This window comes from Rhodanobacter sp. C05 (genome assembly GCF_002001165.1).
GTDB lineage: Bacteria > Pseudomonadota > Gammaproteobacteria > Xanthomonadales > Rhodanobacteraceae > Rhodanobacter.
Map to the genome: position 1 here is coordinate 227,875 of NZ_MUNQ01000006.1, position 115,343 is coordinate 343,217.

Here is a 115,343-nt window from a genome sequence, read left to right on the forward strand (position 1 = left end):
GGCGCAGGTTGCACCAGCCCTTGAATTCACCCGCGATGCCGAAGCTCAGGCAGATCGCCTTGGCGTGGCCGATGTGCAGGTAACCGTTCGGTTCCGGCGGAAAGCGCGTATGCACCACATGGTGCTTGCCCGTGGCGAGGTCGTCGCGCACGATCTGCCGGATGAAATCCTGGGGAACGGCCGCAGTCGGTGAGGCGGGAGCGGCGGCGGGATTTTCAGTCGACATCAGGCAAAGCTCGCGTGCGGTGGCGGAAACACCCAAGTTTACCCTGTCGAGGCTACCGGGCGCAGATTGCCCCGGAGGCGAGGCGGCACAAGGCGTCGCTTGCCTCGCGCCCATGCCGGGGCGTAGCGTGCAGGCCATGCACACCGTCTATCGCGCCGAAAACCTGTTCGATGCCCATCTGGTCAAGGATGCGCTGGAGGCCGGTGGCATACCGGCCTTCATTGCCGGCGAATACCTCACCGGCGCGGTGGGCCAGCTGCCCGCGATGAACTACATCGAAGTGCGGGTACCCGAATCGAGCCTGGCGCTCGCCAGCGGCATCGTGGCCGAGGTCGAGGCGCAGTTGAGCGAGGCGCGGCTCGCGATCGACGAGATCGGCGATCTGCCCGACGGTCCGCTGCTCATGCCCTGCTGAACAGGGTCAGCCATCGCGATTCTTCGATCGCATCATCCTCCAGGAAAGCTCTATGCAAGACCTCGCTGCACTGATTCGCGCTGTGCCCGATTTCCCCACGCCAGGCGTGATGTTCCGCGATGTCACCCCGCTGCTCGCCGATGCCGGCGGCTTCGCCCGCTGCATCGACGCGCTGGCCGAGCCATGGCAGGGCAGCGGTGTGCAGGCGGTGTGCGGCATCGAGGCACGCGGCTTCATCTTCGGCGCTGCACTGGCGCAGAAGCTGCACGCCGGTTTCGTACCGCTGCGCAAACCCGGCAAGTTGCCGCCGCCGGTAGTGACGGTGGACTATCAGCTGGAATACGGCAACGATCGATTGGAAGCACAACGCGATGCGTTGAAGCCTGGCGAGCGAGTGTTGCTCGTTGACGATGTACTTGCCACGGGCGGCACGCTGGCGGCGGCCCGTGCGCTGGTCGAGCAGCTTGGCGGCGAGCTGGTGGGGGCCGGTGTGGTCATCGAATTGCTTGCGCTGCGCGGGCGGGATCGTTGGTCAGGGGGCCAACAGCTGCATAGCCTGTTGCGTTACTAAGGCTTGGCTTGAACAGCGTGACGACTCCTGGAGAGTTAATTCAGGGTGTCCAAATCGTGAGAACTGACGCGTCGGCTCGAACAAGTAATGAGCTGCTTGCTGTTCAAGGAAATCTTGCGCCCTGAGTCTGTCCATGATTGGTGTCATGATCGTACATGGCATCCATGGCCATATACTTTTCTAGTATCGAACTGGCTTGATCATTAAATTTCTTGGCGATAGTTGAGCAATTGTCAGATACATGAAATGACTGGCCAAGATCTTCTATCTCCTTCGCAGCCCCAACTCCATGTGCATAGTGGCCATCCTCATGAAGGCGTAGTGCGGCCATGTAGTTTTGCCATTTCCTGATCAAGCTATTCGTGGCGCTGTCGCCGTCAACCCAGCGAGGCAGGGTCGTCGTCCCCTCGACAGACGTACTTATTTCAGTGAATTTGCAGCCTGCTTCCGTAGGTGCATAGCGATATGTCCAAGTTACATGCCATTTAGTAAGCCCATCAAATCTCTTGCCGTCTTTATCGGGCGGACCTTTTGTATCAAGCTCGTGGCGCAAGCTATTCGCACTATTGCCGACGATGTCGTAGTAAACGAGCAGAACGTCGTTCGCATACGCGACAGACAATTGGGTACCCATAATGACGGCCGCGAATACTTGCCGAAAGCGAAGACTCATGTGCTCCCCCGAGTGACAGCCAACGCAGAAACTCAGCGGCGGCCCATCAGGGCTGTCCGCTGCAGTGACTTGTCAGGGCGCATCCGCCGGAAGTAGTGCGAGATACATACGACCGAGAAACTGCCCTCGATGGCAGACCCAACCGCTGCACTAGCTGCCGGCTGCACAGACATCACGAATGTGATGACACCCGCAGTGGCGAGCAACAAGCCAAGAACCCAATAGTGCCTCATGCCATAGGCTGTTGCGAAAACTAGGTAGCGCCCGCCGAGGGTGAGCAGCATTGCAGGGAAAAACCACGTTTGCTGGTGCCAGCTGAGAACCAATGCGATGACGATCGCGAAAATGAGCCAGAAAGTGCTTGCGCCGGCCAGCACTCCAAGCGGATTGCCTTTGACATGTGTGCCCCGGGCACCAAGCAACTTACAGAACAGGATCGAAGCCGGGAAAATGAATAAGCCGCCGATGAGAAGAGCCCACACCGCTGCATGTGTGGACACGGACGCAGCTATGCCTGCTGCACATGCCCAGGCGATTGCAGAGGCCAGAATACCCGGGCCGCCACTGCAGTAGCCTTGCCGCATATCGTCTTGCGCCTCGGTAAACGACATTTCCATGTGCCTGGGTTCTCCTCAGTCTGTGATTGCGTCCTAACGCTGGAGTTAAGCGGCGGCGTAGCCGTCCGCCTTGAACGAAATGTTAGGCCGCACTGCGCTGCCTCACCCGCGGACAACTAGCGAAGGTGCGTGCCCATTACTTAGCAAGAAGTCTATTGACTCTTGAGGCCACTGTGCGTGTCTAAACCAACTAGCGAGATCCTCTTTGCTGGCAAAGACAGGGCTTACAGGAGTGCCCTCACTGACGTTTTCGTAGACTTGATACGCTGTGCGCAGCGCCGAATCCATGTAGTAAAGCGGCTCCAAGTGACCTCCCGCGATGAACTCGCAATCGGCATCCACAGGATGCTTGAACTCGGGTGAGACCCTGACAATTACTTTGCCCATGTCGCTCCTCCGTGATGCTGGGTGTGCGGCCTAACGCTAAGTAGGCTCCGCATCCGGGGTGTTGCATGGAGTATGTCGTCTTCATTGCTTCCTGCTCAAGTGGCGATTCCCTTGTCAGGGAAGGCTTTGTGCGGCGTCGAGAGTGCCGTATAGATGGCAGTGCTGCCTTGTTATCCGACATTTTTTGCGGGTGTAACGAGTTACGCCTGTGAATCCGTGGGTGTAACGGAATTCAGGGTGTGACGACGCCGAGGCTCTCCACATAAACCAGCTCACACGCACCCGCGCCGGTATCGTCGCGGGTCATCGAGGTGTTCCAGTGCCAGCCACCGGGGCGGGTGGCGTCGACGAGGAAGCCTTCGATGTGCACGACTTCACCCGGACGCACTTCCCTGAGGTCGTGCAGCACGCCGGCGTCGGCGGGGATCATGTGCATGTTGGCGCTGTGCGTCTCGATCTCGCGGCGCGGGATCGGGAATTGCTTTACGTGCCAGTAGTAGAAGCGGTCGGACTGGCTGATGTCGATGCTCGCCAGCACCGCGCTGTCGGACATGCGGCCCCAGCCGAGCGCGAGGTCTTCGGGGATCAGCTTGGCGTCGGCGCCCCAGGAGTAATCGGCGCGCGACAGCACCCGAGCCGTAAGGATGAAACGGGCGCGAGTGGTAAGGGTCACGTCACCGTGTTGCAGCTTCGCACCATCCTCGATGTTGTCCTGCTCGGGTTCATCCGGTGCAATCACGCCGGGTGGTTGATGCAGCGGACGATGCTGCCACCACGACGTTCCGCCCCACAGCACCAGCAACAGGGCGACGCCGATCCATAGTTTGCGCATGCTCATCCGAAATCTGCGATTGGCCCCACGTTGTTCGAAACCAGCCTGGTGATGATGGCTGGCGGTGCTCTGTTCGGCTCGATCGGTCGGTTACAGGGCATGGCTACCAATTGGCCATGAACATACCAGCATGAACAGGGCGCTCGGCGTCGCCGCTCCCATGCAGAAACTGACATTGGTGACCTTGCTCCACTTTTGACGTCCTGTTGGGAAGGGAGGAATGACCATAGCCATTGACTATGAAACCGATTGGAACAATCGAATATACACACCTCATCGCGGTATCTATATTCGAGTGGAGTAAGTGGGACAAACCGGTGCAAGTCACTGCCTCAGCCGCAAACCAAGGAGCCTGTTACGGGCAACCACCGCAAGATCCTGACCGCGCCACTTCCGGCCCTCTGTCGGGGCGGTAACGCCAGATCGTCAAGAAACCCGCGCATCATGGGAAGCCATTCGCAAACACCAGTCATTCATCGGTATTCACGCTCTCAACTGGATCGCAAACAACCAAGGGTGGAGAAGACATGTCAACCGAAACGAAATGCCCGTTCAATCACGCTGCCGGCAGTGGAACCTCGAATCGCGACTGGTGGCCCAAGCAGCTGAACCTGAAGATCCTGCACCAGCACTCCTCGCTGTCCGATCCCATGGGCGATGGCTTCAACTATGCCGAGGAGTTCAAGAGCCTGGACCTGGGTGCGGTGAAGAAGGACCTGCTCGCGGTGATGACCGATTCGCAGGAATGGTGGCCGGCAGACTTCGGTCACTACGGGCCTTTCTTCATACGCATGGCCTGGCACAGTGCCGGTACGTACCGCATTGGCGACGGTCGTGGCGGTGCCGGTGCCGGCCAGCAGCGCTTTGCGCCGCTCAACAGCTGGCCGGACAACGTCAGCCTGGACAAGGCGCGCCGGCTGATCTGGCCGGTCAAGCAGAAGTACGGCCGGAAAATTTCCTGGGCCGACCTGATCATTCTCGCCGGCAACGTCGCCCTGGAATCCATGGGGTTCAAGACCTTTGGTTTTGCCGGCGGGCGTGAGGACGTGTGGGAGCCGGAGGAGGAGGTCTACTGGGGCTCCGAAACCACCTGGCTGGGTGGCGACGTGCGCTACGGCAAGGGAAAGCCGGGCGAGGGGGTGATTGTGGCCGAGCCGGAGCTGCACGGCAGCGAAAAGAGTCGTACCGACCATGGACGCAACCTGGAGAATCCGCTCGGTGCGGTGCAGATGGGTCTGATCTACGTGAATCCGGAAGGGCCGGATGGCAACCCGGACCCGATCGCTGCGGCGCACGATATCCGCGAGACCTTCGCACGCATGGCGATGAACGACGAAGAGACCGTCGCGCTGATCGCGGGTGGCCACACGTTCGGCAAGACTCATGGTGCTGGTCCTGCCGACAATGTAGGCGCCGAGCCCGAAGCGGCCGACATCGAGCAGCAAGGCTTCGGCTGGAAGAGCAGTTTCCGCAGCGGCAAGGGCGCGGATGCGATCAGCAGCGGCCTGGAAGTTACCTGGACCACCACGCCGACGAAGTGGAGCAACAACTTCTTCGACAACCTGTTCGGCTACGAATGGGAGCTGACCAAGAGCCCCGCCGGTGCGCATCAGTGGACACCGAAACAGGGTGCCGGCGCCGATACTATTCCGGATGCCTTCGATGCGTCGAAGCGTCGCGCCCCCAGCATGTTGACCACGGATCTTTCGCTGCGGCTCGACCCGGCCTATGAAAAGATTTCCAGACGCTTTCACCAGCATCCGGACCAGTTCGCCGATGCCTTCGCCCGCGCGTGGTTCAAGCTGACCCATCGCGACATGGGCCCGCTGGCACGCTATCTCGGCCCGGAAGTTCCGGCCGAAGAGCTGCTCTGGCAAGACCCGATTCCCGCGGTCGATCATCCGTTGATCGATGCCAAGGACATTGCCTCCCTCAAGAGCAAACTGCTGGCGTCGGGCCTGACGGTCGCGCAACTGGTGTCGACCGCGTGGGCGTCAGCATCTACCTTTCGTGGCTCCGACAAGCGTGGCGGTGCCAACGGTGCACGCATCCGTCTGGCACCGCAGAAGGACTGGGAGGTCAATCAGCCCGAGCAACTGGCGAAGGTGCTGAAAACCCTCAGCGGCATCCAGAGCGAGTTCAACGGCGCGCAGTCCGGTGGCAAGAAGGTCTCGCTCGCCGATCTGATCGTGCTGGGCGGTTGTGCAGGTGTCGAGCAGGCGACGAAGAACGGCGGTCACGCCGCGACGGTACCCTTCACGCCGGGACGCATGGATGCCTCGCAGGAGCAAACGGATGTGGATTCTTTCGCCGCACTCGAGCCGTTCGCCGATGGCTTCCGCAACTACCTCAAGGGCAAATCCGGCGCATCCGCCGAGGCGTTGCTGATCGACAAGGCACAACTGCTGACCCTGACCGCGCCGGAAATGACCGTGCTCGTGGGTGGCATGCGGGTACTGAATACCAACGTCGGACAAACTTCGTCAGGTGTGTTCACGAAGCGGCCGGAAACGCTGACCAATGACTTCTTCATGAACCTGCTCGACATGGGCACGGAATGGAAGGCGGCCTCGGATGCCAGGGACGTGTTCGAAGGTCGCGATCGCAAGACTGGTGCAGTCAAGTGGAGCGGCAGCCGTGTCGATCTCGTCTTCGGTTCAAACGCCCAGCTCCGGGCGCTGGCCGAAGTCTATGGAAGCGCGGACGCGCAGGAAAAGTTTGTGCGCGATTTCGTGGCGGCCTGGACCAAGGTGATGAACCATGATCGCTACGACCTTGTGTGATCTCGCCGCGTAGGCCTTGAAGGTCTTGTGTCGAGCAAGCTCGATCCGGCTCGGGATCACCCGATGCCGGATCGAGCTTGGGCAGTTGTCGGTGACTCAACCGTGATACCCAGCTGTCAGGCAATGAAGTCGATGGAACGATAGCTTCGACTTCGGCTGGACTATCGGCGTGCGGGCTTGCGCGTCTTTACAGAGGCTGCCGCGGCGGCCAGCGGCGTGGCGGCCGAGTGCGGGTTGAGCAGATCGGCGGGCAATTGCCGGAAGATCGCCGCCAGGTGCTTCAGGAATGTATCCATGGCCGAGCTCTTGCGCCAGACCATGGCCACATGCCGGCTGGGTGGCCGACCCTTGAACTCGATCAGGTGCAGATTCTCCAACGGCGCCACCGGCGGCTTCACCGCGGTGACCGGGAGCAGGGTGATGCCGACATTCGCCGCCACCATCTGCCGCAATGTCTCCAGGCTGGTGGCGCGGAAGCCGCTGTGCTCGCCGGCGCCTACCATGTGGCAGACCTCAAGCGCCTGATCGCGCAGGCAGTGACCGTCTTCCAGCAGCAGCAGGTTCTGGTTGGACAGGTCGGCCAGCTTCAGCTGGCCTTGCTTCTGTGCCAGCGGGTGCTCGGCCGCGACCGCCAGCAGGAACGGTTCCTCGAACAGGAATTCGCTGTGCAGGCTGTCCTCATGCAAGGGCAGCGCGAGGATGCCGGCATCCAGCTTGCCTTCGCGCAACAGGCGCAGCACGGTCTCGGTTTTCTCCTCGACCAGCAGCAGTTCCAGCTTGGGGAACGCGGCGCGCACCAGCGGCAGTGCGTGCGGCAGCAGATAAGGACCAAGAGTGGGGAAGATGCCCAGCCGCACCGTGCCGGATTCCGGATCGAGCGTGCGTCGGGCCACGCCGCGGATCTGCTCGATCTCGTTGAGCACGTCGCGTGCGCGGATGGCGATGTCGCGGCCCACCTCGGTCAGCAGCACCTTGCGTGGCGTGCGTTCGACCAGCGGCACGCCGAGCTCGTCCTCCAGTTTCTTGATCTGGGTGGACAGGGTCGGTTGGCTGACGAAGCAGGCATCCGCGGCGTGGCCGAAGTGCCGATGCTCGGCCAGTGCCACCAGATACTGCAGATCGCGCAGGTTCATCGCACGCCTCATCCATGCCATAGGCTCAACCTATGATTGCGATGGTAACAATCAATTTGAACAATGCAAGCGCGGACGCTATCTTGTTCGCCAAGGCTCCTGCTGCAAGGCGTCTCTTATCCCTCGTATCCACCACCAAAGGCTTTTTCATGCTGACCATTGGCGACAAGTTCCCCCAGTTCAACGTCCCGGCCACCGTCTCGATCGAGAGCCTGGACAAGGCGTTCCAGAACATCGACAACAGCACCTACAAGGGCAAGTGGCTGTGCGTGTTCTTCTACCCGAAGGACTTCACCTTCGTCTGCCCGACCGAGATCAAGGGTTTCAGCGACGTGAACAGCCAGTTCGCCGACCGTGACACCCAGGTGCTGGCCGCCAGCACCGACAGCGAGTTCGTGCATCTGGCCTGGCGCAAGGACCACAAGGACCTGCGCGACCTGAAGTTCCCGATGCTGGCCGACATCAAGAAGGACCTCAGCAATGCGCTGGGCATCCTGACCGATGACGGCGTGGCGCAGCGCGCGACGTTCCTGGTCGATCCGGACGGGATCATCCGGTTCGTCTACGTCACCGACGGTTCGGTCGGTCGCAACCCGCAGGAAGTGCTGCGCGTGCTCGACGCGCTGCAGACCGACGAGCTGTGCCCGTGCAACTGGAGCCAGGGCGAAGAGACCCTCAAGGTCGCCTGATTCCACAACGCTTTGCTTGCAATACCCCGCGCGTCAGGAGTCCCTCCCTCCCCCGTTGACGCGCGGGTGGCCCCACCGGCGGCGAAGTTCGCTTCGCCGCCGGTTTTTTTTTGCCCCGAATTCATTGAAGGTGTCCCATGAGTCTTGCCGATCTGAAAAGCCAGTTGCCCGACTATGCCAAGGACCTGCGCCTCAACCTCGAGTCCGTATTGACCGAGGGTGGTGCGCCCGGCCTTACCCAGAAACAGATTGCGGTGATCGCGCTCGCCTCGGCAATCGCCTCGCGCTACAAGCCGCTGACCGCGGCGATCAACGCGGAAGCTGCGCAGCACGCCAGCGGCGAGGAATTGAATGGTGCCCGCGTCGCCGCCGCAGTCATGGGCATGAACAACATCTACTACCGCTTCGTGCACCTGGTCGGCGACGCCGAGTACGGCACGTTGCGCGCCGGCCTGCGCATGAACGCGATGGCCAATCCAGGCGGCGACAAGATCGACTTCGAACTCGCTTCGCTCGCCGTGTCGGCCGTGAATGGTTGCGGCATGTGCCTGGAGTCGCATGAGAAGACCTTGCGCAAGCATGGGCTGTCGGCGCAGCCGATCCAGAGCGCGGTGCGCATTGCCGCGGTGATCCATGCGGTCGCGGTCGCGCTGGAACAGGCCGACGTGGCTGGCTGAGCCGAGCCGTTCGGGAACTTCGAGTAACCGCCTTTTTGCGCGTCATTCCCGCGAAAGCGGGAATCCATTTTGATTTTGCGGAACAGCAACTTGGATTCCCGCTTTCGCGGGAATGACGTCACGTGGGGTTTTTTCGAGGTTCCCGTTAATCGAATAGGAAAGACCAACCCCGATCAGCGATGGTCGGGGTTTTTGTATCAAACGCATGGACGTGGACTGCTCGGGGGTCAAGGCCCATGTCTTTTGGCACTGGGTCGCAAGTCATGCCTCACCCTAGCGTGGACGTTTGTTTTCGTCCCAGGGAAATCCGCCATGCGCCGTCTCGCCAGCCCCCTTTTGCTCACTGCACTTGCCGCTTGCTGTGGAGCAGCGTTCGCTGCTACCGCCGATCAGGCGCCGCAAGGCCGCTTGCCGCGCTGGGCGGTACCGCAGTCGTATCAGCTGTCGTTCAAGGTCGATCCGGCGAAGGAGGATTTCTCCGGCACCACCACGATCAAGGTCAAGCTGACCCAGGCTTCCGATCACCTGTGGCTGGACGGCAACGAGCTGAAAGTGTCGAAGGTGGAAATCACCGATGCCGCCGGCAAGGTGCATGCCGGCAAGTATGTTGAAGCAGATCCGAAGGCTGGCGTGGTGCGGGTGGATTTCGGCAGCACGCTGAAGCCGCAGGAGCTGACCTTGAGTTTCGACTACAGCGCGCCGCTCAACGCGCAGCTGCAGGGTCTGTACAAGGTCAGCGCGAAAGGTCAGCCGTATGCGATGACGCAGATGGAGCCGATCAGCGCACGCTTCGCCTTCCCGAGCTTCGACGAGCCCGGTTTCAAGACGCCGTTCGATATCAGCCTGACGATTCCGGATACCGACACCGCGGTGGCGAATACCCAGCAGGTGAAAGAAGCGCCGGCCGGCGACGGCTGGAAGACGCTGACGTTTGCACAGACGCTGCCGCTGCCGACCTATCTGGTCGCGTTCGGCGTGGGACCGTGGGATATCGCCAAGGGCCCCGACATTTCGCCCAATGCCTATCGCACCACACCGCTGCCGTTGCGCGGTATCGCATCCGCAGGCGAGGCGCATCGCATGTCGCATGTGCTCGGCGAGACGCCGAGCATCATCCACGCGCTGGAGAACTACTACGGCTTCGGCTATCCGTGGGACAAGCTCGACGTGCTCGCCGCGCCGGACTTTTCCGCAGGCGCGATGGAGAACGCCGGCCTGGTCACCTTCCGCGACTGGCTGCTGCTGCTCGACAAGGATTCGCCGGCGCGCAATGTGCAGGGTTCGTTCAACGTCACCGCGCACGAGCTGGCGCATCAGTGGACCGGCGACACGGTGACGCTGGAATGGTGGAACGACATCTGGCTCAACGAGGCGTTCGCCACCTGGATGCAGCAGAAGGTGACGATGCAGGTACATCCGGAATACCGCGCCGATCTCGATCGCGTGCGCGGCGTGCAGGGCGCGATGAGCAGCGACAGCCTGGTCAGCGCACGCATGATCCGTCAGCCGATCACCGGCAATGGCGACATCGAGACCGCGTTCGACGGCATCACCTACCAGAAGGGTGCCGGCGTGATCGCCATGTTCGAGAACTATGTCGGCGAGAAGACCTTCCAGAAGGGCATGCAGGCGTATATCCAGCAGCACAAGTTCGGCAACGCCGTGGCCAGTGATCTGGTCGGCGCGATCGCTAAGGCTGCGGGCAAGGGCGATGCGTTCAAGCATGCGTTCAACAGCTTCCTCGACCAGTCCGGCGTGCCCTACGTGCAGACCAAGCTGGAGCAGAAGGACGGCAAGACCGTGCTGCGTCTGAGCCAGAGCCGCTACCTGCCGATCGGCAGCACGGGCGATGCAAAGCGCATCTGGGGCGTACCGGTATGTGTGCGCTACGGCACCGCTGATGGCAGCAAGGTCAGCTGCGACATGCTCGACCAGGTCACCGGCTCGATGGTGCTGGCCGGCGCCAGCAATCCGACCTGGATCATGCCGAACGCGAATGCCAGCGGTTATTACCGTTTCAGCCTGGGCAAGGTCGAACTGACCGGTCTGATCAAGCAGGTCGGCAAGCTCAGCGATGCCGAGCAGCTTGCTTATGCCGACGCGGTCAACGCCAGTTTCCGTCATGGCGATCTGGATGCAGGCGACGTGCTGGCCGCATTGCAGCCGCTGACGATGTCGAAGATCCGCGAGGTGAGCACGGCTCCGCTGAGTCAGGTCGAATGGATCTATCACGACGAAGCCACGACCGATGCCCAGCGCGCTCATTTGGCCGCATGGGTGAAGGACGCCTATCTGCCGCGACTGGAACAGCTTGGCTACCAGCGCAAGGCGGGCGAATCCGAGGGCGATGCCTTGTTGCGCAGCACGCTCGCGAGCAGCCTGGCGTTCGACTTCAAGCTGCCGGAAGTACGCGCAGCCCTGCTCAAGCAGGGTGAGGCCGCACTCAAGCCCAAGCCGGATGGCCGTCTGGATCTGGGTGCAGCCGATCCCGACCTGCTCGGCGATGCGCTGGGCGTGGCCGCCCAGGAGCAAGGCAAGCCGGCCGTCGATGCGTTGATTGGCGAGCTGCCAAAGACCAGCGACGCGGCGCTCCGCAACAGCATCCTCGGTGGCCTGTCCAGCGTGGAAGATCCGGCCCTGACCGCCACGGTACGCAACTTCGCGTTGGACAAGCAGGTCAAGGTGGGCGAAATGGCCATGCTGCTGATGGGCGATCGCGATACCGAGGCCGGTCGCGATGCGATGTCGCAGTGGTTCACCGCGCACTACCCGCAAGTGCTGACGCGCACCGGCAGCTTTGCCGGCGGATACCTGCCACGACTGGCGGCAGGCGGTGGCTGCTCACAGCCGGAACACGATCGCCTGCAGGCATTCTTCAAGTCGCGCATGCAGGACGCCGACGGTATCGGCCGCGGCCTGGCGCAGACCAGCGAATCGATCCAGCTGTGCAGCGCGCTGAAGGCGAAGCAGGACCCGGCGGCGATCATGCGCTGAGGGTGGGGCAGGCTTCATGCATGCCGGCACGACAAGGTGCCGGCTGCTTCGGCACTCATTGGCGCGCGTGCCTGGGCTGAGTGTTGCGAAGCTTTCGGCGCGGTGCCGGAAGCGCTTCGCACAAATTCTGCCCTATAGGTCATAGAATCCAAATCTGATTGAAATCTTCAGCTGCAGCACATCGCTTGTACGCCGAGACGGACATCGTGTTTCACACAATCTGTTTCACCGGCATCGAATACAGGGGGGCCTGATGATCGAGCTGGAAATCCAGGCACTCTCGGAAAGTCGGGAGGGCCTGCTCATTGAAGTTGGCGGATTCGTCATCGCCAACGGATTCACCTTGCAACGGCAACGTCTGGTGCAGGATCCGCACGGTATCCTGATGACGATGGTCGTGCGCGGGCCTTGGCTCAAGAAGCGCGCGCTCGTGTCGGCGTTGAACGCGTATGACCGCTTTCTCAGTTTGAAAGTCGAGCCGTATGTCGAGGGCGAGGCGAAGCCGCATTTTGCGGCATCGCGCAAGCTGTCGTCGTATATGGCTCCGCCCGCTCCAGCGATGGAACCAGCGCCGGCTGCTGCACCAGTGACACCGAAGGTGGTCGATCAGCCCGAGCTGGCCGTGGCGTCTGCGATCGTGGATGCGCCTGAAACGCAGCAAGCGTCGGCGGAGCCCGAGCCGGAGTTCGAGTTCATCCTGCCCAACCCGCCGCGACCGGCTGCGGCATCCGCACCTGTGGTGGCGGTACCGTTCGTCGAGTTGATCCAGCAAGGGCCGGACGAACCGGCCGTCGACAAGCTGCTGCGCGGACTGGAGTACGACTATCCGCGGATTGTGCCGCAGTTGCTGGCGATGGATCGTGTGGTTGCCGAGGCGGCGCGCGAGTCGTCGCTTGCGCTGGCTGGGCGGCGCATTGGAGGCTGGGTTTTCGAGCGCGAGTACGCGCTGGATGGCGGGCTCGATTTGCGCGAGGCGATCGAGCGCATTGGTGTTCCGGCGCTGCGCGCGCTGGCCGAAGTCGATCAGCAGGGCGCCCAGTTGCACATCCAGGACAGTGCGCTTTGCGCCGAGCATGGCCACTCCGGGTGCAGTTTCTTCAGTGGTTTTCTGGAGGGGCTGCTGGGGGCTGCCATTGCGCCGGGCAGCTTGTCGATTTTTCCGGTTTGTTGTCGTAGTTATGGTGCGGATGAGTGTGTGTTGGCGATTTCGGATTAAGTGGGTTTGGCGGGTTCGGCCGCTGCCATTTTTTTGAAGCAAGAGCTTTCGTCCTCCTGCGGAGGGCGAGTCACTTTCTCTCGCTTGCCCGAGAGAAAGTAACCAAAGAGAGGGGCACCCCGCTTACGCGCCTTGCGGGCATCCATGCCCGCAAGGTCCGCGGTCGGGCTACGGGGTTTGTCGACAGCACATCCTGTGCTGACGCCAAACTGGCCGGCATCCATGCCGGCCACCCTGCGGGCTTTCCTACACCCGCCCGCCGCTTCAGAGGGGCCCCGGGTAGAGCGACGCGCATCCTGCGCGTACTTTTCAGAAGAGCCAGATCAAAAACAGAGCTACCGCAGAGCAATGCTTTGCTGTTGCTTTTGCTCATTCGGATCTTCACCGAGTCCGGGCCATGATGGCCCGCTGCTCTACCGGGGCCCCTGTGCGGCGGTGAGGCGAGCCCGACAGGCCGCGTAGCGGGCATCGGCATGGACGCCGATGCCTTTTCGCCAGGACAGGAGTCCTGTCGAAAAGCCCGGCCCCGGCTCACGAACTTGCCGGGCATGGATGCCCGGCAAGCGCCAAGCGGGGTGGCCTTTCTCTTTGGTTAGCTTTCTCTTTGGCCACGCAAAGAGAAAGTAACTCGGGCGCGAAGGCGCACGAAAAGCCTTTGCTTCAACGTCGATCGCGAATAAGCCAGAGCGATATCTGGGAACGTCTGCTTTGGGCCGGAAGCGGACATTAGCCAGCAAACTGCGAATATGCGGCCATAACCCCTTTCACAAACGCCCCAATGGCAAGTAATCCGGTCGCCGGGACACCTAGCAACATGCGTGCGACCCGTGAAGGTGCATCCCGTAGGCTTTGGTTTTCACCGGGGACGTCCATTCCAAGCAGATAGGCGAACGAAAGCGCCATTGCTGACAGGAGTGTCCCGAGAGCAAACCACTTCAACGGCTCTTTGAAATCGACAAAAGGCACGTTTCCGAGGCTGTAGATGAGAACGCCGGCGACCGCTGCTCCATTCAACAGCCTGCTAACCAAAGTGCTTTCGCTGTACGAGTCATTTCTGTCCCTGACTGCCGATGACTAATCTGAAACGTCTGCTTTGGGTCGATAGCGAACATTACAGAACAATCGCACCTTACGCCTGCGGGTCCACCCGCAACACCAACTTCCCCCGATGACTCCCATCAAACAATCGATTAAGAACCTCAGGCGCATTCTCCAACCCATCCGCCACCGTCTCCTCCGCCTTCAACTTCCCCTCGCGAATCCACCTACTCAACACCTGCACTGCCTCGCGCGTCTTCGTGTAATCAAGAATCAGAAATCCCCGCATGCTGAGCCGCTTCATTACGAACACACCGTAGTCGTCGCTGGGGCGCTCACTGCTGTTGTAGCCGGAGATCAGGCCGCACATCGCGATGCGACCGCCGATGACCATGCGTGAGAGCACCGCGCGCATCACTTCACCGCCGACGTTTTCAAAGTTGACGTGGACGCCGTCGGGGGTGGCGGCCTTGAGTTGCTGTTTGAAGTCTTCGGCCTTGTAGTCGACGGCGGCGTCGAAGCCGAGTTCGTCGGTGAGGTAACGGCACTTGTCGGCGCCGCCGGCGATGCCGACTACACGGGCGCCGTGGATCTTGCCGATCTGGCCGGCGATGGAGCCGACCGAGCCGGCGGCGGCGGAGACCACCAGGGTTTCGCCGGACTGCACCGGGGCGATATCGGTGAGGCCGTAGTAGGCGGTGACGCCGCTCATGCCGCAGGCGCCGAGCAGGGTGGGTAGCGGAATGCCGGGATCGGCGGGCAGGCGCACGTAGCCCTTGGCGCTGTCGTGCAATACCAGGTAGTCCTGCCAGCCGGTGATGCCCTGCACCAGGTCGCCTTCCTTGTATTGCGCCGAGCGCGACTGCACCACGCGGCCCAGGCCGAGCGCGCGCATCACTTCGCCGATCGCCACCGGCGGCAGGTATTGCGGGATGTCGCGCATCCACACGCGGTTGGTCGGATCCATCGACAGGTACAGCACGCGCAGCAGCACCTCGCCATCCTTCAGTTCGGGCACGGCTTGTTCGACCAGGTCGAAGTTCTCGCGCTTGACCAGGCCTTCGGGGCGGGTCTTCAGGCGCAACTGACGATTGACGTAGGACATGGGGTTCACCGTGATGCGGGAAGGGGAGTGGGTGGGTTCGACTATACGGCGCAGGCGCCGCCGTCGATCACCATTTCGGCGGCGGTGACGTAACGGCTTTCGTCGGAGGCGAGATACAACACGGCATAGGCGACGTCGTCCGGTTCGCCGAGGCGATGCATGGGAATGCCGTGGGTGAGCTTGCGGGTGGCTTCCTCCTCGCCCAGCGCGTCGAAGAACGGCGCCACGATGCCGGTGCGGATGAAGGCCGGGTGGATCGAGTTGCAGCGCACGTCGATCTTCTGCCGTGTGCAGTCGATCGCGACCGATTTGGTCAGCATCGCCACCGCGGCCTTGGAGGTGTTGTAGGCGGTGTAATCGGGGCCGACCTTGAACGCGGCCAGCGAGGAGATGTTGACGATCGACGCGGGCTGATGCGCGCGCAGATGCGGCAGCGCATGCTTGCAGCCGAGCATGATGCTTTCCACGTTGACGCTCATCACGCGGCGCCACTCCCTCAGCTCGATCTGTTCTACCGTGCCGAGCGAGCCGATGCCGGCATTGTTGACGAGAACAGAGAGGCCGCCCATGGCGTCGTTCGCTTCGGCCAGCAGTGCATGCCAGCGCTCCTCGTCGCGCACGTCCTGCGCGGCGGACCAGGCAACCTGCCGACCACGTTCGTGGTTGATCTCTTCTGCCACTGCGCGCACGCCGGCTTCGTCGATATCGGTCAGAAAGACATTCGCGCCGTGTCGCGCAAGCATGCGTGCGATTGCGGCGCCGAGACCGCCGGCGGCGCCGGTGACGAAGGCGTGCTTGCCGGCGACGCGTTGTGCGGAAGGTTCGGTCATGGCGTGTTCCTGCCGGTGTTGATGAGGATGGAGTTGATCGGATCAGACACAGAGGTAGCCGCCATCGACGTTCAGCACCGCGCCGGTGGTGTACGACGACGCGTCGGAGGCGAGATAGAGCACCGCGCCGGCCATTTCCGATGGCTGTGCCACGCGGCGCATCGGCACATGCGCCAGTGCCTGTTTGAGGATCGCCGGCGTATTCACCAGCACCGAGGCGAACTTGGTGTCGGTCAGTCCCGGCAGCAGCGCGTTGCAACGCACGCCGATCGCGGCGCATTCCACTGCAAATGCCTTGGTCATCGAGATCACCGCGGCCTTGGTAATCGAGTAGATGCCCTGCTGGAAGCCCGGCACCACGCCGTTGACCGAGGCCACGTTGACGATCGCGCCGCCGCCGTTGGCTGCCATCAGCTTCGCGCCATGGGTGGACATGTAGAAATAGCCGCGGATGTTGACGTCGACGGTCTTCTGGAAAATGCCCGGATCGGTATCCAGGATGCTGCCGAAGTAGGGATTGGTGGCCGCGTTGTTGACCAGGATGTCGAGCCGGCCGTGGTGTTGCGTCACGTGCGCGAACAGCGTCTCGATCTGCGCCAGCTCGCCGATATGACATGCAAACGCTTCGGCCGAACCACCCGCCGCGACGATCTCGTCGACCACCAGCTGGCAATCGGCCTCACGTCGGCTGGAGACGATCGTGTGCGCACCGTGTGCAGCCAGCAGCTTGGCGATTTCGGCGCCGATGCCGCGACTGGCGCCGGTGACGATGGCGATCTTGCCCTTGAGATCGAAGTTCGGAGTGGTGCTCATGGCGAGGTCTCTTGGCGAAAGTGGGAGGGAGTCAGCGCAGCGTGACGAGATGATGCTCGTTCGCGTGTTCCAGGTGCGGCCATGCGTTGTAGGTGATCAGCGTCGCACCGCGTTGGCCGAGCCGCAGTCGCGTGAGGCCGGTGTTTACCAGCGGCCAGCTCAATTTAAACGTCTGCGCTACTGGCGCGCCGATCAATGCGTTCGTGAGCACGGCGATCGGGCCGCCCGAGGTGAACGCCCAGATCGTGCGCGCCGAATGTTCGGTCAGTGTCTGCAGTGCAGCCATCACATTGCTGCGAAAGCTCGGCCAGGTGAGTTGGTACTCGCTGTCGTGAGCGCCGTCGACCCAGCGCGCAACGGCATCGGCGAACAGGCGCTGGAATGCACGGTGCGGATCGGGCGCCTGCTTCAACTCCGCGCGCAGCGCGCCGGGTCCTTCCAGGTCAGGACGATGTCGCGCGAGCAGTTCGTGGTGATCGACTTCGTCCAGACCGTCCAACATCAGTGGTGCCAGGTCGATGCCGGCCGCTTCAAGACACAGCTCGGCCGTGCGCCGATGTCGTTCGCGAGGGCCGATCGCAATCAGGTCCGGGGTCGATCCGCACGCCGCCAGCCACGAACCCAATTGTCGCGATTGTTCTTCGCCAACCGGCGACAAACGATCGTAGTCATCGGCGCCGAAACTGGCCTGCCCATGACGTATCAGCAGCAGACTGCGCGCGCTCACAGCGTGGAACGACCGATGATGCGGCGACAGCGGCCGCCCATGTAGCGGGCGGCCTCCCCGAAGCCGGCGAACTGCGGGTTGCTGGTCTGCCCCAGCACGAAGCGGCGATAGATCTGCTGGATGATCACCATCAGCCGGAACAGTCCGAACACTTCGTAGAAATCGAAGTTGCCCTCCTGCCGACCGCTGCGCTGGCCGTAGTAATCGATCACCTCGCGTCGCGTCAGCATGCCGGGCACGTGCGTGGGCTGACGGCGGAACGACTGGAATGTGGCATCGTCATCGGCCTGCACCCAGTACGCCAGCGAGCCACCCAGATCCATCAGCGGATCGCCGATGGTGGCCATCTCCCAGTCCAGCACGCCGATGATGTCGAGCGGATGGTCGGGATCGAGCACCACGTTGTCGAAGCGGTAGTCGTTGTGGATCACGCAGCTGGCGCTGTCGTGTGCCGGCTGTTTCGCCGCCAGCCACGCCACGACATCGGCGCAGGCATCGGTGTCCTCGGTGGCCGCTTTTTGCCAGCGATCGCTCCAGCCGGCGACTTGTCGTGCGATATAGCCACCGCCCTTGCCGATATGTTGCAGCTCGGGCAGCGAGGCATTCACCTGATGCAGCTCGATCAGTCGGTCGATGAAGCCCAGGCAGAGCTGGCGCACGCCATCCGCATCGAGACCCAGCTCGGGCGGCAGTTCGCGGCGCAGGATGCTGCCGCGCAGCCGCTCCATCACGTAGAAGTCATGACCGATCACCGAGCTGTCGTTGCAGCTGGCGAGGATCGCCGGGACATACGGATAGTGCGGTTTCAGCGCTGCCATCACCTGCGCCTCGCGCAGCATGTCGTGCGCGGATTTCGCCTTGGCGCCGGCCGGTGGGCGACGCAGCACCAGTTCGCGGTCGCCGTAGGTAATCAGGTAGGTGAGGTTGGAGGCACCGCCGGGAAACTGCGCGAGCGTCGGCGTACCTTCGAGTCCGGCGATGTGCTGCTTCAGGAACGCGCCGATGCGCGGCAGGTCGAGCGCATCCTCGTCGCGCACTGCACGCGGTTGATCCAGCGGCGTGGTCATCGTGCCGGCTCCTGTGCGCCTTGCGCTTTCATTTCCAGTCGCGCAATCACGCCGCGATGGACTTCGTCGGGGCCATCGGCCAGACGCAGCACGCGCGCATACGCGTACAGCTGCGCCAGCGGAAAATCGTCGGACAGGCCGGCGCCGCCGTGGATCTGGATCGCTGCGTCGGCTGCCTGCTGGGCCACCGCTGGCACGACCACCTTGATCTGCGAGATCAGGCTGAGCGCAGCCTTGCTGCCGTGTGTGTCGAGTGTCCAGGCGGTTTTCAGCGTCAGCAGACGCGCCTGCTCGATCGCCATGCGCAGGTTGGCGATGATGTCCGGATTGCCGCCGAGTTCGGATAACGGCTTGCCGAACGCGACGCGCGAACGCGCACGTGCACACAGCAAAGTCAGCGCGCGTTCCGCCGCGCCGATCGCGCGCATGCAGTGGTGCACGCGCCCGGGCCCCAGCCGACCCTGGGCGATTTCGAAGCCACGACCAGCACCGAGGATGATGTTCTCCACCGGCAGTCGCACGTCGGTGAAGCTCAACTGTCCATGGCCGCTCGGTTCGTCGAAGTGATGGAACACCGGCAGCATGCGTTCGATGTTCACGCCAGGCGCATCGAGCGGGCAGATCACCATGCTGTGGCGCCGGTGTGGCTCGGCCTGCGGGTCACTCAGCCCCATGAAGATCACAAAGCGGCAATGCGGATGTCCGGCGCCGGTGGTCCACCACTTGCGTCCATTCAACACGACCTGGTCACCCTCGATGGTGGCGGTGGCCTGCATATTGGTAGCGTCTGAGGAGGCCACGTCCGGCTCGGTCATGCCGAAGGCCGAGCGGATATCCCCGGCCAGCAAGGGTTGCAGCCAGCGCTGCTGCTGTTCCGGCGTGCCGTAGCGGTGCAGTACTTCCATGTTGCCGCTGTCGGGCGCGCTGCAGTTGAACACCTCGGGTGCGATGAAGGAGTGCCCCATGATCTCGGCCAGCGGCGCGTATTCCACATGACTTAGTCCGGCTCCATGTTCGGCGTCTGGCAGGAACAGGTTCCACAGTCCGGCAGCATGTGCCTTCGCCTTCAAGGTTTCCATTGCCGCGGGTTGCCGCCACTGGCGATGGTCGCTACTCCCAGTCAACTGCGTGGCGTAGACGCGTTCGGCTGGAGCCACCTCGTCGCGCATGAAAGCGGAGAGGCGTTCGACGAGAGCCTGCGTAGGTTCTGAAGCGACGAAGTCCACGGGTTTTCCTCCTGACCAGCAGCCAGCCTACGCCTCGCCCTTACAATTAGTGAAATGAATATGCTTTATGACTATCCATTAGAATAAATGATGACTTTGGCGCCGATGCCATCGGCACGCGCACGGTAGGGAGCAGTACGTGGACCGCACCGACAACCGCATCGACCTGAATCTGTTTCGCGTGCTCGACGCGATCTACAGCCATGGCGGCGTCAGCGCCGCCGCGCGTGTGCTGCACCTGACCCAGCCGGCGGTCACGCATGCCTTGCAACGCCTGCGCGATCAGCTCGGCGACCCGCTGTTCGTGCGTCAGGGCAATCGGCTGCTGCCGACCGAAAAGGTGCGCACGATGATGCCGGCGGTGCAACTGCACCTGAAGGGCCTGCATGCCAGCGCGCACGCGCAGCCGCGCTTCGATCCGGCGCAGTTGGATCTCGAGTTGACCGTGGGTTTTCGCGACATCCTCGAATCGATTGCGCTGCCTTCGCTGCTGGCACGGATCGAGCAGCATGCACCGCAGTTGCGCGTGGTCAGTCGTCGCGTTGCCGCCGATGATGTGGAACGGGAGCTGGCCGCGGGCACGGTCGATCTGGTGGTGGATCGACCGCTGCGCGCCAGTGCGCACATTTCCCGCAAGCGTCTGCTCGACGAGTCACTGGTTGTGGTGATGTGCGCCGATCATCCGTGCGCCACCCAACTCAGGCGCAGCGAGTACATGAGCGCCCGGCATGTCGCCGTGTCGGCGCTGGGCGAGGCCAATGCGCTGGATATGCTGCTCGGCCAGAACGGCATGTTCCGTCACGTGCAGCTGGTCTGCCAGCACTACTTTTCCGCCTGCCAGATTGCGGCAGCCACGCAGATGCTGCTGACCGTGCCGCGCTCGTATGCCAACCACCTGGCCACGTTGCTGCCGATTGCCGTGCAGCCCTTGCCGATCCGGCTGAAGGCATTCCCGATCCTGGCCTACTGGCACGCGTCGAAAGACGACGACCGCGCGCATATCTGGTTTCGACAATGGGTATTCGAGGCGATCACCCAGGCGATCGAGCCGGTGCGCAGCTGAACCGATGGAGCTGAACGGTTAACCCCGTTACGCAGCAGGCTGCGTTTCATCAGAGGTTGAGCTGACATGCATGCAGATACGAGCAACGACTCTCTCGGGATGCAGTTGCTGCTGTGTGCCTGCCGTGTACCACTTACACTGTGCCGGCCTCGCGGGCACACAGGGAGAAACGCATGCTTCGTCGATCGCCAGGGTTGCTGGGCTTTGGGTTGCTGAGTCTGTGGCTGCTGCTTGCCACGACGTTGCTGGCACAGGATGTACCGCCGCCGTTGCGCGACTGGCAGGGTTGGGTGCTGCACGATGTGCCACGGCACGACTGCCCGTTTCTCGCCAACCAGATGCCGAATGAAGGCAGTTACCAATGTGCGTGGCCGGGCCGCTTGACGCTCGACGCAAGTCAGGACGGCGGACACTTCAGCCTGAACGTGCATGTGGACGCGCCGAGCTGGGTGGCGCTGCCGGGCGACGACAAGAACTGGCCGCAGCAGGTGAGCACGAACAACCAACCAGCCATCGTGTTGCAACGAGGCGGCCAGCCGATGTTGTGGCTGGCGCCAGGCGATTATCAGCTGCGCGGAAGCTTGCCGTGGGCGGCACGCCCGGCACGCCTGCGCGTGCCGGCGACGATCGGGCTGGTCACGCTGAGCGTCGATGGCGCGGCGGTGACGCGGATCGAGCGCAACGGCGACCAGCTCACTCTCGGCGAAGCTGCTGCGACACAGCGCGCTGCCGATGCCTTGTCGCTGCGCGTATACCGGCGCCTCGAAGACGGCCTGCCTGCCATGCTGGAAACGCGGCTGCAGTTGAACGTTACCGGCACAGCACGCGAGCAGCTGCTGGGTCCGGTGCTGCCGGCCGGCTTCGTGGCGACGGTCTTGTCGGGCGATCTGCCGGCACGACTGGAGAACGATGGCCAGTTGCGCGTGCAGCTGCGTCCGGGACAATGGACGGTCACGCTGGCTTCGCGCAGCATCGATCCGTTGAGCAGGGTCGCGTTGAAGTTGCCGGCGGCACCGTGGCCGCGTCAGGAAATCTGGAGTTATGCCGACGATACGGCGCTGCGCAGCACGCGCGCGGAAGGTAGTGCGACTGACGCCTCGCAGGCGGGCGTACCGGGCGACTGGGCCGATCTTCCCGCCTATGTGCTGGACGATGCCGCCGGTCTGGCGATCGAGCAGGGCAACCGCGGCGATGAGGGTGGCCAGGGCGATCAGCTGCATCTGCAGCGCCAGCTGTGGCTGGACTTCGATGGCGCTGGTCTCAGCGTCGCCGATCATCTCAGCGGTGAGCTTCACCATCATCAGCGGCTGGATGTAGCCGCACCGTGGCAGCTGCAGCGTGCCGCACAGGACGACAACCCGCTGCTGGTCACCAGGGGCGCGGATGGCCTGAGTGGGATCGAGCTGCGTGACCAGAAGCTCAACCTCGACGCAGGCATGCGACTGCCGGCGCATGGTGGTGCGATCCCGAGTTCGGGATGGAAACTTCCACTGGAAGGGATCGACGCCACCCTGCATCTGCCGTATGGCTACCGCCTGCTCGGGGCAAGCGGTGTCGATCGCTCGCCCGACTCGTGGGTGGCGCAATGGAGCCTGCTCGACCTTTTTGTGGTGGCACTGATTGCGCTGCTGGCAGGGCGCCTGCTCGGCTGGCCATGGGCTGTTCTGGTGGCTGCTTATCTCACATTGGCACAGCACGAAAGCACCGCGCCGCTGTGGACGCTGGCGGTCGTGCTGGCGTTGACATTGCTGTTGCGTGCGCTGCCGGAAGGGCGCCTGAGATCAGTTGCACGCATCGGCGCGGTAGCTGTCTTCGCACTGGCACTGTTGTGGACCTTGCCCTTCGTCGCGACACAGCTGCAGGACGCCCTGCATCCGCAGCTGGAAGGGGTCAACCAGAACCGGGTCGTCTCGGCAAATTACATCGAGCCGCCAGCGCCGGGTGATAGATATGCGAATGCGGCGATGAAGCAACCGTCGCCTCTGGTCATGCGGCAGATGATGCCAGCACCAGCTGAACCGCCACCGCCACCGCCCGTCGAAGAAATCAGCAGCAATGCCGTCGCTTCGCCGGCGACGGATGCTGCGGGCGTTGTCGCATCGGGAAAATTGGAGAGCGTGGTCGTGACGGGTTCCAAGGTATCGGTCTCCACACTGGTGAGCTCGGAGCAGGACAATCGTGCGTTGATCCAGGCTGGCGCCGGCACGCCGCACTGGGATGAAGGCAACAACTATCGTCTTGGCTGGTCCGGGCCGGTGACGCCGGAACAGAGCACGCGCCTGGTGATCGCGTCTGCTTGGCTGGTGCGCCTGTTGCGCGTGGCGATGGTTGGCCTGTTGGCAGCCCTGCTGGCGAAGCTGGTGACTACCCTGCTGTTGCCCTTGCGTGGTCGCTGGCGCGATTGGCGTGGCGGCGGTGTGATGGGTGCTGTCCTGCTTGCCTTTGCACTGTTGCCGCATGGTGCGCATGCGCAGAGCCTGCCGAGCCAGCAGTTGCTGGACCAGCTGCGCAATCGGCTTACCGAGGCGCCGAAGTGCGTGCCGGCGTGCGCCGCCATTGCACAGGCCCAGCTGCAGGCCAGCGGCGATCTGTTCGATGTGGAACTGGAAACGCATGTTGGTGCGCCGATCGCGTTGCCCTTGCCACAGGGCGACGATGCGCTGCAACTGTCCGACGTCAGCGTGGACGGTCATGCCGACGCGGTACTCACGCGAAGCAACGATCGGTTGCTGGTGCGGCTGGATCGCGGGGTGCATCGGATCAGCCTGCACTACCGCATCGGCGCGGCAGACAGTGCCAACCTGCGTTTCACCGTACGTCCGCAGCGCATCGTATTTAGTGGTCAGGACTGGTCGCTGGATGGTGTCGACGATGGTCGTCCGTTGGGCGACAGCATCGCGTTGCATCGCGTGCGCACCGCCAGTGATGGCAAGAGTCTGCCGGCCGTGCAGAGTTTTCCGCCGTATGTGCGGCTGACCCGAAGCTTGGCACTGGGCGTTGATTGGGTGGTGGAAAACCAGGTCGAGCGTATCGCGCCACAGCAGGGCGGTTTCAGTGCCACGCTGCCGCTGCTGCCCGGCGAGCATCCGCTGGGCGATGATGTGCTGGTCAAGGACGGCCGCATCAGTGTCACCTTCAACGCGAACAGCAATGTGGTGCGCTGGACCAGCCGTCTCGATCACGCGGCGCAACTCTCGCTGCAGGCACCGGCCCTGGGCGAGCGCGCCGAAGTATGGGAAGTGCATGCGGCGCCGATGTGGCATGTCGAGGCCAAGGGTGTACCGGCCAGTGCCAGCGATGACGGCCTGCGCTTCCAGCCATTGCCTGGCGAGAGCTTGCAGCTCGTTCTCAGCCAGCCGGTGGCGGTGGCAGGTGACAGCCTTGCTTTCGACAGCGTGGAACTGACCAGTGCGACGGGCGAACGTGCCAGCGAAGTCACGCTGAGCCTGCAGGCACGCAGCACCCGCGGCGGCGAGCATGCGATCAGTCTGCCTGTCGGCAGCGAATTGCTGGATGCGAAGCGCGACGATGAATCGATCAATCTTGCTGTGCGCGATGGCAGGCTCGGCCTGCCGCTGTTGCCAGGCGAGCACGCTTATACGCTACGTCTGCGTGAGCCGAATGGAGTTGCCGCATCCATGCGCACACCGGTCTTCGACCTGCACGCGCCAGTGGCGAATATCGATCTCTCGCTGCAGTTGCCGCAGGATCGCTGGGTGTTGTGGACATGGGGGCCGACGGTGGGCCCGGCCGTGCTGTACTGGTCGCAGTTGATCGTGCTTCTGCTGGCTGCGTGGTTGCTCGCCCGCTACGCACCGACGCCGCTGCGCTTTCACCATTGGCTGTTGCTCGGGCTGGGTTTCTCCGCCTTTGCGTGGAGCGCATATGCGCTGGTGGTGGTCTGGCTGATCCTGCTGGGGTTGCGTGCGCGCAACACACCCTCGGCATCGCTGGGTTCAACGAAGTTCAACCTGCTGCAGCTCGGACTTGTTGCACTCACGCTGCTGGCGCTGGCCGTGCTGATCGCTGCGGTGCCGAAGGGGTTGCTCGGCTTGCCGGACATGCATGTGGCCGGCAACGACTCAAGCGCATGGAGCCTGCGCTGGTTTGCCGACCAGAGTGCCGGTGTGTTGCCGAGCGGCGGCGTGTTCAGTGTTTCGTTGTGGGTCTACAAGCTCGCCATGCTGGCGTGGGCCCTTTGGCTGGCCAATGCGCTGATCGGCTGGCTGCGCTGGGCCTTCGACGCGTGGACGCGTGGCGGCTATTGGCGCAAACCCGAGCCCAAACCAGGAGTCGTGCCGCCGCAGTTGCCACCGTCATCGACGGAGCCAGCGCAAGATGCCTGATGTTCGCAGCGTATTGGCTGCGGCCACTCAGCAGCTCGGTGAACGTATGGATGCCGAGCTGCTGTTGCTGCACGCACTGCAGAAACCGCGAAGCTGGTTGTTTGCGCATGCTGACGACGCGCTGGATGCGAAAATCCAGACAACTTACACCGCGCTGGTCGCGCGCAGGTTGCAGGGTGAGCCAGTGGCCTATATCACCGGTCATCGTGGCTTCTGGTCCATGGAGCTTGAGGTCAGTCCGGCAACACTGATTCCGCGTCCGGAAACCGAGCTGTTGGTCGAGCAGGCGCTTTTGCGATTGCCACCCGACATTGCCTGCAGCATGGCGGATCTCGGCACGGGCAGTGGCGCAATCGCGCTGGCGATCGCGCTTGAGCGTCCACGCGCGCAGGTAGTCGCCACCGATGCCAGTACCGCGGCACTCGAGGTTGCCCGGCGCAATGCGCAAACTCATGGCATCGGCAACCTCACCTTCCTGCACGGTGACTGGATGACGCCGCTGGCTGGTCAGTACTTCGACCTGATCGTTTCCAATCCACCGTACATCGAAGCTGGCGACCCGCACCTGGTCCAGGGTGACCTGCGCTTCGAACCGGTCAGCGCGCTCGCCTCCGGCCATGATGGCCTCGACGACATCCGCCGCATCGTGTGTGATGCACGTGCGCACCTTCACGCGGGTGGCTGGCTGTTGTTCGAACACGGCTGGAACCAGGGGGACGCGGTCCGCGCACTTCTTGCCGATGCCGGTTATGCCGATGTCTTCACGGCACAGGATCTGGAGCGACGCGACCGGGTCAGCGGTGGTCGTCGCTGATCGCGGGAGTCCATGGTGCGTGATGGATTGTTGAAACTGAAGACTCTCCCGGCTTGCAGGTAGTGCACGGCTGACGGTCGCGCTAAGCTGACGACCGCACGTCGTTCGCGGTCGGTTTCCGGCAGGCCTTGGCTTTCCGCTATCCGCGCCAGAATTATCTGTGCCAGATGAGGATGCAGATCCATGCAATTTCATTCGGGTAGCGCTTCAGGTGGTGCAGGCCGCAGGCCTTATGCGGTGATTAATCGCTGGCAGCGCATGATCGGCGTATCGCTGCTTTGCATTCCGGTGCTGGTCGCCGCGCAATCGTCTCCGAATTCGACCAGTGCAAGCACTGCACCCCCAGCGGGCGACAGTCGCGCATCAAAAGCAAAGCCGGCAACGACACTGGGCGAGATCATCGTCACCGCGAACCGCCGGCGTGAGCCATCGCGCGAGGTACCGATGCATGTGGACACGGTGCAGGCTTCAGACCTGCAGAAGGTCGGCGCCCGCACGCTCAGCGACTATGTTTCGTACCAGCCGGGAGTGTTCTTCGCCAGCTCGGGCGGTGCCGGTGAAGGCGAGCTGATCATGCGTGGCGTGTCCACCGGCAACCAGACCAGTCCCACCGTATCGGTGTACATGGACGACGTGCCGGTTGGTGGCAGTACCGAGTATGCCTCGGCCGCCACCTTCGTGTTTGATGCGGCGTTGATGGATCTGGATCACATCGAGTTCCTGTACGGCCCGCAGGGCACGCTGTACGGCGCCGGCTCGATGGGCGGCCTGGTCAAGTACGTCACCAACAAGCCCGATGCCAGCGGGTTTTCCGGGTCGGCGGGTTTCGACATCTCGCATACCCAGCAAGCCGGCATGAATTACACCGAGCGGGCCACGCTGAATATCCCGCTGGTGCAGGACAAGGCGGCATTGCGCGTATCGGTCATGGATCAGCACAGTGCCGGGCTATACCGCGCGGTGGGCGAAACGCCGTCCCATGGTGACGACCGCACGCATACCCAGGGCGTGCGTGCACAACTTGAGGTCGACCCGACCGACAAGCTCACTTTCAACCTCAGTGCGATGGTCCAGCGTATCGCCGCCGATGGCCTGTCGATGGCGGACTATTCGCTGGCTACCGGCCAGCCTCTATCAGGCGGCCCCTATAACCGCCAGCTCAATCATCGTGAGCCGTTCACGCAGACCCTTCAGCTGTATTCGTTCCATGCCGGCTACGACTTTGGCTGGGCCAACCTGGACTGGATCAGCTCGTACCAGAATTTCGTCAACCACAGCGTGCAGGATTATCCGGATGGATTCCTGGTCCTGTACAACCAGCTCTATCCCGCGCTCGGTGGCGACAGCGCACTCAGTTCGCTCTATGTCGATTCCCAATACAACGTGCACAAGGCCTCGCAGGAGATCCGCCTGACCTCGCGCAAGGGCGATCACTTCGACTGGCTGGCGGGCCTGTGGTTCAACCGCGAGGACGAGTGGGAGCAGTACGCGCTGGAAGGTGCGAACCTGCCGCCGCCGGGCCAGAGCATCCTGCTGGCGCAGCGGGTGAATTCCCGCTACCAGGAATATGCCGGCTATGGTGACGTGACCTGGCATATCACCCCGACGATCGACCTGGCCGCTGGTGTGCGCGCCAGCGGCAACTCGCAGCACCTTTCCAATTTCGAGGATGGCTCGGTAGCCGGCAGCCCGGGCGGTTTCCGCGAGAGCATGGTCAGCGACGACATCACCAAGATGCTCACCGCCAGCTATCGTCCCGACACGACCCACAGCTACTACATGCGCGCTTCGACCGGCTACCGTCCCGGCGGCTTGCAGGCGCCGGTGCAGAGCACGGTCTTCGGCTCCAACCCGAACGCGAAGGACACCTTCGGCTCGGATACGCTGCAGAGCTATGAACTCGGCTACAAGGGCAGCCATCTGGATGGCCGTCTGAACGTGGGCATCGATGCCTATGACATCGAGTGGCACAACATGCAGCTGATCACCTACACGGTCGGCAACGCGATCATCGAGAATGCCGGTGATTCGAGGATCGATGGCCTCGAATTGCAGGTCACCTATGCAACCGGACCGTGGCAGCTCAGTGGTTCCGGTGCATACACCGATGCGCGCACGCTGCAGGGCAATCCGCAGCAGGGCATCGAGGACGGTGCGCGGCTGCCGTATTCAGCCAGGGAAACAGCCACGCTTGCCGCGAAGTACAACTTCCGGCTGGCCGGCGATGCAGCCTATGCAGGCGCCAACCTGCGTCTGTCGAGCCAGCGCAACGCCGGCTTCGAAGGTGATTCGAGCGACCCCGACTTCAACCTGCCGGGTTTCGCCATGCTCGATCTCGACACCGGCATGACCTTGCACAGCGGTGTCAGCGTGGATCTTTACCTTCGCAACGCGCTGGATCGTCGGGTGGCGATTGGCACGCTCAACTCCGAGTCGGTCAGTTTCCTCGCCAGCGTGGGTGGCCCGATGCTGGTGCAGCTGTCCACGCCGCGCACGCTCGGTGTTTCGGTCAACGTGCCTTTCTAGCTGGTGCCAACGTGTAGAGCAGGGCGGGCAGGAAGGCGAAGGTCGCCAGAAGCACGGCGACCAGGCTTAGCAGGAGCAGGCTGCCCATGCTGGCCATGCCACGGTCATGCGACAGCGCCAGCGAGCCGAACGCGGTGCCGGTGGTGAGTGCGGAGAACAGCACCGCACGCGCCGAGGCCGAGCCGACGAACTGGCGTATGCCCGCGCGCCAGTTCATCACGAAGTACACATTGAACGAGACGCCGACACCGAGCAACAGCGGCAGCGCGATGATGTTGGCGTAGTTGATGGCCATGCCGGCCAGCTGTGCCAGCAACGCGGTGAGCAGACCCGACATCGTCAGCGTAAGCAGCACGATGCCGGTGTCGCGCAGGTGGCGCAGTGCGATCAGCAGCACCACGGCGATCGCCAGCGTGGCCAGCACGGCAGCCTGGAGGAACGCGTGCATGATGGTGTCGGCCGAGGCGATCGTGGTGACCGCGGGGCCGCCCGCGTCCGGCGCGATCGCCTGCACGGCGTTGACGAAGCGATGCAACCCGGCGGTGTCGTGGGCAGCGGCGGTCGGTGAAACCTGCATATGCACCCGCCCATCCGCGGCAAACCAGTCGCGACGGATCGAGGCGGGCAGGTTCTGCAAGGTAACCGGCGCAGCGTTCAGCGCATCACGCAGACTGGCCAGTTCGTCGGGCAGGAAACGGGTGACCGCTTCGTTCATTGCCAGCAGGCGAGTATCCGGTGCACCGTTCAATTGCAGCAGTGCGGCATCGATGCCACGCAGTGGTGAATCGGCAGGCAGGCTGATGCTGGCTCGCGCGATCGCGTCACGGGTGTCGGCGATGGCCGCGTGCAGCGCCGCGGGCGTCACCGCGGGTGGCTGGCCCTCTGGATCCAGCGAGGGCAGCAGCAGATCCTGTGCCTGTTGCAGCTGGTCGAGCTGTGCCGGTTGATCCGCGGGCACGAAGGTAGCCCCGGAGATCACGCTGGACACTTCCGGCAGGTGCGCGAGGCGATCGCCGAGTGCACGTGCATGGGCGAGGTCGGGCGCCATGATGTCGATGTTGAACGGGTTCGTGGCCGGGTTGCCCGCCAGGCTGTACAGCGTGCGCATCGGCTCCGAGTCGGGGTTCTGTGTGTGCAGCGGATTGGCATCGAACGGCATGCGCGCAGCAGCGACCGTACCCGCCACGGTGAGTACGGCGAACAGGCCGAGTACGGCGATGCGATGCCGCTGCAGCAGTGCGTCCCACGCAACGCCGAATGGGAGCGCCAGATCGCGGTTCTGGTCGCGAGGCTGGAACAGCCATAACAGCGCAGGCAGCAAGCTCAGCGTGCAGAGCAGGGCCAGCCCCATGCCCACACCGGCGATCAGTCCCAGTTCGGCCACCCCGACGAAGGCGGTCGGTGCGAATGCGAGGAAGCCACAGGCGATCGCCACGGCAGCCACTGCGATCTGTGCACCCGCCGCGCGGGCGGTTCCGCTCAACGCGTCAGCCAGTGCAGGTTGATGCAAGCGCTCCTCACGCAGGCGCACGGCGAACTGGATCGCGAAGTCCACGGCAAGGCCCACGAACAGCACGGCAAATGCCACCGAGATCAGATTCAGCGTGCCGATGGCGAGTGCAGCGAAGCCGATCGTGAGCGCAAAACCGACCAGCAAGGTCAACAGGATCGGTACGATCAGCCGCCATGAGCGCAGGGCCAGGTAAAGCCACAGAGCCAACAGGGCGAGGCTGACCAGCGTGCTGGCGACGATGCCCTCGGTCAGCGCGCCGAACTGCACGTCCGACAGCGCCACCGAGCCGGTGTAGTTCACTCGTACGCGGCCGCTGCGCACGCTTGGCAGCGCGGCGCTGGCATGCTCCAGCGCCTGGGTGGCGGCAAGGCCCGGTTGCAACGAGTCCGCTTCCAGCACGGGATGCATCAGCAGCAGGCGCATATTGTCGGTTTGCCGGGTGATATCCGAGCCCAGCAGCGATTGCCACGACAGCGGTTCCGGCTGTCCGGCAGCGGCATGCTCGAGTACCTGCTGGAGCTGTCGCAGCGCCGTGTTGTAGGCACTCAGGTCAGCATGTTCGATGCGAACGCCTTCGGCCATCAACGACACGCCCTGCAGCAGTCCGCGTGCCGACGGGTCGCTGGCCAGCGGGCCGAGCAGTGGCTGCGCTGCCATCAGCGAATCGAGCAGCGTGGCCAGGTCGTCCGGGCCAAGCAGGAGCAGCCCTTCATGCCGGAAGAATGGGTCGGCGTCCGGCCGCGTCACATCATGGAAGTGCTGCCGATCGGCACGCAGCGTGGTGGCCAGCGCGGCCGCCGCCTGATCGGTTTCTTCCGGCGTCGCACCACGCACGACCGCGACCAGCAAGTTATCGAACTGCGGAAACTCGCGGCCGAAGGCCAGCTGATGCTGTCGCCACGGCAGGCTGGTGGCGAACATGTGGTCGGTATCCGAATCAATGCCGAGATGGCCGGCCGCGTAGCAGGTGCAGACGGCAGTCAGCACGGCGAAGGCCAGCACCAAAGCCATGGCATGTCGCCGACTTGCATCGACAATACGGATCAGCCATCCAGTCATGGATTGCGAAACTCCTCACGGTCACAACTGCGCCAGCCCGCAGGCTGGCGCAATCTACATCCCGCGAGTCACCTCACCGGTCGGCTGCGACGCCGGCTGGCTCAGGCGTTGGCCTGGTTGAGCATGCCCGCCTGCGGGAAGCGGGCACGTATCGCGTTGCGGATACCGGGCAGGTCGAGGCCGGCCATGCTCAGCACTTCCTCGCGGCTGCCGTGCTCCAGATACAGGTCTGGCAGGCCGAGATGCAGGATCGGCAAGGTGACGCCGTGCGCAGCCAGGCATTCGGCTACCGCCGAACCCGCACCCCCGGCGATCGCGTTGTCTTCCAGTGTGACGAAGGCATCGTGGCTCCTCGCCAGCTCAAGGATCATCGCCTCGTCCAGGGGCTTCACGAAGCGCATGTTGATCAGTGTGGCGTCGAGTTCGGCGGCGATCGTGGCGGCCGGCGCCAGCATCGTGCCGAAACTCAGCAGGGCCAGACCACGGCCGCGGCGGCGCAATTCGGCCTTGCCGATCGGCAAGGTATCGAGGGACTGGTGGATTGCGGCGCCCGGACCGTTGCCGCGCGGGTAACGCACCGCAGCGGGGCCGTGGTACTGGAAGCCGGTGCTCAACATCATGCGGCATTCGTTTTCGTCGGCCGGCGCCATGATCAGCATGTTCGGCAGGCAGCGCAGGAACGACAGATCGAAACTGCCCGAATGGGTCGCACCGTCCGGACCGACTACACCGGCGCGATCGATCGCGAAGGTGACGTCGAGGTTCTGCAGCGCCACGTCGTGAATTGCCTGGTCGTAGGCGCGCTGCAGGAAGGTCGAGTAGATCGCGACCACGGGTTTCGCACCTTCGCAGGCCATGCCGGCGGCCAGCGTCACCGCGTGCTGCTCGGCGATCGCCACATCGAAATAGCGCTGCGGGTATTCCTTCGAGAAACGCACCAGACCGGAGCCCTCGCGCATCGCCGGGGTGATCCCGAGCAGGCGTTCGTCCGCGGCGGCCTGGTCGCACAGCCAGTCGCTGAAGATGTCGGTATAGCTGGGCTTGGCTGGCGCGTTCTTCTTCGCAAGGCCGGCCTGCGGATCGAACGGACCGACGGCGTGGTACTCGATCTGCGCCTGTTCGGCGGGGGCATAACCCTTGCCCTTGGTGGTGATCACGTGCAGCAGCTGCGGGCCGGGCAGGTTCTTCACCGTGCGCAACGCCTGCAGCAGTTGCGGGATGTTGTGGCCGTCGATCGGGCCGGTGTAGTGGAAGCCGAGCTCCTCGAACAGGGTGCTGGGCACGAACATGCCCTTGGCGTGTTCTTCCCAGCGCTTGAAGAAGCGGCCGAAGAACGACTGTTTCGGGATCGCCCGCTTGGCCCGCTCGCGCCATGCGTTGAGCCGACGGCTGGCCATCGCGCGCGCCATCATCTTGGTCAGCGCGCCGACGTTCTCGCTGATCGACATGCCGTTGTCGTTGAACACCACCAGCATGTTCGGCTCGACATCGCCGCCATGGTTCAGCGCCTCGAACGCCATGCCGGCGGTCATCGCGCCGTCACCGATCACGGCGACGACCTTGCGATGATCGCCCTTGCGCTGCGCGGCGATCGCCATGCCCAGTGCAGCCGAGATCGAAGTGGAGGAATGGCCGACGCCGAAGGTGTCGTACTCGCTTTCCTCGCGGCGCGGGAACGGCGCCAGTCCGTCCTTCTTCTTGATCGTGGTGATCCGCTCGCGCCGGCCGGTGAGGATCTTGTGCGGATAGCACTGGTGGCCGACGTCCCACACCAGCCTGTCGTGCGGCGTATCGAATTCGTGATGCAGGGCCACGGTCAGCTCGACCACGCCCAGGCCCGCGCCGAAGTGGCCACCGGAGCTGGCCACGGCCTCGATCAGGTACTGGCGCAGCTCGTCGGCAACGGCCGGCAGCTCGTCGTCGGGCACGCGGCGCAGGTCGGCCGGCGTCTCGATCGGAGCCAGATGGGGGTAGTGGGAAAGGTCGTTCATCTGCGTATTGTTGGCCCAGCGGCGAGGCGGGGCAAGGGCAATGCAGTGGCGGAACCTGGGCGCGTGTGCGCCATTGCCTGTTTTCAGGCAGCGTGCGGGCGTCGGTCGCGGGGCAGATGACTGACCAGAAAGTCCATCTGATCGGCCAGGATATTGCGATTGGACAGGATCAGGTGCTCGACCCAGCTGGGTCGGTACGGCACCGCCAGCAGCGGCATGTTGGCCTGCTGCGGGGTGCGGTTGCTCTTCTTCAGGTTGCAGGCGAGGCAGGCGCTGACCACGTTCTCCCAGTTGTCCTTGCCATGCTTGGAGATCGGCAGCACGTGGTCGCGGGTGAGCTCGCCGCGAGTGAAATGGTCGCCGCAGTACAGGCACAGGTGGCGGTCGCGGGCGAACAGTGCGGTATTGGTCAGTGCTGGTGCCGGATCGACGGCATGATCGCGGCAACGGCCGGTGCTGGCGATGATCGGGTGCAGTTCCATCGTGCTCTGCACGCCATGCAGGCGATTCATGCCGCCATGTACAGTGAGGCAGGGGTCACCCAGGGTCCAGGCCACGGCGTCGCGGACGTACAGGCAAACCGCCTCCTGCCAGCTGATCCAGTCGAGGATGCGGCCGGCAGAGTCCAGCGAGAGCACTCGGGTCGCATTGAGATCGGCCCGGGTTGGCACTTCCATCAGCATGTAGATCGTCCTTCAGCCAGGGCTTGAGAGCGTTTCAGCGATGCAGAATGCTTGTCTGGAGCCAGCATAGACCAATTTCATTGCAAAACGCATGCAAATGGGACACGCCAGCCATCCGTGGTGCAGTCGCCGGCTCGTTGCCGCGCTGATATGATTCACAGTCAACACAGACCCGACGCCGGGTTTGGTAGGGGCGCTTCGGTGGCGACCCGGCACGGCGGGGGACAGAGGTAATCAACGTGGCTGAAGTTCTTTTCTACGAGCGCCCGGTGCCGCTCAATCGCGAGACGCACAAGAATCTGCGCCTGAAGGGTGTGCCGAACGCGAAGTTCGCAATGAATGTGCATTCAGTGCCGATCACGGGGGCCGAGTTCGGTGTCGCCGCGCGCGATCTGCTGATCGTGTTCGCCGGTCCGGATGCGGCAAATTCCGGCCCGGTGGCCCTGCTGGGGCTGCGTGAGAACGAAAACCTGTACGTCGATGCCGAAGGCCAGTGGGCGCCGAATATCTATGTACCGGCGTTCGTGCGCAGGTATCCGTTCGTACTCGCCGAGAAGCCGGCGGACCAGGTTGTCGGCGACGATTTCACGGTGTTCCTCGATGAACACTACGAAGGCTTCAACACGACCGAAGGCGAGCGTCTGTTCAAGGAAGACGGCACCGACACCGAGATGTTGGCCAATGCCGTGGGTTTCCTCTCCGAGTTCCAGCAGAACGTGGCGCGTACCAAGTGGTTCGTCGAGCAGCTCAGCAAGCATGACCTGCTGGAGCCACGCAATATCCGCTTGCAGAAGGACGGCAAGGACGGCGCGGAAGGTCGGTCGATCAACCTCAATGGCTTGTTCGTGGTCAACGAGAACAAGCTGCGTACGCTGGACGAAAAGACCGCCCTCGAGTTTGCACGTGAAGGCATGTTCGGCTGGATCTACGCACACATCCTGTCACTGACCAATATCGATCGTCTGACCCATCGCCTGGACGGGCGTGAGCGGGCCGAAGCGGCCGGCAGCGCAACCAAGAACTGACTGAGTATGTCCTGGCCATCGCAACAGCAACCTGCCGTTGCGATGTAGCCTGGGAGTGTCATTCGGGACTCGAACAAGATGGTGCGCAAGCACCATCTTTTTTTTGCCCGCTTTCGGGATGTTCAGCGCACCGGCTTGGCCAGCCGCAGCAGGTCCGGCGCGTAGCCGGTGGTTTCGTAGAGCGCGCGTGCGCGCTCATTGCCGGGAAACACGGCCAGCGTCACCAGGTGGCATTGATGTTCGCGTGCCCACGTCTCCGCATGTGCGAGCAGAGCCTGGCCGACCCCGTTGCCGTCATGCTGAGGCGCCACCGCCAGGTCGGAGATGTGGCAATTGCTGCGTCCGGTGAAGAAGTCCGCGGTGCGCTGCAGATGGATGAAGCCGACCCGCACGCCATCCGTGTCCTCGGCCACGAACAGGTAACTGTTCGCCGGCTGGTCTTCCAGATGCCGTAGCAGATCGTTGCGGATGCCTTCGACGCATTCATGCCGCCGCCGCCAAGGTGGCAGCGTGAAATCCACGAAGCGTGGCACCAGCGACAGGATGAACTCGTCATCGTCTTCGGCAAGACGGATCAGCAGGGAGGTGGCGGTCATGAGGCAGTCGAAAGGATGCGGGGGATGACGCTGCCGTTTCTACACCTAGCGCGGTGGCTGTGGTAGTCCCAAACGACGCGTGTATATTCCGGACGGTATGACCATACGCTGGGGCGATGTGCCGGCCCTGCACTGCCGACAGGCATCACGCAAGGAAAGATCGCTCATGTCGACCACCCGCCGCATCCACATCCAGGCTGACGACGAGGTACTCGCGCAGGGCATGCGCGACATCCAGGCCGAACTGAAACTGCCGCAGGCGTTTCCGGCGGAAGTCGAGGCTGCTGCGCAACAATCCGCCGCGAATCCGCGACTGCCGGCACTGGATCGTACCGATATCCCGCTGATCACGATCGACCCGCCCGAGTCGATGGATCTGGACCAGGCGATGTATGTCGAGCACAGCGATGCCGGTCATCGCGTCTATTACGCGATTGCCGATGTCGCGGCCTTCGTCACCGCCGGCGATCCAATCGATCTGGAAGCGAACCGGCGCGGCGAGACGCTGTACGGCGCGGACGCGAAGATTCCGCTGCATCCGAAAGTGTTGTCCGAAGGCGCCACCTCGCTGCTGCCCGGTCAGCTGCGTCCCGCCCTGCTGTGGACGATCGAACTGGACAAGATTGGCGAGATCGCCAGCATCGACGTGCGACGCGCCCGCGTCAGCAGCCGGGCCAAGCTCAATTATGCCGGTGTGCAGCAGTTGATCGATGCCGGCACCGCCGATCCGATGTGGGCCGTGCTGCGCGAGATCGGCGAACTGCGCCAGCAGCGCGAGCAGAAGCGTGGCGGCATCAGCCTGCCGCTGCCGGAACAGGAGATCGACGTGGTCGACGGTCAATGGACGCTGGCATTCCGTGCGCGTCTGGCGGTCGAGGACTGGAACGAGCAGATTTCGCTGTTGACCGGCATGGCAGCGGCGCAGCTGATGGTGCAGGCCAGGGTTGGTCTGCTGCGAACCTTGCCCGAACCCGAAGCACAATCGCTGCAGCGTCTGCGCATCACCGCACAGGCACTCGGCATCGACTGGGCGCCCGCACAGAACTACCCCGATTTCATCCGCTCGCTCGATCCCACCAGGGACAGCCACGTCGCGATGCTGACCGCATGCACCACGGTGCTGCGCGGCGCCGGCTATGCGGCGTTCAACGGTGAGCTGCCTGCGCAACCGATGCAATGGGCGCTGGCTGCGGAATACACCCATGCCACGGCGCCGCTGCGCCGACTGGTGGATCGCTACACCGGCGAGGTCTGCGTGGCACTGTGCGCGAAGCAGCCGGTGCCCGCATGGGTGCTCGCCGCATTGCCGGGCCTGCCTGCCACGATGCAGGCCTCGGGTCATCGGGCGCGTCAGTACGAGAAGGCTGTGCTCGACCTGGCGGAAGCCGGAATGCTGGCGTCGCGCGTGGGTGAGAGCTTCGATGGCGCCATCGTCGAGGTGACGCAGCACGATCCGCGCAAGGGTGTCGTCATCGTGCGTGATCCGGCGATCGAGGCCAACGTGTCCAGCGCATCGGCGCTGCCGCTTGGCGCAGATGTCAGGGTAACCCTGGTGGAAGCCGATCCCGGCAAACGCGTGACACAGTTCGAGCTGGCTGGATGATCTTCATCGGGCGGTCGTTGGCAAGCCTGTTGCATTGCTACAGGCATGACCGACCATGCCTACGACATCTCCTATCTGCTTGAGTCCGAACCGGCCAAGGTCGAGACGCGCGATCTGCGGATAACGAAAGCGCCACCGGTGGTGCCGGCCCGACCGAGCGTTGCCGCCGCGCAGGAGGCCCTGGCGCGCGAACTCATGCAGGCAGCCGAGGCCCATGAGGCGCTGATCCAGCAGTACCTGCAGATCAGTGGCAAGACGTATCAAGAGGCTTGTGCCCAATGAAGTGCGGTCTTGCCGTGGGCACGATGTCGCTCCTGAGCCATACCTGACCAAGTTCGGCACATCAGGCTGACGCCAGAGGTCGTGCTGTTTGCAGCCTGCGCGATTCGCCAACGAAAAAGCCCGGGCTTGCCCGGGCTTTTTCGTTGCTGGTTGCCTAGCAAGTCTCAGACGATGGCTGGCAAGGTCTCGACACCGGCATCGATTGCCGCCTTGTGCATCAGGGTGCGCGGAAGGATGCGGGCGAAATAGAACATGGCCGTGTCGCGCTTGGCCTGCTTGAACGCGGGAGGCTGACTGCCGGCTTCGACAGCGGCCACGCTGCGTGCCCACAGGTAGGCGAGGGTGACGTAACCGGAGTAGTAGAGGTAGTCGGTGGCAGCGGCGCCAAGTTCCTCCGGATTGGCCTGCACGCGCTGGGCAAGCTTCATGGTGAGGTCGCTCCATTGCTTGGTGGCGACGGCGAGCGGTCCGATCAGCGTGCGCAGTGCCTCGTCGGTGCTGTGCTTCTGACAGAACGCGCTGATCTCCTCGAGGAAATGCCTGGCGCCGACACCTTGCAGCTGGAGGATCTTGCGGCCCAGCAGGTCGGCGGCCTGGATGCCGGTGGTGCCTTCGTACAGGGTGATGATGCGGGCGTCGCGGACGAACTGTTCCATGCCGTTCTCGGCGATGTAGCCGTGGCCGCCGTAGATCTGCAGCGCTTCCTTGGTGCATTCCTGCGCCAGTTCGGTGACCACGCCCTTGGCGATCGGGATCAGGAACGCGACCAGCTCGCCGGCTGCCTTGCGTGCAGCCTCGTCATTGCTGCGTGATTCGATGTCGGTCTGCAGTGCGGTGTATAGCAGCAGGGCGCGCGAGCCTTCGACGAAGGCGCGCTGGGTCAGCAGCATGCGGCGCACGTCGGGTTGCACCAGCAGGTTGTCGGCCGGCTTGTCCGGAAATTTCGGACCCGACAGCGAACGCGACTGCAGGCGCTCGCGTGCGTAATTGAGACTGTTCTGCAACGCGCGCTCGGCCAGCGCCAGGCCCTGCACGCCGACCGACAGGCGTGCCGCATTCATCATGGTGAACATCGCCATCAGGCCCTTGTGCGGCTTGCCGATCAGATAACCCTCGGCGCCGTCCAGGTTGATCACGCAGGTGGAGCAGGCGTGGATGCCCATCTTGTGTTCGATCGCACCGGCAGCAACCGTGTTGCGCGCGCCGAGCGAACCGTCCTCGTTGACCTTGAACTTCGGCACGATGAACATCGAGATGCCGCGACTGCCTTCCGGCGCGTCGGGCAGGCGGGCCAGCACCAGGTGCACGATGTTCTCGGTGAGATCGTGCTCGCCGGCGCTGATGAAGATCTTGGTGCCGGTGATCTTGTAGATGCCGTTGTCACCGGGTTCGGCACGGGTCTTCAGCAGGCCGAGGTCGGAACCAGCCTGTGGCTCGGTCAGGCACATGGTGCCGGTCCATCGGCCTTCGACGATCGGCTTCATGAAGCGCTCGCGCTGCCATTCCTCGCCATGCATTTTCATGGCGTGGGTGGCACCTTCGGATAGCAGCGGATACAGGCTCCAGGCCAGGTTGCCGGACTGGAAAATCTCGGTGGTGGCGATGCCGAGCACGCCAGGCAGCGCCTGGCCGCCATATTTTTCCGAGTTGGTCAGGCCGGTCCAGCCACCTTCGGCAAACTGCTTGAACGCTTCCTTGAAGCCCTTCGGTGTGGTCACCGTCTGGGTGGCCTTGTCGAAATGGCAGCCTTCCTCGTCGGCGGGCCCATTGGTCGGCGCCAGCAGCTGCTCGCTGAGGCGGCCTGCTTCTTCCAGCACCGCGTCGAGCAGGTCGCGGCTGTGTGCCTCACCGCCCTGCAGCGAGGTCAGGGTCGATTCGGCGCCAAGCACGTCGAACAGGGCAAAGCGCAGATCGTCGAGCGGGGCCTTGTAGATGGTCATGGTGATTCCTTGAGTTCGGCGTTGTGGCGAGCGTTGGGTGGGCGCTGCGGGTCAGCGATAGGTGTTGGGGATGCCCGGTACGGGCGAGAGCCAGTCGTTGCCGCTGAAGTCGAAATCGCGCGGCTGCTTTTCCTGTTCGGGCTTGGCGCTGGCGCTGCCGCTGACGCGGTAGGCCAGCGAGCCGGCGCTGCCCTTGCCGGCGATGGCCTGCAGCGCCTCGCTCATCGGTGTCGTAGGCAATACGTCAAGCTGGATCACGTCACCGGCAAGTGCCGGGATGTCCAGCTTGAAATTTTCGTGCAGGCGGATCGGCACCAGTTCGGCGATCTGCAACTGGCCGTCGAGCGACTTGAAGTCCATCTCGCCGTAGCTGTTGTTCTGGATACGCACTGTGAGCTGCCACTGGCCACTCGGCAACACGACCAGCTGTTGGATGCTCACCGTGGGCGGATAGACACTCTTCTTCGCTGGCCCGCAGGCGATCAAACCCAGAGCCAACAGCAGGACAGGGATAATCCAGCGCAACAGACGCATTACGGACACTCCAAACGATCGTTTGAATGTCGATTCTAACCGCGTTTGGGGGTGACTACGCCAGAGCGAGCCACATGAGCCTGCGCGCTGACGTTTTCAGAGTGTCGGGGCTTCGAGCCTGCCGGAGGCTCGGGCCAGTGCAATCACGCGCGCAACGAAGTCGTCATAGCCGTCACCCTGATTTTCATGCTCGTTGTCCGCGTCAATCTGCCGGACCGCGACCAGGCCGGCCTTGGGCACGATCACCACATACTGGCCGCCATCGCCGTTGCCGTCATAAGCCACGATCGGACCTTCGCCAACCTTGAACAGGCGGTAGGGGCCAATGCCACGGCTGATCAGCTGGTCGTTGAAAATCTTCGGTTCCTGTGGGCCAAGCGCCTTGATCAGGCCCGCATGCATGGCGGCGATGCTGTCGAAATGGGCGCCTTGCAATCCGCGCTGCAGCTTGGCGACCGTGTTTTCGGGAACGCCGCGCTTGCGCAGCATGTCGAAGCTGGCCGGGTCAGTGTCGAAGTGCGTCCACTCTCGTTCGCGCCACCACAGCAGGCCACATTGTCCTTCCAGGCTGGAGGGCGCCAGCATGGTGTCGACGTAGCGGGCCGTCAGCAGTTGCTGTCCATGCCATTGACCGCGATCCAGCACCAGCTGTCCGACCTTGGCCAGATCTGCAGCAGTAAGCGGCAAGCCCGCCATCGCATAGGGATGGCCTGTGCTGTCCCTGTCCCATCGGCCGGGATGGATGTCCATGGTCCTGAACAATCCGTCGCGGAAAAACACATCCATCGGCTCGCCTGAAGCCTTCTCGATGATGCCGGCAAGCAGGTTCACCGCCTTGTTGTTGTAGACGGCGTCAGTACCGGGCTTGCTGTCCAGTTCGGCGGCCAGCGCCAGCTGGATCGCGTCCGGCGCGGGGTAGACCTCGACATCGGTGCGCGGAAAGGTCTGCAAGCCGGACGTGTGGTTCATCAGCATGCGTATCGTGATGTCCTTCTTCCGGCCCTGCCGCCATTCCGGATAGAAGTCGGCGACCGGCTGGTCGAGCGACTTGATCTTGCCGGCGGCGAGCAACTGGCCGATGCCAAGCGCCACCACCGACTTGGTCACCGACATCAGCTCGATCGGGCCACGCACCTTGTCGTTCGGGTAGTAGTGGCCGAGTTCGCGGCCGTCCTGCATAACCAGCACGGCATGGCTGTGGGTTTGCTTGCCGCGATCGAGCAGCTGTTGCAATGCGGCTGCGGGAGCAGGCGTATCGGCCATGGCCGGTGCGGCACCCAGCAGGGTCAGGGCAAGCAACGCATAGCGTGTTTTCATGGAGATGCAATTTCCTCGGGAAGGGGCTGCCGCCGATCGTCGCGCGGCACCTGGTGCGCAGCTGCCGATGGGTCTGTCGCGACCAGCCAGTTTCATGGTCATCCGCAAACAGGCATGATCATCTCTTTATCCGCAGGGTTTTACCGCATGTCACGACGTTTTGTTGCCCGCCGCTCGCCGATCCACGGCAACGGTGTATTCGCCACCGCCCCGATCGCCAAGGGCGAGGAGATCATCGAATACAAGGGCAAGCTGATGACCCATGCCGAAGCCGACGAGCTGTATGGCGACGGCGGCGAGACCGGCCACACCTTCCTGTTCACCCTCAACGATGACTACATCATCGACGCCAACCAGCACGGCAACAGCGCGCGCTGGATCAATCACAGCTGTGCGCCGAACTGCCGCGCCGTGATCGAGGAAAGCGCCAGCGGCGATCCGCACAGGGACCGGGTGGTGATCGAGACGATCCGTGCGATCAAGCCTGGCGAGGAGCTCACGTATGACTACGGCATCGTGCTCGATGTGCCGCACACCGCGCGTCTGAAGAAACTGTGGGTCTGCCTGTGCGGTTCGCCGAAATGCACCGGTACCCTGCTCAAGCCCAAGCGGTAGGCAAGCGGCGAAAATCGCTTCTATACTCGAAGCGGTTGCCTGACGTGGGGTAGGGCAAACGGACAGTACAGGGGAAGCTTTGTCATGGAAGCGAATCCGTATGCCGCGCCAAGGGTTGTCGTCGATGACGCCCGGGCGTATTCGGCAAGGGATCTGGAAAACCGCAAGGCCGGACGCGACAAGCGCCTGATGGATTCCTTGCCGGTCTTCGGCAACGAGCGGCGATGCCCGCACGACCTGATCGCCGACACCATCGTCATCGACGCTTGATGCTCGACACCGTACGCGAGATCGAGACCCCCGAAGGGATCAGCCTGCATCTGCGGGCGGCCGGCGCACTGCCGCGTGCGCAGGCGTGGATGCTCGATGCGTTGCTGCGCATGGGGGTGTTCATGCTGGCGATGATCCCGCTGTCGTTGCTTGGCGTGGGCGGCAACGGGCTGGCCATGCTGCTGCTGTTCGGGTTGATGTGGGCTTATTCGGTGGTGTGCGAGGTCTGGATGGATGGCCAGACGGTGGGCAAGCGCACGCTCGGCCTGCGCGTGGTCAATGCCGATGGCACGCCGGTGACCTGGGTACCGTCGGTGGTGCGCAACCTGCTGCGCGTGGTGGATGCGTTGCCGGGTGTGTATGGCGTCGGCCTGGCCTGCACGCTGATCGATCCGCATGCGCGCCGGCTAGGCGACATCGTCGCCGGCACGATGGTGGTGCACACGATCGAGCTGCCTGCCGGCGCACAGGTACCGACCGTTGCGGCAATACCTCCGCCGGTCGTACTGGCGGCCGACGAGCAGGCTGCGCTGGTGGAGTTCGCCGAGCGCTCCGGTCAGCTCACGCTGCAACGGCAGGAGGAACTGGCCAACCTGCTGATGCCGTTGACCGGGCGCCGCGACACTGCGGCGGTGTCGCAACTGATCGCCCATGCCAACTGGCTGCTGGGGCGCGCATGAAGCAGGAGCGTTTCGTCGCCATGTACGGTCGCGAGTGGGACAGCCTGCAGTTCTGGCTGAACGCGCTCGAGCGGCAGCCGCGGCGCACGCTGCGGCAGGAGCAGACGCTGGATTTTCCGCAGTCCTATCGGCGCCTGTGTCATCAGCTGGCGCTCGCGCGCGGGCGCGGCTACAGCCGCGAGGTCACCGATCGCCTGCAGCGTCTGGTGCAGCAGGGACATCGCGTGCTGTACCGGCCGACGGCACCGCGCTGGCATCGGGTGGCGGTGTTTCTGCTGGCCGGCTTTCCGCGGCTGGTGCGCTCGCAGTGGCGTTGCATGGCGGCAGCGGCGACGCTGTTCTATCTGCCGGCATTGGTGACCTTGCTGCTGATGCAGCTGCGGCCCGAACTGGCGCATACGGTATTCAGCAGTGCGCAGCTGGCGCAGTTCGAGAAGATGTATGACCCGGCCAATCCGCACATCGGCCGCAGCAGCGGTACCGACCTGCAGATGTTCGGTTTCTACGTGATGAACAACGTCAGCATCGCGTTCCGCACTTTCGCTTCGGGGCTGTTCTTCGGTGTCGGTGCGGTCTACGTGCTGGCTGCCAACGGTGTGTTGATCGGCGGCGTGGCCGGACACCTCAACGCGATCGGTTATGGCGGCCCGTTCTGGCGCTTCGTGGTGGGGCATTCGGCGTTCGAGCTGAGCGCGCTCGTGATCGCCGGTGGTGCCGGCCTGCAGCTGGGGCTGACCTTGCTGATGCCGGGCCGACAACGGCGTGGGCCGGCCCTGGTTGCTGCTGGCTGGGTTGGCGCGCAGCTGGCGCTGGGCGCATTCGCGATGCTGCTGATGGCGGCCTTCATCGAGGCGTACTGGTCGTCGATTGCGGCGTTGCCGAATGTACTGAAGTTCGGCAGTGGCGCACTGCTGTGGCTGCTGGTGCTGGGCTGGTTGTGGCGTGGTGGCAGGGGGCATGGCGATGGAGCTTGAGCGGATCAGCGTGGTGTTGCGTCCACGCGCGCCACGCGAAGCGCTGGATCTGGGCGCCACGATGTTGCGCGCGAACGCTCGCGCGGTGTGGTCGGCCTGGTTCGCGTTCACCCTGCCGGTGTTCGTGCTGTGCAATGCGCTTGGCGTGGTCGTGGGTTTGCCCTGGCTGGGCTTGCTGCTGATGTGGTGGCTCAAGCCGCTGTTCGACCGGCTGCCGTTGTACGTGCTGTCGCGCGCGGTATTCGATCGCGCACCGGGCTGGCGCGAGACGTTGCGCGGGCAGCGCCAGTGGCCTTGGGGCAGTACGTGGGCAGCGCTCAGCTGGCTGCGGATCGACAGCAACCGCTCGCTGCGCCTGCCGCTGGAATTGCTCGAGGGCCTGCCGCGCAGGCAACGTTCGGCGCGCTGGAGCGTGCTGCGCCGGCGTATCGTGGCGGATGCCAGCCTGCTCACCTACGGTTGCCTGCAGTTCGAGCTGGTGCTGTTTCTCAGTGTGTGGCTGCTGACGTGGATGCTGGTGCCGCATGAGTGGCTGCCGGATTCGCTGCGCGACTTCTTTCGCGTCGATGTGCATGCGGCCTCGACGGTCTGGATGCTGCTGACTTCATTCGTGGCTTATCTCGCGATGAGCGCGATCGAGCCGCTGTATGTGGCATGCGGATTCGCGCTGTATCTCAACCGGCGCACGCAGCTGGAGGCATGGGACATCGACCTCGCGTTCCGTCGCCTGCGCCAGCGGTTGCTGGCGAATGGCAAGGTGCTGGCCGTGTTGCTGGCTTGCGCCGGTTGCTGGTCACTGCCGGCTCATGCAGCAGTCAGCCCGCAGGGCTCGCAAGTGGTGCCGGCGACGTCGCTGGAACAGGTATTCCAGCAACCCGTGGACGGTGCCGACCGGCGCTTTGCCGACGCGGCGGTGGCGGCATATCGCGATCCGCGTTTCGGCGGCGAGCGCAAGGCACGTGAGTGGGTGTTCAAGTACACGCCTGCCCCACAAGCGGCGCCCGTGTCCATGCAGCCGCTGTTCCCGGGGTTTGCCGGTGCGGTGGCGATGATCCTGAAGCTGGCTCTGTGGCTGCTGCTGGCGGTGGCGATCGCTGCCTTGTTGCGATTTATCTGGCGTTGGCGTGGCACGCGTGTCGGCATCGATGCCGTACCCGTCACGCCGAGGCAGAGCTTGCGCGCGCAGGTGCAGGTGGACGCACCGCTGCCTGTGGACCTGGCTGCTGCCATCCGGGCGCTGTGGCAAGCGCGGCAGCAGCGCGAGGCACTCGCGTTGCTGTATCGCGGCTGCGTGGAGCAGGCCACGCGACTGCTGCAGCTGCCATCGTCGCTGGACATGACCGAGGCAGACTGGCTGCGTCAGGCCGCGTCGATGGCAGATCGGACACGCGCCCAGCGTGTCGCCACCATCGTGCGTACTTGGCAGTTCGCCGCCTATGCCGGACGCTACCCTGATGATGCCGCCGTCGAGAGCCTGCTGGCCGGCTGGCCCGTGCAGGCGGGGTCGTCGGCATGAGCCGCAGCCCACTCTACGCAAGCCTGCTGGCGCTGGGTGTGCTGGTGCTGCTGGCGGGCGCCTTCTTCGCCACGTTCGAGCGCAAGGAGGTCACCCAGCCGATCGCCGCGCATGGCGAGGCGAGCTACAACCGGTTCTTTGCGCTCGAACAGACCTTGCGCCAGCTGGATGTCCCGGTCACCGCACTGACCACGCTGGATCCGCAACGGCTGCCGCTGCGACCTGGTGACACTTTGGTGCTGGGTGACGACATCAGTCGCGTCGATGTCGACGATGCTGCGCGGATCGCTGCATGGGTGCGTGCCGGTGGTCATCTGCTGCTGTCGCCCGGATCGACCGTTGCCACGCACACAGCGTTGTTCGAAGCGCTGAACCTGCTCGATCCGCGTCCGGCGGAGTTTGCCTGCAGCGCGATCCATCCGATGGGTTCTGCCGCCGGCAAGTCGGCCGACGATGTGCAGTTGTGCGGACGCCGCTTCCGTCTGAATCCGGCGGCCGTCGCCACTGTCGAAGCATCGGTCGGCGATGCGCAGGACGGCTACCTGTTTGCACGCACGCGAATCGCGGCAGGATCGGTCAGCCTGCTGGTCAACCTGGATGTGCTTTCCGGCAACCAGTTGCGTAAAGCCGGAGCGCAGCAGTTCGGCTGGCGCCTGCTGGCACCGAATATCGGCCTTGGGCGGATCTATCTGGTGTATGCGCTGGACGGCATGTCGTTCCTGAAACTGTTGCTGCTCAAAGGCTGGCCTGCACTGCTGGCCTTGAGCCTGCTGCTGGCCGCCTGGATGGCGATGCGCAGCGAGCGATTCGGGCCGCTGATGCCGGCACCTGCCATGCACCGTCGTGCTCTGCTCGAACATGTGCAGGCGGCTGGCGAGTTCGTCTACCGCCGCGATGGTGGCCGCAGTCTGCACAATCTGGTCTGCCAAGCCGTGCTGGCGCGTCTGCGCCGGCGCGACCCGGCCAGCACCATGTTGCATGGCGATGCACTGTACGCGCGCCTCGCACAACGCAGCCAGCTGGCGCCCGAGCAGATTGCGCACGCCTTCCAGTCACCCGCGAACGCACAGGCGTTTCGCGCATCCATCATCACCCTGGCGCGACTCAGGAGCCGCCCATGACTACCGAAACCCTCACCGCCGAGCCGGTCATGCCGCCGGTATCGCTGTCGACCGCCGAACTCGGTGCGCATGCGCGCGCCCTGCGCGAGCAGGTCGCGCATGCCTTCATCGGCCAGACCGAGGTATTCGATCAGGTGCTGCTGGCACTGCTGGCCGCCGGCCATGTGCTGATCGAGGGTGTGCCTGGCCTGGGCAAGACGCTGCTGGTGCGCGCCCTGGCGGCCGCGGTCGGCTGCACGTTTGGCCGTGTGCAGTTCACCCCGGATCTGATGCCGGCGGACGTCACCGGCCACGCAATCTACGACCCCAAGACCGAGCGTTTCCAGATCCGGCGCGGGCCGGTATTCGCGAACCTTTTGCTGGCCGACGAGATCAATCGCGCGCCGGCCAAGACGCAGGCGGCGCTGCTCGAATCGATGCAGGAAGGTCAGGTCACCATCGAAGGTCGCCGCTTTCCGTTGCCGGCACCGTTCATGGTGGTGGCCACGCAGAATCCGATCGAGCAGGAGGGCACCTATCCGCTGCCCGAGGCACAGCTGGACCGTTTTCTGATCAAGGTGGTGATCGGCTACCCCACGCTGGAGGACGAACGCCGCATGGTCGCCGGCGTGGTCAACGGCAAGGTGGCCGCCGACCTCGATGTCTCGCGGGTGCAGCCGGTGATGGGTCAATCGGAATTGCTGGCGCTGCAGCAGGGCGTTGCCGCGATCCGCATGGACGCGGCGGTGACCGACTATGCCGTGCGCATCGTGCGCGCCACACGCGAATGGCCGGGCGTGATCGGTGGCGCCGGTCCGCGCGGCGGGTTGGCGCTGGCGCGGCTGGCGCGTGCGCAGGCGGTGCTCGACGAACGCGATTTCGTGACACCCGACGACGTGCGTGCGGTGGCACTGCCGGCGCTGCGGCACCGTCTGTTGCTGGCGCCGGAGGCGCTGATCGAACGGCAGCGTGCCGACGACGTGCTCGGCGCGTTGTTGCACAAGGTGCCAGCACCTCGCCAATGATGCGGCCGGCTCCTCTCCTGTTGTGGCTGCTGACAGGCTGGGTTGCGCTCGGCGTGCTCGCGAGTGTGGCCTGGCTGCCGTTGTCGGTCTGGCTGGCGTATGGCCTGCTGGTCGCACTGTTGGTGCTGGTCGATGGCTGGCGCCTGTGGCGCACGCCGTCACCCGAGTTGCAGCGCGAGCTGGCGCCGGTGATGCCGCTCGGGCCGGAGGCGCGCATTGGCCTGCGTCTGCGTGCGGTCACCGCGCGTGCGCAACAGCTACGCCTGCATGACCTGCACCCGGGGGGCTGGGCGGTGCACGGAATGCCACGCAAGCTGTCGCTGCAACCCGGCAGCGAACTGCTGCTCGATTACACGATCACGCCGGATGCCCGCGGCCAGTTCAGCTTCGATGGCTGCCATATGCAACTGCGTTCACCGTGGTTGTGCTGGACGGCGCGGCGCGTGATCGGCATCACTTCGACGGTGAAGGTGTATCCGAATTTCGCGTCACTGGCAGAACTGGCCGGACTCAGCGTGGAGGTGGCCTCGCGCAGCGTCGGCGCGCGGCTGCAGCGTCGGCGCGGCGACGGCACCGAGTTCCAGGAACTGCGCGATTACCGCGTCGGCGACAGCCTGCGCAAGATCGACTGGAAAGCCACCGCACGCAGCAGTCGGCTGATCTCGCGCGAGTACCGCGACGAGCGCAACCAGCAAGTGGTGCTGATGCTCGACTGCGGCCGTCGCATGCTGGCGCAGGACGACCATCTGGCCCATTTCGATCACGTGCTGAATGCCTCGCTGGCACTGGTCAGCATCGCACTGCGCCAGGGCGATGCGGTTGGCCTGCTGGCCTGCACCGGTCAGCAGCAGCGCTGGCTGCCGCCACAGCAGGGCAGCGGTGGCATGGACATGCTGCTGGCCGCCGGCTACGACCTGCAGGCGATGCCGCTGGCGACCGATTATCTCGCTGCGGCCAGTGCGCTGCAGGCGCACCAGCAGCGCCGCGCACTGATCGTGCTGATCACCAACGTGCGCGATGAGGATGATGCGGAACTGCGTGCGGCGGTGGCGATGCTGACGCAGCGACATCTGGTGATGCTGGTCAGTCTGCGCGAGCTGGCGCTGGATCGGGTCGCTGCCGAGGCAGGCGACAGCCTGGAAACCGGCATCCGCAGTGCCGCGGCAATCCATTACCTGGCTGAGCGTGAGCGTGTGCATGAGGGTTTGCGTCGCGAGGGCGTGAACACGCTCGATGTCAATTGCAGCGAGCTGTCGGGAGTACTGATCGAACGCTACCTGAGCGTCAAGCGGGGTGGGCGGTTGTAGCGTGCTGCCGGCGCAACCGTCATGGCTGCGTCTCGCCGTCATAGTCGATGGCGATCACTTCGATCAGCAGGTCGCCGGCGGGGCGTTTCCAGTTCACTTCATCACCGATCCGTGCGCCGAGCAGGGCCTGTGCCAGCGGTGACAGATAGCTGACCCGGTGTTGTTCGGCCTCGGCCTCATCCTCGCCGACGATATTGTAACGCTGTTCGCCCTCGACGCTGTCCAGGGTGACGATTGCACCGAAGGCAACGCGTTCCTGCGGCTGCGACAGCAGGTCCACCTCGATCGCACTGTTCACCCGTGCATTGAGCCAGCGCAGTTCGCGCTCCAGTGGTGCCAGCTCGTTCTGCCGTGCCAGTGTGTCGTTCGATGCCTTCAGTACATGATGGCGTGCGGTAGCTTCCTGCAGTCGCGCGCACAAGTGCGCCAGCCCGCGCGGTGTGACGTAGTTCGGGTGACCGCTCAGCGGCAGGTCCGGCAACGCCGGCGCATCGCCATCATCGGATTCCTTGGTGAAGGCTCGACTCATCGTGTTCTCCCGATGCCATGCGCAATGCATGCACTGGCAGGTGGCGATCATCCCGCCACGGATCTGGCGCTGGCGCGACGAACGTGAGGGTGCAGCGTCAGCGATCGGTTCTTTCAATCTCGCCGGGCGCAGCCAACTTGCCGATCCAGCGAGTGGTGTCCAGCTGCTGGTCGATGGTGCGGCCCAACCGTTCGATTCTTGGCCGTACCGCATCAGCAGCGGCGCCCGTGCACCCGTTGTAGAACTCCACAGTCTTGCTGCCGCCGGCATCGACGACAGTGATTTTCACGCCAGGCTGGTCGCTCATCACCGTCTCGCAACCGTCATCTTGCGAGACGTAGCTTTCCCGCATTGCGTGAAAGTCGGCCCGTTCGAGGGCGGCGTGAACCTGCGCGATTTGCGTCGGCGTGGCGTATCCGTGCGCATTGCGGGTCTGCACATGGATATAACCTTCAAAGCGGATCTCGCCCTGCGGTGTCATGGTCACGCTGTAAGCCGGGCAGTTGCCGAAACAGCTGCTGCGCCGCAGGGTGATGCTGGCTGCGTAGGCGTGTTGACCCGTCGCGGCATCGGCATGCACGGTGCATGCGCCAAGCAGGACGGTGCAGGCGATGACGAGACGGGGCCGGGTGCGGCAGGAAGAATTCATGGAGTTGGCCGCGCGGAATCCGGCTGCAAGCTTCGCTCGTGGCATTTCAGTCCTCCTCGGCATGCGGCTTCCATGCTTCGCTGAGCTGCTTCTGCACCGTTACCGGTACCGTCTCGTAGTGGCTCAGGTCGAGGCTGTAGCGGCCGCGGCCACCGGTCATCGACTTCAGCTCGGTGGGGTAGTCGATCAGCTCGGCCAACGGTGCCTGTGCCTTGATCACCAGTTCGCCGCCGCGCTGGGTATCGGTGCCCATGATGCGCGCGCGCTTGCCGGCGAGGCCGCCGGTGACATCACCGACATTGTGCTCGGGAATCGCCACCTCGACATTCACGATCGGCTCCAGCACCACCGGGCGGGCCTTGCCGATGGCGTCGAGGAACGCCTTCTTGCCGGCACTGATGAAGGCGACCTCCTTCGAATCGACCGGGTGATACTTGCCGTCGTACACGGTCACACGCAGGTCCTGCAGCGGATAGCCGGCGATCGCACCGTGCTCCATCGCCTGGCGTACGCCTTTCTCGATGGCGGGAAGGAACTGGCCGGGAATCACGCCGCCCTTTACGGCATCGATGAATTCGAAACCGGCACCGCGTTCGAGCGGCTCGACGCGCAGGAACACTTCGCCGAACTGGCCGGCACCACCGGTCTGCTTCTTGTGCCGGTGGTGGCCTTCGGCGTGGGCGGCAATGGTCTCGCGATAGGCGATGCGCGGCGGATGGGTCACCACTTCGACGCCGTAGCGCTCGCGCATGCGCTCCAGCATCACCTTCAGGTGCAGGTCGGAGAGTCCGCGTACCACGGTCTCGTTGAGCTCCTTGTGATGCTCGACGCGAAAGCACGGATCCTCTTCGGCCAGCCGCCCAAGGGCATTGGAGAGTTTCTGTTCCTGGCCCTTGTGCTTCGGCTCCAGCGCGAGACCGAACATCGGCGCCGGAAATGCCAGCGGTGCCAGCGTGATCAGGTCCTCGTCGTGCGAGTCGTGCAGTACCGCATCGAAGTGGATGTCCTCGATCTTCGCCACGGCCGCGATGTCACCTGGAATCGCTGCCTCGATTTCCACATGGGTCTTGCCCTGCACGCGGAACAGATGACCGACCTTGAACGGTTTGCGGCCGTCGTCGATCAATAGCTGGCTGTCGCGGCGGATCGTGCCCTGCCACACGCGGAACACACCGAGCTTGCCGACGAACGGGTCGTTGACGATCTTGAACACGTCAGCGATCACATGTTTCGTCGCATCGGCACGCGTTTCCAGCGGTTTGCCGTCGCCGCGCACGAACGGTGGCGGGTTGCCCTCGGCGGGATTCGGCAGCAGTCGCTCGGCGACCTCCAGCCACTCGCGGATACCCACGCCGGTGCGCGCACTGACAAAGCAGATCGGCACCAGGTGGCCTTCACGCAGGCACTGCTCGAAGGCATCGTGCAGCTGCTGCGGGGTCAGCGCGTCTTCGCCGGCGTCGAGGTAGGCGCCCATCATCGTCTCGTTGATTTCCACAACCTGATCGAGGATGCGCTGGTGCGCCTCGGCCAGCGAGGAGAAATCGGTGTCGCCATCACTGTGGAAGAAGCAGTCCAGCACGCGCCGGCCATGACCGGCAGGCAGGTTCACCGGCAGGCATTCGCTGCCGAATTCCTCGCGCAAGGCATCCACCAGCGCGGCCAGGTTGGCGCCGTCGAAATCGATCTTGTTGACCACCAGCATGCGTGCCAGCCCACGTGCCTTCGCATGCGCCATCATGCGGCGGGTGCCGTGCTCGATGCCGTTGATCGCATTCACCATCACCGCGACGGTCTCCACCGCGGCCAGCGCAGCCAGCGTGCCGCCACGGAAATCGGCGTAGCCGGCGGTGTCGATCAGGTTAAGGTGGCAGCCGCCGTGGTCGATGGACGCCACGCAGCTGTCGATGGAATGGGCACGGGCCTTTTCCTGGCTGTCGGTATCGGAGACGGTGGTGCCGCGTTCCACCGAACCCGATGTCTGGATCGCGCCGCCGGCCTGCAGCAGGGCTTCGAACAGCGTGGTTTTGCCCACGCCGGCGTGGCCGGCGAGCGCGATATTGCGGATGCTTTCCGTGGTGTACGACACGATGCGACCCTCCCATAGATTGGGCGCAGTTCGTGCCGGCATGAACAACGGCGCCGCACGAAGCCGCGCTCTTGGCGACGACTGAAGTGGCGGGCCGTCATGGTCGTCCGTGAGGGCGGTCATGGCGGGGCGGCGCGTGACGCCGCCTGCCTAGACTTGAGCGAATGTCCGGCATGGTCAAGCTGCACTGCGGGGAACCGGTTCGGTACCGCGGTGTCTGTGGTGGGCGCGTGAATTCCCGCATGTACCCGGGTGGCCAGTCCTGCCGGGTTCAAGCGCCATCCGGCATCCTGCCGGCAGCCATCCCCTCTCACCTGAGGTATCACCATCACTCGTCCGCTGCCGCTCGAACAGCACAGCGAGCCATCGCCGGACGATGGCTCGCCGGGTCGTGGGCTGTTGCCGCTGGATGGATTGACCCGGGCGCGGTTGCGGCAATTGCACTGGCGTGAACCGTGGTACGAGCGACGCTGGCACGGACTCGCGCTCGCCGTGGCGGTGCTGCTGCACGTGCTGTTCCTGCTCGTGATCTGGGGCGAGATGCGGCCGCCGATGGCGGTAGTGCAACATGTGCCGCCGGAGGAGATGCTCGAGGTGCGCTTCATCACGCACGCACCGATTGCTGCGTTACAGCCACCACCGGCACTTCCGCCGCCGCCGAAACCACGCGTGCCACCGAAGCCCCGCGAACCGGCAGCGAAGGACGCGATGAGCATGCAATTGCCGCCGTCGAAGCCAGCAAATGCGCCGCGGCTTTACGACAACAATGGTGCGCCACTGCTGCCGGCGTCAGCGAGCAGTGCACCGACTACCGGCTACGTGCAGAGCCTGCCGCAGGGCGACACGCAGATCATGCAGCACAGCAGTCCGGTCAAGTACCAGGCGACTCGCTTCGGGAACGACTGGAGCGGCAACGGCAATGCAGTCGACAATGCGCTGCAGAAGCTGGTGGACAAGACCACGGTCAAGAAAACCATCCGGCTGCCCGGCGGCGTGCGCATCCATTGCGCCGTATTCCTGCTGGCTGGTGGCTGCGGTGGCGATCCGCCACCGCCACCCTCGGCAAAGGATGGCGACGAGCGTCTCAGCATGGCGCCGGCGCAATCGCTGGCAACCGATCCGCATGCGCCCAAGCCACCCGGCATCGAGGCATGCATCGCGATGTACCGCGCCGGCAAGCCGCTGGCGTGGGGCTGTCCGGTCGATACGCCGAATCGCGCGGTCGACGCCGAGCTGCACGATCATGCAGGCGGCGCTGCCAGTCATCCCTGAAACTTTGGCGCAGCAGTTCCTGCATGAGTGATTTTGCTGGTGCCCGGCTCGCCACGGCAACAAGCGTCGTGCAGGCGTTCAATCAGCAGCCCGTGCCAGCATCATGTGGAATCGCGGCGGCGCCCGTTACACTGATCACATGCCTTTGCCGCCCCCGGATCAACCTGCCGCCGGCCGTCCTGCCAGCCATCCCTCGCGAGCCATCCTGAGTTCGCCGCTGGCCGCGGCTGCCCGTGCCGGGGTCTATCGCCGTCGTACCCGCGAGCGTCCGCGCGAGCGCGGACTGCGCGTGTTCGCCATGGTCGGCGCACTGCTGGTGCATCTGCTGTTCCTGTTCGCCTTCGTGCTGGGGCCTGCCTACGAGGTCAAGCTGCCGCCGGAAGGGAAGGAACAGTTCGTGCAGGTGCATCTGATCGAGACACCCGAAACGCCACCACCACCTCCCGTGCTCGGCACGCCGCCGAAAGAGCTGGGACCAAGGCATCAGGGGCATGCCAGTGGTGTTGTATCGAGCCGCGAGCAGAACACGAATGCACGGGCAGCAGTCGTCACACAGCCGACCCCGGCTTCCGTGCCTCCGGTGATCACGCAGGCAGCAAAGTCTGTCGCGCCGGCGGCAAAACCGGTGGCAGCTCCGGCGCCACCGGTGAGCCTGCCCAAGCCGGCACCGACACCGCAGCTGCAGCCGATCCCGCTGGCCAGTGAGCCGCCTCCGGTGAGTTTGCCGTCGTTGTCGTTGCAACCACCGGTGCTGCCGAAGTTCCAGCCCGAGCCAGTGCGCCCATCGCAGCTCGAAGGTACGCGACCGTTGCTGCCACCCCCATCATTGGTGACCCCGGAACTGCCGGCACATGCACCGCCGTCGATCGCCATGCCGAACGTCGCGATGAACATCATGGTGCCGAAGTCCAGCGTGCCGGTCAGCATGACGCCGGTTCAGGTGCAGGTGCCTGCTGCACCACCAGTACCGGAACTGCAACCGACCCCGTTACCGGCGCAGCCATTGCCCGCGGTGCACCTGCAGGCCCAGCTGAGCCTGCCCAAGCCGAGCACGCCGCGGGAGCAACTGCATGTGCAGGCATCGCACATCGACCTTGCCGAGGCTGAGCTGGAAGCAGTGCCGCCAGCTCCTGCGGCCGTGCAAGTACAGGTGCGTGCACCGGCAGCGAAGATTGATGTTGCCGACAAGATGCCCTTGCCAGCCATCCAGCCGTCCAATGAGCCGGTGCAGCCGAGCACATCACCTGCGGTCGTCACGACCAACGCACCTGCGTTGCCGGCGTCGACCGCGAACAAGCCGGTCGAGTCGCACGCGTCAGCCACGAGTGAACAGCCGGCCGCTGCACCCAGTCCGAGTCAGGCCAGTGCAGAACGTGACCTCAGCAGTGCGCCCAATGCCAGCCCTCTGGGCAGCGATACCGCCACGCCGGGTGAGCCCACCGGGGTGGCCGCTGCACCGGAAAGCGAAACGGAGCACGCCAATGGTCCCCCGGCGAAGCCCGGACAGAGCGGTGCCAAAGGCGCTGCCGGCAAGGCGCAAGAGCCCGGCCAGCTCGGTGGCAGCCAGCCCGGGGCTGCCGAGGGAGCAGTGCATGGCGGACCCAACGGCTACGTGCAACTGAAGCCGAGCGGCGACACCGAAATCATGGGCCACGGCACGCCGAACATTGGTTACAAGCCGACCCGCTTCGACGGGGACTGGACGCCGGAGGACGAGAGCTCGGTCGACACCGCGCTGCGTCATGCCGTGGAAAAGACCACGGTGGCGCATACCTTCCATTTGCCGCGTGGCGTGCGCGTGGAATGCAAGGTGATACCGCTGCTGCCGATGAGTCTGTTCGGCTGCGGCAATCCCGACCCGCCGCCTGCACCCGTTGCCGCGAAGGTCTACGACCGTCTGCATCTGGCACCGGCCAATCCGGTGGCAGCGCCCACACCGGCACCGGCAGCCAGCACGGCAGCGACGGTGGCCCCGATCAAGCTCGACAACAGCGTGCAATGTGCCGAAGCCCGCGTCGCCGGTGGTCCGTTGCCACCTGGCTGCGAAGGCATTGCCGTGCCGGCCACGAAGAGCCTCAGGCCGGCATCGTCGTCCAGCTCATGGGTGCCGGCCAGCGACCAGTTTCACTGAGGGATACCGGCCACGCCACGACGGCGTTGCATGCGGCCAATGAAAGAGCGATGCTCGGAATTCGCCAAGGCGTGGGTCGGAGCAGACCCGGGGAGCGCAGCGATGTCCGAGCATCTGGATACCTGGACGGCAGCAGATCTTCTCTCGTACGAGAAGTACATCGAGTCCACCACCGGGCTCGAACGGTTGAGTCGGGTCGCGACCGCGGATGAGGAATGGGTCGTCAGCGACTGGGATGGCGAACGCTATACCATCCGCTTCGACAAGAACTTCTCGAAGAAGCACCTCGCGACCTTCTCGAAGGACCGCGAACGCACCGAGACGGAGGCCTATTTCGAGTGGCTGAACTCGGGCAAGACCCGCGATGCCGGCGAGAACTGGCAGCGCGCCGAGCACAAGTTCATGAACGAGAAGATGAAGACGACGGCGGACAACCGCAATGTCGCCAACGCCTGCACCTGCGGGCATCTCTTCAACAAGCATCCGGGTGGTGGCGCGTGCAACCAGGTCGGTTGTGTCTGCGCGAAATTCACCACCGCGTTCGCAGCCAGCCGGATTGCCGCCGGCAAGCCTACCGAAGACCCGTTGGCAGGCATGAAGACGCCGAAGACCACCTTCATCGTGCTGAACTGGGTGCCGAAGGCTGATTTCGAGAGTGTGGTCGTGCAATCGATCCAGGCGCACGAGAAACCGTCCGGCTGGAAGCGCGGCGATCCACTGGCCAAGGCGGTGAACGACGAAGCCGTATTGAAGTGGGACTTTGGCACTGCCCGCCTCGGTGCCGTGGTGCAGGCACAGGCCGGTACCGACCCCGCCAGCTGGATCAGGAAGCAGGGTTGCTACATCAAGGCGAAGAAGATCGCCACCGACTGGGGCAGGCAGACGTGGCAGGTGTTCCACATGGAGAGCAGTCCGCCGCATGCGGCATTCTGATGCAGACGACCTTGCCGGTCACAGCAAACGCAGCAGTTCCTTCATCAACGGCAATCGCCGCACGCGCACGGCAGTGGCACGGAATACCGCGTTGGCCAGGGCAGGAGCAGCGGTGGGCATGGCGAGAAAACTGGCGCCGGCGGGTGGCAGGTCATCGTTGGGGACGATGATCACTTCCACCGCATTGGGCAGCTGGGCCATGGTCGCCAGCGGGTAGTCCTTCGGATGGTGCTGCTGGATCTGACCGTCCTTGAAGGTGATCGCCAGGTTGAGCGCGTTGGAAAGGCCATCGAGCGTGGCGCCGGCGATCTGGCCTTCCAGACCTTGCGGATTGATTACCCGACCGACATCGACGGCGCAAACGACGCGCTGGATGATCAGCTTTTCGCCCTGCATCGCCACCTCGATCGCGTGCGCCACATAGGCGCCATTGACGTGCCAGCAGGCGATGCCCAGACCGTTCACGCTGTGCAGCCAGTTCTTCCATCCGATGCGATCGGCGACCAGTTTCAGCACATGGGTCAGGCGGCCAGTGTCGAGCACGCCGCCGGTGCTCAGCGAGAGCTGGCGCGCCGGGCCGAGCAGGCGCAGCTGGGTGTCGAGTGGATCCTCCTTCATGCTTTGCGCGATTTCGTCGATGAAGCTTTGCACGGCGAACGCATTGCTGAGGTACGGCATGCCGCGCATGGGGCCGCGCGGGATCGACGAGTTCACGGCGTACCAGTCGCTGCGGTAGTTGGGTATCAGTGCGGCAGGGATCTGGTCGGCATCGAGCTCGGACGTCCACAGACGATTGTCCGGCACGCTACGTCGCACGAGTGCCGAGGCACTGGCCATGCGCTGGTTCCAGCCGGTCAGCTGGCGCTTGCGATCCATGGTGGCGCTGAGCTGGTGCACACTGCCGGAGCAGTAGTAATCGTGTTCGAGATCCTGCCCGTGCGTCCACAGCAGGCGCACCGGCTTGTCGACGGCCTTGGCCAGCATCACCGCTTCGGCGACATAGTCGTGATCGAGTCGGCGGCCGTAGCCACCGCCGATACGCGGGACCTTGATCTCGATCTGGTCGGGGCCCAGGCCGGTCAGACGCTGCACCACGGCCCAGGCTTTCTGCGGTGCCTGGGTGGGCACGACTACGCTGGCGTGATCCTTGTCCAGTCGCACCAGACAGTTCATCGGTTCGGCGACCGCATGCGCCAGCCACGGCTGATAGTAGGTCGCCTGCACGCGGCGCGCGGCCTTCTTGCCGGCGGCATCGACATCACCGTCGTTGCGCACGCGCATAGTGGGATCGGTCTTGCCATTGAGCAAGGTCTCGCCCTGCTGTTCCAGCGCGGCGCTGCTCTCGCTGCCGCTGGCACCAGGCTTCCATTCGAGCTTGAGCTTCTGCCGACCCTGCAGTGCCGACCAGGTGTCTTCCGCCAGCACGGCCACCGCTGGCGCGATAGCCGTATTGCCCAGCGCCTGGCCAGGTTCCGGTTTCAGCATCAGCACCTTCACCACGCCCTTGACAGCCATCGCATCGGTGAAGTCGATGTTCGCCAGGGAGCCGTCCGGCCATGGGCAGTGCACCAGCACGGCAACCAGGGCGTCGCCATAAAAATGATCGATCGCAAACTGCGTCTGCCCGGTGACGATGCCACGCGCGTCAATGTCGCCCGCAGGCTGGCCGATCAGGCGATAGCGATCGGGCGTCTTGACCGGTGGTAGCTGATCCGGCGGGGCGATCTTGCCGGCGCTTTCGGCCAGGCTGCCATAGCTAAGACGGCGGCCGTCCGGCGCGATCACGGTGCCGGACTCGCAGTGCAGCCGATCGGCCTGCACACCCAGCTGGCGAGCTGCGGCCTGCAGCAACAGCCAGCGCGCCAGCGCGCCCATCTTGCGCAGGTCGTTCCAGGCGGCGGGAATCGAACCACCGGTGCCGCCGATCTGGCGCCCGTAGGTCCAGCGCGGCTGGCCGTTGTTGTCGCTCACGCCGAGACCGAGCGGCACCACGCTGACGCGGGTCCAGTCGGCATCGAGTTCGTCGGCGATGATTCGTGGCAGCGAGGTGGCCACGCCGGTACCGGTATCCGGATCGCGCGCGCCGATCAGCACATTGCCATCGCTGTCGATGCGCACAAACGCACCCAGGTCGTAGAAATTGTCGCCGAACAGGGCAGCTGGCAGCGGTGCATTGTCCGCGCGGGCCGTACGGATGCCGATCATCAGTACGCCGGCGCCGCCGGCCAGCACCTGCAGGAAACGGCGGCGCGAGAGCCGGAGCTTGTCGTGCGTGATGTCGCCCCTCATACCTGGTCTGCCTTGCCGGCGGCGGCGCGCTTGATCGCGCGGCGCACGCGAGTCTGGCAGCCGCAGCGGCACAGGTTTGGCAGCTGGTCGAGATCGTCGTCGCCGGGATGCGGCTTGCGCTTGAGCAGGTCGACGGCGGCGATCAGCCAGCCCGGCGTGCAGTAGCCGCAGCCGATCGCGTCCTCGTCGATGAAGGCCTGCTGCACCGGATGCAGGCCGCCGTCGTTGGCGGCCAGGCCTTCCACCGTGGTCACCGACTTGTCGGCCAGCTTGGCCATCGGCAAGGTGATGGCGGAGACCGCCTTGTCGTTCAGCAGTACCAGGTCGGCCCCGGTTTCACCGGCGTACTTGGTGCCGGTCAGCCGCAGCACGTCACGCAGGAACCAGAGCAACGGCATCTGCGGATCACCGGTATGGCGGTAATGCTCGCCGTTGATCTCAAGATCAATGCCGTCGCGCACCTTCTCGGGCACGATGCCGCTTGCCGGAGCGGCCGGTGTGATCAAGTCTTGCGCGAGCGCCATCCATCATCTCCTTCGAAATCTGTCCGCGCATTGTGGCATTGCCGCCACCTGGTTAGGAGCCTGTGCGGCTGAACAGGCGGCGCCAGACAACATACACCGGCACACCGGCCAGCATGATCAGTGCACCCATGCCGGCGTTGCGCGGATTGTCGAGCATTGTCATCACCACGACCCACGCCACGATGCCGATGAACAGCAATGGCAGCCACGGGTAGCCCGGCACCCTGAAACTGAGCATGGGGTCATCGCGGCGGCGATACCAGAACAGGGTGGCGACACCGGCTGCACAGGCCAGCCAGTCGCCGAATGTGGCGTAGTCCAGCAGCTGGCCGTAACTGCCTGACAGCGCCAGCACGATCGCCCAGCCAGTCAACAACAGCAGCGCCGCATTCGGCGTCCGATAGCGCGGGTGAAGTCGCGCCACCGAGCGGAAGAACAGGCCGTCCTCGCCCATCACCTGAAGCACCCGTGCGCCAGCGACCAGGGTGATGTTGCAGAAGCCCAGCGTGGAGATTGCTACACCCAGCGCGATCAATTTCGCACCGAGTGGACCGAACACCTGCTGCATCACGTCTGCCGCCGGTGCATGGCTGGCCGCCAGGCCGGCATGGCCGAGCACGGCCAGATACGCCACGTTGACCAGCACGTAGGCGACGATCACCAGCAGCATGCCCAGCAACAATGCGCGTGGCAGCGCGCGTTGCGGATCGCGCACTTCACCGGCCAGGTTGTTGAGATAGGTGAAGCCCGAATAGGCAAACAGCACCGGTAGTGCCGCGCCGATGAAGCCGATGCCACTGCGCGTCGGGTCGACGGCCAGCACCTGGTCGTGGCCGGCGCCGGCAAGGAACAGGCCACACACCACCAGCACCGCCACCGCCAGCAGTTTGAGCAGGGCGAACAGGTTCTGGATCTGCGCGCCGAGACGGATACCGAACAGGTTGATGCCGCTGACGAACACCAGGGCGCCAACGGTGAGCGGCAGCGTCATTGATGGTGGCAGACTGAACACCGCCGATGCATAGCTGGCGAAGATCGTCGCCACCGCGGCAGTGGAGCCGGAGTAGATCACCAGCAGCATGGTCCAGCCAAACAGGAATCCGGCCAGTGGTCCGAACGCTTCGCGCAGGTAAACATAGGTGCCACCTGCGTGAGGGCGGCGTGCACCAAGCTCGGCATAGCACAACGCACCGATCAGGGTGAGCACGCCGGCACCCGCCCACATCAACAGTAGCGTCAGGCCCGAATCGGTGCGCTGCGCGGCGATGCCGGGGTTGAGAAAGATGCCACCGCCGATGATGCCGCCGACCACGATCAGGGCAGCATCCCATGGACGCAGGCTGCGCTGGTAGCCGGACGTGGGGGAGTCATTCATGGCATCGCCGCGGCAGGGAATGGCGGCGAGCATGCGGGCTTGCTGGAACGGCAGCAAGCCCATGGTGTGGCGAGGAGCTCCATGTTTCATCCGGTGGACGACGGTGCCGAAGGGTGCAGGCCTGTCGTCATGCGCGTCGCGTGAGGTGAGTGAGAAGACTGGATTATTCCGCTATTAATTACGATTTTGACCGTCCGCTTTTCGTACTTATTTACGACTATTGCAAGGCGATGTGGTGTTATCGAGAATGCGCGTCCCGCGCGCATCCTGCCGCGGGCATGCAAGCAAGAATCCACAAACAGGGAAGCTAATGAACAAGCGTATTCCGATGGCCGCTATCGCCGTTGCACTGGCGGCTGTCTCGACCAGCTCGTTTGCCGCCGATCAAGGCGCATTTTTCATCAATGGCAATCTGGGCCAGTCGAATTATCACGACAGCGGTTTCACCGACCATACGGATACCAGCACGTCCGTTCGCGCAGGCTACAGCTGGCAGGGCAGCACGACCGATTTCGGTGTCGAAGCAGGTTACGTCAGTCTGGGCACGGCGAGCGGTTCGGTGAGCACCAATAACGTCACCGCCAACTACAGTGTCAAGGGCACGGGGCCGCTGCTGGGCGTGAACTTCAAGTACAAGTTCAACAACAAGATGTTCCTGTCTGCACGTGGCGGCTGGTTCCACTCAAGCCTCGATGCAAACATCAGTGGCCTGGGTTCCCAGAACTTCCATGGCGATGGCAGCTACATCGGTGCCGGCGTGGGTTATGACATCTCCTCGCACTTCAGCCTCGGCGTGAGCTACGACGATTATCACGCCCGTGCGAAGATCTACGGAATCAAGTCTGGCGAGAGCATCGGCGTGTTCTCCGGCTTTGCTGAATACCGCTTCTGAACGATCGCTATCACGTCAAAACAACGGCCGCCTTGCGCGGCCGTTGTTTTTTGATGCTTGGCCCGATTGCGGCACAATGCACAGCTTGCGCTGCGGATATCGGATTGCAGTGCCTTCATCTCCAAACCGAAACCTCCGCCATGACCATCATCAAGCAAGACGATCTGATCCAGTCGGTTGCCGACGCGCTGCAGTACATCAGCTATTACCACCCGGTCGACTACATCAAGGGTCTTGCCGCCGCCTACGAGCGCGAGGAGAGTCCTGCCGCCAGGGACGCGATGGCGCAGATCCTGATCAATTCGCGGATGGCGGCCGAGGGGCATCGCCCGCTGTGTCAGGACACCGGCATCGTCACCGTGTTCCTCAAGATCGGCATGAACGTGCAGTGGGACGCCACGCTGTCGCTGGACGAGATGGTCAACGAGGGCGTGCGCCGTGCCTACAACGACCCGGACAACAAACTGCGCGCCAGCATCCTGGCCGACCCGGCCGGCAAGCGCATCAACACCAAGGACAACACTCCGGCGATCATCAACGTCTCGATCGTGCCGGGCGACAAGCTGGACGTGATCGTGGCGGCGAAGGGTGGCGGCTCCGAGGCGAAATCGAAGTTCGTGATGCTCAACCCGTCCGACTCGATCGTCGACTGGGTGCTGAAGACCGTGCCGACGATGGGTGCCGGCTGGTGCCCGCCGGGCATGCTCGGCCTCGGTATCGGTGGCACCGCCGAAAAGGCGATGCTGCTGGCGAAGGAGGCGCTGATGGAGCCGATCGACATCCAGGAACTGATCGCGCGCGGCCCAGGCAATCGCGCCGAGGAGCTGCGCATCGAGCTGTACGAGAAGGTCAACGCGCTCGGCATCGGTGCGCAGGGCCTGGGCGGCCTCACCACCGTGCTCGACATCAAGATCAAGGATTACCCGACCCACGCGGCGAACCTGCCGGTGGCGCTGATCCCGAACTGCGCCGCCACCCGCCATGCGCACTTCACGCTCGACGGATCCGGTCCGGTGATGCTCGATCCACCGTCGCTGCAAGACTGGCCGAAGCTGACCTACGACAGCTCGAAGGGTCGTCGGGTGAACCTCGACGCCGTGACGCGCGAGGAAGTGGCGAGCTGGAAACCGGGCGAAGTGCTGCTGCTCAATGGCAAACTGCTGACCGGCCGCGACGCCGCGCACAAGCGCATGGTCGAGATGTTGAGCAAGGGCGAGCCGTTGCCGGTGGATTTCAAGGGCCGCTTCATCTATTACGTCGGCCCGGTCGATGCGGTGCGCGACGAAGTGGTGGGGCCCGCCGGCCCGACCACCGCCACCCGCATGGACAAGTTCACCGAACAGGTGCTGGCGCAGACCGGCCTGCTCGGCATGGTCGGCAAGGCCGAGCGTGGTCCGGCGGCGGTCGAGGCGATCAAGAAGCACCAGTCGGTGTACCTGATGGCGGTCGGCGGCGCGGCGTATCTGGTATCCAAGGCGATCAAGGCCTCGCGCGTGGTCGGCTTTGCCGATCTGGGCATGGAGGCGATCTACGAGTTCACCGTGCAGGACATGCCGGTGACGGTGGCGGTGGATTCCGCGGGCACCTCGGTGCACCAGACTGGCCCGAAAGAATGGCAGGCGCGGATCGGCAGGATCCCCGTGGTCGTGGCGTAACACCAATTTTCTTCCTCTCCCCTTTGGCGACTATAGGAAGTCCCCTTTTCGGGAGGAGAGGATCGAGGTGAGGGGCGTGGCCTCGCGAGAGGCTTCACCTGGCCCGTCATCCCAGCGAACGCTGGGATCCAACGCCTGCACATCTGGCGGAGAAAAGTCGCTGGATCCCGGCTTCTGCCGGGATGACGGTTCTTCGAGCCATACGCCCGCGCATTTAGCCATCCAAACGCCTGCAGCCTCCGAGTGGTTGCATTCAACCTGCTGCGGCGCAACACTGGCTAGATTGTCTTCCCCCAAACATCGCTTGAAGGTACCTGTGAACCCGCAAAGCCCCGCGTCGCTTCCTGCCGACGCCCCCTGGATCGTGATGAAGTTCGGCGGCACCAGTGTCGCCACGCTGCCCCGCTGGCAGAACATCCGTGAGCTGGTCGCCAGCCGGCGCGCCGAGGGTGCTCGGGTGCTGGTGGTCGTCTCCGCCTTGACCGGTATCACCGACGCACTCAAACAACTGTGCGCACAGGGCGAAAAGAGCAAACGCAACGAAGCAGCGAAGGCGATTGCGAAGCGGCATTACGAGCTGCTCGATCACATGCAGCTGGCGATGCCGGAGACGCTGGGCACGCGACTGACGGAGCTGGTGAATTTGGCCGATGACGGTTCGGCGAAGCTGGGCGAGCTGGCCTGGCAGGCACAGGTGCAGGCGCATGGCGAGTTGATGTCCAGTGCGCTGGGTGCGGCCTTCCTCAGTCATACCGAGCTGCCCACACAATGGCTGGATGCACGCGATTGCCTCGCCGCGATTGCCTTGCCGAACCAGAACGAGCGCACCCGGCTGCTGTCCTCGATGGTCGATTCGCGACCCGATCCGGTACTGGCTGCACGGCTGGCGACGCTGGGTGAGGTGTTCATCACGCAAGGTTTCATCGCCCGCGAGTCGCATGCCGAAAAGGGCACAAGCGGGCGCACTGTGTTGCTCGGGCGCGGCGGGTCAGATACTTCGGCCTCCTACTTCGGCGCGCTGCTGAAGGCGCAGCGGGTGGAGATCTGGACCGACGTGGCCGGCATGTTCACCGCCAACCCGCGTCAGGTGCCGGGCGCGCGCCTGCTGCAACGTCTGGATTACGAAGAGGCGCAGGAAATCGCTTCCACCGGTGCCAAGGTGCTGCATCCGCGTTGCCTGTCGCCGTTGCGCGAGTCGCGCGTGCCGCTGCTGATCAAGGACACCAACCGTCCCGAACTCGACGGCACGGTGATCGGTCCCGAGGTGCGCGCACACGCGCCCAGCGTCAAGGCGATCAGCGCGCGCAAGGGCATCACCCTGGTGTCGATGGAATCGGTCGGCATGTGGCAGCAGGTCGGTTTCCTCGCCGACGTGTTTGCGCACTTCAAGCAGCATGGACTATCGGTCGACCTGATCGGTTCGGCCGAGACCAATGTCACGGTGTCGCTCGATCCCACCGAAAACCTGCTCGATTCCGACGCGATCGCGGCGCTGGCCACCGACCTGGCCAAGGTGTGCCGGGTCAAGGTGATCGCGCCATGCGCGGCAATCACCCTGGTCGGTCGCGGCATGCGTTCGCTGCTGCATACCTTGTCCGGCGTGCTGGCCGAGTTCGGCCAGTTGCGCGTGCACATGATTTCGCAGTCATCGAACAACCTCAATCTCACCTTCGTGGTGGATGAGGAAGTGGTCGACGCGCTGCTGCCGCACCTGCATGACTTGCTGATCGCTGCGGGCGCGCTGCGTACCGACGACAGCGCGTTGTTCGGTCCCAGCTGGCAGACGCTGTACGGCAGTGGCGAAACGTCCGGTACGGCGACGGCCTGGTGGCGCGAGTCGCAGCGGACACGCCTGCTGGAACTGGCGGCCGAAGCCACGCCGCGTTACGTCTATCACCTGCCGACGGTGCGCCAGCAGGCGCGCGAGCTGAAGTCGCTCACGGTGGTCGATCGACTGCATTACGCGGTCAAGGCGAATACCCATCCGGAAATCCTGCGCATGCTGGTCGCGGAAGGTTTCGCGTTCGAGTGCGTCTCGCCGGGCGAATTGAGAGCAGTCAGCGAGATCGTGCCGGAAGCCACGCCGCTGCTGTTCACGCCTAATTTCGCGCCCCGCGAGGATTACGTTTTTGCGCTTGGCACCCACGCCACCGTGACGCTGGATTCGTTGTATCCGATCGAGCATTGGGGCGAGTTGTTCCGCGGCAGGGAGATCGTGCTGCGGGTGGACCTGGGTCGCGGCCTGGGCCATCACGAGAAAGTGCGCACGGGCGGCAGCGGCAGCAAGTTCGGCCTGCCGCTGGACCAGCTTGCCAACTTCCTGCAGCTTGCCGAAACCCATAACGTGACGATTCGCGGTCTGCATGCGCATCTGGGTTCGGGTGTGCTCGATGCCAGTCACTGGGGCGAGGTCTATGCGCAACTGGCCAGTCTGGCCGAGCGCATCGGCAGCGTGGCGTTCCTGAACATCGGTGGTGGTCTCGGCGTGCCATCGCATCCGGGTGAGGCGCGGCTGGACATCGCCGAACTCGATCGCGTGCTGCGCGAGGTCAAGGCGGCTTATCCGCAGTACCAGTTGTGGATGGAACCCGGTCGATATCTGGTCGCCGATGCTGGCGTATTGCTGACGCGGGTGACCCAGCAGAAGGGCAAGGCCCAGCTGCGCTATCTGGGTGTCGATACCGGCATGAACAGCCTGATCCGCCCCGCGCTGTATGACGCCTGGCACGAGATCGTCAATCTCACGCGGCTCGATGAGCCGGCCACCGCGCTGTACCAGGTGGTGGGTCCGATCTGTGAGAGTGGCGACGTCCTTGGCACCGATCGGCGGTTGCCCGAGGCGCTGGAGGGCGACGTGATGCTGATCGCCCAGGCCGGTGCCTACGGCAAGGTGATGTCCTCGCCGTACAACCTGCGCGACGAAGCCGACGAGATCGTGATCGAATAAGCGCCACGGCGCTGGAGAAAGTATTGGTGAGCAAGATGATTCAACCGCGGCTGACCCAGCTGTTCCGCTTCGTGCGCTGCAGCTACGCCGATGGCGTGGCCGAGCTGGTGTACGCGTTTGACGATGGCGAGGAGCTGGTCGAGCAGATCCGTTTCCCGAATCCGCCGGCGCTTCAGGCTGAGTACGCCGCGGCATTTGATGCCGCGTTGAAGCTGCTGCATCTGATCGCGGGTGTTAGCTATTACAAGGCTGGGATACCGCCGAAGATCGAGGTGGCGACCGGGCCGCTTGATGATGCCACCGCCGAACTGCTGGATCAGCTATACCTGCATGGGTTGGCTGAGTTTGCCTATCGCAACGGGCTGGATCTACGCGGTCGTATTGCATTTCCACGTGGTGGAACTACGCACCCCGTCGGTGCATTGAATCTTCCGAAGCGCACCCTGGTGCCAATCGGTGGCGGCAAGGATTCGCTGGTCGCGGTCGAGGCGATCAAGTCGATCGGCGGTGAGGCGACCGCGGTGTGGGTCGGCAATTCGGCGCTGATCGCCGCCTGTGCCGAGCGCACCGGCCTGCCCACGCTGAACATCCAGCGCGAGCTGGCACCGCGCTTGTTCGAACTGAACCGGCTGGGTGCGTGGAACGGGCATATCCCGGTGACTGCGGTGAATTCGGCGATTCTCGCCGTCGCCGCGATCCTCTACGGCTATGACTCGATCGCGTTCGCGAACGAGCGCTCCGCCTCGGCCGCCACGCTGGAGTACGAGGGCCAGCAGGTCAACCACCAGTGGAGCAAGGGTTATGCGTTCGAGCAGCTGCTGGGCGACTGGCTGCACACGCATGTGGCCAGCGATCTCGACTACTGCTCGCTGCTGCGGCCGTATTCGGAGCTGGCGATCACCCGCGCCTTCGCGAAGCTGACGCCGTACTTCGACGTGTTCTCCAGCTGCAACCGCAACTTCCGGATCCTCGGCCCGAAGCCGGCCGACCGCTGGTGCGGGCAGTGCCCGAAGTGCCACTTTGTCTTCCTCGCGCTGGCGCCGTTCCTGCCCAAGCCGCGGCTGCTTTCCATCTTCGGCCGCAACCTGCTGGATGACGAAGCGCAGGCAGGTGGCTTCGATGCGCTGCTGGAATACCAGGACCACAAGCCGTTCGAATGCGTGGGCGAGGGCGCTGAGGCGCGTGCCGCGATGTGTGCGTTGAGTCAGCGCCCGGAGTGGCAGGAAGATGCGCTTGTCGCACGCTTCCGCAGCGAGATCCTGCCGCAGCTGGACACGACCCAGCTGGCACTGGAGCCATGGCTGGAGGCATCGGCCGAGCAACGCGTCCCGCTTCGATTGCGGCCCGCACTGGCGACGATCGGCTGATGCGCATTGCCGATCTGGATGGCCAGCGCGTCGCTGTCTGGGGCTTCGGCCGCGAAGGACGCGCGGCGATCACGGCGCTGCGCAAGCGATTGCCGCAGCAAGCCCTGACGTTGTTCTGCGCGCCTGCCGAGGTCGATGCGGCGCGGGCGTTCGATACAGTGCTCGACGTGCGCGGTGTGGAGCCCGAGGCAGCGGTACTCGCGGCTTTCGATGTGGTGATCAAATCGCCCGGCATTTCGGCCTACAAGCCTGCGCTGCTGGCGGCACAGGCACAGGGCACGCGTTTCACGTCCGGCACCGCGCTGTGGTTTGGCGAGAATCCGGATGCGCGCGTGATTGCCGTCACCGGCACCAAGGGCAAGAGCACCACCAGTGCGCTGGTTGCACATCTGGCGCGCGCGCTTGGCGTGCGCACCGCGCTCGCGGGCAATATCGGCCTGCCATTGCTGGAGCTGCTGGATCAATCGGCCGACCTGTGGGTGATCGAGCTGTCCAGCTTCCAGACTGGCGAAGCTGGGCTGCTGGAACTCGGCGTGATCACCAGCCTGTACGAGGAACATCTGGACTGGCATGGTTCGCGCGAGCGCTATGTTGCCGACAAGCTTCGTCTCACCGATGTTTCGCGACAGTTGCTGGTCAATGCACTGCAACCGGCATTGCTGGAACACACGCAGCAGCATCCGCATCGCCTGCTGTTCGGTCAGCCGACAGGCTGGCACGTCACTGATGGTTGCATCCGTCGCGGTCCGCAGGAAGTCTTTCCGGTCGATCAACTCGCTGCGCCTGGTCTGCATAACGCACTCAATGCCTGCTCTGCGCTGGCGGCCCTATCCGCCGTCGGCATGGATGCACTGGCGGCGGCGCCCGCGCTGGCGCATTTCCGTCCGCTGCCGCATCGCCTGCAATCGTTGGGCGAGCGTGGAGGCTTTCACTGGGTCAACGATTCGATCAGCACCACGCCGTTGGCCACGCTGGCGGCGCTGGAAAGCCTGCATGGTCGCGCAGTGACCGTGCTGGTCGGTGGCCATGATCGCGGACTGGACTGGATGCCTTTCGTCGATGCGATGCACAGTGCACCCGCGCATGCGATCGTCTGCATGGGCAGCAACGGTGCGCGCATTGAAGCGGCGCTGTGCGATGCCAACGTGGGCTGCCCGATCGTGCGAGTCGATGATCTCGCTGCTGCTGTGGCCGAAGCGAAAGCACGTGCACCCAAAGGTGGTGTCATTCTGTTGTCACCCGGCGCACCTAGCTTCGATCAGTTCAAGGACTACGCGGAACGCGGGCGACGCTTCGCTGAACAGGCTGGCTTTGACGCCGTGACGATCGTGGGCATCGAAGGCATGGGCATCGCTTGATCCCAGTGGCCGTTTCGCATGAAATGCGGTGATCCCAAGCGCAGAATGTGACATTCGCGGCGAAGGACGACTTGCGGGAGGCAGGTTGTTTTGCTATTCAGGTCGTTGCGGAATGTTTCATGGAAGCTGGCCGCGGGGGATGGTGATGGCAAGGCTATGGAATGGGCGGGATACGACGCGGACACGCGAACTTGCGTTGTCCCAGGCTGCAAAGCCTCATTGGCGGCTTTTACGTGCCGGGCAGATTCTGTTGCCCTTGCTGCTTTGCTGCGCGCTGTTTTTGACGACTGCTGAAGAGGCGAATGCCATGGGAAAGATGTGCCTGTTTTCTGCGGTGCGCGGTGTGGTGCTGGACCATGGTCAGCCGGTCAAGGGAGCGAGCATCGAGCGCAGCTACAAATGGATGTGGAATGATCAGACTGGCAACGACGAGGCCACTACCGATGCACAGGGGGCGTTCTCGTTGCCGGTAATCTGGGGGCAATCCCTGTTCGGATCGTTGATGCCGCATGAGCCCAACGTGCGGCAGACGATCCTGATCAAGTACGCCGGAAAAAGCTACGAAGCGTGGCTGTTCAACAAGGGTGAGTACGCGGAGAACGGTGAGCTCAAGGGTCGGCCGATTTCACTGACATGTCGACTTGAAGCCGAGCCTGCACGGCACGGCGAGGTTTACGGTATCTGCGAGCCACAGTGACGCCATAAGTCATCAAGGAGGGATCATGAGCACACTTTCACCTCGTCAGGCCGCAGCGATCGCACGCGGCGTCTATTTCCTGCTCGACCAGAGCTTCAGCGAATCCGCGGCACGTCATGACATCCTCGGTAGCGAGGGGATGTTCACGGTCAACGACAGCTCGCGCTTCGTCGGCCGCTCCGGCGGGCTGATCGCCTGCAAGAAGCTGAGCGGCTTCGGCTACATCGCTGCGGGCGAGGGTGCGTACCAGAACGAAGTGCTGATCGCGACCCGCGGAACCAAGTCCGGGTTCGACTGGCTGACCAACTTCAACGTTGGTGTGCAGCTCGGTCCAGGCGGCCTGCCGGTGCATGCCGGTTTCAACGAAACCTGGAAGTCGTTTTCCGCTGACGTCACCGACTTCTTGCGTGGGCGCAATCCCTCGGTGATTCACTGCGTCGGTCACAGCCTTGGCGGCGCGCTGGCCACGCTGAATGCGGATTACCTTTCCAGCATGCGTGCGGCCGAGGTCAAGCTGTACACCTTCGGTTCGCCACGTACCGGCGACATGTTCTTCGCGCGCAGCCTGAGCCAGCGAGTTACCGAGCAGAACATGTATCGCGTGCACCATCGTTCCGATCCGGTGCCCAAGATCCCGTTGTTCCCGTTTCATCATGTCCCGATGCAGGCGCCGGGCTACGAGTTGACCGCCGGCCCTTCGGGACTGATCAACATCAACGCGCACTTCATGGTGGACAGCTACATCCCTGGCGTCGGCGACCAGAGCTGGCAGACCTTGGGCAACCAGATTACGGCTGACGAGACCGAGGTGCAGCCGTGGCTTGCCCAGATGGGTTCAGGCGGTGGCGGCATCCTGATGGGCAGTGCAGCCGTGCTGCAGATGATCGGCAAGGCGCTGGCGTGGATTCTTGGCAAGGTGGCCTTTGTCGCCGTGGGTGCCGTTTTCACCGCCGGTATGACGGTGCTGGATCAACTGGCGTGGGTGCTCAGCAAGGGCGCACAGGCCTCGGTCGAGCTTTCGATGTATATCAGCACGATCATCGCGGCGATCTTCCGTTTCCTCGGCCGCACGGTGGTTGCTGGCGCATCGCTTACCACCAGCTTCATCCGTTGGGTGCTGGCTCTGCTGTACAACGCCCTGGCTGCGGTCGCACGTCGAGCTTTGTCCTTGGTGAAATGACAGGTAACGCAGCTGAGATCTAGCCAAATCACCCAAAGAGGCTGGAGCCTGCAAACGAAGAGGGCCGCATGTGAATGCGGCCCTCTTCGTTTCCGATGCTCGATACCTACCAGATCTTCACCCGATCCTTCGGGTCGAGGTAAAGCTTCTCGCCGGACTTCACGTCGAACGCCGTATACCAGGCGTCGATGTTGCGCACGGTCTGTGCGCGGAAATCGGCGGGGGCGTGCACGTCGGTGCTGAGGCGCTGGCGTAGCGCGTCGTCGCGGATCTTCGAGCGCCAGGCCTGGCCGAAGGCAAGAAAGAAGCGCTGGTCGCCACTGAGGCCGCCGATCACCGGGGCAGGCTTGCCGTCCAGCGACTTGTGATAGGCGAGATAGGCAATCGTCAGGCCGGATACGTCGGCGATGTTTTCGCCGAGTGTCTGCTCACCGTTGACGTGCAGGCCGGGTAGCGCCTGGTATTGGTCGAACTGATGCACCAGCTGCTGGCCGGCAGCCTTGAAGTGGGCCAGGTCAGCTGGGGTCCACCAGTTGGCGAGGCGGCCCTCGGCATCGAACTCGGCGCCGGTGTTGTCGAAGCTGTGGCTGATCTCATGGCCGATGATGGCGCCGATGGCGCCGTAGTTGGCGGCCGCGTCAGCCGTCGGATCGAAGAACGGCGGCTGCAGGATCGCCGCCGGGAAGTTCAGCGCATTCTGCAGCGGCAGGTTCACTGCGTTGACCGTCTGCGGCGTCATCCACCACTCGCCGCGATCAACCGGTTGGCTCAGCTTGGCCAGCTGGTGTGCATACTCGAACTTCTCCGCGTGCAGATGGTTGCCAAGCGGATCGTTGGCACGAATCTCCAGCGAATCGTAGTCGCGCCAGGCTTCCGGATAGCCGACGCCGACGCGCAGCGTGACCAGCTTGGCCTTAGCCTTCTGCCGGGTGGCCGGCGTCATCCAGCTCAAGGTGTCGATGCGATCGTTGAAGGCGGCGATGAGATTCTTCACCAGCTGTTGCACTGCAGCCTTCGACGAGGCCGGGAAGTAGTGCTTCACATAGAGCTGGCCCACGGCGTCGCCAAGATCGACATTGGTGGCGCCCACCGCGCGTTTCCAGCGCGGCTGTTGTGCCGGCGTGCCCTGCAGGGTGCGGCCGTAGAAATCGAAGCTGAGATCGGCATAGGCCTGTGGCAGCAGGGCGGCACCATGGTCAAGCGTGTGGAAGACGAGCAGGTCCTTCCATGCCTGCAGCGGCTCGCTGACGGTCAGTGCGGACAGGCCGGTGATGGCGACGGGCTGCCAGGCGTCGATCTGCGGCTGTCCGTCCAGGCCGGCGGCCTTGAAGTAGGTCGCCCAGTCGAGCCCCGGCGCCTTCTGCGCGAAGTCGGTCACGCGCCAGAGATTGTTCGCCTTGTGCACGTCCTGACTGTCAACCAGGCTTTCCTGTGCCTTGGCGATCTTGGTTTCCAGGTCGATCACGGTCTTCGCTTTAGCCTCGGCATCGGCGATGCCTGCCTGCTTCAGCAGTGCGGTGACATAGGTCTGGTATTTCGCACGGAACGCCGCCATGTGCGGGTCGTCCGACAGGTAGTAGTCGCGGCTGGGCATGCCCAGGCCGCCCTGCAGCAGGTAGGCGATGTTGCGTGAGGGGTCTTGCAGTCCCTGTGCCACGAACAGGCCAAACAGGTTTTCGGTGTGGAAGTTGGTGGCGTTGACCGGATCGACATCCGCACGCAGCCGGCTGCCCAGCACCTGGGCCAGATCCTGGCGCGAGGCGATCGCGTCGATTTGCGCGAGTTCCGGCTTGAGCGGGGTCAGGCCGTGCTGCTCGATCGCGGTCGTATCCATCCAGGCGGCATAGTAGTCGGCGATCTTGCGCGCACTGCTGCCGGCGGCGGGATGGCTGCTGCCGGCATTGCGAATCAGCTCGGCGGTGTCTTTCTCAGCCTGCTCGAATACCTTGAGAAAGGTGCCCGTGCTGGATCGGTCGGCGGGAATCTGTGCTGTTTTGAGCCAGTCGCCGTTGGCGTAACGGAAGAAGTCGTCGCCGGGTTTCACGCTGTGGTCGATGCCCGCCGGATCGATGCCGGAGGGAGAGCTCCCGTTCGCTGGCGACATCGGCATGGGCGTAGCGGCCCAGGCATTTGCGCCACACAGCACGGCGGTAGTCAGGATCCAACGTAGCTGGCGCATGGCACCTATCTCGGCATGAACGGAATGCCCAAGATAGTCCGCATGCCCACGCTTGTGGGCATGACTGATGGGCTACCAGATGACGGTGATCACCACGCAGCCCGTGGTGCCAATGCAATGAGTGCCACAGGGATGCCGGAGCTTCCTTCGGCGTGCGATGCCACCAGCCACATGCCATCGCTGGCGATGTGGCGTGGCGGAATGCGGTCAGGAATGATCGTTCTTGTCATCCTTGTTGTGCTTTTCATCTTTTTTGGCGGGTGCTGCGGGTGGATGCCCGGCGCGCGTTGGAGCGGCTTCGGGCCTGGGGTGCTGCATCGGAGCAGGGTGAGATGCCGGAGCAGGACGTGGTGGCATGGCCGGGCGAGGTTCAGCACGTGGAGCCGCTTCGGGCCGAGTTGCCGGCGTGACATGTTGCGGCATCGGTCGCATGGCACGGTTCGGTTCGGTTGCCGGTGCATGCGCGGGCAGTGGATGCGGCTGTGGCATGGTCTCGTGGTGCGCCGGCGCCTCTGGACGCGCCAGAGTGTTGGGCACATGTTCCGGAGGACGTGCACCCTGCTGCACAGTCGTGCCTTGGGGGGCGCTGCCGAAATGCGGCATCGACACGGGGCCACGTGGAGCTTCTGCCGGATGCTCGTTGGCTGCCGGATGCGGCAAGTTATTGCCTGCCTGATGAGCAGCGTCGCGGTTTTCCACGACCTGGTTCCGGCTGTTGTCGATATTGCGGGTGTTGTTGACCGTGGCGCGACTGTTGTTGATGTTGCTGGTGTTGTTGATCGTCGTGCGGCTGTTGTTGATGTTGTTGGTGGTGTAACGATTGACGATGGTGGTCGAACGCGACACATAGGTCGTGTTGTTGTGGATCACCGCCGGTCGCTGCATGCCACCACCCGAGCCGCGACCACCCCAGTTCATGCCCCAGCTGTGCCAGCCACCACCCGGCGGAGGCGGCGGGTTGTAGTTGTGATCGTGGTGATGATTTTCCAGCAGCGTGCCGATCAGGATGCCCGCACCGAAGGTGATGGCACCCGCGGTCACGATCTGGCCGGTGCTGTAACGCGGCTCCTGGTAGCTATAGCTGGGATAGACCGGCACATCGCCACCGTAGACGGTCTGCGGGTTGTAACTCGGGACATACACGGTGTCCTGCTGTGCCGGCATGATCTCGATGGCCTGCGGCGGCGCCTGCACCACGGATGGGCCGTTGTAATAGGCAGATCCCTGATCGTTGTCGGCGTACCCGGTAGTCTCGGCAGCAGCTACGGGTTGGGTCTGCACGACCTGCTGCGCATTGCTGCGCAGATTGCCCTTCTGGGCTGCCCGCTGGCGCATCACCTGGATGGCATTCATCACGTCAGTCGGATCGTTGACGTAAGCCTCGCCCAGTGAGCTGGTCCACTGGGGATTCCTCGCCATCTGATCCAGCACGGACGGGAAGGTGGTCAGTGCCTTGACGCTGGCATCCCACGGCTGCGGATTGACCTGCGTCTGCAATGCATCGCCTTTCAGGCCCGGATTCTGGGTCAGGAAAGTATCCGCAGCAGCGATCTGATCCGGGTACGTTGATCCGGCCAATACCTGGGCGACCAGGTTATCCGGGAACAGGGCGATCGGCGCCACCATCTGGTACAGCTGATCAGCCGAAGGTGGGGTATACGGTGCGGCTTGCGCAGCAGTCGTGGTTTGCGCAGGTGCCGATGTCGATGCCGATGCCGCCGAGCTTGCCGCAGCAGCGGAAGCCGAGCTGGCGGGATTCTGCGCTGGCGCCGGCGATTGATTGCAGCCGGCCAGAGCCACGAAGCCTGCGCAGAGCAGGGTATAAGTCGCATTTCGTGCAAGAGGCTTGCTGATCACGTGACAGTCTCCAGTGGGATGGTGCAGGCGCGATGTTGAGTGGATTATCGCCGTCGTGCTTGAACGGCTGCTGTCACGGCAATTCTCCGATAGCAGCAATACAGGTGATCCTGTGCAGTACAGGTGATCCAGTCCGTTCCGTTGTTTTGAATCGCTCGCCACACGGCAGGATTTTGAGGATTTCCGGCATGCTCACCTTTTCAATCGGGACTGCATCATGCCGCTGTGGCTCCAGAAGCGCCCGGTGTCACCACGCAGTGCGAACAGAGTGGCGCGGTAGATCGCGGTGAGGCGGCCGCAATACAGACTGCGTACCTTGGTGTAGGCCCAGCGCCATCCCCTTTTTTCTGTTTTCTTCATATCGACGACACCTGCAGCTGAGCGTATCTCTTACTCGGTCGTTGTCAGTTCATCGGTCTGATTCCAATGCTCAATTCGTTCGCGGGAACGGAGCGCACCAGTAACGCAAATCAATCCAGCCGACAGCATCATCCCGCCAGATAGTCTCCACTATCGGCAAGATTGGTTACGGAATCGTGATCACAAGGTTAGGTGGTGCTGAACTTATTTCATCATCGGAGATGGCGGCAGATGCGCGCTCGGTATTGTGAAGCGGTTGTTTGCTCATGCCGCGCAAGCACAGGCCGGATGGCGAACAGACTCTTATTTTTCGTAGCGATAGTTGAGGCTGGCGCGGCTGAAGTCGGTGGCGTTCTGCGCTTCGAGGTTCCAGCGGTGGCTGAGGCGGTAGCGCAGGGTGATGACTTCGCCGGGTTCGAACAGGCCGACGCCATAACTGAGATACAACCGCGGCGACAGGTATTTGCCCACGGTGAATGCGGAGCTGCCGCCGAGTGCCGCGTTGCTCGACACGCCGATGTCGTCCACGCCCAGCTTCGAGCCGACGCTCTTGGCGAGCAGGTCGCCGGCAGCTGAGCCAAGGGCCTGTGCGGCGGCACCGACCATATCGCCTTCGCCACCCTTCACCTGCGACAACGGCTTGCCGGTGACCAGGTACGACAGTGCGTCGGACTGCTCCATCACCGGATTGGAGAACACGGTGAGGATCGGCCGCTGCGCCGTGCCGGACACCAGCAGACCGACTTCCTGGCCTTCGTCGATGGTGGCGGTCGGATTGAGTGTGCGCATGGCGCGGATGTTCAGGCCAGGGTTGTCGATCGGCGTGCTGGCGAACAGCAGCTGGCCGCGCTGGATCTGCAGGCTCTGGCCGTAGGCACGGTAAGTTCCACTTACGGCAACCTGGCCTTGGCCGGTGGTGGCGCGGCCGGGACGTTCGATGACGGTGAGCACGCCGCTGAGCCGTCCGTCGAGGCCCATGCCAACAAGATGAGTCTTGCCGCCGAGATCGACCTTGACCTGCGCACTGATCGGCAGCCGGCCGCTGGCTTGTTCGCGTTGCTTCTCGTCGATCACCACCACGTCGGGTGACGCCTTGGTGGCGCCGGCACCGGGCAGCTTTTCCACATTCACGTCGGCGCTGTCGATCCCGACGCCGCCGCCGACGGTGATGCCGTTGGCATCCTGCTGTACGGTCAGATCGGGCGAGATCACCACTTTGGCGGCGGGGATGTCGGCAGCGCTGAACTGGCTTCCCTTGAGCGTGATCGCGGTCCGCGCATTCGCACCAAGACCGGCCGTGCCATGGATTGCGACGCTTCCCTTGCCGGACTGCACGCTGCCGTCGATACGGAATTGACGTGCGTCGGTGGTGCTGACCAGCAGCCGACCCTGGCTGAGCTTGAGACCAGCCGCGGGCACTTCGGTGGCGAAATCGGCGACCGTGGTCTGCCCGCTGATCGCCGGCTGCTGCAGCGTGCCGGCGAAGTGGAAGGCACCGTCGAGGCGGCCTTTCACACTCGCCACGTCGTTGCTCAGCAATTCGAGGAAGCCGAGGCTGTTCAGGCGCAGGGTGAGTTGGCCCCCCAGCGACTGCTGCGCGCCGCTGATCGTGATCTGGCCGTCCAGACGGCCACCCTGATCGAGGCCGCTGCGCAGGTTGATGCGCTGGCTGGCTGGGGTGAGCTCGGCATCCACGCTCAGCTGGTCGTAGCTCAGCAAGGGCGCGTCGGGGTGGTCGGTATAGGTGATGCTGCCCTGGGCGGAGTTGAGCGAGGCGGTGCCGCTGAATGCGCCAGCCGCGTTGCGATGGAGTTTGCCGGCACCGGCCAGCACACCATCGGCGCGGACCGGCAGGCCGCCTTCCCCGGCGGCGTTCAGCAGCAGGGCCAGTGGCAGGGCGCGCAACCGGTAGCTGGCATCGAGATTGCCACCCTTGTCCTGTTTCGCAGCGATGCACAGCAACGGGTCTCCGGCACTCAGGCACAGCTCGGACAGGTTCATCGCGCCGTCGCGATAACCCAGCTGTGTGGGCTGTTGCAGCCGCCAACCCGGCATGCCCTGCGGCTCGAGGTCGAGCGTGGCCAGTGTTCCGCTCCAGACGTCGCCCTTGCGTGCGCCATGCAAGGCCAGCGCGCCAGAGAGCTGGCTGCCGTAGGCGTCGAGGTTCAGTCGATGGTCGCCTTCACTGCCTTCGGCGAGCAGGTTGAGGCGCTGGAAAGTCAGCCCCTGCACATGCACACCGGTCGCCTGCAGGTCCAGCTTGCCGGCCGGGTGACTGATGTCGGGAATGCCGGCGATCAGGTGCAATGTATCCGCCCGCTGTTGCTGCCAGCTCACCGACTGGCCCCGCAGCTGGCCGTTGATGCTGAGTTTCGGCAGGCGTCCGCCGATGCTGAAATGGCCGTCCAGACGGCCGCCGGCATTCGGCAGCCAGTCACCCAGGGAGGCGATCGCCAGCTGCAGGTCCACGTTGTTGCCGGAGCCGGGTTGTGCTTCGAGCCTCACCGTGCTGCCGCCTGAGCTCAGCTGAAGCTGGCCGTCGACCACCTTGTCCGGCGTCAGGTGCAGTTTGCCTCCGGCACTGACGGTGCGATCGCGCAGCTTGCCGCCAAACTTGTGGATTTCCAGTGCAGCGTCGGGGCCATCCCTGGGCAGGCTGCCGCTGCTGGCGATATCGGCATCGAGCGCGCCGTTCCAGCCGGCGAACAGTTGGCCTGGGTCGAATCGGTCGGTGGTGATGTCGGCCTGCCACGCCAGCGCCGGCTGCAGGGTCAGCACACCGCTTGCCTGCAGCTGGCCATGCGGCTGTTTCAGCGCCAGGGTGTGCAGGTTGATCTGTTTTGGCGTGCCATCGAGATCGAGTGCCAGCGCGGCAAGTTTGCCGGGCGGGCCGATCGCGACATCGCCGACGGCGTGGTATTTCGCGGTGCTTCCGCTGGCTTTCAGCTCGCCATGGCTGGCCAGCACCTGGCCAGCCAGTTCGGCTGGCAGCAGCAGGTCGTTCCAGCGGATATCCAGCTCGGCGCTGAGTGGCCTGGCGTCGAGCTGCACGCTGCCGTTGGCCACGACGTTGCCCTTGATCTGCGGCGAGCCGAGTTCGAGTTGCTGCAAGGTCAGCGTATTGAAGTCATGGCTGACAGACGCGCGCAGCGGCTGCAGCAACAGTTGGCAATCGTTGAGGTCGATCCTGCCTTCAAGTGTGCCGCTGTAGCGATCGCCATGGCTTTGCACGGCAACAGCCAGGGTTTTCAGCGAGCTGTCGCCGAGCAACGGCTGTGGATCGAAACGCGGTGCATCGAGCGTGGCGGTCCACGCGTAGTCACCGTCCTGACTCAGCGTCAGCTGCAGTCGCGCGGTTGTCGGTGCACTTAAGCTGAGATCGACATGCGCCTGCTTGCCGTCACCATGCGTGACCAGACTGCCGGCGTAGTCGGTGTCACCGAGCTTCCACGCGAAGCCGGCACGGCCGTCGCCCTGGTAACGCTGGCCGATGGCCAGCGTGCCGGCGAGGTTGACGTGGCCGTCCGGTGCCTGCAGGGCGAGTTGCCTGAGTGCGATGCCTTGATGGGTCCAGTCGCCGGCCAGGTCGAGTCGGTCGGAAGCGAACAATAGCCGGCCAGCCTGACTCACCTTCACTGCGCCGACGTGCACGTGATCGAGCAGCAGATCGATCGGCGGCTGCAATGAGAAGCTGCTGGAGTTGCCGTTGTCGGGCGTCGATGGCGGTAGCGCGGCGTCGACATCTTCCACATCCAGTGCGAGCACGTGCGCACGCTTGGTCAACAAAGGCCAGATGCGAAGATCCAGATGCGCCTTTGCCACCTTGACCACGGTGCCGTTGCCATCGTCGTAGCGCACACCGGCCAGATCCAGTGGGCCAAGCAGGCGTCCCTGCGCCTGCTGCACATGGACGATGCCATGTGTGGCGGCTTGCACCCGCGTCAGCGCAAAGCGAAGACCGGAGGCGGTGCCAAGCAGCCACCCGGCCGTGGCGACCAGCAACACCAGTAAAAAAAGCAGCATCAGGCCGAGCCGGCGCAGCCAGTGTCGGTGGCGACGTGGGGTGGGCGCAGTGGCTGGTGCGGTCATCGTGTCCATCTCACAGATCCGGCCCGATCACCAGGTGCAGCTCGATGCCACGCGCCTGCGAGTCGTGGATCGGCGTGCCCAGGTCGACGCGGACCATGCCGACCGGGGAGCGCCAGCGTACGCCGAGACCGGCGCCGATCTTCGGCTGGTAGTCGACGCCGCTGAACGCATTGCCGGCATCGACGAAGGCGGCCATGCCCCAGTTGCGGGTGAAGTAATGCTCGACTTCGGTGCTGGCGACCAGCAGGCTCTTGCCGCCGATCACGCGACCATCGCTGTTGAGCGGACCGATCGACTGGTAACCATAGCCGCGCACTGAACGGTCGCCGCCGGCGAAGAACCGCAGCAGCGGCGGCAGTGCGGTGAAGTCGTCGGTCCAGGTGTAGCCGGCGCTGCCGCGCAGGATCAGCCGGTTGCGCTGACGTTCGCCGAACGCATGGATCCATTTCGCGTCGGCGGTGAGCTGGCTGAAGCTGGCATCGGACAGCAGGCTGCCCACCGTGCTGCGTGCAGCCACGCTGACCGACCAGCCCTGGTGCACGAAGTCGAAGTTGTCGGCCTGCTTGCGTGACAACGTGGCTTCGGCAAACACTTCCGTGCTGCGGCCGTGTTCGATGCCCGGCGTGTTGTCCGGTTCGTTGCCGATCTTGCCGACGGTGAACGTGCCATCCAGCGCATGTACACCCAACGTGCGCGTCCAGTCATGCCACAGCCGGGTCTCGTTGGCGACCAGCTCCAGCGTGCGCGATTGTGAGGTGTCGGTATTCGCGTCGCGGTAGTTCGCGCCGATGTTGTAGCTGCGCTGGTTGTCGCCCGGCAGCGGAATCGAATACAGCGTGGACAGCGTCTTCAGACGCTGCGCCACGACCAGCTCGTTCTTCCACTTGTGCCCACGCCGGTTCACCCAGCGCCGCTCGATGCCCGCGCGCATGCCGAAGCCGGTATCGGTGCCGATGAACGGGCCGCCGGTATAGATCGTGCGCTTGGCTGGCGCCAGCTGCACGTTGACGTCGACCACGCCCGCTTTCGCCTCGTCCACGTCCGGCATCACGTTGACCACCGCAAAATAATCGGCGCCGTTCAACGCCTGCTGCAGTTGCAGCAGCTGACCCTGCGAGAAGTAGTCGCCGGACTTGAATGGCACATAGCGGTCGAGAAAGCCGTCGTTGAACTGCGAACCCTCGAAGTGCACTTTGCCATAGCGGTAGCGCGGCCCGGCTTGCCAGGCCAGCTTGACGCTGGCGCTGTGATCGGCGCGGGTCACTTCGACCCGATGGGTGAGCAGTCTCGCATCGAGATAGCCATTCGCGGTGAGCTGTGCGCTCAGGGCATCGCGTGCAGCGTCGTAGGCACCGTGATCGAGCGTCTTGCCCTTCAGTCGTTCGATCGCACGCTGTGCACGACGGATCGGGACGATTTCAGCAGCCGTCTTGTCCAGTTGCACGTCGACTGCGGTGACCTTGACCGGCTCACCCGGCTTTACATGCAGGGTGACCCGCCAGTCCTTGCCGACCTGCTGCAAGTCGCCACTGACGCTGGCGTCGTAATAGCCGTACGGTTCCAGCGCGGATCTCACCTGATCGGTCGCGCGTTCGTACAGGCGGCGCACCTGCGCATCGCTGACTTCGCGGGTGGCGTATTGCGACAGCTCGACGCCCGCGGTCACTGCGCCTTTCAGCGGATCGTCGACGCCATCCACCGCGAGCTGCACACCGGCATGGGCCTGTGTCGACAACAGCACCAGCGGCAGTAACAGCTGGCTCAGGCGTCGGTGGAGGCGGCGCATGTGGTGGGTTCCGTCCTCATTGGCGTCTTTATGGGGTGAGGGCAGCTTACCCAAATAGTTGTTGGCTTCGTATAAAGCTGGCCGATTTCCTGAGTGCCAAAGCCGATACGTCATGCTTGATTTGCCGATATCGCCAAGGCGATATCGGCGGCAGGAGCGCGTGCCTGATTTGCCGATGCGACCGAGGCCGCACCGGCAGGCTGCATCAACCCGCCTTGTCGCCAGCCTTGTGCGCAATCCATGCGCCGACCACGGCCGAGACATACGGAATCGACTGCGCGGCGAGGATGAACATCCACAAGGTGCCTTCGATATAGCGCGTGCCATAGCCCAGCGCCATGCCGACAATGCACAGCATCAGCGCGATCGCCATCAATCCTTCCTCGCGCACCGGTGCAAAGGCGGCGAAATTGCTGCCGCCCAGGCGTCGGCTTTTCGCGGTGACCACGAACGAGGTCTTTTCGCGAGTCAGTCCGTGCAGGATGCCGCGCGCGATGGCATGGCTCAGGCCCATGCTGGCCAGCGAGGCCATCAACGTGTCGTACCAGCTGCATGGTACGCGGGAGCGGTACAGCACGATGCCGAAGATCGCCTTGGCGAAGAAGAAGCCGATCACCGGGATCAGGAACAGCTGCATCGGCAGGCTGAAGTACTGCGGATACGCCACCATGCCGGCGGTCCAGAACAGTGCCATCAGGGTGAAGATCAGGTGCAGCGCATCGGCGAACCAGCTGAACCAGCCGGTGAGGAAGTGGAAACGCTGACCGGCCGAGAGCGGACCTTTCCTGGTCATCCAGTCCCAGCGGCCCTTGAGGATCTGCATCGCGCCGAACGCCCAGCGGTAGCGCTGGCTCTTGTACGCCTTGAAGTCGGCCGGGGTAAGGCCCTTGCCCATCAGTTCATCGACGTAGACCAGCTCGTAGCCGGCGTGCATCAGACGCAGGCCCAGCTCGGCGTCTTCGCAGATGGTCCATTCCGACCAGCCGCCGGTACCTTCCAGCGCGGTGCGCCTGACCATCGTCATGGTGCCGTGCTGGATGATCGCGTTGCGTTCGTTGCGGTGATGCATGCCGATGCGGAAGAAGCCGTCGTATTCCCACGCGGTCATGCGGCGGAACGTGTTGTGCACGAACTCGCGGTGTGCCTGCGGGCACTGCACCACCGCGACCTTCGGATTGTGGAAATAGCCAGTGAGTGTGGCCAGCCAGTCGGCGCGCACTTCGTAGTCGGCGTCGATCACCGCCACCACGTCGGCGCGCGGGTCGGTTTCCTTCAGGCCGAAGTTCAGTGCGCCAGCCTTGTAACCCGGCCACGGCTCCAGATGGAAGAACCGGAAGTGCTGGCCGAGTTTCTCGCAGTATTCCTGCACCGGCTTCCACACTGCCGGATCCTTGGTGTTGTTGTCGATCACCAGTACTTCGAAGTTGGCGTAATCGAGCGCGGCCAGCGAATCGAGTGTGACGATCACCATCTCCGGCGGCTCGTTGTAGCAGGCCAGGTGGATCGACACGAACGGCTGCTTCTCCGGCGGGTCCGGGCGCAGCATGCCGGCATGGCGCACCCAGCCGCGTCGCCACAGCACCTCGGTGAACTCGAAGCCGTTGATCAGCAGGATCGACAGGATCGCGATCTGCGCCGGGAACAACAGCACCAGCATGGTCCAGTCGACCCAGCTCAGGTAGAAGTTGAACGGCAGCGTGGCCGACCAGGTCAACAGGCCGCAGGCCAGCTGGATCAGCATGCAGAAGAACAGCCGCCCCATCAGCTTGAAGCGGCTGAAACTGCGCGCGAACCAGATCATCGGCAGCAGGGCCAGCAGACTGGCGGCGATTGCCTTCCACGGCCATGCGGTGTCTTCAGTCACAGGGCCGGTGAAGGGGAATTTTGGCTGGCGGTCGGCGTTGAAAATACCCCAGTAGGCACCGGTGCGGCCTTCGCCGAGGCCTTCCTTCCACGGCTGGTCGAAGGCTTCGAGCAGGTAATAATCGATGTGGTGCAGCTTGGCCAGATTCAGCCAGTTGCGGATAAAGATGGCCTCGTTGGAAACCGACGGATCGGCATATTCATGGCGGTCGCCGTTGGACGGCCAGCCGATTTCGCCGACCACGACGTGCTTGTTTGGAAAACGCTGCTGGATTTCGTTATATGCACCCAGTGCCGCGGGTATCGCGTCGCTGCGCGGTATCCCGTTCCAGAACGGAAACAAATGGATGGTGATGAAGTCGACGTGCTCGCTCAGCTCGGGATACTTCAGCCAGATGAACTCAGGTTCGGCGATCGACACCGGCTGATGCACGGCCGCGCGCACCCGATCCAGGTAAGCCATCATCTGCTCGGGTGGCAGGTCGTTGCGGAACAGCACCTCGTTGCCGACGATGATCCGGGTGATGGTTTCCGGGTAACGGTGTGCCTTGGCGATCAGCAACTCGATTTCGCGCTCGTTGTTGTCCAGGCGCTTGTCGATCTCGGCGCCGGCCATCACCTTCAGGCCTTCCTGCTGCGCCAGTCGATACAGCTGCGGATTCTGCTGCATCGTGTAGGTGCGCACGTTGTCGGTGTACTTGTGCAGCAGGTGCAGGTCGGTGGTGATCTCGTCGTCGCTGGGATAGTCCTGCTTGAACGGGCTCTGGTAGCGCTGGAACACTGAAAGCGAAAAACCGCTGACCTGGCCATGCCAGTCGTCCGGGCCATGCGGCAAGTTGCCCCACCACCACAGTCCGATATTCATCGCGGCCACAACCAGCGCAAGCACCAGGGCGGTGAGCAGAGGATGCCGGCTGTCGTGGTTTGCTGCAGTGGCGCTCAAAAAAATCCCCGGCGAAGCCTGCGCAACAGGCGCTAAAGCTTGAGGAGCTTAACAATGCATGCCCATGGGCTCAACAAACATCGTCGGCCGTGGTCAGCGCATGGTCAGGCCTAGCGGGGAATTCGACGCATGGATGGGCTCCTCAGAGCCGCCAAGCAACTTGCACCGGGCAACGGATGTGATTCGAGAAAATCCGCCGACGAGAGGCTTGACGTCAGGAATCATTGCCAGTGCAGTTTGCTTGCCACGTCGGCACGCATTCCCATTGACTGGCAACCTTTGTTCCTCGATCACTAACCCTGGGCAACGGTTATCTGGCAACGTTGTCGAATGCCTGCCCGTCACTGCGGGTTGATCGGCGAGTTTGACCTGTCTGTGGACTGGATAAGTATCGAAAGTATTGCTGCAAACCTTTATGAGGATGTCTTGTGAAAAAGCATGTGGGATATCTGGCTGCCGCGATCGCGCTGGCCCTGGCCGGTACAGCTGCCGCGAAGACGAACGATGCGGATGTCACCCGCGCCACGCTCGACAACGGCTTGCGGGTGGTGATCGTGCGCGACGCGCTGGCGCCAGTGGTGACCAGCGAGATGAACTACCTGGTCGGCTCGGACGAAGTCCCCGATGGCTTCCCCGGCAGTGCGCACGCGCTGGAACACATGATGTTTCGTGGCAGCCCGGGGCTGTCCAAGGACCAGCTGGCGGCGATCGCGGCGAACATGGGCGGCGCGTTCAACGCCGATACCACGCAGGCCGTGACCCAGTACTACTTCGTGGCGCCGTCGCAGGATCTGGACGTGGCGCTGCATACCGAGGCCTTGCGCATGCGCGGGCTGGACATCGCCGACGCCGAATGGGCCAAGGAGCGTGGCGCGATCGAGCAGGAGGTATCGCGCGACCTGTCCAGTCCCGACTTCAAGTTCTATTCGCAGTTGCTGGCGCAGCTGTTTGCCGGCACGCCATACGCGCATACGCCGCTCGGCACGCGTGAATCGTTCGACAAGACCACGGCGGCCATGCTGCGCCGGTTCCACGACAGCTGGTATGCGCCGAACAACGCGATCCTGGTGATTGCCGGCGATGTCGATCCGGTCACCACGCTGGCCACGGTGAAGGCCCGGTTCGGCGACATTCCGCGCAGGCAGCTGCCGACGCGTCCCGCATTCGACTTCAAGCCAGTGCAGGCGAAGACCGTGCAGTTGCCTACCGACAGCCCTTACGGTTCGGTCTATATCGGCTACCGCATGCCCGGCATGCAGGACAGGGATTACGCCGCGGCGCTGGTTCTGAGCGAGGCGATGAGCTCGCAGCGGGCAGCACTGTTCGGCATGGGCATGGATGGTTCCGCGCTGTATGGCGGCTTCTTCGGGGAGTGGATGCCGCAGGCTGGTGGAGCCGTGGCGATAGGCATCTTCCCGCGTGGCGGCAATCCGCAGCCGGTGCTGGCGAAGATGCAGGCGATTCTGGCCGACGCAGCGAACAAGGGCGTCGACCCGGCGCTGGTCGAAGCGGCCAAGCGCAAGGCCATTGCCGGGCTGGAATTCAAGAAGAACTCGGTGGAAGGCCTGGCCAATGCATGGTCCGAGGCGCTGGCGTTCCAGGGTCTGGAATCGCCTGACGCGATGAAACAGGCGATCGAGGCGGTGACGCCGGAAGCGGTGGATGCGCTGGCCAGACGCACGTTCGATCCCGCGCACGCAGTCACCGCGATCCTGACCCCGCAGAGCTCGGGCAAGCCGGGCAGCGGCAAGGGTTTCGGTGGTGCCGAGAGTTTTGCCTCCAGCCCGGACAAGCCGGTGGTTCTGCCGGAATGGGCTGCACAAGCCTTTGCCAAACTCGAACTGCCGCGCTCCACCTTGCAGCCGGTGTCGTACACGCTGGCCAATGGCCTGCGCCTGATCGTGCAACCGGAGACGATCAGCGACACGGTACAGGTGTACGGCAAGATCAAGACCAACGGCGATCTGCAGGCACCCAAGGACGAAGACGGCGTGGATGAGGTGCTTGGCGGGCTGTTCGCGTTCGGCACGACTGGCATGAATCGCCTGCAGTTCCAGCAGGCACTGGACGAGATCAGCGCCGGGGAAAGCGCCGGCTCGAGCTTTTCACTGGAAGTGCCGGCCGCGCATTTTGCCGATGGCATGAAGCTGCTGGCCGACAACGAACTGCATCCGGCACTGCCGGCACAGGCGTTCGCGGTGGTGCAACAGCAGGTCGCGGGAATGGCTGCCGGTGAAATCCAGTCGCCCGACTTCCTTGCCCAGATCGGTCTCTACAAGGCCTTGCTGCCGGCGCACGATGCACAACTGCGCTATGCCACCCCGCAAACCGTGAGCAGCCTCAACCTGGACAAGGTGAAGCGTTACTACACACAGACCTTTCGTCCGGACATGACCACCATCGTCATCGTCGGCAAGGTCGATCCGGCGCAGGCCAGACAGGTGGTGGAACAGAGTTTCGGCGCGTGGCAGGCCACCGGCGCGAAGCCCGAGGTCGACTATGCCGCGGTACCGCCGAACAGGCATGGCCAATTGCACGTACCGGACAACAGCGCGGTGCAGGACAGCGTGCAGATGGCTCAGACCATCGACGTCACCCGTGACGACCCCACACGCTATGCACTCAATCTCGGCAACGAGGTGCTTGGCGGTGGCTTCTACGCCTCGCGGTTGTACCGCGATCTGCGCGACAAGCGCGGGCTGGTCTACAACGTCGAGACCAGCTTCGATCTGGACAAGCATCGCAGCACCTACAGCGTGTCGTTCGGCAGCGATCCGGACAAGGTGGCTGCGGCCAGTGCGCTGGTGGTGCAGGATCTGCAGCAGATGCAGCGCGAACCGGTATCCGACGACGACCTGCGGCGCGCCAAGGGCATCCTGCTGCGGCAGATCCCGCTGGGTGAATCGAGTTTCGGTGCAATCGGCCATCAGCTGCTGACCCTGTCGATCCAGGATCGCCCGCTGGATGCGATGAGCATCGCCGGCCAGCACTACCTGCAGCTGACCGCGCCGGAAGTGCAGCAGGCGTATGCGAAGCACATCCGCCCCGATGCGTTCGTCACCGTGGTGAAGGGACCGGCGCCGAAGGGTTGAAACACGCCATCGTCATCAAATGAAGACTGGAAACGGCGCTGCCTCGAAGGCAGTGCCGCTTCCTGAGGTCGATGGGCTGTCTTGTTTACTTCAGCAGCGAGCGCAGCATCCAGGCCGTCTTCTCGTGTTCCTTCAGGCGGCCGGTGACCAGGTCGGCGGTGCCCTCGTCGCCGGCGGCATCGGCACCCTTGATCGTCTCGCGGGCGGTATGGGCGGCGATCTCGTGGCCTTCGACCAGCTGGCTGACCATCTCCTTCCATTCCGGCACGCCGGATTCTTCCTTGATCGAAGTGAGCTTGCCGAACTGGCTGTACGAGCCCGGGACGAACACGTCCAGCGTACGGATGCGCTCGGCCACTTCGTCGGCAGCCAGCCACAACTCGTTGTACTGGGTCTCGAACATGGTGTGCAGGCTGTTGAACTGCGGCCCGGTGATGTTCCAGTGGAAGCTGTGCGTCTTCAGGTACAGCGAATAGGTGTCGGCCAGCAGCTTGGACAGATGCCTGGCGACCGCTTCGCGATCCTTCCTGGCGATACCGATATTCATGGCCATGCGCTTGCTCCTGATGGATGAATGGAAAAGCTTGTCCGCAAGGTTAGTCATGGGCTCTATTACAGGGAAATGAATGCTTTCGATCTCGCCGATAGCCAGCAGCTATCATGTGCGGTCCCATGAATGACCTCACGTCGCCCGCATCCGCCACTTCCCATGACGTCCGCCTGCGCGCCCTGCGCAAGGCGCTCGATGGCGTGTGCAGCCGCGACTTCGGTCGCCTGCTGGGTCGCTGGCGTGGGCTGTCGCGCAGGCCGGAGACGGGCAAGCTCGAGGCGCTGGCCGCCGAGATCGAACGATCCGCCGCGAAGCGCGCCGCGCGCAAGGCATCCAAGCCGGCGATCCGGCTGGACGAATCGCTGCCGATCACTGCACGCGCCGGCGACATCGTCGCGCTGATCCGCAAGCACCAGGTCGTGGTGATCGCCGGCGAAACCGGTTCGGGCAAGACCACCCAGCTGCCGAAGCTTTGCCTTGCCGCCGGTTGTGGCGAGGCCGGCATGATCGGTTGCACCCAGCCGCGCCGGCTGGCCGCGCGCTCGGTGGCACACCGGGTGGCGGAGGAGCTGGGCACGCCGCTGGGCGAACAGGTGGGTTTCCAGGTGCGCTTCAACGACCAGGTCTCCGAGCGCAGCCTGATCAAGTTCATGACCGACGGCATCCTGCTCGCCGAGACGCAGGGCGACCCCTGGCTGTCGGCCTACGACACCATCATCATCGATGAAGCGCACGAGCGCAGCCTCAATATCGACTTCCTGCTCGGCTATCTGAAGCAGTTGGCGAAGAAGCGGCCGGAGCTGAAGATCATCGTCACCTCGGCGACGATCGATACGGCGCGTTTTTCCGAACATTTCGACGGTGCGCCGGTGGTCGAAGTGGAGGGGCGCGCGTATCCGGTCGAGTTGCGCTGGCGTTCACTGGACGAAGTTGCCGCGCGACAGGGTCGCAGCAAGGACATGCAGCAGGGCAGCGCTGAACATATCGCCGCGGTGCTGGATGAAATCACCCATGACGACCCGCGCGGCGACGTGTTGATCTTCCTGCCCGGCGAGCGCGAGATACGTGACGCGCACCTGCTGCTGTCGCGCCGGCAATACCGCGAGACCGAGATCATGCCGCTGTATGCGCGCTTGTCCGCTGGCGACCAGGATCGCGTGTTCAAGCCTGGCATCAAGCGTCGCGTGGTGCTGGCGACCAATGTGGCCGAGACCTCGCTTACCGTGCCGCGCATCCGATACGTGATCGACACCGGCACCGCGCGGGTGAAGCGTTACAGTCAGCGCAGCCAGCTCGAACGGCTGCATGTGGAACCGGTGTCGCAGGCGGCGGCGGATCAGCGCAAGGGTCGCTGTGGCCGCGTGGGGCCGGGCATCTGCTATCGCCTGTACGACGAAGCGGACTTCGCCGGTCGTGCCGCGTTCACCGATCCGGAGCTGCTGCGTTCGTCGCTGGCCAACGTGATCCTGCGCATGCTGGCGTTGCGGCTGGGTGAGGTGGACGAATTCCCGTTCCTGGAGGCGCCTGATCCGCGCGTGGTGGCGGATGGCTATCGCCGTCTCGCGGAAATATCGGCGATCGACGACGCACGCAAGCTCACCGTGATCGGTCGCACGCTGGCGAAGTTGCCGATCGACGTGCAGCTGGCACGCATGCTGGTGGAGGGCGAGAAGCTGCACTCGCTGCGTGAGCTGCTCACCATCGTGTCCTTCCTCAGCATCCAGGACCCGCGCGAGCGCCCGTCCGACGCGCGCCAGCAGGCCGACGCGGCGCATGCCGCGTTCGCCGATCCGAAGTCCGATTTCGTCGGCGTGCTGAACCTGTGGCACGCCTATCACGACGCGCACGAGGAGTTGACCCAATCGAAACTGCGCGACTGGTGCTCGCGGCATTTCCTCAGCTTCATGCGCATGCGCGAGTGGCGTGAACTGCACCGGCAGCTGTTGCTGGTGGTGCAGGATCTTGGCTGGAAGCTGGATGGATCGGCTTCTGCGCCGCAAGCCGTGGAAAAGAGGCTGGAGTTGAGTGGGCATTCCGCGTCGAAACGGAATGCCTCTTCGCGTGTCCATGCCGCCCATGCGCCAGTGCCCCTCAAGGCAGCGGCCAGCGAGGACGATGCGAGTCGCCTGTACGAATCCGTACATCGCAGCCTGCTGACCGGCTTGCCGACCCAGGTCGGCCGCAAGGACGAGAAGGGCGTGTACCAGAGCACGCGCGAGCGCAAGTTCCAGGCATTCCCCGGCTCGGCGCTGTCCAAGGTCCCGCCGAACTGGATTTTCTCCGCGCAGATCCTCGATGTCGGTGGACGCGTATGGGGCATGATGAATGCACGGGTCGAGCCATTGTGGATCGAGCAGCAGGCCGCGCATCTGCTGCGCATGAGTTGCCGCGAGGCGCACTGGTCGAAGAAGCGTGGCTGCGTAGTGGCGTACGAGCAGGTCAGCCTGTTCGGCCTGGTGCTGGTGGAGAAGCGGCCGGTGACGTTCCAGCAGCAGGATCCGGCGCTGGCTCACGCGATCTTCCTGCGTGAGGCATTGACCCGCGGCGACATCGATAGTCGCGCCGATTTCGTGCGTGCGAACCAGCGCGTGCTGGAGGAGGCTCTGGGGATCGAGGCGAAGCAACGCCGCGGAGGATTGATCCGACACGAAGATGATCTGGTCGCGTTTTTCGAAGGCAAGTTGCCCGAAGAGATCGCCAGCAGCCGCGCGCTGGACGCGTGGTATCGCAAGACATGCCCGGCCGAGCAGGCGGCGTTGCGCTGGTCGCTGGACGACGTGATGGTCGGGGGCGCGGGGCTCGATGCGAAAGCGTTTCCGGTCGCGCTGGAAATTCCGCCGTTGGCCATGGATGGCCGAGTGCCGCGAGCGCCCCAAGAGGGGGCAGCCAAAGACCGGGCGCAGGATGCGCAAGAGCGGCCGCAGAGGTACCGGCTCGAATACCGCTTCGTTCCTGGCGACGAGGCCGACGGCGTGACCTTGCATCTGCCACTGGCAATGTTGAATGCACTGCCGCCCGCTCGCTGCGAATGGCTGGTGCCCGGTCTGCTGGTCGAGAAAGTGGCTGAGCTGATCCGTAGTCTGCCCAAGGCCCTGCGACGCAACTTCGTGCCGGCACCGGATTTCGCGCGCGCCTTTGTCGGGGCTGAAGCGCCGCGTGACGAAGCGTTGGCGAAAGCATTGGCGAGCTTCCTCAAGCGCACCACCGGCGTCGAGACAGCTGCCAGTGAATTCGGCGCAGTCGAGTTGCCGGCGCACTTCCGGATGCGTTATCGCCTGCATGACGAGCAGGGCAGGACACTCGGCACTTCGCGTGATCTCGCTGGCTTGCGCGGGCAGTGGGAGGGGCAGGCGCGCGAGGCGTTCTCGCGCAAGACCGATATCGAACTGACCCGCGAGGACGTGGCCAGCTGGGACTTCGAGGAAATTCCGGCGCAGGTCCGCTCCGACGGTGGCCTGATGGCGTTTCCCGCGCTGGTCGACCTGGGCGAGACGGTGGCGTTGCGCGTGTTCGAACGCCGCGACGAGGCGCAGGCTGCGCATGCGCAAGGCGTGGTGCGGCTGCTGCGCAACGCGCTGGCCAGCGACATGAAGCAGGCGCGCCGACGTTTGCCGATCGCCAATCCGCTGTCGTTGAAGTACGCGCCACTGGGCAGCGTCGATGGCCTGCGTGAGGATCTGGTCGAAGGCGGTTTCGCCGACCTGCTGGAGCGCCACGAGCTGGATGTCCGCACGGCCGGTGCGTTCGAGACCTTGCGTGCGCAGGCCTCACGCGAGCTGTTTGCTACCGCGGTGGAGCGGCTGAAGCTGGGCGAGCCGATCATCGAGGCGCAGGCCGAACTGAAGCCCTGGCTGCAACCGCCATTGATGGGTTTCGCCCGCGCCAGCTACGACGATCTGCGCGAACAGCTTGACGCATTGCTCACACCAGGCTTCCTGCGCGAATTGCCGACAGCACGACTCGCCCACTATCCGCGTTACCTGAAGGCGATGCGCCTGCGCGGCGAACGCCTGCGTCAGGATCCGGCGAAGGACCAGCAACGCATGCTGCAGGTCATGCCGTACTGGCGCGCGTACCTGCAGCACCGCGCCGCCGGCACGGCAGCGCTCGACGAATTGCGCTGGCTGATCGAGGAGTGGCGCGTCTCGCTGTTCGCGCAGGAACTCAGGACCGCCGAACCGGTATCGGCCAAGCGGCTGGCGAAGGCGCTGGAGGCGCTGTCCTGACTCGTGTGGTCAGCGCACCCGCTCGACGTGCGCGTCGCCGTTGCAGCCGTCCACATACATCAGCCAGCTGCTCATCAGTGACGGCTTGATCTTGACGACGGGGTTGTCGGCGCTCATGCAGGAGGGTGCATCCGAGCTGACCTGCTTCCATACCTGACCATTGTCCAGGGTGAACTGGTCCTGGCCATGCCAGCCGTCGAAGTGCCCCACGATATGCGCGCTGATCTTGCTGCGTTTTGTCTTGTCGGCATAAAACACCGGCTTGCCGCTGGCGTCGACTAGTTTGGTGGTGACCTTGCCATGTGTGCTCAGCCAGTTGTCGAGATTGGCCAGCTCCTGCGGCGACAGCTTGTCCAGTCCGGCCGCCTTGAACTCGGCGTCACTCATGCGCTGCTGCAGACCGGCGGCCTGCTGGGCGTGCACGGACAGGCCGCACAACGGCAGTACCAGCAGCATGGACAGGATCAGGTGACGGGGACGGATCGGCATGGGTGGGTCCTCTGGGCGCGATGGATCACGGAACGGAATGATGGTCGATTCTGCGCGGTAAACCGCTCTCAGGCCAAGCGTCGCTCATGCTGGCCGCACTATTCAAGCGCGTGACGGCCGCCGGTGCATGGCTGCGGCTACCATAGCGGTCTGTACCGGACATCCTGTTTCATGGCCCGAGCCGTCAAATCCTCCAGCCTGCAGTCGTGGCGCGATCGTGCCCTCAGCTTGCCGCCACTGCTGGCCGAGGCGCTGCAGGCGTGTGCAGCACATTCCGTTCCCGAGGCCGAATGCGGCGACGTGCTGGATCTGCTCGGCTTGCTCGGTTGCGATGCGCAGACCCAGGCCGCGGCGCTGTGGTTCGAACTGGCGCGGGTCGATCCGGCGCTGTGGACAGCCAAGGCCCCAACCCTTCCCGCCGAGTTGCAGCGGCTGGTCAGCGGGCAGCAGGCGGCCGAGCAGGTGTGGGCGCTGCACGCGCAGCGCTCGCCGGATGGCGCCGCCGAAGGGTTGCGCCGGCTGTTGCTGGCGATCGTGCGCGACCTGCGCGTGGTGTTCGTGCTGCTGGCGCGGCAGCTGGCTCGCATGCGTGCGGCGGTCACGCTGCCTGAGCCGGAGCGGGAGGCGCTGGCACGGCTGACACGCGACATCCACGCGCCGCTGGCGAACCGGCTCGGCATCTGGCAGCTGAAGTGGGAACTCGAAGACCTGGCCTTCCGCTATCTGCAGGCGGACACCTATCGGCGCATTGCGCAACTGCTGGACGAGCGCCGCACCGACCGCGAGACGTTCATCCGCGAATCGCTGGATGAACTGGGAAGTGCGCTGCAGGCCGCCGGTATCCATGCCGATCTGGCCGGGCGGCCGAAGCACATCTACTCGATCTGGAAAAAGATGCAGCGCAAGGCGCTGGAGTTCTCCGACCTGTACGACATCCGCGCGGTTCGTGTGCTGGTCGACAATGTCACTGACTGTTACGCCGCGCTTGGTGTGGTGCATGCACGTTGGCCGCACCTCCCGGGCGAGTTCGACGACTACATCGCACGGCCCAAGGGCAACGGCTACCAGTCGCTGCATACCGCCGTGCTGGGGCCGGCTGGCAGGACGCTGGAAGTGCAGATCCGCACCCACGAGATGCATCGTGCGAACGAACTGGGCGTAGCCGCGCACTGGCGTTACAAGGAAGGTGGCAGCGCCGATGCCGAATTCGAGGCGAAGATCGCCTGGATGCGCAAGCTGCTGGAGCCGCGCGGCGAGGACGACAATGCGCTGGCCGCCGACCTGCACACCGAGCTGCTGGAGGATCGCGTCTACCTGCTGACGCCCAAGGGTGAGGTGTTCGATCTGGCGCGTGGCGCCACCGTGCTGGACTTTGCCTATCTGGTGCACACGGAAGTCGGCCATCGTTGTCGCGGCGCCAAGGTCAACGGCCGCATCGTGCCGCTGACGTTCCAGCCGCAGAGCGGCGATCGGGTGGAGATCCTCACCGCCAAGGTGGCTGATCCCAGTCGCGACTGGCTCTCGCCGCATCACGGCTACCTCAACACGTCGCGTGCGAAGGACAAGGTGCGCGCGTGGTTCCACCGGATCGCCCACGACACCAATCTCGCGGTCGGCCGCGGGATGTTCGAGCGCGAGTTGAAGCGTCTGGCGCTCTCGACGGCCGACGTGGCGAAGCTGCCGGCGCATTTCCATCTGAAGAACCACGACGAATTGCTGATCGCGCTGGCGCTGGGCGAGATCACGCCCGGCCAGATTGCCCGTGTGCTGCAGGAGGCTGCGCAGCCGGTCGAGCCGACGCTGACCCCGGTCACGGCGCGGGCGACGAGCACGCCCGAGCATGGCGCGCTCAGCATCGAGGGCATCGGCAACCTGTTGACCACGCTGGCGCGTTGCTGCCAGCCGCTGCCGGGAGATGCCGTTCGCGGCTTCATCACCAAGGGGCGCGGCGTGTCGGTGCATCGCGTCGATTGCGGCAGCCTGGCGCGACTGGCGCGGCGCGATCCGGATCGGGTGATCGAGGTCAGCTGGGGACGGGTCGCCGCGAAGGCCTACGAGATCGATATCGAGCTGCGCGGCTACGACCGCAAGGGACTGCAGAAAGATGTCACCGGCCTCATCAGCAATGCCGGTACCCATATCATCGCCTCAGCCAGCCGGCTGATCGCGAACACCGGCGAGGTGGAGATGCGCTTCACTCTGCGTGTACGCGATTTCGACCAGCTGTCGACCCTGCTCGGCAAGCTGCTGGCACTGCCGAATGTGGTCGACGTGCGGCGCGTAGGTACCGGTTGAACTACCGGTATCTCCGTGAGTCCCAGTCTGGGCAGCCCTGCTTTGCAGATGGGTCGAGATGTGTACGCCGCAAGCTGAACGCCCGTTTCGGCGATGCGAAGCGCGTCGGTGGCCCGATGCTAAGCTGCATGCGTTGCTTGCACAGACATGGAACATGAGCGGACGCCGAGACCAGCACGACGCGAATTCACACGGTCGCACCGAACCTACCCTGGGTGATCTCGATCACCTTGACGCTTCGCCGCGCGCGCCTTCCGGCGATGATCTGCCGCAGGTCAGAATCGAACCACGTCGCCCGCGTGAGCGAACGCCGCCGGCGCCACGTCGTGGGGGCCGGCGTGGCTGGCTGGTGCCGTTCCTGTTGCTGCTGGTGATCGGAATGGCAGCGGCGCTGTGGGTCAATCAAAGCCGCTTGCGTGGCATGTTGCCGCGCACCGATTTCAACAATGTGCTGGGACAGGCACAGCAGGCCTTGCAGGCTGGCCATCTGGACGGCCAGGACGGCACCAGTGCGCGCGAGCTGTTCCAGGCCGCGCTGGCGCTGGAGCCGGACAACGACCGCGCGCGCGCCGGCCTGCGCCAGGTGGGTCAGGCCGAACTGTCCCAGGCCGATGCCGCGCTGCAGGCTGGCCAGCTCGGCCAGGCTGCACAGCAGGCGGCGGTCGCCCGCGAGTTGCTTGGCGGCGGCAGCGACATCGACCGGCTCGACCAGTCGATCAGCAATGCGCGTGCAACACAGGTGCATACCGTGGATCTGGTGGATCGCGCCCAGCAGGCACTGGCCGCCGGCCAGCTGGACGGTCCGCAGGGCGCAGGTGTGTTGTATCGGCAGATATTGCAGACCGATCCCGGCAACGCGGTGGCGGCACATGGTCTGGATCAGGTGGGTGATGCGCTGGCGGTGCGGGCACGCAAGGCATTCGATGCGAATGACGGCACCACGGCGAACGCCAGCATCGAGCAGCTCGCCGCCTTGCAGCCAAACAATGGTGCGCTGCCGGCGCTGCGCGCGCTGCAGGCGCAAGTACGCCAGCAGGACAACACTGAGCTGGATGCGGCACTCAAGCAGGGTCAGGATGCGTTGCGCGCTGGCCGCATCGGCGGTTCCGGGGACGACACCGCGCTGGCTCATTTCCAGGCTGCACTGGTGCTGGATCCAGGCAATGCGCAGGCCCGGAGCGGGCTAGGTGATGTGGCGGAGGCGCTGACTGTACAGGCGAACGCGGCGATCGATGCCGGCGACATGACGCAGGCCGGCAAGTTGCTTGATCAGGCCGCCGCCCTGGCACCGAAATCGGCCGACCTTGCTGCCGCACGGGCGCGACTGGCCAGCGCCGCGCGAGCGCCCGGCGCCACGCCGCCGTCGGATGACGACGTTGCAACTCCCGCACCGGCGCCACTGTCACCGCAGCAGAGCGCCGCGGTGGCACGGCTGGTGCAGCGCGCCCAGATGGCGACACGCAGCGGCAACATCATGATGCCGCCCGGCGACAGTGCGTATGACCTGTATCGCAGCGCGCTGGCGATCGATGGCAACAACGCCGATGCCATGCAAGGTCTGCAGGGATTGCCGGGCCAGGTCGAGCAACAGTTCAACCAGGATCTCGCCAACGGCAAGCTGGGGCAGGCCAACGACATGCTGGCGAACCTCGCCGATCTGGCACCGGGTGATGCGGCGCAAGGCGCACTCGGCAACCGGCTGGCATCGGCGTGGCTGGACCAGGCCGAGCAGCAGCTGTCGAACGGTGATCGTGCGGGTGCCTCGCAGTCGCTTGAGCGAGCCCGCAAGCTGGCACCGAATCACCCGCGCGTGCTGGATCTGAGCGCGCGCCTGCAGGCCAGTCAGTGAGCGCGGAATGACGGTACTGGTCCTTGGCGGCAGCAGTCAGATCGGTCATTTCCTGTTGCCACGACTGCAAGCCAGCGGCGAGCAAGTGCTGGCACTCAGTCGTCATCCACGGCTGCCGCAGGCCGGCGTCGACTGGCTGCAGGGCGCGCTGCCCAATGCGGTGCCGGAGCTGCCACCCTTGTCAGCGATCATCAGCTTCGGGCCGTTGTGGGCGCTGGCCGAATGGTTGGCGCTGGCCCCGCTGTGCGACGCGCCACGGGTGATTGCCACCAGCTCGATGAGCGCCGAGACCAAGCGTGATTCCAGCGTACCAGCCGAGCGTGAGGTCGCGCGCCAGTTGCGTGATGGCGAGGCGGCGCTGGCGGCGGCCTGTGCCCGCCATGGCTGCGCCTGGACGGTGCTGCGACCGACCCTGATCTACGGTGCCGGGCTGGACAAGAGCCTGACGCCGATTGCGCGGCGTGCGATGCGCCTGCGGCTGTTCCCGTTGCCGGCCGGCAGCGGCTTGCGCCAGCCGGTACATGCCGACGATATCGCGCAAGCTGTGCTGGCTGCACTCGAGTGCCCGGCAGCGGCCGGACGCATCGTGCCGATCGGCGGCGGCGAACGGCTGCCGGCAGCCGCCATGTTTGCACGCGTGCGCCAGAGCCTGCCGCGAGCCACGGTGCCGCTGCCGTTGCCGGCGTGGCTGTTGCGGCTGGGGCAGCATGCACTGCCGCCGTTGCGTGGTCCGCTGAACCGGCTCGACGCCGATCTGATTGCCGACAACGACGAGTTGCAGCGTTTGCTCGGGATCAGTCCGCGGCCGTTCCGTCCCGAATCGTCGATGTGGATGTCGCCCGTGTAGACGCGGCCACGTTGCCCTTGTTCTGCCCTGAAACCGGCCGCGACGTTCATATGCGCGCCGGGGTGCAGGCCCTATCATCGAACCACTTTGCTGCCGGATTCCCCCACGTTGGCCTTACTGACTCGTACTCGCTCGTTCGTGCATAGCTGCTGGCCGTGGTTGCGTATCCCGTTCTGGATCGGCACGGGCCTGCTGTTCGGCTTCGTGTTGCCATACACGCTGGTGCTGAACAAGCGCGTGCAGGATCGCTTCAATGACCTGGTCTTCGCTGTGCCCACGCGCGTCTATGCGCGGCCGCTGGCACTGGCTGCCGACACGCCGATGACACCAGCCGCGCTCGAACTGGAGCTGACCTTCGCCGGCTACAGCCAGGATGGCCATGGCGAGGTGGCCAGCAGCTGGATGAGGCAGGGCACCCGCTACACGATCTCCTCGCGCGGTTATGCCGGCCCGGATGGTGGCGAGCTGCCCAAGCGCATCCGCGTCACTCTGGGCAGCGGTGTGGTGCAGTCGGTGCAGGACATCGGTGCCGGCAAGAGCATGGCGCTGGCCCATCTGGATCCGGCACGCATCGCCACGCTGTACGGCGCCAAGCAGGAAGAGCGTCGCTTCGTGCGGCTGGCCGACGTACCGCCGCTGCTGCTCGGTGGTCTGCAAGCGGTCGAGGATCGCGATTTCAAGCACCACCTGGGCGTCGACTTCAGTGCGATCGCACGTGCCGCCTTCGCCAACCTGCGCGCCGGGCATACCGTGCAGGGCGGTTCGACGCTGACCCAGCAGCTGGTGCGCAATCTGTTCCTGAACCGCGACCAGAACTTCACGCGCAAGATCAACGAAGCGTTGATGTCGATGTTGCTGGAGGCGCATTACAGCAAGGACCGGATTCTCGAGGCCTACGTCAACGACGTGTTCCTCGGTCAGCAGGGCGATCAGGCGGTGCATGGTTTTGCTGCGGCGTCGGAGTTCTACTTCGGTCGCCGGCTGGAGGATCTGCGGCCGCAGGAGATCGCCTTGCTGGTCGGCATGGTGAAGGGGCCGAGCTACTACGACCCGCGCCGCGCGCCCGAACGTGCACTGACCCGGCGCAATCTGGTGCTGCAGGAGTTCGTCAGCACGGGTTTGCTCACCGCAGCACAAGCCAATGCGGCGCAGGCTGCCCCGCTGGATGTCGTCAGCAATGGCCAGTTGCCGCACAATCGCTTCCCGGCCTTCATGCAGCTGGTACGCACGCAGATCATCAACGATTTCGACGACGATACCCTGAGTCAGGGCAATCTGTCGGTCTTTACCACGCTCGATCCCGCCGCTCAGCTATATGCAGAGCAGGCGATCACCAGCACCATGAAGGGGCTCGGCAAGCGTGCCGACATGCTGCAGGCGGCAGCCGTGGTAACCGATGCGCAGAGTGGCAGCGTGCTGGCCGTGGTCGGCAGCAAGATTCCGGGCGACCAGGGCTTCAACCGCGCGCTCGATGCACGGCGCCCGGTCGGTTCGACGATCAAGCCGTTCGTCTACCTGGTGGCGTTGACCCAGCCCGAGCGCTGGAACCTGGCCAGCCAGCTCGATGACAGTCCGATCAGCATGCGCCAGCCCGATGGCAGCAGCTGGACGCCGCAGAACGACGACAACCAGAGTCATGGCCAGGTGCCGATGGTCAATGCGCTGGCGCAGTCGTGGAATCTTGCCAGCATCCGCCTCGGTCTGAGCGTGGGCATACCGCGAATCAAGGCGTTTCTCGAATCGTTCGGTCTCAGCAACGTCAATCCAGGTCCGTCGCTGCTGATCGGCGCGCTGGATCTGGCGCCGCTGCAACTCACCCAGCTGTACCAGTATCTGGCGGCCGACGGCCACGCGCTGCCGCTGGTGGCGGTGCGCGGCGTGGTCGACGGCAACGGCCTCACCATCAAGCGTTACCAGGTGCAGGGCGGCAACGGCGAATATCAGGATGCCGTGCATCTGACTACCTGGGCGATGCAGCAGGTGGCGTTGCGCGGCACCGCGAGCGCGATCGGCAGTTCCGGACTGGCCTCGTTGCACGCGGCCGGCAAGACCGGCACCAGCAACGACACGCGTGACAGCTGGTTTGCCGGCTTCACCGGCGAACATCTGGCAGTGTTCTGGATGGGTCGCGACGACAACAAGTCGACCGGTCTGTTCGGCGCCACCGGTGCGCTGCGTGCGTGGCGCGAGCTGTTTGCCAAGTTGCCGACTCAGCCACTTTCCGCCGCGCCGGCCGCCGGGCTGGAGATGGCATGGATCAACCCGGCCGACGGCAAGCGCACCGAGTCGCAATGCGAAGGCGCGCTGCAGGTTCCGGTGATTGCCGGCACACTTTCCAGTGATACCGAAGGCTGCTTCTGGCAGGGTGTGCAGAACCTGTTCGGTGGTGGCGATCACCCAGCCTCCACCAGCAGCGCCACGCCTGCCGCAACCGATACTCCTATCCGGAACTGACCATGTTGCATCCGTTCAAGCGATTCTCCGCGACTTCCGTACTGCTCGCAGTCAGTCTGCTTGCCGGCTGCAGTCTGTTCGAGCGGACGCCAGCGCCGGTCACGCCGGCCGCGGTGCCGGATCACGACATGATCGGTGCGATCCACGCCGCCGGCGATCGCGAAAAATCCATCATCGACGTCAATCCGCTGCGCGATCCCGGTGTGGCCATGTTGCAGGATCAGGCCAGGAATGATGAGCAGGCCGGCCGCTATGCCGACGCGGCAGCCAAGCTCGACCAGGCACTCAAGCTCAGCCCTGAGTCGCCCGACCTGCTGCAGGAACGCGCGGAAATGGCGATACGCCTGAAGGACTACGCCACCGCCGAACGGCTCGCCCACCAGTCGTGGTCACTCGGTCCCAGGCTGGGCCCGCTGTGTGCGCGCAACTGGCAGACCGTCGTGGAAATGCGTCTGCAGGCCGGTGACGAAGCCGGCGCCGATACCGCGCGCAAGTGGGTGCAGCAGTGCCACAAGGCGGGTGTTTCGCGGTATTGAGTCAAGGATGCCTGCGGCGGTTCGCTATCTTGATGTACTCATGCAGTTCTGCGGCGAGTCCGCGCACGCTGCCACGATGCGCATGAAGCGGGTAGCTTTAGAACAATGCCCCCAGCAACAGCACGATGCCAACGATGCTCACTGCCCAGGCCAGGGTGCGTACGTAGGCAACGCCGGCAGCGTACAGCGGCACGTAAACCAACCGGCTCCAGAAGTAGAGCTGCGTACCGAGCACGGTCATGTTGTCGTGACGCTGCAGCAGATGGCCGGCGAGCACGACGGCGAGGAACAGCGGGAAGGTTTCCAGGAAGTTGGCGCGGGCGCGATCGAACCGACCGCCGATGCCAGTGAGCGGTGGCAGGACGGCGTCGCGTGCACCTGCGGCCCAACCCAGGCCGCGCTGGCTGACGGAAAAAGTCGCGGCGATCGCGATCTGCACCAGCCCCAGCACAACACTCCAGCACAGCATGCTCAGTTCGGTCGTCATGATGCGTTTCTCCCGTGGTGGTGTCGGCATGGTGAAGCATTGCCATAGCCCATGCCAGTGGATGACCAGGTTTGCCGCGTCGACCTACTCGGCCATACTTGAGGGATGACCGATTTCGATGACAGCGGGTCCGACGATGTGGGTACCTTGCTCGGAGCCGATGGCCCGTTCGCGCGCGAGCTGCCGAACTTCGCGCCGCGGCTGGCGCAGCAGGCGATGGCGCGCGCGGTGCAGCACGCGATCGCCGGACGCGACACGCTGATTGCCGAGGCTGGTACCGGTACCGGCAAGACCTTCGCGTATCTGGTGCCGGCGTTGTTGTCCGGCGAGCGCGTGATCATCTCCACCGGAACCAAGACGCTGCAGGACCAGCTGTATTTCCGTGATTTGCCGAAAGTGCGTTCGGTGCTGGGCGCGCGGCTGAAGACGGCTTTGCTGAAAGGGCGCGCGAACTATCTGTGCCTGTACCGGCTCGACCAGACCGTGCGCGAGGGCGCCACCTACGAACGCACGCAGGCGGCGCAGCTGGCGACGATCCGCGCATGGTCGGCGCGTACGCGCCGTGGCGACCGGATGGAGCTGGCCGAGGTGCCGGAAGAATCACCACTGTGGCCGCGTGTCACCTCCACGCCGGAAAACTGCCTTGGCGTGGAGTGTCCGTTCTTCGACGACTGTCATGTGGTGAAGGCGCGCCGCGAGGCGATGGAGGCGGACGTGGTGGTGGTCAATCACCATCTGCTGTTTGCCGATCTGGCGTTGAAGCAGGAGGGTTTCGGCGAGATCCTGCCGGGCGCGGCCGCCTTCATCCTGGATGAGGCGCACCAGATTCCCGAACTGGCGGGCCAGTTCTTTTCGCAGAGCATCAGTGCGCGTCAGCTGAGCGAACTGGCGCAGGATGCGCTGACCGAATGCAACGGCATCACCGGCGCGATCGGCCTTCTGCTGGAGCCGGTGGAGGCGCTGCAGGATGCGCTGCGCAAGCTGCGGCTGGCGATGGATGCCTTGCCATCGCGCGGTGCGTTCCAGCAACTGGAGGATCGTGCCGGTGTGCGCGAGTCGCTGCACGACCTGCGCGAACTGCTGGCCACGCTGGCCGAGCTGCTCGCTTCGCAGGACGAGCGTTCGCGCGGCTTCGCCAATCTGCACGAACGTGCCGAGTTGTTCACTGGACGGCTGGACCGCATCGTCGAGTCGCACGGTGATCGTGATGTGCGCTGGTACGAGACATTTCCACGTGGCTTCGCGCTGTACGCCACGCCACTGGATCTGGCGGTGCCGATGCGCGGCCTGCGCGAGCGTACCCATGCGGCGTGGATCCATACTTCAGCCACGCTGTCGGTGGCTGGCAACTTCGATCACTTCGCGCGCCAGCTCGGGTTGGATGATCCGCAGACGCTGAGTCTGGAAAGTCCGTTCGATTATGCGCGACAGGCATTGTGCTACCTGCCATCCGGCCTGTCCGATCCGAACGCACGCGATTACACCGAACAGGTGATCGAGACGGTGTTGCCGGTGCTGCACGCCTCGAATGGCCGCGCGTTTCTGCTGTTCACCTCGCATCGCGCGCTGCGTCGAGCGGCTGAGCTGCTGCAGGACAAGGTGCCGTGGCCGCTGTTCGTGCAGGGCACTGCACCGCGGCCGCGACTGCTGGAGGAATTCCGCGCCAGCGGCCATGGTGTGTTGCTGGGTGCGGCGAGTTTCTGGGAAGGCGTCGACGTGGTCGGCGAGGCGCTCAGCGTGGTGGTGATCGACAAGCTGCCATTCGCTGCGCCCGACGATCCGGTGCTGACGGCGCGGCTGGAGGCACTCGAACAATCCGGCATCAATCCGTTCATGGGCTGGCAGGTGCCCAGCGCGGTGATCGCGCTGAAGCAGGGCGCGGGTCGGCTGATCCGCGACGTGCACGATCGCGGCGTGCTGGTGCTGTGCGATCCGCGGCTGACCACCAAGGGCTATGGCAAGCTGTTCCTGGCCAGCCTGCCGTCGATGCCGCGCACGCGCGAGCTGGCGGATGTGCAGGCATTCTTTGACAATGCCAAAGCCTCGGCAGCCGCCGCAGGTTGAGGAGGCGGGACATGGCAAAGGCGATCGGACTGGGCGGGATCTTCTTCAAGGCACGCGACCCGGCTGCCCTCAGCGCGTGGTACGCGAAGCATCTTGGCCTGTCTCTCGAAGACTGGGGTGGCGTGCGTTTCGACGAGGATGCTGCGCGTCCCGGTTTCACGTTATGGGCACCGTTCGCCGCCGACACCGGCTACTTCGCGCCGAGTGTGCAGCCGTACATGGTCAATTTCCGCGTGGATGATCTCGATGCATTGCTGACGCAACTGCGCGCGGCCGGGGTCACGGTGGACGAGCGCACCGACACTAACGAACTGGGCAGCTTCGGATGGATCATGGATCCGGAAGGCACGCGCGTCGAACTGTGGCAGCCGCCGGCGTAAACGTGCGTGCATGCGCCTGACGACAAATGCGAGGATCCGACGATGACGGCCGAGACGGAACCCGATCTGTTCACCTCACCTGAGCTTCTCGGTGTGCTGGAAGAACTGCGTGAACGCGAACCGATCTTTCATCGCCCCGAGTTCGGCGCCAGCCGCGCCGACTTCGAGCGCATGACCGAGACGGACTTCCGGGAAGTGGGCGCCTCCGGTCGGCGCTACAGTCGGCAGTACGTACTCGACGTGCTCGACGCACGGCGTGACTCGCTCGAACCGGATATATGGGAGACCTCCGAATTCCACTGTCGCCAGCTCGCCACGGATATCTACCTGCTCACCTATACGTTGCGACAGGACTCACGACTGACCCGGCGCGCGACTATCTGGCGGCATGCGTGGGACGGTTGGAAGATCGTGTTTCACCAGGGCACTGAAGTAGCAGGAAGCTGAGCCGTCAGTCCAGGGCTGCGCCGAAGCGATCATTTCGCGGAAGGTAGTGATGCTGAGGGTCCAGTGAAGCGGCTACGTAACGCGAGCGACCGACGATCTCGCCGCGCGGGAAGAAGCCGAAATAGCGCGAATCCATGCTGTTGTCGCGATCGTCGCCGAGCAGCAGGTACTGACCCGCGGGTACCTTCACCGGCCCGAAGTTGCTGGCCGGGCTGGGCCAATTCACGGACAGCCGTATTGCGTGACGCATGTCGCCATAATGTTCGATTTCGTAATGCGCCGGATTCAGCAGGTCGTCGTGGATGCCGCCGTAACTTCCGTTGGCGTAGCTGGCCGCATGGCCGTTGATGTAGAGCACGTTGCCGCGCATCGCCACTTCATCGCCAGGCAGGCCGATCACCCGTTTCACCAGCCGTTCGTTGGCGGCGTGGGAATCCAGCACCACGATGTCGCCGCGTTGCGGGTCGGCCAGATGCAGCAGCGAGATGTGGGTCAGCGGCAGGCGGATGTCGTAGGCCGCCTTGTCGACGAGGATGCGGTCGCCGATCTTGATGGTGGGCTGCATCGAACCGGTCGGCACCACGTTCCAGTCAGCCACCGCGCTGCGGAACATGATCATGCACAGCATGAAGGTGATGAAACCTTTGTTGCGTGCCAGAAACTTCGCGAGCGTGTGCATGAGTTCCCCTGTCCTTCGCCGGATTGGCGTTTCAGCGGTGCAGTGCTGTTGCGGCCTGTGATGGAGTGACCATGTGCACGGAGCGAAGTTTCACGGATACGGCGCGGCCATCTCGCGCAACCGCTCTGCCGTTTCCGCATCGGCCGGTACGAAGGCTTCCAGCGCAAGTTCGGCGAGGGTGATGTCGACCGGACTGCCGAACACGGTGGTGGTGCTGAGCATGGAAAGCACCACGCCGTCGACTTCCAGTTGCATGGGCACGGCGATGGCGGAGGGCATGGCGACTTCGGCGATGGCGTCGGGCGCGGGCAGCGCCTGCAATTCGCGCAATAGGGCGAGCAGTTGTGGATCGTGGCAGGCATCGATCTGCTGGCGCAGGCGGTGCAGCAGATGCGCGCGCCATTGCGCGAGATTGCGGATGCGTGGGGCGAGTCCGGCGGAGTGCAGGCTCAGGCGCAATACGTTGATCGGCGGTTGCAGCAGTTCGGGTGCCACGCCAGTCAGCAGGCGCAGCGTGGCCTGGTTGCTGGCGACGAGTTGCCAGTAGCGGTCGACGGCGAGTGCGGGATACGGCTCCAGGCCTTTCAGCAGCAGGTCGATGGTGTGGCGGGCGGTGGCCAGTGCGGGATCGTCCAGCGGCCGTTCCTTGAAGGCCGGGGCAAAACCGGCGGCGGTCAGCAAGGCGTTGCGTTCGCGCAGCGGGAGGTCGAGGTATTCGGCCAAGTGCAGGATCATGTCGCGGCTCGGTTGCGAGCGACCTGACTCGACGAAGCTCAGGTGCCGCGTGGAGATCTCGGCACCGGTGGCGAGGTCGAGTTGGCTCAGGCGCCGATGACGGCGCCATTCGCGCAACAGATCGCCGACGGGGCGTGGGGTATCGGTAGGCAGGGCGCTCATGGCGTGATGATGCCAGTGCGCGCCCATGCCGTGGTGTGCGGGTGCCGTCGAAATCATGCGGCGGCCTGGGTGCATGGGGCTCTAGTGCGCCCGGAAACAGGTGTCTCCCGCACGAAGGTGAGGATGTCGGTCGTCAGCCGCTCGAAGTGAGTGTGGTACAGGCCATGCGGCGCACCGGCATATTCGAGGTAGCGGCTGTGCGGTACCAGCGCTGCGATGGCGCGGCCCTGCTGCACTGGCTCGCTGACGTCGCGGTCGCCATGCACGACGAGCAGCGGTACGTCGATGGCGCACAGTTCGTCGCGTTGATCCACATGCGTGGCGCGGAAGCATTCGACCAAGGCGTGCAGCGAGGCATCGAGCACGATGTCGATGGTGTGACGGATGGTTTCCGGCGAGGTACCGGTTTCGGCGGGAAGGAAGAAACCGTCTGCGCTGTCGGCCAGCCATTTCGGCAAGTCGCGGCGCATATCGGCCAATGCCAGTTCGGCCGTGGCGTTGTCCATGCTCCATGCATCGCGGCTGCCGTCGAGATAGCTCGGTGCCACCGGGGCCAGATACACCACGCGGGCGATACGTCCGCTGCCATGGCGGGCGAGGTAGCGCGTGCATTCGCCGGTGGCCATCGAGTGGGCGACCAAGGTGACCTCACGCAGGTTCAGGTGATCGAGCAGCTCGGCCAGGTCGTCGGCGAGGCGGTCGTAATGGTAGCCGCGGCCGGGATCATCGGAGCGACCGTGGCCGCGTCGATCCATCGCGATGCAACGGAAGCCGAGTTCATTGAAGTACAGCATGTGCGATGCCCAGGCGCGCGAGTCGAGCGCCCACGAACTGACGAACACGATGGGCTGGCCGCTACCCCAGTCACGGTAGAGCAGGCGGGTACGATCGCTGGTTTCGAAATGACTCATGGTGGAAGTCCTCTTGGGTTGGCAGGAAGGGCCACGGCTGCGGGCCGCCGCCCAGGGGTTCAGGCGGCGACCGGCACCTTGTCGAGGAAGCCGTGCACCTGGCGGATGCGACCCTCGTCGAGCACGGCAACATCGAAGCCGATCACCAGCGGCTCGTCCGCACCGGGTTCGGCCAGGTGCCAGTGGAAACGGGCGATGTCGTGGTGTGCATCGACGTTGCCGGCGAGGCGGAACACGTGGCCGGGGAACATGCTCTGCACCGCGGCGATGGTGGCGTCGATCGCCTCCCAGCCGCGTGCCTCGATCAATGGGTCGGTATAGGTGGCGTGTTCGGCGTAGACGTCCTCGATCAGTGCGCGTCGGCGCAGCGCGTCGGTCTCGTTCCATCCCTGCAGGTATTTCTCGATGAGTTGGCGAGTGGTGTTCATGGCGTGTGCTCCTTTGCTGTGGGTGTGGATACAGCTTGCGGGCACTACGTGGGTGAGGCGATTACCTTGCAGGTAATGGAATGAGTCGCGTACGGGTAGGCGATGGCCGCATGAATGCCCGCGTTTCGCCCGCGGCGGCGCCGCACGTGCTGCTGTGATGGGCACTCCGGACAACTGGGGAGTGCAGGACATGCGCAATCGGGCACTTGGAGCAATAGCCACCGTGCTGGGCGGGCCACCGTCAATCCCGCCAGCCGCTATCATGGTGCAACCATGAATCTGCTTGCGATCGAAACCGCTACTGAAGCCTGCTCCGTTGCCCTGATCCACGGCGACGAACTGATCGCGCGCAGCGAAATGGCACCACGCCGGCACACCGAGCTGGTGCTGCCGATGGCCGATGCCTTGCTGGCTGAAGCCGGCATCGGTCGTCATGCACTGGATGCGATCGCCGTGGGCCGTGGCCCCGGGGCGTTCACCGGTGTACGGCTCGGCGTGTCGCTGGCGCAAGGTATGGCGCTGGCACTGGATCTGCCGGTGATCACGATTTCATCGCTGGCCGCGCTGGCGCTGGAAGCGCCGGAAGAGGAAGGCACCGCGATCCTCGCCGTGATCGATGCGCGCATGGGCGAGATCTATGCCGCCTGTTACCGTCGGGATGACAACGGCGGATTGATCGCGCTGGACGACGAACGCATCTGCACCGCCGAGACCCTGCAGTTGCCGCAAGCCGCTGCGTGGCAGGTCGTCGGCAGCGGCTGGGCTACTTATGCCACGGTGTTGTGCGAACGCCTTACTGGCACGCTGCATTCGGCCGATGGCTTGCGCTATCCACAGGCTGCGCATGTCGCCGAGTTGGCGCTGCGCGAATTCAAGGCTGGCCATGCGCAGGCGCCGGAGCTGGCGTTGCCGGTGTATCTGCGCGACAAGGTGGCGTTGACCCTGGTGGAGCAGGGTAAGGTGTGAGCTTTGTACGTTGGCGCAATCGGAGCAAGAGTGATCAATTGAGCGGCAGCAGCTGGTTTATCAAGCAACGTATGCCCCTATGACTGTTTGGAAATTCGCAACGATCGTGTCATCTTCATGCGTACTTGCGTTGAGTGTATTCGGCGTATTTATTTTACTGCAGGCCGATGGAACAGCGAGGCTGGATTCTCACGGTGTAGCGGTCCTCGCGGGAACTGTTTTGTATCTTGAATTGTTCATATTCGCGCTTGTTTCGTTGGCGGGATATTTCTTCAAGACGTTCGGAAAAATTCGCAAGGGTGAAGATTGGCAAACGATGGTCCGCGGGGTTGGGATACGCGACCTGTGGGGTCTCATCGTTTCAATAGCTCTCGGCATCGTCTCTCTATTGATTGGCAGATATCTCTTCAATTTGGGGCGATAGGGACGCGCTTCAGTCGAGGAGAAACTTCAAATGAACAAAAGTCTAGATGAGCTTTTCGACCAGGCAGACAAGCAGCTGCAGGATCTGGAGGCCGAATCTCGTGAAAAGGAGGCTGCCAAGCCGATTGACCAAGAAGTCGATCGGGAAGATTTGCTTCGTTTCAATCAGCCTTCCATCGGCCAGCAGTCCTATGCGGCTCGTCACCCTTACCAGGTGTGGTTTTCAATCGCACTGGTACCGCTGCTTGCGATGCAGATCTACTGGGTGTTTACGGCGCCACGAGCAACAGGTCCATACCACTTGGTTATGGGTAAAGTACAAAGTAGCTCCGCTATTTGGTCTGGCCGCATGCACTACGGAACTGTAATTGCTTCGGAGGTAGCGTTGCCGGATGGCCGGGTTGTCAGCATTCGCGTGGATTCAGGCAGGTTCCTGCGTGCAGGTACGGTTGTAGGTGTTCGTGTATACGACACAGGCGCCGTCGCACCCGATCGACTGTTGTAGCGATTGAATAATTTGTTGCTGATTTACGTTTTCCCGAAGATGTACGTCGGAAATGATGGATCTGCAATTTCTGCATGAGCCACACGATGTCCTGTCTCACATCTGCCCAATCACCAGCTGTACCAGCAAGCTGCTCACTGACACGGCGATCCACACGCCCAGACCTAGCAGGATCGGCCGTGCACCGCTGGCGGCCATTCGGCGCAGGTTGGCCGACAGACCAATTGCAGTCAGCGCGACGATGATCAGGAATTCCGCCAGCAGGTGGATCGCTGGCTGGATGACGACGGGGATCAGCCCAGCGGTGCGCACCGCTGAGGCAACCAGAAACCACAGGATGAACCACGGGAAGATGCTGGCGAGGCTGAAATGGCCGACGCTGCCTTCCTGCTTGTGCCGGCGTTTTTCGCGTGTGGCGACCACGAAGGCCAGCACCAGGCAGACCGGGATGATCAGGGTGGCGCGGGTCAGCTTGACGATGGTGGCGTAGTCGCCGGCGGCGTGGCTGTAGCTGTAGCCGGCGGCGACGACCGACGAGGTGTCGTTGATAGCGGTGCCGGCCCACAGGCCGAAGCCCATGTCGGACATGTGCATCAGGTGACCGAGCAGCGGGAACAGCAGCACCGCGACCAGGTTGAACAGGAAGATGGTGGAGATCGCGAACGCGGTGTCGTGGTCGTCCGGCCGGATGATCGGGGTCACCGCGGCAATTGCCGAGCCGCCACAGATCGCAGTGCCCACGCCGATCAGGATCTTCAGCTTGTCGTGCACGCCGAGCCAGCGCCCAATCAGCCGCGCGGCGAGGAAGGCCACGGTCATCGTCACCAGGGTCACCGACAGCGATTCGAAGCCGGTCTTCGCCACCTGGCTGAGGCTGAGTCCGAAACCCAGCGCGATGATCGACCACTGCAGCACGTACTTGCCGGCGAATGCGATGCCCGGCTGGTAACGCTCGCCCGGAGACAACAGGTTGCGCACGATGATGCCGAGCACGATACCGATCACCGGACCACCGATCAGCGGCGCGTAACGTCCCAGCGCCATGGCCAGTACACCGATCGCCACCGCCAGCAACAGGCCCGGTGCGCGCATGCGCAGCGTGGAATGGGTAAGGGTGGCGATGGATGACGCGTTCATGCATGGACTCCGACAGTTGCGCCATTGTCCGCGTCCGCATCAATCAGGAAAACTTGGAATATCTGATCAGATGTATAAGGAGGACTGATAAGATCAGCTGATGATCAATATCAGTCCGCGCCAGCTGGATGTGTTCGTGCAGATCGCGTTGCACGGCAGCGTGCGTGCCGCCGCTGAGCGGCTGTACCTGACCCAGCCGGCCGCCAGCATGGCGCTGGCGGAAATGGAGCGGCAGCTGGATGCGCCGGTGTTTGCGCGCGAGCGCGGTCGCTTGCGCCTGAACGCGCGCGGACGCGAATTGCTGCCGCTGGCGCAGGAACTGCTGGAGAGGCATGCCGAATTCGGCCGGCGCGGCAGTGAAGATGGCACCGCGCTGGGGGGGGAGCTGCGCATCGGCGCCAGCAACACCGTGGGCAATTACCGCGTCGGTGAACTGCTGGGCGCGTTCGTGCGCGCGCATCCGCAGGTGGCGATTCGTCTGCGTGTGGGGAACACCGAGACGATTGCCGCCGGCGTGCTCGATCATAGTCTGGACATTGGTTGTGTCGAAGGGCCGGTGACCCACCCTTTGCTGGAAGTGCGGCCATGGCGTGACGACCTGCTGGTGGTGTGCGCACCGCCGGAGCATCCCCTGGCGCGCAAGCGCAGCCTCAAGCCGGCGGATTTCGCTGGCGCTCGCTGGGTGCTGCGCGAGCCCGGTTCGGCCACGCGCGCGATCAGCGAACGCGTGCTGGCACAGTTGCCGCCCGGCGAGACCGTGCTTGAACTCGACCAGATCGAGGCGATCAAGCAGGTCGTGGTCGCCGGACTCGGCATCGCCTGCCTGCCCGTGGTCGCGGTGACCGATGCGCTGGCAACGGGACGGTTGAAGGCGCTGAAAACGCCGTTCCTGGACCTGCGCCGCAAGCTTTCGTTGCTGTTGCACAGGCAGAAATATCGCGGAGCCTTGCTGGATGCCTTTCTCGACAGCACCGGCTTTGGCGGCTGAGTTCGCGCAGAAGTCTGCAGGCCATCCATGGCCTGCGAAATCCCTGAAGTCGTGTGCGTGCGAGAGTCGCTGGAATAAAGCGTGATTCGCGGCAGTTCTATTGCTTCGCCGCCACAAGCGACATGCTGGTTCCGCGCAGCTTGTCGTTGACCGCGATGGTCATCGTCTTGCCATCGGCCGCAACCGTCATTTTCGCGATGCTGATCACCTTGCCATCGCGCTTGTCAGTTTCCTGCAGGGTGTTCTTGTCGAGCTTCTTCACCGAGACGCTGGTGGTCCCCGGATCGCCCTTGTATGGCGCATCCGTGCCATCCGTTTTCGCACTGTAGGACTGCCCGGTCGGACTGGTCATGCTCAGGCTGTCGCCGTCGACCTTGTAGGTGAAGGTCAGCCCGTTGTCCGAGACATTGCCGTAGCTTGTCGTTCGCCATGAACCGGAAATGGCGTGCGCGCCGGCCGGACCCTTGGCGACGCGCATCATGGTGCCTTTGCCCGTCACCGGATCCGCATTGGTGTTGCTGCTGTCGGTGAATTCGAATGTCGCCGTCTTGTCGTCGGGAGCCACCGTCATGGTGGATGTTGCGACGACCTTGCCGGCTTTCTTGTCTGTTTCCTGGATGGTGTGATCGTCGACAACCTTGACGGCCATCATGTCGAAATATGGGTGCCCGGTGACCTGCTGGCCCGTGCCGTCTGCCTTGATGCTGATCGCCGGGGCGCAGGTCTTGCAGTCGTACATGCCGTTCTGCAGCAGCAGGACGTCCGGCTTCTTCGGTGCATGGACCTTGCTCAGGTCGACCTTCCAGGTGCCGTCGAAGGCACTCTGTGCCATGGCTGGCGTGGGCATCCACCAAGCCACCAGCAGTCCTCCGAGCAGTCCGGCAAAAAGTGATTTCTTCACGATGGTTCCTCCCCGTAACCGTTGATCGGTGCGCGGGATAGTCGGAGTTGCCGTGTTGAATTCCGGGTCGTCCGAATCACACGCTGCCGCATTCCCCTGACCGTCGACAGTGCGCCGGGATATGTAAAAAGTACCGGAACCATTCGTGAAAAATTGGGAATCAGGGGGCTGCGAATGCATTGCCTGTCGATGGGCTGCAGGCGGGATGCCTGAATTTCAGTTCAGGGCTGAAGCGCCCACGATTTCGCTCAGCAGAGCCTCGGCTTGTTCGTGCGTATGTGCACGCAACAGCCGTGCGGCATGGCGTCGAAGGTGAGTGTGGTCAAGCGTGGCCAGGCGGTCGCGCACCTGCAGGATCTGCCCCGGATGCATGCTGAATTCGTGCAGGCCCAGCATCAGAAGCAGCGCGGTGAAGTTCACGTCGCCGGCGATCTCGCCGCACAGGCTCACCGGTTTCTTCGCGCGGCGTCCGGCGCTGATCACGTGCGACAACAGTCGCAGCAGGGCTGGTTGCAGCGGGTTGTAGATGTTCTCCAGCGCATCGTTGCCGCGGTCGGCGGCGAGCACGTACTGGGCCAGGTCGTTGGTGCCGATGGCGAGGAAATCGGCGTGCTCCAGCAGTGCGCGCACGTTGATCGCTGCCGCAGGCACCTCGATCATCGCACCGAGAGGCAGCTTCTCCGGCAGGTCGATGTTCTCGCGCTTGAGTTCCTGCCGGGCCAGCTTGAACAGCGTGCGCACCGCGATCAGTTCGTCCGGCTGGGTCACCATCGGCACCAGCACGCGCACCGGACCGTAGCAGGCAGCGCGCAGGATCGCGCGGATCTGGGTGGAGAACACTGCCGGGTAACGCAATGACAGGCGCACGCCGCGCACGCCGAGCGCCGGATTGTCCTCGCCGCGCAGCACCAGGCCGGCGGCATCGGCCTTGTCGGCACCAAGATCCAGCGTGCGGATCGTCACTGGCAGGCCGCCCATGCCCATCACCAGGTCGCGATAGGCGATGAACTGTTCGTCTTCGGATGGCAGTCCCTTGTGCTTGAGGAACAGGAATTCGGTACGGTACAGGCCGACACCGTCGGCACCGCGCGCGCGCGCGTTTGCCACGTCGGCGGGGGTTTCGGCGTTGGCGTACAGGCAGATTTCGACATCGTCGCGAGTGCGCGTGGGCGCGTTCGCCAGCTTGGCCAGGCGGCGCCCCTCGATCACCGCCTCGCGCTGCCAGGCGCGATAGCGCGACAGGTCCTGCGCGGTGGGGTGCACGATCGCTTCGCCGCGCTCGGCGTCGAGCAGGATCAGGTCGTCGTCGTGGATGTTCGACAGGGCGTCGCGGGTGCCGACCAGCATCGGCAAGCCGAGGCTGCGCGCGAGGATCGCGCTGTGCGAATACGGGCTGCCGGAACTGCCGACCACGCCGAGCAGGCCGTTACCGGCCAGCTGCGCCATGTCGGCCGGCGCGATGCTGTCGGCGATCAGGATCTCGCCCACACGCGCGGCCAGCTTGCGTTCTTCTGGACTGGTCTGCCGCTGCAGGGCGGAGATCACCCGATTGATCACCTGCTCGACGTCTTCCTTGCGGCTGCGCAGATACGGATCGTCCATGGCCTCGAACACGGCGGACAAACGGTCGCGCTGTTTCTTCAGTGCGGCGCCGGGGCGGTAGTGGCCGATCCGGACCAGATCATCCAGTCCGCGCAGCAACTCCGCGTCGTCCAGCAACAGGCTGTGCGCATCGATGAACTCGTTGACTTCGCGCGCCAAGGCGCCATGCAGCTTGCCGCGCAGTTCGCGCAGCTCTTGCCGGGCCGTGTCCAGCGCCCGGTGCAGATGCTCCAGCTCGACCTCGATCTCTTCCTCGGCCAGCGGCCGGGTGTCGACGGTGTAGCGGCTGGGCTGCACCAGCCGGGCCCGTCCCAGCGCCATGCCGTGGGCAGCGATCGTGCCGTTGAGCACGTGCCTCATGCGCGCCGCTTCTCATGCCGGATCGGCATGGGCAGGGCAACCAGCAGCTTGGCAGACGCACGATCCATTCAGGCTCCTTCGTCGAACTTGCGCTCGAACAGCGCGGCTACGGCGGTCAAGGCGGATTGCTCATCCGGGCCGTCGACGCGGATGGTCAGCGGGGTGCCGATACCGGCGGCCAGCATCATCACGCCCATGATGCTCTGCGCGTTGATCTCGCGACCCTTGCTGACCAGCCACACGGTGGATTTGAAACCCTGCACCAGCTGCACCAGTTTGGCGGAGGCACGCGCGTGCAGGCCGAGCTTGTTGGAAACGACGATTTCTTGTTCAAGCATGATCGATGAAGATTCCCCCGCGGCCACCGCTGGCCGCAATCTCGGCCAGTTCGTCCAGTGGTTTTTCCGCATAGTTGAGTACGCGCAGCAGCATCGGCAGGTTGAGCCCCGACACGCAGCGAATATGGACACCCAGCGCACCGAGCGACAGGCCGATATTGCATGGCGTGGCGCCGTACAGATCGGCCAGTACCAGCACGCCATCGCCCTGGTCGAGTTCGCGCGCATGGCGCACGGTCAGTGTACGCATCACGTCAGGATCGGACTGTGGCGGAATCTCCACTGCAGCGACTTGCAGCGGCAGTTTCGGCATCACGTGATGCGCGGCGGATATCAGTGCCTGGCCGACCGCCTCGTGGGTCATCAACAGCAAGCCGACGCTCATGACACGCTCCCGGTGATGTGTTCATGCAGCATGATCTTCATTCCAGCTCACGATGGAAGGTGAGCACACCTTCGCGGCGATCGCGGTAATAGGCAGCGAGCTTCTCGACCAGGTAGACCGAACGGTGCCGACCGCCGGTGCAGCCGACCGAGATCGTCACGTAGCTGCGATCGTCCTGCTCGAAGCGCGGCAGCCATGCATCGAGCCAGCGCGCGGTATCGACGAAGTATTCGGTGACCAGCGGTTCGGCGTCGAGGAATTCGCGCACCGCTGCATCCTTGCCCGACAGCGGGCGCAGATGCGCATGCCAGTGCGGGTTCGGCAGGCAGCGCGCGTCGAACACGAAATCCGCATCCAGCGGCAGGCCGCGGCGGAACGCAAACGACTGGAACATCAAGGTGAGTCCCTCGGTCGCCTGTGCGTAACCGGTGGCGACGAGGCGGCGCAGCTGGTGCACGTTCAGTTCACTGGAATCGATCACCTTCTCGGCGATCGCCATCAGTGGACGCAGCAACCGGCGCTCCTCGACGATCGCGTCGGCCAGCGACACGCGGCGGGTGGCCAGCGGATGGCGGCGACGGGTTTCCGAATAGCGCTTGATCAGCACCGCATCGCTGCAGTCCAGAAAGATCAGGTGCACCTGCACGCCGGCGGCGGCCAGTCCCGACAGTACGGTCGGCATGTGCGCGAAATCCGCGCCGCGGTTGCGCACGTCCACGCCTACCGCGATGCGCCGGTGCTTGCTGTTGCCTTCGATCACGGCGTTGACCAGTTGCGGCAGCAAGGCCGAGGGCAGGTTGTCGACGCAATAGAACTCCAGGTCCTCCAGCGCACGCAGCGCCACCGTCTTGCCGCCACCGGACATGCCGGTGAGCACGATCAGGTGGATCTCGTGCGGATCGACCAGCGGATTGAGCAGGGGTGGATTGGTCTCGTTCATGGCATCACCACGGAGGCAGCCGACGCAGCTGGTGCGCCTGGCGATCGATGAAGGTCTGTGCGGGGTCGATCCCCTTGCTCTTCAGCGCGTGGCTGCGCACAGCCGCCTCGACCAGCACGGCCAGATTGCGTCCAGGCGCCACCGGGATGGTGATCATCGGTACCGGCACGTCGAAGATCTCGCGATGGCCGATGTCGCCGGTGAGGCGGGTCAGCGCATCGGTTTCCTCGCCCTCGCGCATGGGCTTGAGGTGGATCACCAGTCGCAGGTACTTGGACGGCTTGACCGACATGTGGCCGAACATCTCGCGCACGTTGAGCACGCCGAGGCCGCGCACTTCCAGCAGGTCCTGCAGCAGCTCGGGGCAGGTGCCGTCAATCACGTCCGGCGCGATCAGGGTGAACTCGG

The 115,343-nt window shown here is 64.1% G+C and carries 89 protein-coding genes (2 of these 89 only partly in view); 45 read left to right on the forward strand and 44 right to left on the reverse strand.

Features of this window, described 5'->3' with window-relative positions:
- A protein-coding gene (locus B0E51_RS03665; RefSeq protein WP_077443479.1) for a glutamine--tRNA ligase/YqeY domain fusion protein crosses the window boundary here: on the reverse strand, nucleotides 1–226 show its start. Its footprint begins 1,535 nt before the window's first position; only the first 226 of its 1,761 coding nucleotides appear in the window; its start codon is at nucleotides 224–226; the stop codon falls past the left edge of the window.
- Between the two features lie 136 nt (nucleotides 227–362).
- Here B0E51_RS03665 and B0E51_RS03670 point away from each other — a divergent pair, with 136 nt between their 5' ends.
- Both B0E51_RS03670 and B0E51_RS03675 read left to right on the forward strand, forming a co-directional pair.
- A complete protein-coding gene (locus B0E51_RS03670) occupies nucleotides 363–641 on the forward strand; it encodes a DUF2007 domain-containing protein (protein ID WP_077443480.1) in 279 nt (92 codons plus the stop codon).
- A gap of 52 nt (nucleotides 642–693) precedes the next feature.
- Nucleotides 694–1,212 (forward strand): adenine phosphoribosyltransferase, encoded by a 519-nt coding sequence (locus B0E51_RS03675; protein ID WP_077443481.1) that lies wholly within the window; start codon nucleotides 694–696, stop codon nucleotides 1,210–1,212.
- Between the two features lie 103 nt (nucleotides 1,213–1,315).
- Here the strand turns inward: B0E51_RS03675 and B0E51_RS03680 are convergent, their stop codons facing one another.
- From B0E51_RS03680 to B0E51_RS03695, 3 genes are all read right to left on the reverse strand, one after another.
- Entirely contained in the window at nucleotides 1,316–1,885 is a 570-nt protein-coding gene (locus B0E51_RS03680) for a DUF922 domain-containing protein (protein ID WP_077443482.1), read from the reverse strand.
- A 32-nt stretch (nucleotides 1,886–1,917) separates the two neighbouring features.
- Entirely contained in the window at nucleotides 1,918–2,502 is a 585-nt protein-coding gene (locus B0E51_RS03685) for a hypothetical protein (protein WP_077443483.1), read from the reverse strand.
- 619 nt (nucleotides 2,503–3,121) lie between these two features.
- The gene (locus B0E51_RS03695; RefSeq protein ID WP_077443660.1) at nucleotides 3,122–3,721 is read right to left on the reverse strand and encodes a hypothetical protein; all 600 of its coding nucleotides are present in this window, start codon (nucleotides 3,719–3,721) and stop codon (nucleotides 3,122–3,124) included.
- A 527-nt stretch (nucleotides 3,722–4,248) separates the two neighbouring features.
- On the opposite strand from B0E51_RS03695, the gene katG reads away from it, so the two are divergent.
- Nucleotides 4,249–6,504 carry a catalase/peroxidase HPI gene (katG, locus tag B0E51_RS03700; protein WP_077443485.1) on the forward strand — a complete coding sequence of 752 codons (2,256 nt, stop codon included), beginning with the start codon at nucleotides 4,249–4,251 and terminating at the stop codon, nucleotides 6,502–6,504.
- Between the two features lie 161 nt (nucleotides 6,505–6,665).
- On the opposite strand, the gene B0E51_RS03705 is transcribed toward katG, so the two are convergent.
- Complete coding sequence (locus tag B0E51_RS03705) at nucleotides 6,666–7,637, reverse strand: LysR substrate-binding domain-containing protein (protein WP_077443486.1); 972 nt, start codon at nucleotides 7,635–7,637, stop codon at nucleotides 6,666–6,668.
- A gap of 149 nt (nucleotides 7,638–7,786) precedes the next feature.
- Between B0E51_RS03705 and B0E51_RS03710 the strand changes: the two genes are divergently transcribed.
- From B0E51_RS03710 to B0E51_RS03725, 4 genes are all read left to right on the forward strand, one after another.
- Nucleotides 7,787–8,326 (forward strand): peroxiredoxin, encoded by a 540-nt coding sequence (locus B0E51_RS03710; protein WP_077443487.1) that lies wholly within the window; start codon nucleotides 7,787–7,789, stop codon nucleotides 8,324–8,326.
- 137 nt (nucleotides 8,327–8,463) lie between these two features.
- Nucleotides 8,464–9,003 carry a carboxymuconolactone decarboxylase family protein gene (locus B0E51_RS03715; protein WP_077443488.1) on the forward strand — a complete coding sequence of 180 codons (540 nt, stop codon included), beginning with the start codon at nucleotides 8,464–8,466 and terminating at the stop codon, nucleotides 9,001–9,003.
- Between the two features lie 312 nt (nucleotides 9,004–9,315).
- Nucleotides 9,316–11,997, forward strand: a complete 2,682-nt coding sequence (locus B0E51_RS03720; RefSeq protein ID WP_077443489.1) for a M1 family metallopeptidase — start codon at nucleotides 9,316–9,318, stop codon at nucleotides 11,995–11,997.
- A gap of 253 nt (nucleotides 11,998–12,250) precedes the next feature.
- A complete protein-coding gene (locus tag B0E51_RS03725; protein WP_077443490.1) occupies nucleotides 12,251–13,213 on the forward strand; it encodes a hypothetical protein in 963 nt (320 codons plus the stop codon).
- A gap of 1,129 nt (nucleotides 13,214–14,342) precedes the next feature.
- Here the strand turns inward: B0E51_RS03725 and B0E51_RS03735 are convergent.
- The 6 genes from B0E51_RS03735 to B0E51_RS03760 are packed head-to-tail and all read right to left on the reverse strand — an operon-like array spanning nucleotide 14,343 to nucleotide 20,019.
- Entirely contained in the window at nucleotides 14,343–15,356 is a 1,014-nt protein-coding gene (locus B0E51_RS03735; RefSeq protein ID WP_077443492.1) for an NADP-dependent oxidoreductase, read from the reverse strand.
- 41 nt (nucleotides 15,357–15,397) lie between these two features.
- Nucleotides 15,398–16,186 (reverse strand): SDR family oxidoreductase, encoded by a 789-nt coding sequence (locus tag B0E51_RS03740; protein WP_077443493.1) that lies wholly within the window; start codon nucleotides 16,184–16,186, stop codon nucleotides 15,398–15,400.
- A gap of 42 nt (nucleotides 16,187–16,228) precedes the next feature.
- Nucleotides 16,229–16,999, reverse strand: a complete 771-nt coding sequence (locus tag B0E51_RS03745; RefSeq protein ID WP_077443494.1) for an SDR family oxidoreductase — start codon at nucleotides 16,997–16,999, stop codon at nucleotides 16,229–16,231.
- Nucleotides 17,000–17,030: 31 nt separating this feature from the next.
- Nucleotides 17,031–17,726, reverse strand: a complete 696-nt coding sequence (locus B0E51_RS03750) for a histidine phosphatase family protein (protein ID WP_077443495.1) — start codon at nucleotides 17,724–17,726, stop codon at nucleotides 17,031–17,033.
- On the reverse strand, nucleotides 17,723–18,793 hold the full coding sequence (locus tag B0E51_RS03755) for a phosphotransferase family protein (RefSeq protein WP_077443496.1): 1,071 nt from the start codon (nucleotides 18,791–18,793) through the stop codon (nucleotides 17,723–17,725). The genes B0E51_RS03750 and B0E51_RS03755 overlap by 4 nt, the downstream gene beginning before the upstream one ends.
- Nucleotides 18,790–20,019, reverse strand: coding sequence for an acyl-CoA dehydrogenase family protein (locus B0E51_RS03760; protein WP_077443497.1), 1,230 nt, complete (start codon nucleotides 20,017–20,019; stop codon nucleotides 18,790–18,792). The genes B0E51_RS03755 and B0E51_RS03760 overlap by 4 nt, the downstream gene beginning before the upstream one ends.
- A 139-nt stretch (nucleotides 20,020–20,158) precedes the next feature.
- Here B0E51_RS03760 and B0E51_RS03765 point away from each other — a divergent pair, with 139 nt between their 5' ends.
- From B0E51_RS03765 to B0E51_RS03780, 4 genes are all read left to right on the forward strand, one after another.
- On the forward strand, nucleotides 20,159–21,082 hold the full coding sequence (locus tag B0E51_RS03765) for a LysR family transcriptional regulator (protein WP_077443498.1): 924 nt from the start codon (nucleotides 20,159–20,161) through the stop codon (nucleotides 21,080–21,082).
- A gap of 173 nt (nucleotides 21,083–21,255) precedes the next feature.
- Nucleotides 21,256–25,428 (forward strand): hypothetical protein, encoded by a 4,173-nt coding sequence (locus tag B0E51_RS03770; RefSeq protein ID WP_077443499.1) that lies wholly within the window; start codon nucleotides 21,256–21,258, stop codon nucleotides 25,426–25,428.
- Complete coding sequence (prmC, locus tag B0E51_RS03775; protein ID WP_077443500.1) at nucleotides 25,421–26,242, forward strand: peptide chain release factor N(5)-glutamine methyltransferase; 822 nt, start codon at nucleotides 25,421–25,423, stop codon at nucleotides 26,240–26,242. Before B0E51_RS03770 ends, prmC begins: the two co-directional genes overlap by 8 nt.
- A 183-nt stretch (nucleotides 26,243–26,425) precedes the next feature.
- Nucleotides 26,426–28,768: a TonB-dependent receptor plug domain-containing protein gene (locus tag B0E51_RS03780; RefSeq protein WP_077443501.1), complete on the forward strand. Its 2,343-nt coding sequence runs from the start codon at nucleotides 26,426–26,428 to the stop codon at nucleotides 28,766–28,768.
- Here B0E51_RS03780 and B0E51_RS03785 read toward each other — a convergent pair.
- The 3 genes from B0E51_RS03785 to B0E51_RS03795 all read right to left on the reverse strand — a co-directional run bounded on the left by B0E51_RS03785 (nucleotide 28,752) and on the right by B0E51_RS03795 (nucleotide 34,014).
- Nucleotides 28,752–31,340 (reverse strand): MMPL family transporter, encoded by a 2,589-nt coding sequence (locus tag B0E51_RS03785; RefSeq protein ID WP_077443502.1) that lies wholly within the window; start codon nucleotides 31,338–31,340, stop codon nucleotides 28,752–28,754. The two genes, B0E51_RS03780 and B0E51_RS03785, sit on opposite strands and share 17 nt — an antisense overlap.
- A gap of 101 nt (nucleotides 31,341–31,441) precedes the next feature.
- Complete coding sequence (gene dxs, locus B0E51_RS03790) at nucleotides 31,442–33,331, reverse strand: 1-deoxy-D-xylulose-5-phosphate synthase (RefSeq protein WP_077443503.1); 1,890 nt, start codon at nucleotides 33,329–33,331, stop codon at nucleotides 31,442–31,444.
- Nucleotides 33,332–33,414: 83 nt separating this feature from the next.
- Entirely contained in the window at nucleotides 33,415–34,014 is a 600-nt protein-coding gene (locus tag B0E51_RS03795; RefSeq protein ID WP_077443504.1) for an HNH endonuclease, read from the reverse strand.
- Nucleotides 34,015–34,253: 239 nt separating this feature from the next.
- Between B0E51_RS03795 and B0E51_RS03800 the strand changes: the two genes are divergently transcribed.
- Nucleotides 34,254–35,039, forward strand: a complete 786-nt coding sequence (locus B0E51_RS03800) for a SapC family protein (RefSeq protein WP_077443505.1) — start codon at nucleotides 34,254–34,256, stop codon at nucleotides 35,037–35,039.
- A gap of 122 nt (nucleotides 35,040–35,161) precedes the next feature.
- Here the strand turns inward: B0E51_RS03800 and B0E51_RS03805 are convergent, their stop codons facing one another.
- A complete protein-coding gene (locus B0E51_RS03805) occupies nucleotides 35,162–35,635 on the reverse strand; it encodes a GNAT family N-acetyltransferase (protein WP_077443506.1) in 474 nt (157 codons plus the stop codon).
- Nucleotides 35,636–35,801: 166 nt separating this feature from the next.
- On the opposite strand from B0E51_RS03805, the gene B0E51_RS03810 reads away from it, so the two are divergent.
- Nucleotides 35,802–37,238: an RNB domain-containing ribonuclease gene (locus tag B0E51_RS03810; protein ID WP_077443507.1), complete on the forward strand. Its 1,437-nt coding sequence runs from the start codon at nucleotides 35,802–35,804 to the stop codon at nucleotides 37,236–37,238.
- 45 nt (nucleotides 37,239–37,283) lie between these two features.
- A complete protein-coding gene (locus tag B0E51_RS03815; protein WP_077443508.1) occupies nucleotides 37,284–37,520 on the forward strand; it encodes a hypothetical protein in 237 nt (78 codons plus the stop codon).
- A 164-nt stretch (nucleotides 37,521–37,684) separates the two neighbouring features.
- Here the strand turns inward: B0E51_RS03815 and B0E51_RS03820 are convergent, their stop codons facing one another.
- From B0E51_RS03820 to B0E51_RS03830, 3 genes are all read right to left on the reverse strand, one after another.
- Nucleotides 37,685–39,460: an acyl-CoA dehydrogenase C-terminal domain-containing protein gene (locus B0E51_RS03820; protein WP_077443509.1), complete on the reverse strand. Its 1,776-nt coding sequence runs from the start codon at nucleotides 39,458–39,460 to the stop codon at nucleotides 37,685–37,687.
- Nucleotides 39,461–39,511: 51 nt separating this feature from the next.
- Entirely contained in the window at nucleotides 39,512–39,994 is a 483-nt protein-coding gene (locus tag B0E51_RS03825; protein WP_077443510.1) for a hypothetical protein, read from the reverse strand.
- A gap of 96 nt (nucleotides 39,995–40,090) precedes the next feature.
- Nucleotides 40,091–41,311: a serine hydrolase gene (locus B0E51_RS03830; RefSeq protein WP_077443511.1), complete on the reverse strand. Its 1,221-nt coding sequence runs from the start codon at nucleotides 41,309–41,311 to the stop codon at nucleotides 40,091–40,093.
- A gap of 147 nt (nucleotides 41,312–41,458) precedes the next feature.
- Between B0E51_RS03830 and B0E51_RS03835 the strand changes: the two genes are divergently transcribed.
- From B0E51_RS03835 to B0E51_RS03870, 8 genes are all read left to right on the forward strand, one after another.
- Nucleotides 41,459–41,926 (forward strand): SET domain-containing protein-lysine N-methyltransferase, encoded by a 468-nt coding sequence (locus tag B0E51_RS03835; protein ID WP_077443512.1) that lies wholly within the window; start codon nucleotides 41,459–41,461, stop codon nucleotides 41,924–41,926.
- A gap of 84 nt (nucleotides 41,927–42,010) precedes the next feature.
- The gene (locus B0E51_RS03840) at nucleotides 42,011–42,196 is read left to right on the forward strand and encodes a hypothetical protein (protein WP_077443513.1); all 186 of its coding nucleotides are present in this window, start codon (nucleotides 42,011–42,013) and stop codon (nucleotides 42,194–42,196) included.
- Nucleotides 42,196–42,876, forward strand: a complete 681-nt coding sequence (locus tag B0E51_RS03845) for an RDD family protein (RefSeq protein WP_077443514.1) — start codon at nucleotides 42,196–42,198, stop codon at nucleotides 42,874–42,876. The genes B0E51_RS03840 and B0E51_RS03845 overlap by 1 nt, the downstream gene beginning before the upstream one ends.
- Complete coding sequence (locus B0E51_RS03850) at nucleotides 42,873–43,850, forward strand: stage II sporulation protein M (protein WP_077443515.1); 978 nt, start codon at nucleotides 42,873–42,875, stop codon at nucleotides 43,848–43,850. The genes B0E51_RS03845 and B0E51_RS03850 overlap by 4 nt, the downstream gene beginning before the upstream one ends.
- A complete protein-coding gene (locus B0E51_RS03855; protein ID WP_254424396.1) occupies nucleotides 43,834–45,366 on the forward strand; it encodes a DUF4129 domain-containing protein in 1,533 nt (510 codons plus the stop codon). The genes B0E51_RS03850 and B0E51_RS03855 overlap by 17 nt, the downstream gene beginning before the upstream one ends.
- Nucleotides 45,363–46,487 carry a DUF4350 domain-containing protein gene (locus B0E51_RS03860; protein WP_077443517.1) on the forward strand — a complete coding sequence of 375 codons (1,125 nt, stop codon included), beginning with the start codon at nucleotides 45,363–45,365 and terminating at the stop codon, nucleotides 46,485–46,487. Before B0E51_RS03855 ends, B0E51_RS03860 begins: the two co-directional genes overlap by 4 nt.
- 29 nt (nucleotides 46,488–46,516) lie before the next feature.
- Nucleotides 46,517–47,491, forward strand: a complete 975-nt coding sequence (locus tag B0E51_RS03865) for a MoxR family ATPase (protein ID WP_254424411.1) — start codon at nucleotides 46,517–46,519, stop codon at nucleotides 47,489–47,491.
- A complete protein-coding gene (locus tag B0E51_RS03870) occupies nucleotides 47,491–48,798 on the forward strand; it encodes a DUF58 domain-containing protein (protein WP_077443661.1) in 1,308 nt (435 codons plus the stop codon). The genes B0E51_RS03865 and B0E51_RS03870 overlap by 1 nt, the downstream gene beginning before the upstream one ends.
- 19 nt (nucleotides 48,799–48,817) lie before the next feature.
- Here B0E51_RS03870 and B0E51_RS03875 read toward each other — a convergent pair whose 3' ends face one another.
- The 3 genes from B0E51_RS03875 to fusA all read right to left on the reverse strand — a co-directional run bounded on the left by B0E51_RS03875 (nucleotide 48,818) and on the right by fusA (nucleotide 52,062).
- Nucleotides 48,818–49,327, reverse strand: a complete 510-nt coding sequence (locus B0E51_RS03875; protein ID WP_077443519.1) for a GreA/GreB family elongation factor — start codon at nucleotides 49,325–49,327, stop codon at nucleotides 48,818–48,820.
- A gap of 97 nt (nucleotides 49,328–49,424) precedes the next feature.
- Entirely contained in the window at nucleotides 49,425–49,976 is a 552-nt protein-coding gene (locus B0E51_RS03880; RefSeq protein ID WP_143525778.1) for a DUF6438 domain-containing protein, read from the reverse strand.
- 46 nt (nucleotides 49,977–50,022) lie between these two features.
- Nucleotides 50,023–52,062: an elongation factor G gene (fusA, locus tag B0E51_RS03885; protein ID WP_077443662.1), complete on the reverse strand. Its 2,040-nt coding sequence runs from the start codon at nucleotides 52,060–52,062 to the stop codon at nucleotides 50,023–50,025.
- Nucleotides 52,063–52,500: 438 nt separating this feature from the next.
- Here fusA and B0E51_RS03890 point away from each other — a divergent pair, with 438 nt between their 5' ends.
- The 3 genes from B0E51_RS03890 (at nucleotide 52,501) to B0E51_RS03900 (ending at nucleotide 56,398) form a co-directional block, all read left to right on the forward strand.
- Nucleotides 52,501–53,334 carry a hypothetical protein gene (locus B0E51_RS03890; RefSeq protein WP_254424397.1) on the forward strand — a complete coding sequence of 278 codons (834 nt, stop codon included), beginning with the start codon at nucleotides 52,501–52,503 and terminating at the stop codon, nucleotides 53,332–53,334.
- A 139-nt stretch (nucleotides 53,335–53,473) separates the two neighbouring features.
- Nucleotides 53,474–55,465, forward strand: a complete 1,992-nt coding sequence (locus tag B0E51_RS03895) for a hypothetical protein (protein WP_254424398.1) — start codon at nucleotides 53,474–53,476, stop codon at nucleotides 55,463–55,465.
- Between the two features lie 102 nt (nucleotides 55,466–55,567).
- Complete coding sequence (locus B0E51_RS03900) at nucleotides 55,568–56,398, forward strand: hypothetical protein (RefSeq protein WP_077443522.1); 831 nt, start codon at nucleotides 55,568–55,570, stop codon at nucleotides 56,396–56,398.
- Between the two features lie 18 nt (nucleotides 56,399–56,416).
- On the opposite strand, the gene B0E51_RS03905 is transcribed toward B0E51_RS03900, so the two are convergent.
- From B0E51_RS03905 to B0E51_RS03915, 3 genes are read right to left on the reverse strand one after another with little or no spacing between them, the layout of a single operon-like run.
- Nucleotides 56,417–58,687 (reverse strand): molybdopterin cofactor-binding domain-containing protein, encoded by a 2,271-nt coding sequence (locus B0E51_RS03905; RefSeq protein WP_254424399.1) that lies wholly within the window; start codon nucleotides 58,685–58,687, stop codon nucleotides 56,417–56,419.
- Complete coding sequence (locus B0E51_RS03910; RefSeq protein ID WP_077443523.1) at nucleotides 58,684–59,211, reverse strand: (2Fe-2S)-binding protein; 528 nt, start codon at nucleotides 59,209–59,211, stop codon at nucleotides 58,684–58,686. Before B0E51_RS03910 ends, B0E51_RS03905 begins: the two co-directional genes overlap by 4 nt.
- 52 nt (nucleotides 59,212–59,263) lie before the next feature.
- Complete coding sequence (locus tag B0E51_RS03915) at nucleotides 59,264–60,586, reverse strand: amino acid permease (protein WP_143525779.1); 1,323 nt, start codon at nucleotides 60,584–60,586, stop codon at nucleotides 59,264–59,266.
- 310 nt (nucleotides 60,587–60,896) lie between these two features.
- Here B0E51_RS03915 and B0E51_RS03920 point away from each other — a divergent pair, with 310 nt between their 5' ends.
- From B0E51_RS03920 to B0E51_RS03950, 7 genes are all read left to right on the forward strand, one after another.
- A complete protein-coding gene (locus B0E51_RS03920) occupies nucleotides 60,897–61,478 on the forward strand; it encodes an outer membrane beta-barrel protein (RefSeq protein ID WP_077443524.1) in 582 nt (193 codons plus the stop codon).
- Nucleotides 61,479–61,618: 140 nt separating this feature from the next.
- The gene (locus tag B0E51_RS03925; RefSeq protein ID WP_077443525.1) at nucleotides 61,619–63,133 is read left to right on the forward strand and encodes a fumarate hydratase; all 1,515 of its coding nucleotides are present in this window, start codon (nucleotides 61,619–61,621) and stop codon (nucleotides 63,131–63,133) included.
- A 316-nt stretch (nucleotides 63,134–63,449) separates the two neighbouring features.
- Nucleotides 63,450–66,080: a bifunctional aspartate kinase/diaminopimelate decarboxylase gene (locus B0E51_RS03930; RefSeq protein ID WP_256364099.1), complete on the forward strand. Its 2,631-nt coding sequence runs from the start codon at nucleotides 63,450–63,452 to the stop codon at nucleotides 66,078–66,080.
- Nucleotides 66,081–66,106: 26 nt separating this feature from the next.
- Entirely contained in the window at nucleotides 66,107–67,447 is a 1,341-nt protein-coding gene (murL, locus tag B0E51_RS03935; RefSeq protein ID WP_077443666.1) for a UDP-N-acetyl-alpha-D-muramoyl-L-alanyl-L-glutamate epimerase, read from the forward strand.
- Entirely contained in the window at nucleotides 67,447–68,805 is a 1,359-nt protein-coding gene (gene murD / locus B0E51_RS03940) for a UDP-N-acetylmuramoyl-L-alanine--D-glutamate ligase (protein ID WP_077443527.1), read from the forward strand. Before murL ends, murD begins: the two co-directional genes overlap by 1 nt.
- A gap of 112 nt (nucleotides 68,806–68,917) precedes the next feature.
- Nucleotides 68,918–69,502 (forward strand): carboxypeptidase-like regulatory domain-containing protein, encoded by a 585-nt coding sequence (locus B0E51_RS03945; protein ID WP_254424400.1) that lies wholly within the window; start codon nucleotides 68,918–68,920, stop codon nucleotides 69,500–69,502.
- Between the two features lie 25 nt (nucleotides 69,503–69,527).
- Nucleotides 69,528–70,682 carry a lipase family protein gene (locus tag B0E51_RS03950; RefSeq protein WP_077443529.1) on the forward strand — a complete coding sequence of 385 codons (1,155 nt, stop codon included), beginning with the start codon at nucleotides 69,528–69,530 and terminating at the stop codon, nucleotides 70,680–70,682.
- A gap of 106 nt (nucleotides 70,683–70,788) precedes the next feature.
- Here B0E51_RS03950 and B0E51_RS03955 read toward each other — a convergent pair whose 3' ends face one another.
- The 6 genes from B0E51_RS03955 to B0E51_RS03975 all read right to left on the reverse strand — a co-directional run bounded on the left by B0E51_RS03955 (nucleotide 70,789) and on the right by B0E51_RS03975 (nucleotide 83,759).
- On the reverse strand, nucleotides 70,789–72,861 hold the full coding sequence (locus B0E51_RS03955; protein WP_077443530.1) for a M13 family metallopeptidase: 2,073 nt from the start codon (nucleotides 72,859–72,861) through the stop codon (nucleotides 70,789–70,791).
- A 207-nt stretch (nucleotides 72,862–73,068) separates the two neighbouring features.
- Nucleotides 73,069–74,718, reverse strand: a complete 1,650-nt coding sequence (locus tag B0E51_RS03960) for a DUF3300 domain-containing protein (protein ID WP_077443531.1) — start codon at nucleotides 74,716–74,718, stop codon at nucleotides 73,069–73,071.
- Between the two features lie 192 nt (nucleotides 74,719–74,910).
- Nucleotides 74,911–75,078, reverse strand: a complete 168-nt coding sequence (locus B0E51_RS19450) for a hypothetical protein (RefSeq protein ID WP_168172567.1) — start codon at nucleotides 75,076–75,078, stop codon at nucleotides 74,911–74,913.
- 303 nt (nucleotides 75,079–75,381) lie between these two features.
- Complete coding sequence (locus tag B0E51_RS03965) at nucleotides 75,382–79,101, reverse strand: translocation/assembly module TamB domain-containing protein (protein WP_143525789.1); 3,720 nt, start codon at nucleotides 79,099–79,101, stop codon at nucleotides 75,382–75,384.
- A 76-nt stretch (nucleotides 79,102–79,177) separates the two neighbouring features.
- Entirely contained in the window at nucleotides 79,178–80,953 is a 1,776-nt protein-coding gene (locus tag B0E51_RS03970; RefSeq protein ID WP_077443532.1) for an autotransporter assembly complex family protein, read from the reverse strand.
- Between the two features lie 205 nt (nucleotides 80,954–81,158).
- Nucleotides 81,159–83,759: a glycosyltransferase family 2 protein gene (locus B0E51_RS03975; protein WP_077443533.1), complete on the reverse strand. Its 2,601-nt coding sequence runs from the start codon at nucleotides 83,757–83,759 to the stop codon at nucleotides 81,159–81,161.
- Between the two features lie 428 nt (nucleotides 83,760–84,187).
- On the opposite strand from B0E51_RS03975, the gene B0E51_RS03980 reads away from it, so the two are divergent.
- Nucleotides 84,188–86,851: a pitrilysin family protein gene (locus B0E51_RS03980; protein ID WP_077443534.1), complete on the forward strand. Its 2,664-nt coding sequence runs from the start codon at nucleotides 84,188–84,190 to the stop codon at nucleotides 86,849–86,851.
- Between the two features lie 85 nt (nucleotides 86,852–86,936).
- Here B0E51_RS03980 and B0E51_RS03985 read toward each other — a convergent pair whose 3' ends face one another.
- Nucleotides 86,937–87,404 carry a Dps family protein gene (locus B0E51_RS03985; RefSeq protein ID WP_077443535.1) on the reverse strand — a complete coding sequence of 156 codons (468 nt, stop codon included), beginning with the start codon at nucleotides 87,402–87,404 and terminating at the stop codon, nucleotides 86,937–86,939.
- Nucleotides 87,405–87,523: 119 nt separating this feature from the next.
- Here B0E51_RS03985 and hrpA point away from each other — a divergent pair, with 119 nt between their 5' ends.
- Complete coding sequence (hrpA, locus tag B0E51_RS03990) at nucleotides 87,524–91,627, forward strand: ATP-dependent RNA helicase HrpA (RefSeq protein ID WP_077443536.1); 4,104 nt, start codon at nucleotides 87,524–87,526, stop codon at nucleotides 91,625–91,627.
- Between the two features lie 9 nt (nucleotides 91,628–91,636).
- Here hrpA and B0E51_RS03995 read toward each other — a convergent pair whose 3' ends face one another.
- Nucleotides 91,637–92,116, reverse strand: a complete 480-nt coding sequence (locus B0E51_RS03995) for a hypothetical protein (protein WP_077443537.1) — start codon at nucleotides 92,114–92,116, stop codon at nucleotides 91,637–91,639.
- A 171-nt stretch (nucleotides 92,117–92,287) separates the two neighbouring features.
- On the opposite strand from B0E51_RS03995, the gene B0E51_RS04000 reads away from it, so the two are divergent.
- The 5 genes from B0E51_RS04000 (at nucleotide 92,288) to B0E51_RS04020 (ending at nucleotide 100,097) form a co-directional block, all read left to right on the forward strand.
- Entirely contained in the window at nucleotides 92,288–94,411 is a 2,124-nt protein-coding gene (locus tag B0E51_RS04000; protein ID WP_077443538.1) for a bifunctional (p)ppGpp synthetase/guanosine-3',5'-bis(diphosphate) 3'-pyrophosphohydrolase, read from the forward strand.
- Nucleotides 94,412–94,565: 154 nt separating this feature from the next.
- A complete protein-coding gene (locus B0E51_RS04005) occupies nucleotides 94,566–96,260 on the forward strand; it encodes a hypothetical protein (RefSeq protein WP_077443539.1) in 1,695 nt (564 codons plus the stop codon).
- A gap of 7 nt (nucleotides 96,261–96,267) precedes the next feature.
- The gene (locus B0E51_RS04010) at nucleotides 96,268–97,107 is read left to right on the forward strand and encodes an NAD-dependent epimerase/dehydratase family protein (RefSeq protein ID WP_077443540.1); all 840 of its coding nucleotides are present in this window, start codon (nucleotides 96,268–96,270) and stop codon (nucleotides 97,105–97,107) included.
- A 108-nt stretch (nucleotides 97,108–97,215) separates the two neighbouring features.
- A complete protein-coding gene (mrcB, locus tag B0E51_RS04015) occupies nucleotides 97,216–99,561 on the forward strand; it encodes a penicillin-binding protein 1B (protein ID WP_077443541.1) in 2,346 nt (781 codons plus the stop codon).
- A 2-nt stretch (nucleotides 99,562–99,563) separates the two neighbouring features.
- Nucleotides 99,564–100,097 carry a tetratricopeptide repeat protein gene (locus B0E51_RS04020; RefSeq protein WP_077443542.1) on the forward strand — a complete coding sequence of 178 codons (534 nt, stop codon included), beginning with the start codon at nucleotides 99,564–99,566 and terminating at the stop codon, nucleotides 100,095–100,097.
- A gap of 97 nt (nucleotides 100,098–100,194) precedes the next feature.
- Here B0E51_RS04020 and B0E51_RS04025 read toward each other — a convergent pair whose 3' ends face one another.
- Entirely contained in the window at nucleotides 100,195–100,584 is a 390-nt protein-coding gene (locus B0E51_RS04025; RefSeq protein WP_077443543.1) for an MAPEG family protein, read from the reverse strand.
- A gap of 105 nt (nucleotides 100,585–100,689) precedes the next feature.
- On the opposite strand from B0E51_RS04025, the gene B0E51_RS04030 reads away from it, so the two are divergent.
- From B0E51_RS04030 to B0E51_RS04040, 3 genes are read left to right on the forward strand one after another with little or no spacing between them, the layout of a single operon-like run.
- Nucleotides 100,690–102,648: an ATP-dependent DNA helicase gene (locus tag B0E51_RS04030; protein ID WP_077443544.1), complete on the forward strand. Its 1,959-nt coding sequence runs from the start codon at nucleotides 100,690–100,692 to the stop codon at nucleotides 102,646–102,648.
- An 11-nt stretch (nucleotides 102,649–102,659) separates the two neighbouring features.
- Nucleotides 102,660–103,028, forward strand: a complete 369-nt coding sequence (locus B0E51_RS04035; protein WP_077443545.1) for a VOC family protein — start codon at nucleotides 102,660–102,662, stop codon at nucleotides 103,026–103,028.
- A gap of 42 nt (nucleotides 103,029–103,070) precedes the next feature.
- Nucleotides 103,071–103,475 carry a DUF4440 domain-containing protein gene (locus B0E51_RS04040; RefSeq protein WP_077443546.1) on the forward strand — a complete coding sequence of 135 codons (405 nt, stop codon included), beginning with the start codon at nucleotides 103,071–103,073 and terminating at the stop codon, nucleotides 103,473–103,475.
- 4 nt (nucleotides 103,476–103,479) lie between these two features.
- On the opposite strand, the gene lepB is transcribed toward B0E51_RS04040, so the two are convergent.
- From lepB to B0E51_RS04060, 4 genes are all read right to left on the reverse strand, one after another.
- On the reverse strand, nucleotides 103,480–104,154 hold the full coding sequence (gene lepB / locus B0E51_RS04045; RefSeq protein WP_077443547.1) for a signal peptidase I: 675 nt from the start codon (nucleotides 104,152–104,154) through the stop codon (nucleotides 103,480–103,482).
- Nucleotides 104,155–104,244: 90 nt separating this feature from the next.
- Nucleotides 104,245–105,051 carry a helix-turn-helix transcriptional regulator gene (locus B0E51_RS04050; protein ID WP_077443668.1) on the reverse strand — a complete coding sequence of 269 codons (807 nt, stop codon included), beginning with the start codon at nucleotides 105,049–105,051 and terminating at the stop codon, nucleotides 104,245–104,247.
- Between the two features lie 53 nt (nucleotides 105,052–105,104).
- Nucleotides 105,105–105,962: an alpha/beta hydrolase gene (locus B0E51_RS04055; RefSeq protein WP_077443548.1), complete on the reverse strand. Its 858-nt coding sequence runs from the start codon at nucleotides 105,960–105,962 to the stop codon at nucleotides 105,105–105,107.
- 59 nt (nucleotides 105,963–106,021) lie between these two features.
- Complete coding sequence (locus B0E51_RS04060) at nucleotides 106,022–106,390, reverse strand: nuclear transport factor 2 family protein (RefSeq protein ID WP_077443549.1); 369 nt, start codon at nucleotides 106,388–106,390, stop codon at nucleotides 106,022–106,024.
- 273 nt (nucleotides 106,391–106,663) lie between these two features.
- Here B0E51_RS04060 and tsaB point away from each other — a divergent pair, with 273 nt between their 5' ends.
- Together tsaB and B0E51_RS19090 are read left to right on the forward strand one after the other, a co-directional pair.
- Nucleotides 106,664–107,356: a tRNA (adenosine(37)-N6)-threonylcarbamoyltransferase complex dimerization subunit type 1 TsaB gene (gene tsaB, locus B0E51_RS04065; RefSeq protein ID WP_077443550.1), complete on the forward strand. Its 693-nt coding sequence runs from the start codon at nucleotides 106,664–106,666 to the stop codon at nucleotides 107,354–107,356.
- 454 nt (nucleotides 107,357–107,810) lie between these two features.
- A complete protein-coding gene (locus tag B0E51_RS19090) occupies nucleotides 107,811–108,284 on the forward strand; it encodes a hypothetical protein (protein ID WP_143525781.1) in 474 nt (157 codons plus the stop codon).
- Nucleotides 108,285–108,380: 96 nt separating this feature from the next.
- Here the strand turns inward: B0E51_RS19090 and B0E51_RS04075 are convergent, their stop codons facing one another.
- The gene (locus B0E51_RS04075; RefSeq protein WP_077443552.1) at nucleotides 108,381–109,421 is read right to left on the reverse strand and encodes a YeiH family protein; all 1,041 of its coding nucleotides are present in this window, start codon (nucleotides 109,419–109,421) and stop codon (nucleotides 108,381–108,383) included.
- Between the two features lie 100 nt (nucleotides 109,422–109,521).
- Between B0E51_RS04075 and B0E51_RS04080 the strand changes: the two genes are divergently transcribed.
- On the forward strand, nucleotides 109,522–110,409 hold the full coding sequence (locus B0E51_RS04080; protein ID WP_077443553.1) for a LysR family transcriptional regulator: 888 nt from the start codon (nucleotides 109,522–109,524) through the stop codon (nucleotides 110,407–110,409).
- Nucleotides 110,410–110,506: 97 nt separating this feature from the next.
- Here the strand turns inward: B0E51_RS04080 and B0E51_RS04085 are convergent, their stop codons facing one another.
- The 6 genes from B0E51_RS04085 to hprK form a co-directional block, all read right to left on the reverse strand.
- Entirely contained in the window at nucleotides 110,507–111,310 is an 804-nt protein-coding gene (locus B0E51_RS04085) for a hypothetical protein (protein ID WP_254424401.1), read from the reverse strand.
- 216 nt (nucleotides 111,311–111,526) lie between these two features.
- On the reverse strand, nucleotides 111,527–113,272 hold the full coding sequence (gene ptsP, locus B0E51_RS04090; RefSeq protein WP_077443554.1) for a phosphoenolpyruvate--protein phosphotransferase: 1,746 nt from the start codon (nucleotides 113,270–113,272) through the stop codon (nucleotides 111,527–111,529).
- Nucleotides 113,273–113,340: 68 nt separating this feature from the next.
- Nucleotides 113,341–113,610, reverse strand: coding sequence for an HPr family phosphocarrier protein (locus tag B0E51_RS04095; protein ID WP_077443555.1), 270 nt, complete (start codon nucleotides 113,608–113,610; stop codon nucleotides 113,341–113,343).
- On the reverse strand, nucleotides 113,603–113,995 hold the full coding sequence (locus B0E51_RS04100) for a PTS fructose IIA subunit family protein (RefSeq protein WP_077443556.1): 393 nt from the start codon (nucleotides 113,993–113,995) through the stop codon (nucleotides 113,603–113,605). The genes B0E51_RS04095 and B0E51_RS04100 overlap by 8 nt, the downstream gene beginning before the upstream one ends.
- Before the next feature lie 37 nt (nucleotides 113,996–114,032).
- The gene (rapZ, locus tag B0E51_RS04105; protein WP_077443557.1) at nucleotides 114,033–114,935 is read right to left on the reverse strand and encodes an RNase adapter RapZ; all 903 of its coding nucleotides are present in this window, start codon (nucleotides 114,933–114,935) and stop codon (nucleotides 114,033–114,035) included.
- Nucleotides 114,936–114,939: 4 nt separating this feature from the next.
- Nucleotides 114,940–115,343, reverse strand: the 3' portion of a protein-coding gene (gene hprK, locus B0E51_RS04110) for an HPr(Ser) kinase/phosphatase (protein ID WP_077443558.1). Its footprint extends 547 nt past the window's final position; the window shows 404 of its 951 coding nt (coding positions 548–951); the start codon falls outside the window, past its right edge — the gene reads right to left on this strand; it ends in the stop codon at nucleotides 114,940–114,942.

Excerpts from the sequence above, each read along its gene's own strand:
- B0E51_RS03835 (WP_077443512.1), top strand. The coding sequence starts at position 41,459 with ATGTCACGACGTTTTGTTGCCCGCCGCTCGCCGATCCACGGCAACGGT.
- B0E51_RS03895 (WP_254424398.1), top strand. The coding sequence starts at position 53,474 with ATGCCTTTGCCGCCCCCGGATCAACCTGCCGCCGGCCGTCCTGCCAGC.
- B0E51_RS04005 (WP_077443539.1), top strand. The coding sequence starts at position 94,566 with ATGAGCGGACGCCGAGACCAGCACGACGCGAATTCACACGGTCGCACC.
- B0E51_RS03985 (WP_077443535.1), bottom strand. The coding sequence starts at position 87,404 with ATGGCCATGAATATCGGTATCGCCAGGAAGGATCGCGAAGCGGTCGCC.
- B0E51_RS03695 (WP_077443660.1), bottom strand. The coding sequence starts at position 3,721 with ATGCGCAAACTATGGATCGGCGTCGCCCTGTTGCTGGTGCTGTGGGGC.
- B0E51_RS04055 (WP_077443548.1), bottom strand. The coding sequence starts at position 105,962 with ATGAGTCATTTCGAAACCAGCGATCGTACCCGCCTGCTCTACCGTGAC.
- B0E51_RS03870 (WP_077443661.1), top strand. The coding sequence starts at position 47,491 with ATGCGGCCGGCTCCTCTCCTGTTGTGGCTGCTGACAGGCTGGGTTGCG.
- katG (WP_077443485.1), top strand. The coding sequence starts at position 4,249 with ATGTCAACCGAAACGAAATGCCCGTTCAATCACGCTGCCGGCAGTGGA.
- B0E51_RS04080 (WP_077443553.1), top strand. The coding sequence starts at position 109,522 with ATGATCAATATCAGTCCGCGCCAGCTGGATGTGTTCGTGCAGATCGCG.
- B0E51_RS03915 (WP_143525779.1), bottom strand. The coding sequence starts at position 60,586 with ATGAATGACTCCCCCACGTCCGGCTACCAGCGCAGCCTGCGTCCATGG.
- B0E51_RS03965 (WP_143525789.1), bottom strand. The coding sequence starts at position 79,101 with ATGCTGCTTTTTTTACTGGTGTTGCTGGTCGCCACGGCCGGGTGGCTG.
- B0E51_RS03875 (WP_077443519.1), bottom strand. The coding sequence starts at position 49,327 with ATGAGTCGAGCCTTCACCAAGGAATCCGATGATGGCGATGCGCCGGCG.
- B0E51_RS03740 (WP_077443493.1), bottom strand. The coding sequence starts at position 16,186 with ATGACCGAACCTTCCGCACAACGCGTCGCCGGCAAGCACGCCTTCGTC.
- B0E51_RS03685 (WP_077443483.1), bottom strand. The coding sequence starts at position 2,502 with ATGGAAATGTCGTTTACCGAGGCGCAAGACGATATGCGGCAAGGCTAC.
- B0E51_RS04050 (WP_077443668.1), bottom strand. The coding sequence starts at position 105,051 with ATGAGCGCCCTGCCTACCGATACCCCACGCCCCGTCGGCGATCTGTTG.
- B0E51_RS04000 (WP_077443538.1), top strand. The coding sequence starts at position 92,288 with ATGGCCCGAGCCGTCAAATCCTCCAGCCTGCAGTCGTGGCGCGATCGT.
- B0E51_RS03920 (WP_077443524.1), top strand. The coding sequence starts at position 60,897 with ATGAACAAGCGTATTCCGATGGCCGCTATCGCCGTTGCACTGGCGGCT.
- B0E51_RS03950 (WP_077443529.1), top strand. The coding sequence starts at position 69,528 with ATGAGCACACTTTCACCTCGTCAGGCCGCAGCGATCGCACGCGGCGTC.
- B0E51_RS03970 (WP_077443532.1), bottom strand. The coding sequence starts at position 80,953 with ATGCGCCGCCTCCACCGACGCCTGAGCCAGCTGTTACTGCCGCTGGTG.
- B0E51_RS03815 (WP_077443508.1), top strand. The coding sequence starts at position 37,284 with ATGACCGACCATGCCTACGACATCTCCTATCTGCTTGAGTCCGAACCG.
- B0E51_RS04060 (WP_077443549.1), bottom strand. The coding sequence starts at position 106,390 with ATGAACACCACTCGCCAACTCATCGAGAAATACCTGCAGGGATGGAAC.
- B0E51_RS03710 (WP_077443487.1), top strand. The coding sequence starts at position 7,787 with ATGCTGACCATTGGCGACAAGTTCCCCCAGTTCAACGTCCCGGCCACC.
- B0E51_RS03715 (WP_077443488.1), top strand. The coding sequence starts at position 8,464 with ATGAGTCTTGCCGATCTGAAAAGCCAGTTGCCCGACTATGCCAAGGAC.
- B0E51_RS03735 (WP_077443492.1), bottom strand. The coding sequence starts at position 15,356 with ATGTCCTACGTCAATCGTCAGTTGCGCCTGAAGACCCGCCCCGAAGGC.
- B0E51_RS03680 (WP_077443482.1), bottom strand. The coding sequence starts at position 1,885 with ATGAGTCTTCGCTTTCGGCAAGTATTCGCGGCCGTCATTATGGGTACC.
- B0E51_RS19090 (WP_143525781.1), top strand. The coding sequence starts at position 107,811 with ATGAACAAAAGTCTAGATGAGCTTTTCGACCAGGCAGACAAGCAGCTG.
- B0E51_RS04010 (WP_077443540.1), top strand. The coding sequence starts at position 96,268 with ATGACGGTACTGGTCCTTGGCGGCAGCAGTCAGATCGGTCATTTCCTG.
- B0E51_RS04040 (WP_077443546.1), top strand. The coding sequence starts at position 103,071 with ATGACGGCCGAGACGGAACCCGATCTGTTCACCTCACCTGAGCTTCTC.
- B0E51_RS03745 (WP_077443494.1), bottom strand. The coding sequence starts at position 16,999 with ATGAGCACCACTCCGAACTTCGATCTCAAGGGCAAGATCGCCATCGTC.
- B0E51_RS03925 (WP_077443525.1), top strand. The coding sequence starts at position 61,619 with ATGACCATCATCAAGCAAGACGATCTGATCCAGTCGGTTGCCGACGCG.
- ptsP (WP_077443554.1), bottom strand. The coding sequence starts at position 113,272 with ATGAGGCACGTGCTCAACGGCACGATCGCTGCCCACGGCATGGCGCTG.
- B0E51_RS04035 (WP_077443545.1), top strand. The coding sequence starts at position 102,660 with ATGGCAAAGGCGATCGGACTGGGCGGGATCTTCTTCAAGGCACGCGAC.
- B0E51_RS03780 (WP_077443501.1), top strand. The coding sequence starts at position 26,426 with ATGCAATTTCATTCGGGTAGCGCTTCAGGTGGTGCAGGCCGCAGGCCT.
- B0E51_RS03705 (WP_077443486.1), bottom strand. The coding sequence starts at position 7,637 with ATGAACCTGCGCGATCTGCAGTATCTGGTGGCACTGGCCGAGCATCGG.
- prmC (WP_077443500.1), top strand. The coding sequence starts at position 25,421 with ATGCCTGATGTTCGCAGCGTATTGGCTGCGGCCACTCAGCAGCTCGGT.
- B0E51_RS03720 (WP_077443489.1), top strand. The coding sequence starts at position 9,316 with ATGCGCCGTCTCGCCAGCCCCCTTTTGCTCACTGCACTTGCCGCTTGC.
- B0E51_RS04020 (WP_077443542.1), top strand. The coding sequence starts at position 99,564 with ATGTTGCATCCGTTCAAGCGATTCTCCGCGACTTCCGTACTGCTCGCA.
- B0E51_RS03910 (WP_077443523.1), bottom strand. The coding sequence starts at position 59,211 with ATGGCGCTCGCGCAAGACTTGATCACACCGGCCGCTCCGGCAAGCGGC.
- murD (WP_077443527.1), top strand. The coding sequence starts at position 67,447 with ATGCGCATTGCCGATCTGGATGGCCAGCGCGTCGCTGTCTGGGGCTTC.
- B0E51_RS19450 (WP_168172567.1), bottom strand. The coding sequence starts at position 75,078 with ATGAAGAAAACAGAAAAAAGGGGATGGCGCTGGGCCTACACCAAGGTA.
- B0E51_RS03825 (WP_077443510.1), bottom strand. The coding sequence starts at position 39,994 with ATGCGTCTGTTGCGCTGGATTATCCCTGTCCTGCTGTTGGCTCTGGGT.
- B0E51_RS03795 (WP_077443504.1), bottom strand. The coding sequence starts at position 34,014 with ATGCTGATGGAAGTGCCAACCCGGGCCGATCTCAATGCGACCCGAGTG.
- B0E51_RS03675 (WP_077443481.1), top strand. The coding sequence starts at position 694 with ATGCAAGACCTCGCTGCACTGATTCGCGCTGTGCCCGATTTCCCCACG.
- B0E51_RS03995 (WP_077443537.1), bottom strand. The coding sequence starts at position 92,116 with ATGCCGATCCGTCCCCGTCACCTGATCCTGTCCATGCTGCTGGTACTG.
- B0E51_RS04025 (WP_077443543.1), bottom strand. The coding sequence starts at position 100,584 with ATGACGACCGAACTGAGCATGCTGTGCTGGAGTGTTGTGCTGGGGCTG.
- B0E51_RS04095 (WP_077443555.1), bottom strand. The coding sequence starts at position 113,610 with ATGCTTGAACAAGAAATCGTCGTTTCCAACAAGCTCGGCCTGCACGCG.
- B0E51_RS03820 (WP_077443509.1), bottom strand. The coding sequence starts at position 39,460 with ATGACCATCTACAAGGCCCCGCTCGACGATCTGCGCTTTGCCCTGTTC.
- B0E51_RS03855 (WP_254424396.1), top strand. The coding sequence starts at position 43,834 with ATGGCGATGGAGCTTGAGCGGATCAGCGTGGTGTTGCGTCCACGCGCG.
- B0E51_RS03860 (WP_077443517.1), top strand. The coding sequence starts at position 45,363 with ATGAGCCGCAGCCCACTCTACGCAAGCCTGCTGGCGCTGGGTGTGCTG.
- dxs (WP_077443503.1), bottom strand. The coding sequence starts at position 33,331 with ATGAACGACCTTTCCCACTACCCCCATCTGGCTCCGATCGAGACGCCG.
- B0E51_RS03840 (WP_077443513.1), top strand. The coding sequence starts at position 42,011 with ATGGAAGCGAATCCGTATGCCGCGCCAAGGGTTGTCGTCGATGACGCC.
- B0E51_RS03945 (WP_254424400.1), top strand. The coding sequence starts at position 68,918 with ATGTTTCATGGAAGCTGGCCGCGGGGGATGGTGATGGCAAGGCTATGG.
- B0E51_RS04100 (WP_077443556.1), bottom strand. The coding sequence starts at position 113,995 with ATGAGCGTCGGCTTGCTGTTGATGACCCACGAGGCGGTCGGCCAGGCA.
- B0E51_RS03880 (WP_143525778.1), bottom strand. The coding sequence starts at position 49,976 with ATGAATTCTTCCTGCCGCACCCGGCCCCGTCTCGTCATCGCCTGCACC.
- B0E51_RS04030 (WP_077443544.1), top strand. The coding sequence starts at position 100,690 with ATGACCGATTTCGATGACAGCGGGTCCGACGATGTGGGTACCTTGCTC.
- B0E51_RS03810 (WP_077443507.1), top strand. The coding sequence starts at position 35,802 with ATGTCGACCACCCGCCGCATCCACATCCAGGCTGACGACGAGGTACTC.
- B0E51_RS03850 (WP_077443515.1), top strand. The coding sequence starts at position 42,873 with ATGAAGCAGGAGCGTTTCGTCGCCATGTACGGTCGCGAGTGGGACAGC.
- B0E51_RS03900 (WP_077443522.1), top strand. The coding sequence starts at position 55,568 with ATGTCCGAGCATCTGGATACCTGGACGGCAGCAGATCTTCTCTCGTAC.
- hrpA (WP_077443536.1), top strand. The coding sequence starts at position 87,524 with ATGAATGACCTCACGTCGCCCGCATCCGCCACTTCCCATGACGTCCGC.
- B0E51_RS04075 (WP_077443552.1), bottom strand. The coding sequence starts at position 109,421 with ATGAACGCGTCATCCATCGCCACCCTTACCCATTCCACGCTGCGCATG.
- B0E51_RS03755 (WP_077443496.1), bottom strand. The coding sequence starts at position 18,793 with ATGACCACGCCGCTGGATCAACCGCGTGCAGTGCGCGACGAGGATGCG.
- tsaB (WP_077443550.1), top strand. The coding sequence starts at position 106,664 with ATGAATCTGCTTGCGATCGAAACCGCTACTGAAGCCTGCTCCGTTGCC.
- B0E51_RS03805 (WP_077443506.1), bottom strand. The coding sequence starts at position 35,635 with ATGACCGCCACCTCCCTGCTGATCCGTCTTGCCGAAGACGATGACGAG.
- B0E51_RS03955 (WP_077443530.1), bottom strand. The coding sequence starts at position 72,861 with ATGCGCCAGCTACGTTGGATCCTGACTACCGCCGTGCTGTGTGGCGCA.
- B0E51_RS03865 (WP_254424411.1), top strand. The coding sequence starts at position 46,517 with ATGCCGCCGGTATCGCTGTCGACCGCCGAACTCGGTGCGCATGCGCGC.
- B0E51_RS03785 (WP_077443502.1), bottom strand. The coding sequence starts at position 31,340 with ATGACTGGATGGCTGATCCGTATTGTCGATGCAAGTCGGCGACATGCC.
- B0E51_RS03845 (WP_077443514.1), top strand. The coding sequence starts at position 42,196 with ATGCTCGACACCGTACGCGAGATCGAGACCCCCGAAGGGATCAGCCTG.
- rapZ (WP_077443557.1), bottom strand. The coding sequence starts at position 114,935 with ATGAACGAGACCAATCCACCCCTGCTCAATCCGCTGGTCGATCCGCAC.
- B0E51_RS03670 (WP_077443480.1), top strand. The coding sequence starts at position 363 with ATGCACACCGTCTATCGCGCCGAAAACCTGTTCGATGCCCATCTGGTC.
- lepB (WP_077443547.1), bottom strand. The coding sequence starts at position 104,154 with ATGCACACGCTCGCGAAGTTTCTGGCACGCAACAAAGGTTTCATCACC.
- B0E51_RS03725 (WP_077443490.1), top strand. The coding sequence starts at position 12,251 with ATGATCGAGCTGGAAATCCAGGCACTCTCGGAAAGTCGGGAGGGCCTG.
- B0E51_RS03770 (WP_077443499.1), top strand. The coding sequence starts at position 21,256 with ATGCTTCGTCGATCGCCAGGGTTGCTGGGCTTTGGGTTGCTGAGTCTG.
- B0E51_RS03905 (WP_254424399.1), bottom strand. The coding sequence starts at position 58,687 with ATGAGGGGCGACATCACGCACGACAAGCTCCGGCTCTCGCGCCGCCGT.
- B0E51_RS03830 (WP_077443511.1), bottom strand. The coding sequence starts at position 41,311 with ATGAAAACACGCTATGCGTTGCTTGCCCTGACCCTGCTGGGTGCCGCA.